The sequence below is a fragment of the Streptomyces sp. NPDC048270 genome (genome assembly GCF_040652335.1).
Taxonomy (GTDB): Bacteria; Actinomycetota; Actinomycetes; order Streptomycetales; family Streptomycetaceae; genus Streptomyces.
This window is the reverse complement of record NZ_JBEZLV010000016.1, coordinates 1-114,560: the sequence shown is the minus strand read 5'-3', so window position 1 is coordinate 114,560 and position 114,560 is coordinate 1. Positions and strand designations below refer to the sequence as shown.

The window sequence follows — 114,560 nt, the reverse complement described above, 5'->3', positions numbered from 1 at the left end:
TGCGCGGGCCCGCGCACGGTGCCGCATGCTCCGCCCATGGAAATCACTGATCCGGCCGTGGCCGGTGGGGCTGCCGTGCCCTTGGTGACGCGGCGCGAGGGCGCCCCGCCGCGCGGGCGGCAGGGGCCCGCCTCAGCCCGCCGGGCGGAGGTCCGCGTCGGGGTGGGCCGATTGCCAGGCCTTGATGGACTGGTTCCAGTCGTCGCCCGTGAGGGCCGTGAGGGAGGCCGGGAAGAGGCCGTCCTCCTCCTTGGCGATGTGGTGGTGGAGCTCGTCCGTCGCCTGGCGGAAGGTGTGCGCGTCCGCCGGGTCGGTGAGGTCCGCGCGGGCGAGGAAGGCCGCCAGGTCGCGGTGTTCCGAGATCAGGGCCTCGATGTACGGGGCGTACTCGGGGTCCGTGGACATGACCGCGAAAAGGCCGTCCTCCTCGCCCTTCCAGTGGGCGAGCAGGACGGCCGTCATCGTCGAGAGCAGGGCCCCGGCGCGCGGGAGGTCACCGGCGTCGAGGGCGCGGAGGGCGTCGCCCGCCGCGTTCGTCACCGTCTCGTGTTCCGCGATGAATTCCTTGATCAGCGGGATCTGGCGGCAGCCGCAGTAGTGGCACATCCAGCCAGTGTGGAGGGGCTACTCCGCTTCGCCCTCCAGATTGCCCTCCGTGTCCAGGTAGACCTGGCGGAGGGATTCGAGGATCTGCGGGTCCGGCTTCTCCCACATGCCGCGGGACTCGGCCTCCAGCAGGCGTTCCGCGATGCCGTGCAGGGCCCAGGGGTTGGCCGCTTCGAGGAAGGCGCGGTTCTCCGGGTCCAGCACGTACGTCTCGGTGAGCTTGTCGTACATCCAGTCCGCGACCACGCCCGTCGTGGCGTCGTAGCCGAAGAGGTAGTCGACGGTCGCCGCGAGCTCGAAGGCGCCCTTGTAGCCGTGGCGGCGCATCGCCTCGATCCACTTGGGGTTCACCACGCGGGCGCGGAAGACGCGCGAGGTCTCCTCGACCAGGGTGCGGGTCTTGACGGTCTCCGGGCGGGTGGAGTCGCCGATGTACGCCTCCGGGGCCGTACCGCGCAGGGCGCGGACCGTGGCCACCATGCCGCCGTGGTACTGGAAGTAGTCGTCCGAGTCCGCGATGTCGTGCTCGCGGGTGTCCGTGTTCTTCGCGGCCACCGTGATGCGCTTGTAGGCCGTTTCCATCTCGTCGCGGGCCGGACGGCCCTCCAGGCCCCGGCCGTACGCGTAGCCGCCCCAGACCGTGTAGACCTCCGCGAGGTCGGCGTCCGTACGCCAGTCGCGGGAGTCGATCAGCTGGAGGATGCCCGCGCCGTAGGTGCCGGGGCGGGAGCCGAAGATACGGGTCGTCGCGCGGCGCTCGTCGCCGTGGACGGCGAGGTCCGCCTGGGCGTGGGCCCGGACGAAGTTCTGGTCCGCCGGCTCGTCGAGGGACGCCGCCAGTCGGACCGCGTCGTCCAGGAGTCCGATGACGTGCGGGAACGCGTCGCGGAAGAAGCCCGAGATGCGCAGGGTGACGTCGATGCGGGGGCGGCCGAGCTCCGCGAGGGGGATGGCCTCCAGGCCGGTCACGCGGCGCGAGGCCTCGTCCCAGACCGGGCGGATGCCGAGCAGGGACATCGCCTCCGCCACGTCGTCGCCCGCGGTGCGCATCGCGCTCGTGCCCCACAGGGACAGGCCGACGGAAGCCGGCCACTCGCCGTTGTCCGTGCTGTAGCGGGTGAGGAGCGACTCCGCGAGGGCCTGGCCCGTCTCCCACGCCAGGCGGGAGGGGACGGCCTTGGGGTCCACCGAGTAGAAGTTGCGGCCGGTCGGGAGCACGTTGACCAGGCCGCGCAGCGGGGAGCCGGAGGGGCCGGCCGGGATGAACGAGCCGTCCAGGGCCGAGACCACGTGGGCGATCTCGTCCGTGGTGCCGGCCAGGCGGGGGACCACCTCGCGGGCCGCGAAGTCCAGGACGGCGGCGACGTCTGCCGAGTGGGCCGACGCCACGGAGGCCACGGCCGCCGGGTCCCAGTGCGCGTCCTCCATCGCCTGGACCAGCGCGCGGGCCTGCTCCTCGACGGCGTCCGCCGAGGTGCGGGTGGCCGCCGACTCGTCGAGACCGAGCGCCTCGCGCAGGCCCGGCAGGGCCGTCGTACCGCCCCAGATCTGGCGGGCGCGCAGGATGGCCAGGACCAGGTTGACGCGGGCCTCGCCGGCCGGGGCGCCGCCCAGGACGTGCAGGCCGTCGCGGATCTGGGCGTCCTTGACCTCGCACAGCCAGCCGTCGACGTGCAGCAGGAAGTCGTCGAAGCCGTCGTCGTCGGGGCGTTCGGCCAGACCCAGGTCGTGGTCGAGCTTCGCCGCCTGGATCAGGGTCCAGATCTGCGCCCGGATGGCCGGCAGCTTCGCCGGGTCCATCGCGGAGATCTGGGCGTACTCGTCCAGGTGCTGTTCCAGGCGGGCGATGTCGCCGTACGACTCGGCGCGCGCCATGGGCGGGACGAGGTGGTCGATGAGCGTGGCGTGCACGCGGCGCTTGGCCTGGGTGCCCTCGCCCGGGTCGTTGACCAGGAACGGGTAGATGAGGGGGAGGTCGCCGAGCGCCGCGTCGGGTGCGCAGGACGCGGAGAGGCCGGCGTTCTTGCCCGGGAGCCACTCGAGGTTGCCGTGCTTGCCCAGGTGGATCATCGCGTCGGCGCCGAAGCCGCCGTCCTCGGCGCGCGCCTGGATCCAGCGGTACGCGGCCAGGTAGTGGTGCGAGGGCGGCAGGTCCGGGTCGTGGTAGATCGCGATCGGGTTCTCGCCGAAGCCGCGCGGGGGCTGGATGAGGATGAGCAGGTTGCCGCGGCGCAGGGCGGCCAGGACGATGTCGCCCTCCGGGTTCGCGGACCGGTCGACGAACATCGAGCCGGGCGCCTCGCCCCAGTGCTCCTCGACGCTCGCGCGCAGGTCGGCGGGGAGTTCGGCGAACCAGCGCCGGTAGTCGGCCGCCGGGATGCGGACCGGGTTGCGGGCCAGCTGCTCCTCGGTGAGCCAGTCCTGGTCGTGGCCGCCGGCCTCGATCAGCGCGCGGATCAGCTCGTCGCCGTCACCCGAGACCAGGCCCGGGATCTCGGGCACGGGACCGAAGTCGTAGCCCTCGGCGATGAGGGTGCGCAGCAGCTCGACGGCGCTCGCGGGGGTGTCCAGGCCCACCGCGTTGCCGATGCGGGAGTGCTTGGTGGGGTACGCGGAGAGGACCAGGGCGATCTTCTTGTCGCGGCGCGCGATGTGGCGCAGGCGCGCGTGGCGTACGGCGATCCCCGCGACCCGGGCGGCCCGCTCGGGGTCGGCCACGTAGGCGGGCAGGCCGTCCTCGTCGAGCTCCTTGAAGGAGAACGGGACGGTGATCAGTCGGCCGTCGAACTCGGGTACGGCGACCTGGGTGGCGGCGTCGAGGGGGGACAGGCCCTCGTCGTTGTCCTCCCAGGCGGACCGGGAGCCGGTCAGGCACAGGGCCTGGAGGATCGGCACGCCGAGGGCGGCGAGGGCGCCGGCGTCCCAGGACTCGTCGTCACCGCCGGCGGACGCGGTGGCGGGGCGGGTGCCGCCGGCCGCGAGGACCGTGGTGACGACCGCGTCGACGCCGGTCAGCGCGGCGAGGAGCTCGGGCTCCGGGGTGCGCAGGGAGGAGACGTAGAGGGGGAGCGGCCGGGCGCCGTGGGCCTCGATGGCGTCGCACAGGGCGTGCACGAAGGCGGTGTTGCCGCTCATCTGGTGCGCGCGGTAGTAGAGCACGGCGACCTTGGGGGCGGCGGTCTGCGGGTCGGCGGCCTGCGGGTCGGCGGGCTGCGGGTCGGCGGCCTGCCGGGCGGTGCGCTCCAGGGGGCCCCAGGTGGGGGAGGCGGCGGGCGGCTCGAAGCCGTGGCCGGTGAGGAGGACCGTGTCGGAGAGGAAGCGGGCCAGCTGGTCGAGGTTGGCGGGGCCGCCGTGCGCGAGGTAGCCGTGGGCTTCGGCCGCGATGCCGATCGGCACCGTGGAGGCTTCCATCAGCTGGGCGTCCGGGGCCTGTTCGCCGGTCAGGACCACCACGGGGCGGGTCTGTCCGGGGGCGAGGAGGAGGTCGAGGCCCTCCTGCCAGGCGCGGAGGCCGCCGAGGAGGCGTACGACGACCAGGTCGACGCCGTCGAGGAGCCCGGGGAGGTCGTCGAGGGGAAGGCGGGAGGGGTTCGCGAAGCGGTAGGGGACGGGGCCGTCCGCCGTGGTCGCGGCGCGAGCGCTGAGCAGATCGGTGTCGGACGTCGACAGCAGCAGGATCATGCGGCGGCAGGCCTTCCTCGGGGTTTCCGCGCCCCGGGCAGTGAGGACAGCGGGAGTTCCTGACTCACCCCGGTCGCGGGTGTCGCTCCGCGGGGTTCACAGTGGCGGGACCGCGCCGGATTCGCACCGGGCTTCCTCCCATGTCGCCGTCCTCGGCGATGGCGGGCCGTGTGGCGCCGCCGGGGATCATCCTAGGGGGCCGGTGCCTTTGCCGGGAGGGTGGGGTGGTCGGGTTCTCGCTGGTACGCGCCCCGTTCCGTCCCCGGGGGTGGGGCGGGGTGTTCCGGTGCGGCGCCGTTGCGGGGGCTCTGCCCCCGGGCCCCCGCGCCTCAAACGCCGGCGGGGCTGCAATGGCCGGGCTGGAATGGTTGGGTCGGGCTGGAGTGGGCGGGTGGGTGGCAGGGGGTGGAGTTGGCTGGTCGGAGGGGGTGGGGTGGTGACGGACACAGGTCGGGGTGGGGGAATCGTGGGTATGCTCGCCGCCATGTCACAGCCCCCTGCCGCCGCGTCGCGGGACGAGCCCGTCATACGGGAGCGCGGTGACGCCTGTCCCGGTGCGCTGCGGCTGCACGCGGCCGACGACGGGTTCCTCGCGCGGGTCCGGATACCCGGTGGGGTGCTGACCGCGCACCAGGCCTCCCTGCTGGCGCTGGCCGCCGACCGGTTCGGGGACGGGCACCTGGAGCTCACCTCGCGGGGGAACGTGCAGCTGCGCGGCCTCGCCGAGGGATGCGGCGGCGGGCTCGCGGAGCTGCTGGACGCCGCCGGGCTGCTGCCCGCGCCCGGCCACGAGCGGGTGCGCAACATCGTGGCCACGCCGATGTCGGGCGACGGTCACCCGGAGCGGCCCGACGTGCTGCCCTGGGTCGCCGAGCTGGACCGGCTGCTCTGCGCGAACGCGCGGGTCACCGCCCTGTCCGGCCGGTTCCTGTTCGCCTTCGACGACGGGCGCGGGGACGTGGCCGCCCTGGAGCCGGACGTGACCGTGCTCGGCGGGGTGCCGCGGGGCCGGGCGCTGGTGCGGCTCGGGCCGGCCGCCGGCGCCGTCTCGGTGGCCGCGCAGGACGCCCCGCGGGCGGCGCTGCTCGCCGCCGAGTACTTCCTCGACGCCGCGGACGCGGCCGGCACCCGGGCCTGGCGGGTGCGCGAACTCCCCGCCGAACACGCCCTTGACGAAGCCGAGTTCGCCGCCCGCCTGGCCGCCGCCGGGATCGCCGCGGACCGGGTCCGCGCCGTGGACTGGCCCTACGCGCCGCCGCCGCGGCCGCAGTCCGGGGGCGCCGGCCCGCGCGGCACCCTGTGCGTCCTGCCCCCGCTGGGCCGGCTGAGCTCCGCACAGTGGCGGGTGCTCGTCCAGGTCGCCGACCGCGACCGCGGGCTGCGCGTCACCCCGTGGCGCAGCATCGTCCTTCCCGACGCTCCCCTGCGGCCGCCGTCCGGCGCCCCCGCGCGACTGGAGGGCGCCGGGCTGGTCGTGTCCCCCGACAGCCCCTGGCAGTCCGTCACCGCCTGTACGGGAAGGCCCGGTTGTGCGAAGTCCCTCGCCGACGTACGGGCCGACGCGCGGGCCGTCGTACAGCGGGCGCGCGGACCGCTGCCCGTGCACTGGTCCGGCTGCGAGCGCCGCTGCGGGCACCCGCGCGGGACGCAGTGGGTCGACGTGCTCGCCACGCACGACGGCTACCGGCTCTCCGTCCACGGGCAGGCCCTGCCGCACCGTACGGACCTGGCGGCGGCCCTCACCGCCGCACGCACCACCCCTTCGGATTCCGAAGAGTCCGAAGTTTCCGAAGACGCAGTGAAGAAATGAGCGAGTACACAGTGTTTGAGTACGAGAAGGACGGCGCCGCGATCTACCGCCAGTCCTTTGCCACGATCCGCGCCGAGGCGGACCTCTCCGGGCTGCCCGCCTCCGTCGCCCAGGTCGCGGTGCGCATGATTCACGCGTGCGGAATGACCGACCTGCCCAAGGACCTCGGGTACACGCCCGAGGTGGTGCTGCGGGCGCGCGCAGCGCTCACCGCCGGCGCGCCGATCCTGTGCGACGTGCAGATGGTCGCCAGCGGGGTCACCCGCAAGCGGCTGCCCGCCGACAACGACGTGATCTGCACCCTCTCCGATCCGGCCGTGCCCGAGCTCGCGGCGAAGATGGGGACCACGCGCAGCGCCGCCGCGCTCGAAGTCTGGCGTGACCGGGGCCTGTTGGAGGGATCCGTGATCGCCGTCGGCAATGCGCCGACCGCGCTGTTCCGGCTGCTCGAGATGATCGAGGAGGGCGCCCCGCGCCCGGCCGCCGTCATCGGCGTGCCCGTCGGCTTCATCGGTGCCGCCGAGTCCAAGGACGCCCTCGCGGCGCACCCCTCCGGGCTCGACCACCTGATCGTGCGCGGCCGCCGCGGGGGCAGCGCCATCGCCGCCGCCGCGGTCAACGCCATCGCGAGCGTGGCCGAATGAGCGGGACGCGGGCCAGGGGACGGCTGTACGGGGTCGGGCTGGGGCCCGGCGATCCGAATCTGATGACGCTGCGGGCCGTCGAGGTGATCGGCGAGGCGGACGTCGTCGCCTATCACAGCGCGCGGCACGGGCGGTCCATCGCCCGGTCCATCGCCGCGAAGCACCTGCGCGAGAGCCATGTCGAGGAGCCGCTGGTCTATCCGGTGACGACCGAGACCACCGACCACCCGGGCGGCTACCAGGGCGCGATGGAGGAGTTCTACGAATCCGCCGCCGCCCGGCTCGCCGCGCACCTCGACGCCGGCCGGACCGTCGCCGTGCTCGCGGAGGGCGATCCGCTCTTCTACAGCTCGTACATGCACATGCACAAGCGGCTCGCGCACCGGTACGAGACCGAGGTGATCCCCGGCGTCACCTCCGTCAGCGCGGCCGCCGCCCGCCTCGGCACCCCGCTCGTGGAGGGCGAGGAGGTGCTGACCATCCTCCCCGGCACCCTCCCGGAGGAGGAGCTCGCCGCCCGCCTGGCGGCCACCGACTCGGCGGTCGTGATGAAGCTCGGCCGGACCTTCCCCGCCGTGCGCGGGGCGATGGAGCGCAGCGGCCGGCTGGCCGAGGCCCGCTACGTCGAGCGCGCCACCATGGCCGGCGAGCGGACCGGCGTCCTGGCCGACACCGACCCGCAGTCCGTGCCGTACTTCGCCGTCGCCGTCGTGCCGAGCCGGATCGGCAACCCGGGCAGCGTGCCGTCCGGGCCCGGTGAGGTCGCCGTCGTCGGCACCGGCCCCGCCGGGCCGCTGTGGCTGACCCCCGAGACCCGGCGGGCGCTGGCCGACGCCGAGGTGCTCGTGGGGTACACCACCTACCTGGACCGGGTCCCGGTCAGGCCGGGCCAGATCCGGCACGGCTCCGACAACAAGGTGGAGTCCGAGCGCGCCGAGTTCGCCCTCGACCTCGCCCGGCGCGGACAGCGGGTGGCCGTGGTCTCCGGTGGCGACCCCGGCGTGTTCGCCATGGCCACGGCGGTCCTGGAGGTCGCCGCGCAGGCCGAGTACAAGGACGTGCCGGTACGGGTCCTGCCGGGGGTGACCGCGGCCAACGCGGCGGCCGCCGCGGCCGGTGCCCCGCTCGGCCACGACTACGCGACCATCTCCCTCTCGGACCGGCTCAAGCCGTGGGAGGTGATCGCGGAACGGCTGCGCGCGGCCGCCTCGGCCGACCTGGTCCTCGCCCTGTACAACCCCGGCTCGCGCAGCCGCACCTGGCAGGTGGCGCAGGCCCGCGAGCTGCTGCTGGAGCTGCGCGCGCCCGAGACCCCGGTGGTCGTGGCACGGGACGTGGGCGGTCCGGAGCAGTCGGTGCGGATCGTCACGCTCGCCGGACTGGAGCCGTCCGAGGTGGACATGCGCACGCTCCTGCTGATCGGCTCCTCGCAGACGCAGGTCACCGAGCGGGCCGACGGCTCCCGGATCACGTGGACGCCGCGCCGCTACCCGTGACCGGGGCCACGGGGCACCGGCACGCCTGAGCGGTCAGCCGTGCCGGCGCCCGTGACCCGTGCGCGGGAGCGGGACCCGGCCTACCGCAGCGGAGGCAGGGTCACCTTGGGGATCGAGGGGTCGTTCGGATCGAACGGCGTCGGCGTCCAGGGCTCGATCGGGGGCTTGGGCGGCGCCGGTGGCGGGGTGGGGCCCCGGTAGGGGTTCTGCGGCACCGCCGAGGTGCGCGGCGCGGCCGGCTTGGGCGGGCTGGAGGCCGGCCGCCGGGACTCCCCGCCCTTCGCGGGTTCGGGACTCGCGGCGCCCGACGGCGACGCCTGCGCGGGCGAGGGGGGCGCGGTGGAGGGCGTCGGCGCCGCGGACGGCTCGGCCGGGGCGGTGGTCGCCGGAACCGCGGCCGGCTTCCCGGCCGCGGCGCCGTCCGAGCACCCGCCGGCCGGCAGGCCGCCGACCAGCAGGGCCGTCACGGCCCCGGAGATTCTGCCGCCGGACCCCATGCCGGCCCCCGTCGCGCTTCGTACACCTGGACGATCAGTGCGCGTGATCGTAGCGCAGCGCGCGCAGGGCCCCGGCCACCGAACCCGCCTCCGCGACACCCTCCGGGACCGGCGGGCGGCGTACGACGAGGACCGGGATGCCGGCCTCGCGGGCGGCGGTGAGCTTCGGGGCGGTGGCCGCGCCTCCGCTGTCCTTGGTGACCAGGACGTCGATCCGGTGCCGGGCGAGCAGCTCCCGCTCGCCTTCGAGGGTGAAGGGGCCCCGGTCCAGCAGGACTTCGAGCCGCGCAGGCGCCGGGGCGGCCGGGGGGTCGACGGAGCGCACCAGGAACCAGGTGTCGGTGAGGTGCGCGAAGGCGTGCAGGCCCATCCGGCCGGTGGTCAGGAAGGCCCGGCCGCCGAGGCCCGGCAGCACGGCGGCCGCGTCGGCGAGGGAGTCCGCGAAGGTCCAGGCGTCGCCCGGCCCCGGGGTCCAGCCGGGGCGGCGCAGGGCCAGCAGCGGGACACCCGTGAGGGCCGCCGCCTCGGCCGCGTTGAAGCTCATGCGCTCCGCGAACGGGTGGGTGGCGTCGACCAGGTCGGTGACCCCGTGCGCGGTGATCCACCGGGCCAGGCCGGAGGGCCCGCCGAAGCCGCCGATCCGGGTCTCGCCCGGCGGCAGCACGGGCGCGGCGACCCGCCCGGCCAGGGAGGTCGTCACCCGGACCGCCTGCCCCGGCGGGCAGGCCGGGCCCCCGCGCCGGAGCTCTGCCCGGGCCTCGTCCCCGGCCTGCGCCTGCGCCTGCGCCGGTGCACCCGCCAAGGCCTCCGCGAGGCGGCGGGCCTCCGTCGTACCGCCCAGGATCAGGACGTGCCGGCCGGGCGCACGGCCCGGTTCAGGCGCACGGGCCGGTTCAGCAGACATGCCGGTCGCGTTCGGGCGAGTACAGGTGGCTGTCGCGGAACTGCTCGGCGCCGAGCGTGCGCCCCACCACGATGACCGCGGTGCGCACCAGCCCGTGCTCCTTGACCCGGGCCGCGATGTCGGCCAGGGTGCCGCGCAGGATCAGCTCGTCGGGGCGGCTGGCCATCGCCACCACCGCCACCGGGCACTCGGCCCCGTAGTGCGGCAGCAGTTCGTCCACGACCCGGTCCACGTAACGGGTCGCCAGGTGCAGCACCAGCAGCGCGCCGCTGCGGCCGAGCGTGGCCAGGTCCTCGCCGGGCGGCATCGGGGTGGCCTGCTGGGCGATGCGGGTGAGGATCACCGTCTGGCCGACGGTGGGGACGGTCAGCTCCCGCTTCAGTGCCGCGGCCGCGGCGGCGAAGGCCGGGACGCCCGGGACGACCTCGTAGGGGATGCCGGCCGCGTCGAGCCGCCGCATCTGCTCCGCGACCGCGCTGAAGATCGACGGGTCGCCGGAGTGGAGCCGCGCGACGTCCCGGCCCGCCTCGTGCGCCCGTACGCACTCGGCGATGATCTCGTCCAGGTTCAGCTGCGAGGTGTCGACCAGCCGCGCGTCCGGCGGGCACTCGGCCAGCAGTTCGCGCGGGACCAGGCTGCCCGCGTAGAGGCAGACGGGGGCGGCGGCCAGCGTCCGGGCACCGCGCACCGTGATCAGGTCGGCGGCGCCGGGGCCCGCGCCGATGAAGTACACGGTCATGCTTGATCCTTCTCGTTCGTCGACTTCGTCACCGACCACTGGGTGACCGGCATGGCCTGCCGCCAGCCCGTGAAACCGCCGACCGGCACCGCGTGCGCGACCGAGAGCTTCACCAGTTCGCCGCCGTGGCGCCGGTAGCGGTCGGTGAGGACCGCCTCCGACTCCAGGGTGACGGTGTTGACCACCAGCCGGCCGCCGGGGGCCAGCGCCGCCCAGGCGGCGTCCAGCAGTCCCGGCGCGGTCAGCCCGCCGCCGATGAACACCGCGTCGGGGGCGGGCAGTCCGTCGAGCGCGGCGGGTGCGGCGCCGACGACCACGCGCAGGCCGGGCACGCCGAGCGCCGCCGCGTTGCGGGTGATGCGGGCCGCCCGCTCCGGGACGCGCTCCACGGCGACCGCCCGGCACGAGGGGTGCGTGCGCATCCACTCGATGCCGATGGAACCGGAGCCCCCGCCGATGTCCCACAGCAGTTCGCCCGGGGCGGGGGCCAGCGCGCACAGGGTCGCGGCGCGCACGCGGCGCTTGGTGAGCTGCCCGTCGTGCTCGTACGCGGTGTCCGGCAGGCCGGGGGCCGCGCCGAGCCGGGGCGCCGGATGGGCGGGGTCGCGGCGGCAGTCCACGGCCACCACGTTCAGCGGGTCGCCCGGCGGGTGGTCCCAGCCGTCGGCGAGGCCCTCGTACGCGTCCTCGCGCTCGGAGCCGAGCTGCTCCAGCACCCGGATCCGGCTCGGGCCGAAGCCGCGCTCCCGCAGCACGGCGGCGATCTCGGCCGGGGACGCCGCGCCGGCGCTGAGCACCAGCACCCGGCGCCCCTCGTACAGCGCGGCCGCGAGCCGGGCCACCGGACGGCCGACGACCGTGACCACCTCGGTGTCCTCCACCGGCCAGCCGAGGCGGGCGCAGGCGTACGAGACGGAGGAGGGGTGCGGGTGGACGGCGAGGGCGTCCGGGCCCAGCTCCTGGGCGAGGGCGCGGCCGATCCCGTAGAACATCGGGTCGCCGCTGGCCAGCACCGCGATCCGGCGGCCCGCGTGCTCGGCCATCAGCTTCGGCACGGCGGGCCGCAGCGGGCTCGGCCACGCCACCCGCTCGCCGGGGCACGGGCCGGCCGGCAGCAGGTCCAGCTGGCGCGGCCCGCCGATCAGCACCTCGGCCGAGGACAGCGCGGACCGCGCGGCGGCGGTGAGTCCGGCCCAGCCGTCGGCGCCGAGGCCGACGACCGTGACGGGTACGGGGGGCGGTGCGGAGCTCACTGCGCGATACCTCGGAACGGGGACGGGGTGGGAGAGGGCACGGGAGGGGGAGAGGACGAGACGGAATCGGGAAGCGGAGGACGGGGCCGACCGCAGCCTACTGGCCTGCGCGGACGCCCGTCCGGACACCCCCTCCCCGGCCCGCTCGCCCGCCCCTTCCGCACCCCTCCCCGGCCCGCTCGCCCGCTTCCTTCCGCATCTCCTCTCCCACCCCGCCGCGGACCCGGCTACCCTCGGTAACCCAACCGTCCGCGAGGGAGCTGCCATGCCCGGCTGGAACGCCGCGAAGATCCCCGACCAGAGCGGCCGGACCGCGGTCGTGACCGGGGCCAACAGCGGGATCGGCTACGTCACCGCCCGGGAACTCGCACGGCGCGGGGCGAGCGTGGTGCTGGCCTGCCGCAGCGCCGCGCGGGGCAAGGCCGCCGAGATCCGGTTGCGCGCCGAAGTGCCGGGCGCCCAAGTGGAGTTCGCCGCGCTCGACCTCGCCGACCTGGCATCGGTACGGGAGTTCGCAAAGGCCTTCGGGGAGCGCCGCGCCGCGCTGGACCTGCTGGTCAACAACGCCGGCGTGATGGCCCTGCCCTACGGGCGGACGGCCGACGGGTTCGAGACGCAGCTCGGGGTCAACCACCTCGGACACTTCGCCCTGACCGGACTGCTGCTCCCGCGCCTGCGGGCCGCCGCCCCGGGGGCCCGGATCGTCAACGTGTCCAGCGGCTTCCACGCGCTGGCGGACGTGGACCTCGACGACCTGGCGTACGAGCGCGGCTACCGCCGCTGGTTCGCCTACGGCCGCTCCAAGACGGCCAACCTGCTCTTCACCCACGAGCTGTCCCGCCGGTTCGCCGCCGCCGGGTCCACGCTCGTCGCGGCCGCCGCCCACCCCGGCTACGCGTCCACCAACCTGCACGCCGGCGCGACGCGGGACGGCGGCACGCTCTTCGCGCGGGGGCTGGCCCTCGCCAACGACGTCATCGCGCAGCCCGCCGCCGGGGGCGCGCTGCCCACTCTGTACGCGGCCACCGCGCCCGGGGTCGGGCAGGACGCGTTCATCGGCCCGCGGTTCGGCTGGCGCGGTGCGCCCGCCGGCTCGTGGCGGGCGAAATGGACACTCGACGACAAGTCCGGCGAACGGCTGTGGGACGCCTCCGAGAGGCTCACAGGAGTCTCGTACGCATCCCTACCGCGCTGATCCGCCCGGGGCCGGAACGACGACGTGAGGGCCGCCGGCCGCGCCCACCGGGACCCCGCCCTCGGCTTCGGCCGCTTCACCGCCCGGATTGCGGGCACGTGAAGGTCACCTGGACGGTGCTGTGCCCGCAGCCGGCCCGGGACGGCACCCGCGCGCCCCCGCCCACGGCACCGGCGCGCCCCCGTCCGCCCCCGGGACGCCTCCGGGCGCCCCGGACGGGACCTGACCGCGGCGCCGGCGGGGCCGGACACTCGCTGCCATGGACGACACTCCGGACAACCACCCAGAATCCCCCCGCGACCACGCGGTGGTCCTCGGCGCGGGCCTGGCCGGGCTGCTGGCGGCGCGGGTGCTCGCGGAGCGGTTCGCCCGCGTGACCGTGGTGGAGCGGGACGAACTGCCCACCGAGGGACCGGCGTTCCGGCCCGGCATACCGCAGTCCCGGCACGTGCACGTGCTGTGGTCGCGGGGCGTGCAGGTGATCGAGGAACTGCTGCCCGGGATCACGGACAAACTGCTCGCGGGCGGGGCCGCACTGCTGGAGTCGCCGAAGGACTTCCTGTGGCTGAGCCCGGCGGACTGGTTCCGCCCGCTGCCCGGTGCGCGGATCCTGCTCGGCAGCCGGGAGCTGCTCGACTGGACGGTGCGCGGGGAGGTGCTGCGCGACCGGCGCGTGCGCATCCGGGACGGCTGCCCGGCCATCGGGCTCGTCGGCGGACCGGACGGCCGCTCGGTGACCGGGGTGCGGCTGCGCGGCGCCGACCCGCTGCGCGCGGCGTTCGTCGTCGACGCGACCGGACGCGGCTCCAAGACCCCCTCCTGGCTCGCCGCCCTCGGTCACCGCGCGCCGCGGACCACCCGGTACGACTCCCATCTGGGCTACTCCAGCCGGTACTTCACCATCCCGTCCGATCCCGCGCGGCGCTGGCACGGCCTGTACGTGCAGGGCCGGCCGGACAGCCCGCGCGGGGGCGTGCTGGTCCCGGTGGACGGTGAGCGCTGGCTCGCGACGCTCATCGGCAACGGCGAGCACGCCCCGCCCACCGGGGACGAGGAGTTCCTCGGGTTCGCCCGCAGCCTGCGCAGTCCGGCGCTGTACGACGCCCTGCGCGGGGCGGCGCCGCTCTCGTCGCCGACCGGCTTCCGGGGCACCGCCAACGAATGGCGGCACTACGAGCGCATCGCGGGAGCCCCGGCCGGCTTCGTGGTGCTCGGTGACGCGGCCTGCCGGTTCAACCCGGTGTACGGGCACGGGATGACGGTGGCCGCCCTGGCGGCGGACGCCCTGCGCAAGGAGATCCACAGCATGGACACCGCCGCCGTGCCCGCGGCCGCCGGGCGGATCCAGCGCCGGACGGCGGCGGCGGCCGAGGTGGCCTGGCAGATCGCCACCAGCGAGGACCTCAGGTACCCGGGGACGGAGGGCCCGCCGGCGGACCGCACCACCCGGGTCCTGCAGCGCTACATGTCACGGGTGATGGTGGGCGCCAATACCGACCCGGCCATCGCGGGACGGTTCTTCGGGGTCCTGTCGCTGTCCACCCCGCCGAACGCCCTGCTCGGCCCGTCCACGATGCTCCGCGTGCTGTCCAAGTGGCGCACCCCGACCGCCCCGCCGACCCCCGCCTACCCGGACCACCACGGCCCGCCGGAGAGCCGCGCCGCGGCCTAGTGCTCGGGGTCCGGCCGCATGGAGCGCCAGATGAGCTCCGGGAGGTGGCGGCCGGCCTCCGCCAGGTCGATCTCGTACGTGCTGGACAGCCAGCGGCGGGCCGCCTCGGTGAGCGGGCCCATCACCATCACCTCGATCACCGGGGCCGGCAGGGGGGCGATCTCGCCGCGCTCCATGCGCACCTTCAGCCACTGCATGATGGCGGCGAACTTCTCGGCCTTGGCCGCCCCGATCTCCTGCGCGTGGGCCGCGAGGTAGCCGGAGTAGGCCGAGGCGTGCAGGAACAGGGCGACGTCCCGGTGCTCCTGGGTGAAGCGCAGATAGGAGGCCACCCACGACCGGACACCGGTACGGGCGGTCCGGCAGCGGGTCAGAGCGGCGACCATGTCGTCGCACAGCTGGTCCATGCACCGGATGTACAGGGCGGCGGCCAGGCCGTCGAAATTGCCGAAGTGGTGGTAGAGGCTGCCCAGGCTCACCCCGCTGGCCGAGACGACCGCGTTCACCGTGAACCCCTGCTGGCCGGACTCGGCGAACACCCGCAGCGCGGTGGTCAGCAGCTGGTCGACGGTGGCCTCGCCGCGTTGTTGCTTAGGAGACATGTCGGTCCCGTCGGAGCGCTGGGGGTGACGGCCCGGCCGGCCGTGCCGGAGAGCCTAGCAAGACCGATAAATAGAAAGCTGTTCTAGAAAAGGGCTCCAGGGCGGGCTCCGGTGCCCGTCCGGGCCCCCTCCGGTCCCCTCCGATTGCCCGGCCCCCGGCTAGGAAGTCGTCGCGCGTTCGTACAGGGCGCGGGCGGCGTCGCCGAAGTAGCTGCTGTACGAGGTCTTGTCGTCACCGCCGCCGTCGCGGCCGCCGACCACCCCGATCAGCCGGTCCCCGTCGGTCAGCACCGGGCCGCCGCTGGTGCCGTTCGGGACGCCCGCGCAGTCGAACCGCAGCTGCGCGGGCCCGGCGGCGCGGGCGGTGCTGCGGCAGTCCAACGGCTGCTCGGAGGCGTTGGGGTAGCCCACGAGCCGCGCGGGAAGCGGGAGTTCGGGCCGGAAGGAGATCGTCTGGGCCCCGGTGAAGTCCTCCAGCCGCTGGCCCGGATAGCCGGGGCGGCGCAGCCGGATGAAGGCGATGTCGTGGTCGGGGTCCTCGTCCTCGGTCCAGCGCGGGTCCACGTCGATCCGGGTGGGCACCCAGATGCCGTACGGGGCCACGCCGTCCTGGTAGCCGGGGGCGAAGGCCAGGTTGGTGCGGAAGCCGAGGGAGTGGACGCAGTGGGCGGCGGTGACGATCAGGTCGCCCTGCGGTGAGTGGACCACCCCGGCCGAGCAGTGGTGGTCCGGGTCGCCGTCGGCGCCGGGGGAGAAGAGCGCCCCGATCGCGGCTTCGGCCGGCACGGGCCGCGCCTCCAGGGGGTCCGAGGGCTGCCACCCCCCGGAGCGCCAGTCCACCGGGACCCCGCCGTCGGCGAAGGCGTTGCCGTCCGTCGGCGCGACCGGGTCCTCGCGGGCGATCCCGTCCAGCACGGCGGCCGCCGTGCGGTCGGCACGCTCGGGGTCCTGCTGGTAGACGCCCCGCTCGGCGTCCCCGTCCGCGCGGGTGGCGATCACACCGCGCAGCTCCCACAGGTACCCCGCGCCCACGACGACGAGCGCGCCGAGGACGGCGACCAGCACGGTGACCCGTACGGCCCGCCCGTGCACCTTGCTGAACATCCGGTACTCCCACCCCGCAGACGCGTCCGACTCCTCGTTCGATGGGGAGATCCGAGGGTCGGGTTCCGCGATCAGGACGTGTCCGTTCTCACAGCGGCTCCCCGGCCGTCCGCACGTCACTCCCCGGCCTTCCATGCGTCATTCAACCCCCTTACGCTCCACGCGACTTGAGCCGCACTGGAGCGACAGGAGCCGAAGCATGAGACTGCGCAACCGGAGGGCGGGCGCGCTGGCCGCGGGTCTGGCGGCCGTCGCCCTCGTCCTGGGCACGGCCCCCGCGGGCGCGGCGGCCCCCGCCGACGGCCTGCCGTACGCGGGATCGACCGGGGTAGGCGTCCACAACGCCTACGAGAAGACCAAGTACCCCTACTTCGCGGACGCGCTCGACTCGGGCGCGGCCATGCTCGAGCTGGACGTGTGGACCAACTTCTTCGGCAGCTCGTGGCGGGTCGCGCACAACAACCCCTTCGGCAACGACAACAACTGCGAGAACGCCGCCACCCCCGCCCAGCTGCGCACCAAGGCCCGCAACCAGAACCTCGCGGGCTGCCTCTCCGACATCCGCAGCTGGCACGACGCCCACCCCGGCCACCGGCCCGTCATCCTCAAGCTGGAGCTCAAGGACGGCTTCGCCGCCAACCTCGGCCGCGGCCCGGCCGACCTCGACGCACTGCTCGCCGGCAAGCTCGGCGACGCCCTCTACCGGCCCGGCGAGCTCGCCGCGGGCCACCCCGACCTCGACACCGCCGCCCGCGCCGGAGCCTGGCCCGACCGCGCCGGGCTCGCCGGGAAGTTCATCGTGGAGCTGATCCCCGGCACCGTCGAGGAGGGCAACGGCTCCGACACCCTGTGGACCGACCGGGAGTACGCCACCCACCTGCGCACCCTCGCCGCGCAGGGCCGGCTCGGCCAGGCCGCCGCGTTCCCGGCCGTACACCGGGCCGAGGCCGGCGACCCGCGCGCCCGGTACGCCGACGCCTCCCTGCGCCCCTGGTTCGTGGTCTTCGACGGGGACGCGAGCGCCTACGCCGGCGGGTCCATCGACACCGGCTGGTACGACCGCAACCACTACCTGGTGATCGCCACCGACGCCCACCACGTCGCCCCGGCCATCGACTCCACCCGCCCCACCGAGGCACAGGCCCGCGAGCGCCTCGCACTCCTCGCCGGACACCACGCTTCCGTCGTCTCCGCCGACTGGTACCCGCTGCCCCGGGTCCTGGCGACGGTCGTACCGCGCGGCTGAGCTCCCCGGCGGCCGGGGACCCCGGCCGCCCGCGCGGTGCCCGGCACGATCCCAAAGAGACGCCTAGGGCCCCGGGTGCGAGGCCTCCAGCCGACGCGGCGGGAGCCGGTCCCCGGCGGCGAGGCCCGCCTCGATCTCGTCGAGCGCGCGGCGGGCGGTGGCGATCCGCTCCCGGACCTCGGCGTCCGGGAGGCCCGGCCCGCCCGGGCCGCCGCCCGGTCCCTTGGCCGGGCTCGGGGCCGGGTCCGGCCCCCGGTCGGCCTCCGCCTCGATCTCCCGCGCCTCGTCGAGGGAGTTCAGCACCACCCCGATCAGTACGTTCACCAGCACGAAGGAGGCGAGCAGCGCGTACGAGGCGTAGTAGAGGATGCTGAGCCGGGAGATCTGCAGCCCGGCCCGTACCGCGTCGGTGAGCCCGTCGAGCGTGGTCAGCAGGAACAGGGTGAGCATGGCGCGGCCCACGGAGCCGTAGTGCTGCGGATCGGACTCCGCGAAGCAGAGCCAGCCCACCATGGCGTACACGTACAGCACCAGCGCGCCGACGAACAGGAAGCTGGCGGTGCCCGGCAGGCTGCGGCCCACGGCGATCAGCAGGATCCGCAGGTGCGGCAGGAAGCGCGCGCTGCGCAGCACCCGGGCCAGCCGCAGCAGCCGCAGCAGGGTGGCGTTCTCGCGGACGAGGGGCAGGAACGCGGCGGCCACCACCGCGAGGTCGAAGAGGTTCCACGGGTCGCGGAAGAATGCTTTCGGCCGGTCGGCGTGGGCGCCCATCCGCAGCAGCATCTCCAGCGTGAACACCAGCAGGCAGACGTGCTCGGCGGCCTCCAGCACCTGCCGGTACTCCCGGGCCAGTCCGCTGTACGTCTCCACGCCCATCAGCGCCGCGTTGAGCAGGATCGTTCCGAAGACCGCCATGCCGAAGGCCGAGGCCTCCGTCACCAGCCGGCACCGGGCCGCCAGTTTCACGCGGCCGCGTCGGGCCGGCATCGGGACTCTCATCTTGCTCCTCGTACGCGTCTTCGCCGCAGGTCCGCGCCCGGCGGGGCGCGGTGGTCGTCCCTACTAACGCCACACACCCGATCGGGTTTCCGCCGCCCGCACAGGTCAAGGCGCCCGGTTCCCGGCGGCCGCAGGGCGCAGGGCCGGGGCCGGGAGGGCCAACGGCCGCGCCGGAGGCGGTCGGATAGATTGCGTGGCCGTGACAACCACCACCACGCCGCAGAGCGGCGGCCGCATATTCGATGCCCTGAACGCCCGCGCCGTCCGGACCACGGCCCAGCTGCGCGAGCTCTACGAGGAGCCCAGCGAGCTGGTCCGCCGCAAGGCGGTGGACCGGATCCACGACGCCGCGCGCGCCGTGATCGGCAGTTCCTCGCTGGTGTTCATCGCCAGCGCGGGCGCCGCCGGCCACTGCGACGTGACCCCCCGGGGCGGACCGGCCGGGTTCGTGTCCGTCCTGGACGAGTTCACCCTCGCCGTTCCCGACGCCACGGGCAACAAGCGGCTCGACAGCAGCCACAACATCGTGGAGACGGGCCGGGCCGGCCTGATCTTCGTCATCCCGGGCCGCGCCACCACCCTGCGCGTCAACGGCAGGGCCTGCGTCTGCGCCGACCCGGAACTGCTGGAGGGGCTGACCGCCGTCGGCAAGCCGCCGCGCACCGCGATCGTGGTGGAGGTGGAGGAGGTCTACCAGCACTGCCCGAAGGCGTTGCTGCGCGGCGGCGCCTGGAAGCCCGAGCAGTGGCTCGCCGAGGACGCCGTGCCCAGCTCCGCCGAGGTCACCCGCTCCCACCTGGGCCTGCCGGAGGCGGCCGTCGAGCAGATCCGCCGCAGCGAGCGGGAGTCCCTGCTGTACCGCTACGAGTGAGCGCCAAGTCCGCCTGGTGAACACTCGGTTGATCCCCCCGAGGAGCGAGCCCCCGGCACATATGCTCCGTCCGTACGCGCGTGCATACGAACACCTCGCGAACGTTAGGGGACCGCTCCGTGAGTGTCCGCATCCAGCCCTCCTCCCAGGTCGACGAGACGGCCGAGCTCGGCGAGGGGACCACGATCTGGGATCTGGCGCAGGTACGGGAGGACGCCCGGCTCGGCCGCGGCTGCATCGTCGGCCGGGGCGCGTACGTCGGGCCGGGCGTGCGCATCGGGGACCACGTGAAACTGCAGAACTACGCGCTGGTCTACGAGCCCGCGGTGCTGGGCGACGGGGTGTTCATCGGCCCGGCGGCGGTGCTGACCAACGACTTCTACCCCCGCGCGGTCGATCCCGACGGCCGGCAGAAGCGCGGCGGGGACTGGGAGGCCGCCGGGGTGGTGGTCGCCGAGGGGGCCTCGCTGGGCGCCCGCTCGGTGTGCGTGGCCGGGGTGCGCGTCGGGCGCTGGGCGCTGGTCGCGGCCGGGGCCGTGGTGTCCCGGGACGTACCCGACTTCGCGCTCGTCGCGGGGGTGCCGGCGCGCCGGATCGGCTGGGTGGGCCGGGCCGGGGTCCGGCTCGTGGAGCGGGAGGGCGAGCCCGGCGTCTGGGAGTGCCCGCGCACCGGCGCGCTGCACGAGGAGAAGGACGGCGCGCTGATCGAGCGCACTTGACGGAATGTCGGCAATTTAGGGAACCGGCATTTCCTCAAAACCACAATCAACGAACATCCGTGGGCATACCGTGTCCCTGCACAAGGGATCTGAGCAGGCAACAGGCCTGTCTCAGTGGGGGGTTGTACACGACGAGGGCACCGCGGGCAGAGCCGTGCGGCGCGGCTCCACCGCGCCCGCGCATGCTGCCGTCGTACGCGCGTGCTCCGGTCCGAGGCATCGCTGGGGGGTCCAGTCGGCGTCCGTCGGACGGCTCGTGCCATCGGTGACGAGACAGTCTCCGGCGCGGGCGTCGCCGTCACGCGCAATCCCCCTCCGCGGAATGACGACCGCCAGGTCCGTCCGAGGAGTGATCAGAGGGGGTAGGTGTGTTGGAGCCGAACAGCTCGGACATACGGGGTGCGCGCAGCACCCGGGGAGTCGGGGCGGGGACCCGATGACCACCACACGATTAGGGGCCCTGGCCCGCGAGGACGCGCCGCTGCACGCCCTCGCCGAGCGGCTGCTCGCGCTGGCCGAGGCAGGACTGCCCGGGATGTACCTGCCGGGCGCCGAGACCTTCGTCTTCACCCGGGCCGGCAAGGCCTCGCCCGACGGCACCCGCGGCCTCGAGCGACGCGGAACCAGCACCCGCTACGCGGCCATCACCGCCCTCGGCGCCCGGTTCCTGCCCGAGGACCGGCAGCGCCCGCTGTTCGGCGGCCGCACCGCCGGGGAGTTCACCGGACTCCTCGTGGAACGGCTGCCCGAGGTGGTGAACCTGGGCGACGCGGCGCTCATCGCCTGGGCCGCCGCCGAAACCGGCCACCCCAAACTGGCCGACGCCCTGGGCCGGATGGCCGCCCTGGACCCGCCCGGGCAGCCGCGGTACACCGTCGAGGCGGCCTGGGTGCTCTCCGCCCTGACCGCCGCACGCGGTTCGGCGGACGTGGAGCACCGCCTCGCGGCGGCCCGCGACCGGCTGCTGGCCGCCCGGATCGCCGACAGCCCCCTGTTCCCGCACGCCACCGGGCCGGGGCTGCTGCCCGGCTACCGGTCCCACGTGGCCTGCTTCGCCGACCAGACCTATCCGCTCCAGGCCCTGGCCCGGCTGCACGCGAGCGGCGGCGACCCGCGGGCCCTCGCGGCCGCCGACGCCTGCGCCGCCCGTATCTGCGCCCTGCAGGGGGACGGCGGACAGTGGTGGTGGCACTACGACGCCCGGCACGCCACCCTCGTCGAGGGCTATCCCGTCTACAGCGTCCACCAGCACGCGATGGCCCCGACCGCCCTGTTCGACCTCGCCGAGGCGGGCGGTACCGACTTCGCCGCGGAGATCCGCCGCGGACTGCGCTGGATGACCGAGGTGCCCGAACTCGCCGGACCCGCCGGCACCCCGCGCGAGCCGATGATCCGCGAGGAGCTCGGCGTCACCTGGCGCAAGGTCCACCGCGGCGATCCCGCGAAAGCCGTCCGGGCCGCCCGGGGACTGACCACCCGCGTGGCCCCGAACGCCCGCCTCGCACCGCTCGACCGGCTCTTGCGCCCCCTGGCGGTGGACCGCGAGTGCCGCCCGTACGAGTTCGGCTGGATGCTGTTCGCCTGGCTCGGGGGGCCGCAGGGATGACCGGGAGACACACCCTCTTCGGGGTCGGGCTCGACGCCCTGACCATGGACGAGACCGTCCGGCGCTGCCTCGACGCGGTCCGCCGCGGCGAGCGGATCGAGATCGGCATGGTCAACGCCGCCAAGCTGGTCAACATGCGCCGCGACCCCCGCCTCGCCGAGGCGGTCGCCGGCTGCGACCTGATCCTGGCCGACGGCCAGGCCGTGGTCTGGGCCGGGCGCGTCCTCGGCGTCCGGCTGCCCGAACGGGTCGCGGGCATCGACCTGTTCATGCGCCTGCTCGCCGCCGCCGAGGCGGCCGGCCTCTCCGTCTACCTGCTCGGCGCCCAGCAGCAGGTCCTGGAGACGATGCTCGGGAAGATCTCCGAGCGGTTCCCGAAACTGCGGGTCGCCGGCAGCCGCAACGGCTACTTCGCGGACTCCGAACAGGGGGAGGTCGCCGACGCCATCGCGGACAGCCGCGCCCAGCTGCTGTTCCTCGGCATGACCTCGCCCAAGAAGGAGATCTTCACCGCCGGGTACGGCGACCGCACCGGCGCCCACGTGGTGCACGGCGTCGGCGGCTCCTTCGACATCCTCGCGGGCATCACCAGGCGCGCACCCGCGGTCTGGCAGCGGATGGGCCTCGAATGGTTCTACCGCACCCTCCAGGAACCGCGCCGCCTCGGCAAGCGCTACCTCACCACCAACACCGCCTTCCTCCTCATGACGGTCCGCGAGCTCATCCGCCGCACACCGTCTGCCGGTTCCGCGAACAGGAGTCACTGATGCGCGTCGTCGTCGTGGGACAGGGATACGTCGGACTCCCGCTGGCCGTCCGGGCCGCCGAGGTCGGCCACCAGGTGATCGGGTACGACGTGGACGCGCGGCGGGTCAAGAGCCTCGCCGCCGGAGAGTCGTACGTGGAGGACGTCAGCTCCGAGCGGCTGAGTCGGGCACTCGCGCTCGGCACCTACCGGCCCACCGAACTGGCCAGGGACTGCGGCGGCTTCGACGTGGCCGTGGTCACCGTCCCCACCCCGTTACACGACGGAGCCCCCGACCTGCGCCACATAGAGGAATCGGCGCGCACGCTCGCCCGGTACCTGCGCCCCGGGGCCACCGTGGTGCTCGAGTCCACCACCTACCCCGGCACCACCGAGGAGCTCTTCGCGCCGATCCTGGAGGACGGCTCGGGACTCACCGCCGGAGCCGACTTCCACCTCGGCTACAGCCCGGAGCGCATCGACCCCGGCAACGCCGTCTGGGGCTTCCAGCAGACGCCCAAGGTGGTCTCCGGCGTCGACGCCCGCTCGCTGAAGGCCGTCGAGTCCTTCTACGGGGACCTCGTCGACACCACGGTGCCGGTGAGCTCGCCGAAGGAGGCCGAGCTGGCCAAACTGCTGGAGAACACCTTCCGGCACGTGAACATCGCGCTGGTCAACGAGATAGCGATGTTCGCCCGCCACCTCGACATCGACGTGTGGCAGGCCATCGAAGCCGCGTCCAGCAAGCCCTTCGGCTTCATGAAGTTCACCCCCGGCCCGGGCGTCGGCGGCCACTGCCTGCCGATCGACCCCTCCTACCTGTCCTGGCGGGTGCAGCGCGAACTCGGCCAGAGCTTCCGGTTCGTCGAGCTCGCCAACGACATCAACAGCCACATGCCCGAGTACGTGACCCGCCGCGTCATCGACGCGCTGAACTCCAGGCGCCGCTCGGTCAACGGCTCCCGGGTCCTGCTGCTCGGCCTCGCCTACAAGAAGAACACCGGCGACGCACGGGAGTCGCCCGCGGTACGCGTCTCGCAGCTGCTCCTCGACATGGGGGCCAAGGTGCGCGCGGCCGACCCCCACGTGGTGGAGAACATCACGGTCGACGCCCGCCTCGTCCGGGTCGAACCCACCCGCAAGGAACTGGCGGCCGCCGACGTGGTCGTCCTGCTCACCGACCACGACTCCTTCGACTACCACCTGGTCACCGAGCACGCCTCCTTCGTCCTCGACTGCCGCAACCGGCTGTCCGGACCGGCCGTGGAGGTGCTCTGAGCCATGGCAGCCACCCCCACCGCGGGGCGCACCCCCCGGATCATCTGCGTCGCCGGGGCGCGCCCCAACTACATGAAGATCAAACCGGTGATGGACGCACTGGAGCGCCGCGGCGCCGAAGTGGTCCTCGTCCACACCGGCCAGCACTACGACGAGTCCATGAACGAGGTGTTCTTCCGCGACCTCGGCATCCGCGCCCCCGACCGCTACCTGGGAGCCGGATCCGGCAGCCACGCCCAGCAGACCGGCCGGGTCATGGCGGCCTTCGAGCCGCTGGTCGACGAGGTCGCCCCGGACGCCGTCGTGGTGGTCGGCGACATCAACTCCACCCTGGCCTGCGCCCTGGTCACCGCGAAGGCCGGCCCGCTGCTCGCCCACGTCGAAGCCGGGCTGCGCAGCCGTGACTGGGGCATGCCCGAGGAGGTCAACCGGGTCGCCACCGACCGCGTCAGCGACTACCTGCTGGCCCCCTCGCCCGACGCCGCCGCGAACCTGCGGGCGGAGGGCTACCGGGAGGACCAGATCCACGTCGTCGGCAACGTCATGATCGACACCCTGCTCGCCAACCTGGACCGGGCCCGGCGGTCGGATGTCCTGGACCGGTACGGGCTCACCCGGGGCGGGTACGGCCTGGTCACCCTGCACCGCCCGGCCAACGTCGACGACCCCGGCGCGCTGCGGGGCCTGCTGAAGGCCCTGGGCGAGGTCGCCGGGCGCTGTCCGCTGCTGCTGCCCGTGCATCCGCGGGCCGCGGGGCGGCTCGCCGAAGCGGGCGTACCCGACGGCATCAGGCTGGTGCCGGCCGCCGGCTACCTCGACTTCATCGCCCTCCAGGACGCGGCGCGCCTGGTGCTCACCGACTCCGGCGGCGTCCAGGAGGAGACCACCGCCCTGGGCGTGCCCTGCGTGACGCTCCGCGACAACACCGAGCGGCCCATCACGGTCGAGCAGGGCACCAACGTGCTGGCGGGCACCGATCCGGAGCACATCGCGGCCACCGCGCAGCGGGTGCTCGACGATCCCCCCGCGCCGCGCTGCCCCGAACTGTGGGACGGCCGCGCCGGAGACCGCATCGCCGGGGTGCTGCTGGACGGCGGGACCGCGCGGACCCGGCCCAGACCGACCGAGCTCGCTCCGCGCCGACCGCGGTGACAAGAGGGGGAAGACCATGGACCTCGCCGAGATCTGGCGAGTCATGCGCAGGCGCTGGTACGTGCTGCTGCCCGGACTGGCGATCACGGCGGCGCTCACCGCCGCCGTGTACCTGCTGGTTCCGGTCGAGTACCGGTCGCAGAGCACGGTGACGCTGCTCAACTCGAAGAAGGCCACCGAGGCCTACGACGGCAACCCCTTCCTGAGCACCCAGACCTCCCTCACCGGCATGGCCGACGGGCTCGCCCGCAACCTCAACTCCGACGACTCGCTGGCCGACCTCAAGAAGCTGGGCGTCACCGGGACCCCCGAGGCGAAGATCGCCGACAACGCCCTGGGCCCGTTCATGTGGCTCATCGTCACCGGGAGCGACCCGGCCCGCCTCCTGGAGTCGAACCGGAAGCTGACCGCCTACGCCGAGGAGCGGCTGACCGAGTTCCAGGCGAAGCAGAAGGTCGCCCCGGACGCCATGATCCGCATGGCGACGGTCGTGCCGCCGCAGAAGCCGGTGGCCGAGACCAAGACCAGGCTGCAGTACCTCGTGATGGCCGGGGGCCTGGGCCTGGTGCTCAGCATGGTCGCCGCCTTCTCCGTGGAGGCGCGCAAGAGGTCGCACCAGCCGGAGCCCGGGCCCGGGTCCGAGCCCGCCGCCGCGGAGCCCGGGGCGCCACAGCCCGTCATGTCGGCGGCGTCCGCCGCCGAGCCGCTCGACGAGGAGTCGACTCATGGACACCGCCCGCCCCCCGGGCCGTGAGACCGGTGAGCCGAGCCAGGCCCCCGCTCCTCCCGCGCCCGCCGCCCCCGCTCCGCCCTCCCTCGGCCGCAAGGTCCGCTCGGCGGCCCGATGGAGCCTGATCAACACCGCTGTCATGCGCCTGGGCAACTTCGCGACCGGCATCGTGCTGGCACGCTTCGCCCTCGGCCCCGCGGAATGGGGCGTGTACGGCATCGCCCAGACCGTGCTGCTGGTCCTGCTGTCCGCGAACGAGCTGGGCGTGGGCCTGGCCATCGTGCGCTGGGAGGGGGACGCGCGGCGGTTCGCGCCGACCGTGCTGACCCTCAGCGCCCTTTCCAGCGCCCTGCTGTACGCGGCGCTGTTCGCGGCGGCACCGACGGTGGCGGGCCTGCTCGGCTCGCCGGACGCCGCGGGCGTCCTGCGGGTGATGTGCCTGTGCGTGGTGATCGACGGGGTGGCACAGGTGCCCGGGGGCTTCCTGACCCGTGAGTTCGCCCAGGGCAAGCGGATGATCATCGACGGACTCAACTTCGCGCTCAGCACCTCGGTGACGCTGCTGCTGGCCTTCGAGGGCTGGGGCGCGATGAGCTTCGCCTGGGGAGCCGTGGCGGGGAACGTCGTGACGCTGATCGGCTGCTCGCTGGCGGCGCCGGGCACCCTGAGATTCGGCTGGGACCCCGAACAGGCCCGCGCGCTGCTCAGGTTCGGGCTTCCGCTCGCGGGCGCGAGCCTGCTGGCCCTCGCCGTGGTCAACGTCGACACCATGGTGGTGGGCGCGACGCTGGGCAACGTGGCCCTGGGCTTCTACGTGCTCGCCTTCAACATCTCGGGCTGGCCGGTGCGGATCATCTCCGAGGCCGCCCGCCGGGTCTCCTTCGCCGGGTTCTCCCGGCTGGCCGACTCACCACAGGCGCTGGCCCACGGCTTCAGCCGCGCCCTGGGCGTGGTGATCACCGCCACCGTCCCGCTGTGCGTCCTGCTGGCCGCACTCGCGGGTCCGGCCGTCCAGCTCATCTACGGCAGTCATTGGGCTCCCGCCGCCGCAGCGCTGCCCTGGCTGATGGCCCTCGGCCTGATCCGCATCGGCAGCGAGCTCGCCTACGACTGCCTGGTCGCGATCGGACAGCGCCGGTCGCTCTTCCTGGTGCAGGGCCTGTGGCTGGCGGCCCTGGTCCCGGTGCTCCTCGTCGGCGCCCGCCAGAACGGCATCGTGGGAGCCTCGCAGGCCCATGTCCTGGTCGCCGGCGGCATGGTGGTGCCCGTGTTCCTGTTCGCCCTCAGCCGTGGCGGCATCGGTGTCGGCCGGATCGCCAGGGCCTGTGCGTGGCCCTTCCTCGGCGGGGCCGTGATGACCGCGATCATCCTGCTCCTGGAGCGGCCGCTGGGCGACGGCCCGCTCGCGCTCCTCGCCATCAGCGCGGCCGCCCTGGCCGGATACACGCTGTGCGTGCTGCCCAGCCGGGGCTTCCTGCGCGGGGCCGGCGGCGACCGGCCCCCCGGCGGCCCGTCCGACGGCCGCCCGATCCGGCCCGGGCCGGCCTCGTGAGCGGCCTCGTGCGCCGTGTCGCGCGGGCGCCCTGGAGGCCGCTCAAGGCGTTGTTCGGCTGGCTGGTGCTCTTCGAGGCCAGGAACAAGGTCCTGCTGGCCCCCACCGCGGTCCGGCTGCGCCGGGTCGAGGACGCCGAGGTCCGACGGCTGGCCGCCGTACTGCGGCCGCCGCCCTCGGCGCTGGTCGCCACGGTGATCGCCACCCACCGGCGTCCCGAGGAGCTGCTCGCCGCGGTGCGCTCGGCCCTGGACCAGACCGTTCGCGACCAGGTGGTGATCGTGGTCGACGACGGCGCCGGACTGCCCCGGCTGCCGCGGGACCCACGGCTGTTCGCGGTCTCGCTGAGCCGCAACACGGGCGTGGCGGGCGTCGTGCGCAACGTGGGCATCCGCCTCACCCGCTCGCGGTACGTGGCGTTCCTGGACGACGACAACCTCTGGGAACCCGACCACCTGGAACGGACGCTGGCGGTCCTGGAGCCTCCCGGCGGGCCGGACGGCGTCTACACGGCGCTGCGCAGGATCCTGCCCGGCGGCATCGAGAAGGACGTCCTGTCGGTGCCCTACGACCGGCGCCGCGCCGCCCGCGAAGCCTTCCTGGACACCAACGCCTTCGTCGCCCGCCGCACGCGCTCCCTGTGCTTCAGCCGTCTGCGCCGGACACCGGAGGTGCTGCCCCGTGAGGACTGGGAGCTGATCCGCCGGTACGCCCGCAGGCACCGGGTGGTCCACGTGCCGCACCCCACCGTCCGATACCTGATGAACCCGGCGAGCTTCTACACGCGATGGCAACAGCCCAGTTGAAGCCCGCTCCCCATCCGCTCCGACCACAGGTGGTTGATCCGATGCCCCGATCCCGGGCCCTCCGAAACAGGTTCGTCGACGCACCCGGCTCGCTGGGCGAACGACTGCGCATCGCCCGCTGGCAGCGTTTCCAACGCTGTTTCCCCGGCATCGAGGGCATGCGGGTCGTGGACCTGGGCGGGACGGCCGAGATGTGGCTGCGCGCACCCCTGCGCGCCAAGCACGTCCACCTGATCAACCTGGAGGAGCACCCCGCCGAACTGCCCGACTGGATCACCGCGGAGGTGGCCGACGTCACCGACCCGGCCGCCGCCGCCGAACTGGGCGGCCACGGCGGCTACGACCTGGTGTTCTCCAACTCGACCATCGAGCACGTGGGCGGCCACAGCCAGCGCCGGCGGTTCGTCGCCGCCGTGGAGTCACTGGCGCCCCTGCACTGGATCCAGACGCCGTACCGCTACTTCCCGGTCGAGCCGCACTTCGTGGCGCCCGGCTTCCAGTTCCTGCCACTGGCCGCCAGGACGCGGCTGGTACGGCACTGGCCGCTCGTCCACAGCCGTCCGGACAGCCCGGAGTCGGCGATGAACGCCGTGGTCAACATCGAGCTGCTGACCCGCGCCGAAATGCGCTACCTGTTCCCCGGATCGGTGCTCCTCGACGAGCGGGTGCTCGGTGTCACGAAGTCGCTGACCGCCGTACGCACGGAGCGCGCACGGCGAACAACCTGATCGACGGGCATGACGCGTCTGCCGCCCGCGCGAGGAGGACTGCCGGCCGGCGGTCACGGCCCCGGCACGGCGCGCAGGGCGCCCGGCCGGACGAGCGCGGCGGCGGCCGCGCGGCTGGCCGGGCGGCCGAGCGCCGCTCGGGAGGCCTCCCGGAGCAGGACGGCGGCGCGGAAGCCGGCCGTGGCGAGGGCGCCGTGCCGGCGCCGGTACAGACGGACCCGGTTGAGGGTGAGCAGAGTCCAGAGCCGGGGCGAGGTCCGGGAGTCGCCGCCGATGTGTACGGCTGCGGCGGCCGGCTCGAGGCGGGTGTGGTAGCCCCGGTCCCGCGCACGCAGGCAGTATTCGGTCTCCTCGGAGTAGAGGAAGAAGGACTCGTCCCACCGGCCGCAGGCGGCCAGGCAGTCCGCGGAGAGGGCCATCAGGGCACCGGTCGCCCAGTCCGCGTACGTGGGCCGCTCGTACGCCGCGGGGTCGGTGACCAGTTCGCTCAGGCGGGGGAAGCGCCCGGCCCGGCGGTTGCCGATGACGGCCTCGCCGAGGGCTCGGGTCACGCGCGGCTCCCGGCGCAGGGAGTGCACGAGGCTGCGCCCGTCCTCCTCGTACAGCAGCGGGACGCTGATCCCGACCCGGCCGCCGTCGGCCGGCGGGGCGTCGAGCGCGTCCACGAGCACCTTGGCACAGCCGCGCCGCATCCGGACGTCCGGATTGCACACCAGGGCCGCGCGGAAGCCGCCCTGCCACCCGGCGGCGGCCCCCAGGGCGGCGTTCACCCCGGCCGCGTAGCCGGCGTTGCGGCCGGTCTGGACGACCGTGGCGTCCGGGGCGAGCGAGCGCACCAGGTCCACGGTGCCGTCGGCCGAGTCGTTGTCGGCGACGACCAGCCGCCAGTCCAGGCCCGCCATGCCCTCCGGGAGCGAGGCGAGGAACTCCGGGAGCACCGCGGAGCTGTTCCAGGTGACGACGAGGACGGCTACCGGACCGGAGCCGGGGAGAGGCCGGGGAGAGGCCGGCCGGAGGTAGGACATGGGAACTCCACGGATCGGGGCTTCGGCGCCGCGCGCCGGATGAAGCCGAGGCAGCTGCCTCCGGCGGCGATCGTCAGGAAGAACATCCCGGCGAACATCGGGAAGCTGAGGGCGTCGAAGGTGGCGCTGACGACCAGGGCGACGACGGCGGAGGCGCAGAACGCCTGGCCGAGCTCCCGGTCGGACTCGCCGACGGCCAGCCGGCGGATCGCCCCGCCCTGGTGGATGCCGACGAGGAAGAGGAACAGGAGGGCGAGCAGCCCCACCACGCCCATCTCGGCGAGGGTCAGCATGTACTGGTTGTCGGTGAAGAAGTAGAGCTCGGGGAGGAACGTGCCCAGACCCCGCCCGAACAGGGGGCGCTCGTCCAGGTAGGGGACGATCGCGCTGTACTTGACCGTACGGGCCTGGGTACTGCTGTCGGAGTTCGTGAGGAAGGACGCGAACAGCCCGGTGATCGTGCCGATCAGCCCGGGGATGACGACCTTGAAGCAGGCCACCGCGACCAGCAGCACACCGATCGCGGTCCACCGCCGCTGCGGCTTCCAGCGGGGCACCATCACCAGGATCACGATCAGCGCCCCGATGATCGAGGTGCGCGACACCGTCAGGGGCAGCGCCCCGCCCATCAGCACCACCGGGCCCCAGCGGCGCCAGGCGGGCAGCCGGCTCCGCACCGGATCGAAGGCCTGCTGCACGGCGAAGGGCAGCAGCAGAGCCAGCATCCCGCCGAACTCCAGCGGCTGCGCCGTGGTGGAACGGGGGCGGGTGAACTCCCCGCGGTCCAGGGCGGCGATCTGGGGGACGCTCGACTGCAGCCCCGGGATGCTGATGCTGTCGGCGATGTTGGTCGCGGTGAAGAAGTCGTAGAACCCGACGGCGGCGACGACCGCCCCCATCACCACGGCCCGGCGCAGCAGCACCTCCAGACGCGGGCGGTCCTGGATGCCGGCGGAGACCAGCACCACGAGCGACACCCACACCAGCAGCGCGATCAGGCCGCGGTCCGCGCCGAGCAGCTCCTTGCGCACGCTCCCGCGGCCCGCGTTCGCCACGTAGGAGGCCAGTACCGAGACGGCCAGCAGCCACACGGCCACCCGGGGCAGCCGGGTACCGGGCGCCGCCCGGATCCGGCCGGTGAGCCAGGTCGCCAGGTACCAGAAGAGGCAGAGCAGGGCGAAGACGTTGGCCGGGGTGCCCACCCCGCCCATGCCCGGCAGGGTCAGGTTCGACGGGATGAAGAAGGCCAGCGCCAGATACCCGGTGAGCAGCGCGGTGGCGTCCGGGCGCCGGCCGCGGGAGCTCGTGCGGAAGGCCCGCCGCGGCGCGGCGCCGGTCCCGGTGGAGTTCTCGCGCCCGCGGCGGCGGGCCGCCAGGAGGGCGTCCGCCGCGAAGGAGAGGGTGAACCCGCCGGTGGCACCGAGGATGAGGACGCCCAGTACCTGCTGGTAGCGGCTCTTGAGCTGCGGCACCGGCGTCTGGGGGAGCACCACCGGCGCGGTCTGCACGAAGTACGCGGGCTGGACCTTGGCCGCCGTCTGCAGTGCGTTGAGCTGCTCTCCGGCGAAGGCGGTCAGCGTGTTCGTCTCCTCGAGCACCTTCGCCCGGTCGGTGCCCGTGACCGTCAGCGTCAGCAGCGGGCCGGAGGCGTGCGCGGCGAAGCCGACGGTGTAGGGATCGGTCACGCCCAGGCTGTGCAGGTCGCGGGCGGCATCGGCTCCGGACAGCGCCCGGATCAGCACGTCCGCGGTCACGACCAGGGAACCGCCCGCGTTGGAGAGGGGGTTGCCGAAGGCGGGCGGCAGCTGGGAGGCCGCCGTGGAGTCGAGCAGCGCCACCGAGCTCTGCGACTGGTAGGCGACCGGCACCGACCGGTACAGGTGCAGCGCCGCCAGCAGGCTGAGCAACAGCGCCGGCACGAACACGTACCAGCGCCGGCGCAGCACCGCCGCCATTTCACGAATGCTCACGAACACCCCTGCCGGGAACCGGATGTGATGGCAGACCCGGCCGGGTCCTGCGAAGATCGGTCATGAAGGAGGGGATCCCCGTGCCGCCTGGTGAGTTGGTCCGCGCGCTGCGTCGGCGCTGGTACGTGCTGGTGGTGGCGATGCTGTGCGCGGCCGCCGGAACGGCGGCGGTGCTGCGGCCCGCACCGGTCCACTCCAGCTCGGCGATCGTGGTGCTCAAGCCGCCGGTGACCGGCAGCCAGCCGAACCAGCTCGCGAACCTCCAGCCGCCCCTTGCCGCCGTCTCGTACGGGGTGGTGCAGCAGCTCGGCTCGCCGGCCGGAGCCGCCGAGCTCGAGGCCGCCGGAGTCGCCGGCACCTACCGGATGACACCGCGCAACAGCGGGACCAGCGTCACCCCGCGCCACCTGATCCCCTCGTTGCAGATCCAGGCGGAGCACTCCGACGCCGCGGTGGCCGACGCTTCCGTACGGAAGATCATCGAGGTCTACACCCGGCACCTGACCGAACTCCAGGCGCAGCAGGGGGTACCGGCCGGTTCCCGGATGAGCGTGGCCGTCCTGGTGCAGCCGCACACGGTCGCGCGGACCGGCGACAGGGTGCGCGCCCTGGCGGGAGTGGCGCTGCTGGCCGTGGTCGGCGGGTCGGCGGCGGCCCTGTGGACCGACCGGCTCCTGACGCGCCGGGTACGGCGCCGGCGCGAGTGCGCCGACGCCGGTCCGCGGAACCCGCCGGAGGAACCGGAGGTGACCGGGCATCAGATCCCTCGGCGCTTCCACGACTGCCACCACAGCCACTCGCGCCCCCGGTCGGCGACCGCCGAGAGCACCAGCGGCTGGAGGTAGGGCATGGCCCGGGCACCGATGCGCCGGCGCCTGCCCAGCGCCCGGTACTCGGCGAGCGACGCGTATCCGCCCGGGAGGCACTGCGCGGCGAACTCCACCAGCTCGTCCACCGGCACGACCGCCGTGCGACCCCGGTCGTACGCGCGATAGGCGCGCCGCAGCGCGTGGCGGGCCAGCCGGGTCCGCGCCGCGACCGACAGCCGGTCGGCCTCCGGCAGCAGTCCGGCGCACTTGTCCAGCACCGAGTCGAAGGCGACGAGGCGCTGGCGCAGGTCGTCGAGCTGCCCGCCGAAGTCGGTGGTGGACATGTTGTTGCCGTGCACCCGGTAGAAGGCCTGGTCGGCCCCGCGGACGTAGCCCACGTCGGCGTGCGCCGCCAGCCGCATCCACATCTCGATGTCCCCGGCGTGCGGGAGCTCCGGATCGTAGCCCCCGACCTTGTGCTGGAGGCCGGTCCGCACGACCACCTCCGGTGAGGTGATGCACCCGGTGCCCTCCCGGAAGCGTCGCTCCAGCCACCACCGCCCGGGGTAGACGACCGAGCCCGCGGCGCGGGTACGGGCCGCGGGCAGCGGCCCGCCGTGCCGGAACCGCAGCGGCCTGCCGTAGGCGAAGCCCGCCTCCGGATGCGCGTCGAGCAGGGCGGCGGCCCGTACCAGCGCCCCGGGGACCAGCCGGTCGTCCGCCGAGAGCAGGGCGGTGTAGTCCCCGTCGGCCCACTCCAGCAGGCCCTCGTTGTAGGTGGCGATGTGCCCCTTGTTCCGCTCGTGGACCCGCACCTCGATCCGCGGGTCACCGGCCGCCAGCGCCCGCGCGACGTCCGCGGAGCCGTCGGGCGAGGCGTCGTCGATGATCAGCACCCGGACGTCGACGCCCTCCTGTTCGTCCAGGACGCTCTTCACGCAGTCGGCCAGGAAGTGGCCGTACTTGTAGCAGGGGATCACCACGCTGACGGTGCTCACTGGCCGGACACCTCCGTGGAGCCGTCCGACCGGGCGCCGGCCGGCAGGGTGGTGGTGAAGACGGGGCCGACCCAGTAGTTCACCGAGCCGAAGGTGTTCGACGGGAATGCGGTGGACGCGCCGTACTTGTAGAGCCCGTTCGCGCTCCCGGGTGCGTCGGCGGGCGCCACCAGCGGGTAGGAGCGGTGCGCACCGCCGAAGTAGCCGCCGTCCACCGAGTAGTTGCCGTTCGGCGCGTGGTAGGAGGCCACGTACGTGGTCCCCGCCGTGATGGGCACGGGCGTCGCGAACTGCAACTGCTGCCAGCCCGACAGGGTTTCGCTGCCGAACGTTCCGGTCGCCAGCAGGGTGCCGGAGGCGGACCACAGGCTGCCCGTGTGGGTGCCGGTGTTGCCGGGCCCCTTGTAGAAGGTGACCCCGGTGACGTAGCCGCTCACCGCCGACTGGAAACGGGTGCCCAGCTCCACCGAGTTGGTGTCGTCACCGGCGTTCGCGGTGCTCGGCGTGGCGCCGGCGCCCCACAGGGTGCACGGGCAGTGCACCGTCGGGGGGCTCGCACTGGTCGTGAAGTTCCACGTGACCGGCGCGGTCATGGCGTTGCCCCACAGGTCGGACGCCTGCACGGAGGCCGTGTACGCGGTGTTCAGGGCCAGTTCCGAGGCCGGGGTGAACACCGCGCGGTTCGAGGCCGCCAGGACCTTGCTGCCCGGGACGGTGGCGCCGCCGGAGTCCTTCACCGTGAACACCAGTGTGTCCGCGTCGACGGCGGTGCTGAAGGTGGCCGTCACCGCCGCCGTGATCTGGGTCCCGGTCGCGGCGGACTGCGGAGAGGTGGCGGTGACGGTGGGCGGCGTCGTGCTCGCGGTGGAGGTGTCCAGGACCGCGTCCACCCAGTAGTTGCTGCCCGCCGCGGCCCTGTTCGGGAATCCGCCGGTGGCGCTGTAGCGGTAGACGCCGTTGCCGCCGTCGGTGCCGCTCTTCAGCGCGGTGAGCGGTGCCAGGCCGGCGTCGCCGCCCGCGAAGGTGGTGTCGAAGGAGTAGCCGCCGTTCGGGGCGAAGTAGGAGGCGATGTAGGTGGTGTTCGGCTTGACGGGCACCGGGCTGGAGAAGTTCAGCTGCTGCCAGCCGGACGCCGTCTCGTTGGTGAAGGTGCCGGTGGCCAGGCGCTGGCCGGTGCTGCTCCACAGGCTGCCGGTGTGGGTCCCGGTGTTGGCGGGGGACTTGTAGAAGCGGACGCCGGTGACGGAGCCGGCGACCGAGGAGCGGATCTTCACGCCGAGTTCGACGGCGCCGCCGTCACCGGCGTTGACGGTGCCCGGCACGGCCGCGGCGGGCCACACGGTGCAGGGGCACTGCTGGGGTCCGACGGTCAGCGGGACGGTGGTGGTCACGCCGATGTTGACGCTGTCGTCGACCGCGCGGACCTTGATCTGCACGGGACCGGGGGCGGTCGGGGTCCACGTGTGGCTCCAGGATCCGAGGCCCGTGGCCTTCTTCCAGGTCGTCCCGCCGTCGGTGGAGACCTCGACCCGGGCGACCACGCCGCCGCCGGTGTCCGCCGCCGTGCCGGTCGCGGTCACCGGCCGCAGCGCCGGCACGGTGGCGTTCGGCGCCGGACTGGTCATGGCCACGGCCGGTCCCACGGTGTCCGTGGAGGCGCTCGCGGCGACCAGGTCGCCCTGCAGGGACTTGGGCTGGACCCCCATGTCGGCGAACACGTTCACCGTGGCCTGCTGCATGCGCTTGTCCGCGGTGACCACGGTGTCGTCCGGGTTGCCCGTGGGCATGTTGGTCAGGCCCCAGGACCACTGCACGGTGCCCGCGCCGAACACCAGCGCGCCCGAGGTCTGGTCGCGGAAGGCCACCAGGCTGTGCGTGGCGGTGCCGTTCCCGTAGGTGTTGCCGTAGTCCTTCAGCAGCTTCCCGTCCTCGATGTCCACCGTGGTGGACGACATCTGGATCTGCCCGGCGGGCCGGCTCGCGTTCTCCACGTCGCTGTCCCACTCGTAGCCCAGCGTGCCGGCGGGGAACGTCGCGGTCTGCGCGGGCGTGAGGCTCGCGACGCTGGTGTGGCGCCACAGCCGCTGCTTGGCGAAGGTGCCCGGCACGGTGATCGCGTCGCCGCGGTAGCCGTTGACGCTGAACAGCGAGCCGGTCAGCTGGTTCTGCGGCTGGAAGGGCCGCCCGCCCGAAGCGCTGGCCGGGTCCATGAAGGTGCCCGTCCAGATCCCGCTCGGGTCGGGGATGCCGTTCGGCCGGGGGAAGGACAGCTTGGTCTCCTTGTAGGACACCAGCGTCCTGTCGGGCGTGGAGGAGCCGTCGATGCTCGGGGCGAGGCGGGTCTTCCAGAAGACCTCGTTGCCGCTGAAGTACGTCTGGTGGACCCCTGCCCGGCGGGCGTTCAGCGCGTGCGTGAACTGCTCCTGGGTCCAGTACTCGTCGTGCCCCGAGGACATGAACACCTTGTGGTTGCGCAGCAGCGTCCCGCCGCGGACCGACATGTCGATCCCGGACATGTAGCTCACGTCGTAGCCGTTGCGCTCCAGCCACGCGACCATCTGGAACTCGGAGCCGTAGATCCCGTTGTCCCCGCCAATGGCCATCGGCCGGTTGTAACTGACCTCGTACGCCCGCCCGTCCGGGGCGGGACCGCCGCCGTCGTACAGGTCCTGGCCGCCGTAGTCGTTGTACGCCTGCCAGGTCTGGTCGCTGGTCTGCACGAGGATGTCGGAGTGGCCGGCGTCGTTGCGGACCACGAACGGGTAGGGCATCACGCCGTTGCCGTCGGCCTGGTCGAAGTTGACCACGTACAGCCCGGAGACGGCGTCGGCCGGCACCGTCCACGTCGCGGTGACCGGCCAGTTGCCGCAGTCGACCAGCCCGGTGGAGGGCTTGGTGACGCAGGCGGCCGGGTTCCCGCCCTGCGGGACGTTCGCCGGGTACGTCTGCGCCGCCTGCGCGGCCGTCGACATCAGGCGGGCCCCGTCGCCGCCGTAGTGGCCCAGCCGGTAGACCGACACGCGGTACGGCGCCGGCGACTGGATCCTGAACTGCACGGTGTCGCCGGCCTGGACGCTCGACTGGCCGGGGAAGCCCTTGATGTCGCCGTAGGCGCTCGGCGCGAACCAGTCGGACATCGGCGTGCCCGGTTTGGAGTTCTCGCACACGATCGCGTTCGTGCCCGGACCGCAGGGGTCGGCCGCACCGGCCGTCGGGGCCGGGGGGAGGACCGTGGCCATCAGGGCCGCGATCAGGGTGAGGAGACCGTACCGGAGCAGCCTCGTCCGTCTGTTCATCTGGACCTCATCGTCTACGTCGGCACGGGGCGTCAGCGCAGGGCGCCGGCGAGCGCCGCCACGACCCGCTGCTGCTGGTCGGCGGTGATCTGCGGGAAGAGCGGGAGGGAGAGCATCCGGTCCGCGGCCAGCTCGGCGTGCGGGAAGGCGCCGCGGCCGTGCCCCAGGTGGGCGAAGGCCGGGGTGAGGTGGACCGGCGCCGGATAGTGGACGCCCGCGCCGATGCCCTCCGCGTTGAGCTTGCCGACGACGGCGTCGCGATCCGCGCCCGCGGCGACCCGTACCACGTACAGGTGCCACACGTGGACGCTGCCCGCGGCCGTCACCGGCAGGATCAGGCGCCCGGCGGCCGCCAGGTCGCCCAGCAGCGCGTCGTAGCGGGCGGCGGCGGCGCGGCGGGCCGCGTTCCCCTCGGCCAGCCGGGCCAGCTTGGCCCGCAGGACCACGGCCTGCAGCCCGTCCAGACGGCTGTTGAACCCGGCCACGTCGTGCCGGTACTTGGCGACGCCGCCGTGGTTGGCCAGGGCCCGCACCAGGTCGGCGCTCTCCTCGTCGTCCGTCACCACCGCGCCCGCGTCCCCGTACGCGCCCAGGTTCTTGCCCGGGTAGAAACTGGTCGCGGCGATCCCGCCGCTGCCGGGGGACCGGCCGTCCCGGGTCGCGCCCTGGCTCTGCGCCGCGTCCTCGACCACCCTGACGTGCGCCGGCAGCCCGGCGGCCAGCTCCGCGACGGCGGCGCACTGCCCGTACAGGTGGACCGGGACGACCGCGCGGGTGGCGCTGCCGACCGCGTCCAGCGCGGCCCGCGGGGCCATCAGCAGACTGTCGGGCAGGCAGTCCACCAGAACCGGCCGCGCACCGATCCGGGCGACGGCGCCCGCGGTGGCGATGAAGGTGTTGGCGGGCAGCACCACCTCGTCGCCGACGCCGACCCCGCTCGCGCGCAGGGCCAGTTCGAGGGCGTCGGTGCCGTTGGCGACCCCCACGCAGTGCCCCACCCCGGCGAAGTGCGCGTACTCGCGCTCGAACGCGCGCACCTCCTCACCGCCGATGAACGCGGTGTCGGCCAGCACCCGGTCGAAGCCGGCCCGCAACTCCCCGGCCACCTCGGCGTGCGCCGCCTTCAGGTCGACGAGCGGTATCTGGTTCATGCGACTGGGCTCTCCATCCGTGTCCCCGGCCACCGGCCGGACATCTGTCCATCGGTCCGCAGCTCGTCGAGCGCCGGACCGTCCGCCGCCCGCAGCCGGCGGGCCGGACTCCCGGCCCACACCTCGCCCGGCGGCACATCGGCCAGGACCGTGCTTCCCATGCCGGTCAGCGACCAGGCGCCCACCGCCGTGTACTCGCGGACCAGCGAGCCCGCGCCCACGTACGCACCGCGCCCCAGCCGCACCCCGCCGCCGAGGCGCACCCCCGAGGCGAGCGTGGCGAAGTCCCCGACCGCGTCGTCATGGGTCAGGACCACGTGCGGCATCACCGCCACGTGCGACCCGAGCCGGACGGCGGCGGTCAGCACGCAGTGCGCCAGCAGCACCGAGCCCGCACCGAGCACCGAGGACCCCGACACCGCCGCCGTGGGGTGGACCACCGTCGCGTAGCGGCTCACGGGCAGCCCCAGGCGCCGCACCAGGCGGGCCCGCACGGCGTAGTCGCGCGGACTGCCGACGCAGACCACCACCCGGGCGCCCGCCAGCTCGTGCACGCGCTCGGTGCCTCCGAGGACGGGCGCCCCGTCGACCTCCCGGCCGTGCAGGGCCGGATCGTCGTCGAGGTGTCCGGCGAGCCGCCACCGGGGGGCGAGCCCCCGCGCGGCGTCCGCGGCGGCCACGTCCCGCACCGCCTGGGCGGCCTCCCGGGCGAACCCGCCCGCACCGACGACCAGCAGGTCCTCGGTGACCCGCGGCCCGGTCATCCGCCGGCCTGTGCGCGCAGCACCGCGACCACCCGGTCCTGCTGCTCCGCCGTCATGGTGTGGAACAGCGGCAGGATCAGCGAGTCGCGGCTGATCCGCTCGGTCACCGGCAGCGGCGCCGCGCCGTGCCCCGCGTAGGCCGGTTCCAGGTGCGAGGCCATGATCCCGCGCCGGGCCGAGACCCCCGCCTCCGCGAGTACGCCGAGCAGCCGGTCCCGGCCGACCGGGAACCCCTCGGCCAGCAGCACCCAGTACGACTGGAAGTTGCCCTCGCCATGGGCCGGGTCCCGCACCGGGCGCACGCCGGGGACGGTGCTCAGCAGCCGTGCGTACCGGGCCGCCAGCTCCCGCCGCCGGGCCACGATCGCGTCCAGCCGGCCCAGCTGCACCAGGCCGACCGCGGCCTGGATGTCGGTCATCCGGTAGTTGTAGCCGACCTCCAGATAGCTCTCGACGATCGGCGTGCCGCTCGCGTGCCGCTGCGCCGCGGACACGTTCATCCCGTGCTCGCGCAGCCGCCGCAGCCGCTCGGCCCACTCGGCGTCGTCCGTGGTCAGCATGCCGCCCTCGCCGGTGGTGATCACCTTGCGGGGGTGGAAGGACCAGGCGGCGAGCAGCGCGCCGTGGCCGACGGACTTGCCGCCCACGGTCGCGCCGATGCCGCAGGCCGCGTCCTCCACGAGCGCGAGGTCCCAGTCGGCGCAGGCCGCGCGCAGCGCGTGCACGTCCGCGGGCACCCCGCCCTGGTGGACGGCGAGCACCGCCCTGGTGCGGGGGGTGCGGACCGCGTCCACGGTGGCCGGGGTCAGGTTGCCGGTGGCCTCCTCCACGTCCGCGAACACCGGCCGCGCGCCCGTGTGGCGCACCGCGTTGGCCGTGGCGATGAAAGACAGGGAGGGGACGACCACCTCGTCGCCCGGCCCCAGCTCCAGCGCCACCAGGGCCAGGTGCAGGGCGGTGGTGCACGAACTCACGGCGATGCCGTGCCCGGCACCCACCCGCTCGGCGAAGGCCTGCTCGAACGCGGCGACCCGGGGGCCCTGGGCGACCCAGCCGGAGAGCACCGCATCGGCGGCGGCCCGGGCCTCCTCCTCGCCCAGCCACGGCACCATGACGGGGATCCGGGCCGCGGCGCTCACCGGGCCTCCCCGGCGGCTTCGGAGGCGGTGCGCGCGGCCGCGTCGGCGGCGCGCTCGGCCCGCCACCAGCCGACCAGGTCCCGCAGCCCCGCGCGCAGGCCGATCTCCGCCGTGAAGCCGAGGCGCCGCGCGGCCTGCCCGGTGTCCGCGAGGCGCCGGGTCACCCCGTTCACGGCGCGGGCCGGCCCGTGCACCGGCGCCAGGTCCGGGCCCGCCCCCATCGCCTCCAGCAGGCCCAGCGCCAGCTCGAGCAGACTGGTCTCGGTCCCGCTCGCGACGTTGAACACCTCGTCGGTCAGGTCCGACTCGGCCGCCAGCAGGTTGGCCCGGGCGATGTCCCGGACGTCCACGAAGTCCATGGTCTGGGTGCCGTCGCCGAGGATCAGCGGCGGTTCGCCCGAGGCGATCCGCTCCATCCAGCGGATCAGCACCTCCGTGTACAGCCCGTGGATGTCCATCCGGGGCCCGTACACGTTGAAGTAGCGCAGTGCGACGTAGTCCAGCCCGTACATGGCGTGGAAGCTGCGCAGCATGCCCTCGTTGAAGGCCTTCGCCGCCCCGTAGAAGGTGTCGTTGTTGTAGGGGTGGTGGCGCTCGGTGGTCGGGAAGGCCTCGGCCAGCCCGTAGACCGAGGCCGAGGAGGAGGCGACGACCTTGCCCACCCCGGCGGCGGCCGCCGCCTCCAGCACGTTGAACGTGCCGTCCACCATCACCTCGTTGGCCAGCCGCGGTTCCTCCGCGCACTGGGTGATCCGGATGGCGGCGAGGTGGAAGACCAGCTCGGCGCCCTCCGTCGCCTTGCGCACCGCGGCCGCGTCCCGGATGTCGCCCTCGACGACCTCCACCACGCCGCTCGGCAGGGCGCGGGCCAGGTTCGCCGCCCGTCCCCGCACGAAGTTGTCGAGCACCACGATCTCGCGCGCCCCGTGGTCCACCAACAGGTCCACCAGGTGCGAGCCGATCGTGCCCGCCCCTCCGGTGACCAGAATCCTCTTGCCTCGTACGCTGCTCAACGCCCCTGCCCCTACTGAGTCGGTCACGGTCTTGCGTTGCGAAAAGGTCTGCGAACGGCCGCGGATCGCCGTGCACGCGCCGTGCTGCGAGGGCCGCGCGGGTGCGGACGAAGACCCGCCTGTGCACAGTGGACGGCCCCTCGGCGCGGCGAACGGTCAGCGTTCGGTGCGCAGTCCGACGACCGCGCCACGGAACTCGAGGCTCCGAGAGGCGGCTTCGAGGATGTCCAGCACCTTCAGGCCGGCCCGGCCGTCGGTCAGCGCCGGCCGGCCCGTACGGATCGCGGCGGCGAACTCCTCGACCATGCTGCGCAGCGCCTCCTTCTCGCCGAGCGCGGGCGCGACCATGTCGCCGGTCCGGTAGGAGACGAGCATGTCGCGGCGCTCGTCCGCGCCGATCTCCTGCGGGGCCGTCAGGTCCACGCCGCGGTCGAACACCGCCACGCGCTGGGAGGGGTTGAGGTCGTCCCACACCAGCGTCCGCTTGGACCCGCCGACCATGGTGGTCCGCACCTTCGTCGGGGAGAGCCAGTTGACGTGCACGTGCGCGATGGCGCCGGTGCTGAGCTGGAGGGTCAGGTACGCCACGCAGGACTGCCCGGTCCCGATCGGGTCGGCGCCGTGCGCGGCGACGGCGACGGGCTGCACGTGGTCCGGGAGGATGAAGTCGAGGACCGACAGGTCGTGCGGGGCCAGGTCCCACAGGACGTCGATGTCCTTCTGGACGAGCCCCAGGTTGATCCGGACCGAGTCGACGAACTGGATGTCGCCCAGTTCACCGGAGCGGACCATCTCCCGGATGCGGCCCACCGCCGGGGTGTAGCAGTACGTGTGGTCGCACATCAGCGTCAGACCGCGCTCCTCGGCCTCGCGTACGAGCTTCAGCCCGTCCTCGTACGTGGCCGCGAGGGGCTTCTCCACGAGGACGTGCTTCCCGGCGCGCAGCGCGGCCAGCGCCACGTCCAGGTGCGTGCCGGCCGGAGTGGCCACGGCGACCGCCTCGACGGCCGGGTCGGCGAGGACCGCGGCGTAGTCCGCGGTCGCCTCGACCGTGGAGTACCCGCCGAGCACCTGCCGGGCCCGGTCCACGTCCAGGTCGCAGAGCCAGCGGAGCCGGAACTCCGTACTGGACTGGAAGTTGCGGACGAGATTGGGGCCCCAGTAGCCCGCGCCGACCACGGCGACGCCTAACGGGCCGGTGGGTGCCGGGCCGGTGGCGGCGGCGTCCTTCGCAGTGTCCTTCACAGCGTTCCCCTTCGCTCCGCGCGACGCGCCGGCCGGCGCGTCGGCCGTTCATGGCCGGGATCCGTGCGAGGGAAGGACGTGTCGTCGACGGCAGGCGGGAAGCCCGCGCGACCCGTGCGTGACCTGTTCAACGGTGATGGCCCCCCACAACCGATGGAGGCCCCGCGACATCCGCGTGCCTCCGCCCCCCGGCCGCCCCGGCGCTCCCCGCGCGCCGGTCCGGCCACGGGCGGGCCGCGTGTTCCCCCAGGCAGCCCACCCCGCAACGACGGTCAATCTAGTCCACCGGGCCTACGCCCGGGGCGAGTTGGCGACAAACGGCTGGCGCGGGTGTTCGACCGTGCATACTTCCCGGGTGACCAGCATCGTGATACCGGCCCACAACGAGAGCCGGGTCATCGGCCGCCTCCTCGACGCGCTCCTGGCCGGCGCCCCGGCCTCCGGTACCGACATCGTCGTGGTCTGCAACGGCTGTACGGACGACACCGCCCGGGTGGCGGGGGAACGGGGGCCGCGCGTACGGGTGGTGGAGATTCCGACCCCCTCCAAGCACACGGCCCTGCGCGTCGGCGACGAGCACGCGCGGGGCTTCCCGCGCCTCTACGTCGACGCCGACGTGGTCTTCGGAGCCGACGGGGTACGGGCCCTGGCCGGCGCGCTCGCCGGGAGCCCGGAGCTGCTGGCCGCCGCCCCGGGCCGGGAGATCCCGCTGACCGGCTGTGCCTGGCCGGTACGGGCGTACTACCGGGTGTGGCAGCGGCTGCCGGCCGTGCGCGCGGGCCTGTTCGGCCGCGGGGTCATCGCGGTGACCGAGGCGGGGCACGCGCGGATCGCCGCCCTGCCCCCGCTGATGGCCGACGACCTGGCCGCCTCACTGGCCTTCGGCCCGGGGGAGCGGCGCGTGGTCGAGGCGGCCCGGGTCGTCGTCCACCCGCCGCGCACCTGGTCCGACCTGATCCGGCGGCGGATCCGGGCGGCGACCTCCTCCGCCGAACTCGAGCGCTTCCAGGACTCGTTACCCGGCCGGCGGGCCGGTGCGCCCGCGCCAACGGCCCGTACGGGCGCCGCCGACCTGCGCGCGCTGCTCCGGTCGGAGCCGCGGCTGCTCCCCGGGGTCGCGGTGTTCGCCGCGGCCGCTCTCGCCGCCCGCGCAGGGGCCCGCAGGGCCATCAGGAACGGGGACTTCTCCACCTGGCTCCGGGACGAGAGTTCGAGGAGCTCCTGACCATGTACCTCGCGGACCGCTCCGCCCCGGCCGGGGCGCGGAGCGCGCCGGACCGAGGTCCCGGACGGAGCCCGGCGGTCGCCCCCGCCGTCCTCGCACTGGGCACGGTCAGCCTGATCACCGACATCTCCTCCGAGATGGTCACCGCCGTGCTGCCCCTGTACCTGATCGCCGGACTGGGCCTCAGCCCCCTCGGCTTCGGCGCGCTCGACGGCGTCTACAACGGCGTCAGCGCCCTGGTGCAGCTGACCGGCGGGCACCTCGCCGACCGGGTCCGCAACCACAAGCTGATCGCCGGGCTCGGCTACGGCCTGTCCGCCCTGTGCAAACCGCTGCTGCTGTTCGCCCACAGCCTCGGCCCGATCGGCGCGGTCCTCGCGCTGGAGCGCACCGGAAAGGGCCTGCGCACCGCCCCGCGCGACGCGCTGATCTCGCTGTCCACCCCCGCCGGATCACAGGGCCGCGCGTTCGGCGTGCACCGGGCCATGGACACCACCGGGGCCCTGCTCGGCCCACTGGCCGCCTTCCTCATCCTGAGCGCGGCCGTCGACGGCTACGACGCCGTGTTCGGGGTCAGCGCCTGCGTCGCCGCCTTGGGCGTGGTGGTGCTGATCCTCTTCGTCCCGGGCCCCGGCGCCGCCCCCGCCCCCGACCGCCCGGGCGCCGCCCCCGCCCCCGACCGCCCGGGCGCCGCATCCGACGCCCCCGGCCGGGCCCGCGCCGCCGGCCCGGCCGCCGGTCCGTCCGGCTCCGTCCATCCCGCCGACCAGAGCCACGCCGGCTCCGCTCGTCCGGCCGACCCGGTCGACGCTGCCGACGCTGCCGACCCGGCCGACCCGGCCGACGGGGCCGACGGGGCCGACGGGGCCGGATCCGCCCGGGCCCGTGCGGGCCGCCCGCTCGGCTCCGCCTCCACGGCCCCCGCCGGGGCCGGCGTGGGCGGTGGTGCGACCGACGCCGGGCCCGGCCCCCGGCCCGTCGGCGTGCGCGAGGCCCTGGCCCTGCTGCGCCTGCCCCGGCTGCGCGCCCTGGCCGGGTGCGCCGCGCTGCTGGGCCTCACCACCGTCAGCGACGCCTTCGTCTACCTGCTGCTGCAGCGCCGCAGCGGTATCGCCGAGCAGTGGCTGCCCCTGCTGCCGCTGGGCACGGCCGCCGTGTTCCTGCTGCTGGCCGTGCCCGCCGGGGTCCTCGCCGACCGGATCGGCCGGCGCGGCGTGTTCCTCGCCGGGCACGCCCTCCTGCTGGCCGCCTACGGGCTGCTGCTGTGGGCGCCCGCCCTGCCCGCCCTGCCCTTCCTCGTACTCGCCCTGCACGGCATGTTCTACGCCGCCACCGACGGCGTCCTGCCCGCCGCCGTCGGAGCCACCGTGCCCCGTGAGCTGCGGGCCACCGGCCTGGCCCTGGTCGGCACCGGCCAGGCCCTGGCCCGCTTCGGCTGCTCCCTGGCCTTCGGCGCCGCCTGGACGCTCTGGGGCACCGGCCCCGCCCTCGCCGCCGCCGCGGCCGGCCTGCTGTGCGGCGCGGCCGTCGCCGCCTTTGTCCTGCGCCCGCCCGACCCGTCCCGACGCCCCCGAGGAACCCGATGACGCTCCCGCGCCGCCTGCTCGTACTCACCGCGGCCGTGCTGCTCCTCGGGGCCCTCGCCGCCGTGCTCGTCGTCCGCGCCGCGTCCCGGGCCGACCGGCCGCAGCAGGGCGGCCCCACCGTCGCCGCGGGCAGCCTCACCCTCACCCAGCAGGACCGGCTGACCTTCCTGCACGGCGCCCAGGGCCCGTACCGCGGCGCCCTCGCCTCCGTCCCCGCCGGGACCCCGCAGGCCGCGCGCACCGCCTCCGAGCTCACCTGCCGGCGCTTCCACGCCGCCGCCGGCACCGGCGTGTGCCTGCGCTCCGCACCGGGCGCCCTCGCCCAGGACAACCAGGCCGTCATCGTCGACGCCGAGCTGCGCACGCTGCGCAGCTTCCCCCTGGCGGGCACGCCCAGCCGGGCCCGGATCTCACCGAGCGGCCGGTTCGCCGCCTGGACGGTCTTCGTCTCCGGCGAGTCCTACGGCGCCGCGTTCTTCTCCACCCGCACCGCGATCCTGGACACCCGGGACTGGCGGCTCGACGCCAACCTGGAGGAGTTCGCCATCCTGATGGACGGCCGCCAGTACCGCGCCGCGGACGTGAACTTCTGGGGGGTCACCTTCGCCAGGGACGACGACACCTTCTACGCCACCCTCGGCACCGCCGACCGGACCCATCTGGTCCGGGGCTCGATCTCGCGGCGTACGGTCACCGCCCTCGCGCAGAACGTCGAGTGCCCGTCCCTGTCCCCGGACGAGACCCGCATCGCCTACAAGAAGCGCGTGCGGGCCGGCGCCTCGCTGTGGCGCGAGCACGTGATGGACCTGGGGACCCTGCGCGAGCACCCGCTCGCGGAGAAGCGCAGCGTGGACGACCAGGCCCTGTGGCTCGACGACGGCACCCTCGCCTACGCGCTCCCCGCCGAGGGCGCCCCCGACACCACGGACCTGTGGACCGCCCCGGCCGACGGCTCGGGCGCCCCGCGCCTGCTGGCTCCCTCGGCCTCCTCTCCGAGCCGCCCGGGCCGATCGATGTCCGGTTCGTGACAAGAGTTACATCCGCCCCAAAAACGAGCGTTTTCCGTGAATCATGATGTCCCGGAATCGTCGTATACCGGCCGGGAGAGACATGGGACGCGCAGGCAGCTGGACGGGCAACTGGCGCATCGCCCTGCCCGTGGCGGGCGGGGCCGTCGTACTCGGCCTGGGCGGCCTGTACGCCACCGGACTGGTGACGGGCGGCGAGGTCGCCCAGGGCACGCGCGTCCGCGGGGTGGACATCGGCGGCATGAGCAGGGCCGAGGCGCGGCAGGCGCTGGCCGCCCGGTTCGGCCCGGGCGCCGAGGAGCCCCTCGCCTTGAAGGTCGGCGACCGCGTCGAGCGGGCCGCCCCCGCCGCGCTCGGGCTGTCCCTCGACACCGAGGCGACCCTCGACCGCGCCGGACGCACCGGATACGGGCCGGCCGCCGTCATCGGCGGGCTCTTCAGCTCCGGCGACCGCGAGATCGAGCCGGTGGTCCGGCTGGACGAGCAGACCGGCCGGGCCGCGCTCGACCGCATCGGCGCGGCCACCGAGCAGCCGGCCCGCGAGGGGGCGATCTCCTTCGAGAAGGGCACGGCCAAGGCCGTCGACGCCCGGCCCGGCACCGCCCTGATCGAGGACCGCGCCCTGGACAGCCTCCGCGAGGCGTACCTGAAGCCGGGCGCCGGAACGGTCGAGCTGCCCGTCGAGCACACCCGGCCGCGGATCGGGACGGACGAGACCGGACGGGCCATGCGCCAGTTCGCGCGGCCCGCGATGTCGGGCCCCGTCACGCTCACCGTCGACGGGAAGCACATACCCATCAGCCCCGCCGTCCTCGGCGCGCACCTGAAGATGACCGCCGACGGCACGGACCGTCTCGTGCCGTCCCTCGACTCCAAGGGCCTGCTCGCCGACCCCGCGGTGGCCCGCCCGATCGAGGAGGCCACCCGCATCCCCCGCGACGCCGAGCTCGGCGTCGGCGCGGACGGCCGCGTGGTCCTCGGGGACCCCGGCAACGCGGGCCGCCAGGTCACCCAGGCGGCGCTCGGCCGGACCGTGCTCCCCCTGCTCACCCGCTCGGGCCCGGCCCGCAGCGCCGAGCTGCCCACCGTCGAGGTCCAGCCGGACCTCACGAGCGCCGAGGCGCAGCGGCTCGGCATCAAGGAGAAGGTCTCCTCCTTCACCGTCGGGTTCCCGGCGGCCCCGTACCGCACCACGAACATAGGCCGGGCCGTGGAGCTGATCAACGGCTCGGTCGTCATGCCGGGGGAGGAGTGGAGCTTCAACCGCACGGTCGGCGAGCGCACCCCCGAGAACGGCTTCGTCGACGGAATCATGATCAACGACGGCCAGTACGTGAAGTCCCCCGGCGGCGGCGTCTCGGCCGTGGCCACCACCATGTACAACGCGGTGTTCTTCGCCGGCCTGAAGCCCGTCGAGCACGGGGCCCACTCGTTCTACATCGAGCGCTACCCGGAGGGCCGGGAGGCCACCGTCGCCTGGGGCACCCTCGACCTGCGCTGGATCAACGACTCCGGCCACCCGCTCTACGTGCAGGCCCAGTCCACCGACACCTCGCTGACCATCACCCTGCTCGGCACGAAGAAGTACGACGAGGTGCGGGCGACCAAGGGCCCGCGCACCCGCGTCACGGAGCCGGGCAAGCGGACGGGCAGCGGACCCCTCTGCGAGGTCCAGACCCCCCTCGAGGGCTTCGACGTCACCGTCGGCCGGGTCTTCGTACAGGGCGGCCAAGAGGTCAAGCACGAGGAGTTCAAGACCCACTACACCCCGCGCGACGAGGTCACCTGCACCCCGGAGGCCGGGCCCACCGCGCCGCCCACGGGATCGGCCTCCACGCCGCCCACGGGATCGGCGTCCGCGCCGGCCGCAGGACCGGCGTCCGCGCCGGCCGCCGGGCCGACCGGCTCGCCGGCCCCCTCCGCCGGGCCCGCGGAAGGCCCCGCGGCCGCACCCGTCGGGTGACCGTCCGGCTCCGCCGGGTGCGCTTCGCGGGTAAGCGGGGCCGCGAGGTGCTACAACTGGGATCGTGACCCTTCCTCGCCACCCGTGCCGGGCACGTCGGTGCGGTCACCCCTAGGCAACAGAACCAGAAGCGTCGCCGGCCAGGTGTTCGTCCTCCAGGTGGCGATCGTGGTGTTGCTCGCCGCCGGCGCGCTGCTGGCCCTGGTGCTCCAGTCGCGACACGACATCGACCGGGAAGCACGCAGCCGGTCGGTGGCCGTCGCCGAGACCTTCGCGCACTCCTTGGGGCTGCAGGAGGCCCTCAAGACGTCCGACCCGTCGGCGATCCTGCAGCCGCTCGCCGAGGCGACCCGCAAGGACGCGGGGGTGGACTTCATCGTCGTGATGGACACCGAAGGCATCCGCTACACCCACCCCCAGCCCGACCGCATCGGAAAACGCTTCGTCGGCACCATCGAGCCCTCGCTCGCCGGACAGGTCCACACCGAGAGCGTGCAGGGACCGCTCGGCAAGGAGATCCAGGCGGTCGTGCCGGTCACCGCGCCCGACGGCAAGGTCGTCGGCCTGGTCTCGGCGGGCCTGACCGTGAAGAACGTCAGCGGCGTCCTCGACCGTCAGCTGCCCGTCATCCTCCTCGCCATCGCGACCGGCCTGGCCCTGGCCACCGGCGGTACGGCGCTGATCAGCCGGAGGCTGCGCCGCCAGACCCACGGGCTCGGCACGCAGGAGATGACCCGCATGTACGAGCACCACGACGCGGTGCTCCACTCCGTGCGCGAAGGGGTGCTGATCACCGACGGCGAGGGCCGGCTGCTGCTGGCGAACGACGAGGCCAAACGGCTGCTCGGACTCCCGGAGGACGCCGAGGGCCGCCACATCGGCGACGTACCCGGCCTGGACCGCCGGATGGCGGACCTGCTGCTGTCCGGCCGGGTGGCCACCGACGAGGTGCTGGAGACCGGGGACCGGCTGCTCGTGGTCAACCAGCGGCCCACCCACACCCGGGGCCGGGCGGAGGGCACCGCGGTCACCATCCGCGACTCCACCGAGATGCGGCTGCTGACCAGCCGGGCCGAGACCGCCCGCCGACGGCTCAAACTGCTCTACGACGCCGGGGTCGACATCGGCACCACCCTGGACGTGGAGCGCACCGCGGAGGAACTGGCCGCCGTCACCGTTCCCCGGTTCGCGGACTTCGTCACCGTCGACCTCGCCGACGCGGTGCTGGACGGCGACGAGCCCGGACCGGGAGCCGACATGCGGCGCACGGCGGTCGCCGGCATCCGGTCCGACCACCCCCTCTACCCCCTCGGCCGGCTGATCGACTTCCTGCCGTCCACCCCGCAGGCCCGCGGCTACGGCACCGGAAAGGCGGAACTGGTGCCCGACCTGGCCGACGCGCCGGGCTGGCAGGCCCAGGACCCGCCGCGCGCGCGGGCCATCGTCGAGTACGGGATCCACTCGCTCATCGCGGCCCCGCTGACGGCCCGGGGCGTCGTCCTCGGGGTGGTCAACTTCTGGCGGTCGGAGAAGCCGGAGCCCTTCGACGAGGACGACCTGTCCCTGGCCGAGGAACTCGTCGCCCGCGCGGCCACCAGCATGGACAACGCCCGGCGCTACACCCGCGAGCACGCCCTCGCCGAAACCCTCCAGCGCAGCCTGCTGCCGCGCGCCCTGCCCGAGCAGAGCGCCGTGGACGTGGCGCACTTCTACCTGCCCGCGCAGTCCGGGGTGGGCGGCGACTGGTTCGACGTGATCCCGCTGCCGGGCAGCCGGGTCGCCCTGGTCGTCGGAGACGTCGTCGGGCACGGCCTGCACGCCGCGGCCACCATGGGACGGCTGCGCACGGCCGTGCACAACTTCTCCTCCCTCGACCTGCCCCCCGACGACCTGCTGGCCCGCCTCGACGACCTCGTGCAGCGCATCGACCACGACGACACCGGGGACGGCGAGGGGAACAGCGTCGGCGTCCTCGGCGCGACCTGCCTGTACGCCGTCTACGACCCCGTCTCCCAGCGCTGCACCATGGCGCGGGCCGGACACCTGCCGCCCCTGATGGTCACCCCCGACGGCACGGCCCGGATCGTGGAACTGCCGACCGGGCCCCCGCTGGGCCTGGGCGGCATGCCCTTCGAGACCGCGGAGCTGTACCTGGAGGAGGGCAGCCAGCTCGTCCTGTACACCGACGGGCTGGTCGAGGAGCGGTCCCGGGACATCGCCGAGGGGCTGGAGCTGCTGCGCACCACGCTGAGCCGGCCCGGCCGGGATCCGCGCGAGAGCTGCCGGGCCGTCCTCGACACCCTGCTGCCCGACCGGCCCGGCGACGACGTGGCGCTGCTCGTCGCACGGACCCGGACCCTCGGCCCGGACCGGGTCGCGCAGTGGGACGTGCCGCCCGACCCGAGCGCCGTCGGCGTCGTACGCAACGCGGCGGCGGGCAAGCTCGAGGAGTGGGGCCTGGGGGAGCTCGGCTTCGCCACGGAGCTGATCCTCAGCGAACTGGTCACCAACGCCCTGCGCCACGGCCGCGCGCCGGTGCGGGTGAGGCTGCTGCACGACCACACGCTGACCTGCGAGGTGTGGGACGGCAGCAGCACCGCCCCGCACCTGCGCTATGCCGCGACCACGGACGAGGGCGGGCGCGGGCTGTTCCTGGTGGCGCAGCTCAGCGAGCACTGGGGCACCCGGTACACCCCCGAGGGCAAGGTCATCTGGGCGGAGCAGGTGCTGCCCGGCCCCTCCTGACGGAAATCTGCACACGGTGTGCGCGAACGGCCCCGACCCTGTTCACCGTGGCGCGAGATGTCGGACATGTCCCGAGCGGTTGCTGCACTTCTGCCCGATATCTCCCCTGCGGACGCCGGGCCCCGCATTTCCGTTACTCGATCTCGCACAGAAGCTGTGACCATTCGGTGAACGAAGCGGCACACGCGCCATTCGGGGAACTCCCGGGCCCGTGAAAGGGCGTCAACGGGATTGGCCCGGCCACCCGTTCGCGTGCTTACATCGTGCCCGCTGCGGCCGTCGTGAGATTGCGGCCGAGTTCCCCCTGCAACCGAAAGGTGCGCATCATGCGTGACAACATCGAGACCCGTGAGATCGACGACACCGAGCTGGACGCCGTCTCCGGCGGTGTCATCAGCGTCTCCGGCGGCCTGGCCGGCGCCGTGACCAGCGACGTCAACGGCGTGGTGGGCCTGGTGGGCTCCCTCGACACCGTTCAGGCCGCGCAGGGTCTCGTCGCGGGCGTCCCCGGCCTGGTCTCGGGCGTCACCGGCGTTTCCGTGAACCTCGGCCGCGCCGGTCTCTGAGCCGATAACGCATGAACCCCGGAGCGTCCCCCACGGCTCCGGGGTTCACGCAATTGCGTCCACGCGGGCGAACGAATGCAGCTGAACGAATGCGGTTGAAGGAATAGTCGTGCAGTTTCGCCAAAAGGCTCTTTCCAAGCTGCAATCGCCGGAAGAACTCGACCTGCCCGTGCGCTTCGCCCGCCCGCAAGGGCGGCTCGTCCTCGCCGTCACGGTCCTGGTCATGGCCGCCGCCGCCTTCTGGGCCGTCACCGGGACCGTCTCCTCCAAGCTGGGCGCACCCGGCATCCTCACCCGCGCCGAGGGCAGTTACGTGCTCCAGAGCCCGGTCGCGGGACAGGTGACCGAGGTCCTCGCCGAGGCGGGCCGGTTGCTGCCCCCCGGCGCACCCCTGCTCACCGTCCGCACGGAGCAGGGCGACCGGCCCGTCCGCGCGGTGACCGGCGGCCGGCTGACGACACTGGTCGCCCGGGTGGGCTCGGTCGTCACCACCGGCGCCGACGTGGCGACCCTGGAACACGTCAAGAACCCGGACGACCCCCTGGTGGCCGTGCTCTACGTGCCCGGCACCGGCGGTGCGTCCATCCCCGTGGGCGCCCCCGTCGACCTCACCGTCCAGTCCGTCCCCCAGCGGCAGTTCGGCGTGCTGCGCGGCCGCGTCACCGCGGTCGGCCGCGCGCCCCAGACGCCCGCGCAGATCAGCGGCTTCCTCGGCGACAAGGCCCTCGCCGAGCAGTTCTCCCGGCAGGGCAACCCGGTCGCGGTCCTGGTGGAGCTGGAGCGCTCCGCCACCACCAAGTCCGGCTACCGGTGGTCCTCCACGGACGGCCCCCCGTACGCCGTCGACTCCACCACCCCGGTCACCGGCGCCGTCCGCCTCGCCGCCCAGCGCCCCGCCGACTGGCTGCTGCCGTGACCGCCCCGCGCAGAGCCGCCCCGAGCCGCTCCCGCCGCAGGCCGGCGCCCGCACCCCGGGCCCGCAAGGCCCCCGGGGGCGCGCCGCGGACCGTGCGCACCCCCACCGTGCTCCAGATGGAGGCCGTGGAGTGCGGGGCCGCCGCCCTGGCCATGGTGCTCGGCCACTACGGCCGCCACGTCCCCCTGGAGGAGCTGCGCATCGGCTGCGGCGTCTCCCGCGACGGCTCCCGCGCCAGCAACCTCCTGAAGGCCGCCCGCGGCTACGGGCTGAAGGCCAAGGGCATGCAGATGGACCTGGCCGCCCTCGCCGAGGTCAAAGCCCCGGCCGTGCTCTTCTGGGAGTTCAACCACTACGTCGTCTACGACGGCACGGGCCGCCGCTTCGGCCGCCGGGGCGTGTACGTCAACGACCCCGCCAAGGGCCGCCGGTTCGTGCCCATGGACGAGTTCGACACCAGCTTCACCGGAGTCGTCCTCACCTTCGAGCCCGGCGAGGACTTCCGCCGCGGCGGGCGCAAGCCGGGGGTGCTGGGCGCCATCCCGGCCCAGCTGCGCGGCACTTCGGGCACCCTGGCCGCCGCCGTCCTCTCCAGCCTCCTGCTGGTGGCCGTGGGGGCCTCGGTGCCCGCCCTCAGCCGCACCTACATCGACATGTTCCTCATCGGCGAGCAGACCTCGCTGCTGGGCGTGCTGTTCGCGGCGATGGCCGTCACCCTGGTGCTCACCGCCGTCCTCACCGCGCTCCAGCAGGCCAACCTGCTGCGCGGACGCATCATCTCCTCCACCCTGAGCAGCGCCCGCTTCCTGCGGCACCTGCTCCGCCTCCCCGTCACCTTCTACTCCCAGCGCAACCCGGCCGACCTGGTCCAGCGCCTGCAGTCCAACGACGCCGTCGCCGAAACCCTCGCCCGGGACCTGGCCGCCGCGGGCGTCGACGCCGTGGTGGTCGTCCTCTACGCCGTGCTGCTGTGGACCTACGACCCGCAGCTCACCGCCGTCGGCGTCGGGGTGGCGCTGCTCAACGTGGTGGCCCTGCGCATCGTGATCCGGCTGCGGGCCACCGGTACGCAGAAGCTGCGCGCCGAGAGCGCCCGGCTGACCAACACCTCCTACAGCGGTCTCCAGCTCATCGAGACGATGAAGGCCACCGGCGGGGAGAACGGCTTCTTCCGCCGCTGGGCCGGGCAGCACGCGGTCACCCTCGACGTCCAGCAGCGGCTCGGGGTGCCCGGCGCGTGGCTGGCGATCGTCGCGCCCGCCCTCGCGGCCCTCAACAGTGCGCTGATCCTCATGATCGGCGGCGTGCGGGCGGTGGAGGGGCACCTGTCCGTCGGCCTGCTCGTCGCCTTCCAGGCCCTGGTGACCAGCTTCACCGCGCCGATCTCGCGGCTGGGCGGCGTCGCCGGGCGGATCCAGGACTTCGCGGCCGACGTCGCCCGCCTCAAGGACGTCGAGAACTTCCCCGTCGACCCGGTCTTCTCCCGGCGCGAGCCCGCCGCCGGCACCCGCCGCCTGAAGGGGCACGTGGAACTGGACAACGTCACCTTCGGCTACAGCCCGCTGGACGCCCCGCTGCTCAAGGACTTCTCGCTGTCGGTCGGCCCCGGGCAGCAGGTCGCGCTCGTCGGCGGCTCCGGCAGCGGCAAGTCCACGGTGTCCCGGCTGATGTCCGGCCTGCACACCCCCTGGCAGGGGGCCATCCGCATCGACGGGATGCGGCTGGAGGACATCCCGCGCAGCGCGCTCGCCGCCTCCGTCTCCTTCGTCGACCAGGACGTCTTCCTCTTCGAGGGTACCGTCCGCGACAACGTCGCGCTGTGGGACCCCTCCGTCCCCGACGAGGCCGTCATCGCCGCCCTCGAGGACGCCGCCGTCCACGACGTGGTCGCCCGCCGCCCGGGCGGCATCCACAGCCGCGTCGAACAGGACGGCCGCAACTTCTCCGGCGGCCAGCGCCAGCGGCTGGAGATCGCCCGGGCCCTGGTGCGCCGCCCCAGCGTCATGGTCCTCGACGAGGTGACCAGCGCCCTGGACGCGGTGACCGAGCAGACCGTCATCGACAACCTGCGCCGCCGCGGCTGCGCCTGCGTGGTCATCGCCCACCGGCTGAGCACCGTGCGCGACAGCGACGAGATCGTCGTCCTCGACCGGGGCACCGTCGTGGAACGCGGCCGGCACGAGCACCTGGCGGCCGCGCGGGGCCCGTACGCGGCCCTGGTCAAGGAGCACTGAAGTGACGTACGCGCACCGGGCCGTGCCGCCCGCCGCCCCGGGTACCCCGTACGCACAGGGCACCCCGTACGCCCCCGGCACCCCGTATGCACAGGGCACCCCCTCCGCCCCGTACGCCCCGCACCCCCAGGGCGGCACCCCGTACCCCGCGACCGGCCCGGGCGCGCCCTACGACCCCGTCGTCGCGGCCCTGGGCGGGCTGGGCTCGCCGGTCGACTGCACGGGCCTGCGCAGCCTGTCCCTCGAGGGCCCGCTCGTCCTGTGGCTCGTCGTCCAGGGCGAGCTGGACCTGTTCGCCGTCGACGCGGCGCGGGCCGGGCACTGGCACTTCCTGGGCCGGCTGGAGGCCGGCACCCTGCTCCAGGGGCCGGTCGACGGGCCCGAGCACACCCTGGTCGCCCGCCCCCTGCAAGGGTGCCTGCTGCGCCGCGTCGAGCTGCGCGAACTGCCCGTCACGGACCACGGCGCGCCCTCCGCGCACGGCTGGACCGACCAGGGGGAGTACGGCGCCCCCGCCGCGCACCCCAGCCCGCTCGAGGACGCCTTCGCGCGCGGCATCGGCCGCGGCCTGCGCGTGCTCTACCAGGCGCCGCTGGACGGCCGCGCCGGCTCCGGGCCGGGCGCGGCCGACGACGACATCCTGTGGATGCACGTCACCCCGGGCGGCGTGCGGTACGGCGCCGTGTACGAGCAGGGCGCGGCCGGCACCCTCCTCCTCGACCCGGCGATGTGGCAGGGCATGGTCGACCAGCAGTACCGGCTGCTGTACGCCCTCGACCGCTCGATCGAGGAGCTCGAACGCGCCCACGAGGACCGGATGGCGGCGGGCATCGAGGCCGGCCAGGCGGCGCGCACCCAGGCCGACCACACCCTCCTGGCCGCCATCGGCGGCCCCGGCGGCAGGTCCGGGCACCGGGGCGCGAGCGCCGACGCCACCCTTGCCGTGTGCCGCCTGGTGGCCGGCGAGGCCCGCATCACCCTGTCCGAACCCGGCGCGGCGGCCCCCGGTTCCGAGCGCACCGACCCCGTCGAACGCATCGCGCTGGCCTCCCGGGTGCGCACCCGCGTGGTCCGCCTCGGCGGCAGCTGGTGGCGGGAGGACGCCGGCCCCCTGGTGGGCCGGCGGGAGAAGGACGGAGCCCCGGTCGCCCTGCTGTGGCGGCGCGGCCGCTACGAGGCCGTCGACCCCGCCGCCGGCACGCGCGAGCGGCTCGACGGCCGGGGCGCGGCCGCCCTCGAACCCCGCGCCGTCATGTTCTACCGCCCGCTGCCCGAGGGGCGGCCGCGCCTGGCCGCCCTGCTCCGCTTCAGCCTGCGCGGCACCGGGCCGGAGCTGCGCCGCCTGGCGCTGGGCGGACTGGTCGCCGTGCTCCTGGGCGCGCTGGTGCCCGTCGCCACCGGCCGGGTGCTCGGTCGCTACGTCCCACAGGGCGAGACCGGCCTCATCGTGCAGACGGCGCTGGCCCTCGTCGCGACGGCCGTGGTCGCGGCCGCCTTCATGCTGCTGCAGAACCTGTCCGTCCTGCGCCTGGAGGGCCGCGTCGAGGCCACCTTGCAGCCGGCCGTGTGGGACCGGCTGCTGCGCCTGCCGGCCACCTTCTTCACCGGCCGCTCCACCGGCGAACTGGCCGGAGCGGCCATGGGCATCAGCGCCATCCGCGGCCTGCTCTCCGGGACCGGCTCGGTCTGCGTACAGGCCCTCGCGGTCGCCGCGATGAACCTGGTCCTGCTGCTCGTCTACAGCGTGCCCCTGGCGATGGCGGCGCTGGCCATGCTCGTCGTCGTGGCGGCGGTCTTCCTGGGCCTCGGGCTGTGGCAGCTGCGCTACCAGCGGCGGCTGATCGAGCTGGGCAACCGGCTGGGCAACCAGGCCTACCAGACCCTGCGCGGGCTGCCCAAGCTGCGCGTCGCCGCGGCCGAGAGCTTCGCCTACGCCGCCTGGGCCCGGGAGTTCGCCCGTACCCGCGAGCTGCACCAGCGCATCGGCCGGGTGCAGAACGTGACCACCGTGCTGGGCGCGGTGTACCTGCCGCTGTGCACGCTGGTGATGTTCGCGCTGCTGGCCGGACCGGCGCGCGGAAGCATGTCCGCCGCCGAGTTCCTCACCTTCAGCACCGCCCTGACCATGCTGATGTCCTCGGTCACGCAGCTGACCGGGGCCCTGATCTCGGTCGCCGCGGTGCTGCCGATGTTCGAGCAGGTCAAGCCGCTGCTCGAGGCGGCTCCCGAGGCGGGCCGGGCCGGCGTCGCGCCGGGGGAGCTGACCGGCGCCCTCGAAGCCAAGAACCTGTCCTTCCGCTACACCGAGGACGGCCCGCTCGTCCTCGACGGCGTCGACTTCCGGGTGCGGCCGGGGGAGTTCGTCGCGATCGTCGGGGCCAGCGGCTGCGGCAAGTCCACCCTGCTGCGGCTGCTCATCGGCTTCGACAAGCCCGCCTCCGGAAGCGTCCTGTACGACGGCCAGGACCTGGCGGCACTCGATCCGGCGGCCGTGCGCCGCCAGTGCGGCGTCGTCCTGCAGAACGCGCAGCCGTTCACCGGCTCGATCCTCGACTGCATCAGCGGCGCCGAGGCGTTCACCCTCGAAGAGGCGTGGGAGGCCGCCGCGATGGCGGGACTGGCCGAGGACATCAAGGCCATGCCGATGGGCATGCACACCATGCTCTCCGACGGGGGCGGCACCGTCTCGGGCGGCCAGCGCCAGCGGCTGATGATCGCCCAGGCCCTCATCCGCAAGCCGCGCGTGCTGTTCTTCGACGAGGCCACCAGCGCGCTGGACAACGAGGCGCAGCGGGTGGTCATCGAATCCACCCGCGCCCTGCGCGCCACCCGCGTGGTGATCGCCCACCGGCTGTCCACGGTCATGGACGCCGACCGCGTGATCGCCATGGCGGACGGCCGCGTCGTCCAGCAGGGCCCGCCCGCCGAACTCCTCGCCGACGCGACGGGCCTGTTCCACGAGCTGGTCCGCCGCCAGCTCGGCTGACCCGTCGCCGGCCGGCGACGTCTCGGCCACACTCGAGGCTTCAACGCGAAAACTCTCGATGACGCACTAGAATGGCAGGTTGTTCGGCGCCGGACCGGAACAACCCGGGCAATCCCGGACTCCGCCGGCGACCCGGGACGCATGTTCCGGGCACGAGACGCGAGGGCCGATGGCAGCCACACCAGAGCGCGGTGACAGCACTCTGCTCGACGACGGGGCAGTGCTCGACGGAGAAGCGCTCGAGGAGTCCGGCAAATCAGCCCGGTTCTCCGCGGGGCCCGCGGCCCCGGCGCGCACCCTCGTGGACATCCTCGACGCCTCCGTACGGGCGTACCCCGACGAGCCCGCGCTGGACGACGGCACCGACCAGCTGACCTACCGGGCGCTGGCCGCCGAGGTGGAGCGCAGGCGGCGGGCCCTCGCGGCCGCCGGAGTGCGGCTCGGCGACCGGGTCGGCGTCCGCGTGCCGTCCGGGACCAACGAGCTGTACGTGGCCATCCTCGCCGTCCTCGCCGCGGGCGCCGCCTACGTGCCGGTCGACGCCGAGGACCCGGACGAACGGGCCGAGCTGGTCTTCGGCGAGGCCGGGGTGCGGGCGGTGCTGGGCGCCGGACAGCGCATCGACACCACCGGAGCTGGAGCCGAAGCCGGAGCCGGAGCCGAAGCCGGAGCCGAAGCCGGACCCCGGGGCGCGACCGGATCCGGTGGCCTCGCCGGATCCCACGCCGCCGCCGGGGGCGCCGCAGCTCCCGCCGCCCGCCCCGGCCCCGAGCACGACGCGTGGATCATCTTCACCTCAGGCTCCACCGGCAAGCCCAAGGGCGTCGCCGTCAGCCACCGCAGCGCCGCCGCCTTCGTGGACGCCGAGGCCGCGCTCTTCCTCGCCGAAGAGCCGATCGGCCCCGGCGACCGGGTCATGGCCGGCCTCTCCGTCGCCTTCGACGCCTCCTGCGAGGAGATGTGGCTGGCCTGGCGCTACGGCGCCTGCCTCGTCCCCGTCCCCCGCTCCCAGGTGCGCAGCGGCGCCGACCTCGGCCCCTGGCTGGTGGAACAGGAGATCACCGTGGTCTCCACGGTGCCGACGCTGGCCGCGCTCTGGGAGCCCGAGGCCCTGAACGAGGTCCGGCTGCTGATCTTCGGCGGCGAGGCCTGCCCGCCCGAGCTGACGCAGCGCCTGGTCACCGAGGGCCGCGAGGTCTGGAACACCTACGGGCCCACCGAGGCCACCGTCGTCGCCTGCGCCTCCCTGCTGACCGGTGAGGAACCGATCCGCATCGGCCTCCCGCTGGCCGGCTGGGAACTGGCCGTGGTCGACGAGTCCGGCGAGCCGGTGCCGATGGGCGGCAGCGGCCAGCTCGTCATCGGCGGCGTCGGCCTCGCCCGCTACCTCGACCCCGAGAAGGACGCCGAGAAGTACGCCCCGCTGCAATCCCTCGGCTGGCAGCGCGCCTACCGCAGCGGCGACCTCGTCCGCGCCGAACCGGAAGGGCTCGTCTTCCTCGGCCGGGGCGACGAGCAGATCAAGCTCGGCGGCCGCCGCATCGAGCTGGGCGAGGTCGACGCCGCGCTCCAGGCCCTGCCCCGCGTGGCCGGCGCCGCCGCCGCCGTCCGCACCGCCCGGAGCGGCAACCAGCTGCTCGTCGGCTACCTGGTCACCCAGGAGGGCTGGGACCAGGCGGCCGCCGTGGAGCGGCTGCGCGCCGAACTGCCCGCCGCCCTCGTACCGCTGCTCGCGCCCGTCGGGGAGCTGCCCACCCGCACCTCCGGCAAGGTCGACCGCGACGCGCTGCCCTGGCCCCTGCCCGACCTGGAGACCGCCGGCCCCGCCGAGCAGCTGTACGGCACCGAGGCCTGGCTCGCCGAGCAGTGGACCGAGACCCTCGGGGTGAGCGTCACCGGCGCCGCCGACGACTTCTTCGCCATCGGCGGCAACAGCCTCGCCGCGGCCCAGCTCACCACCCGGCTGCGCGCCCGCTACCCGAGCGCGGCCGTCCTCGACATCTACCAGCAGCCCACCTTGCGCAAGCTCGCCCGGCGGCTGGAGAAGTCCGTCCAGGACGACGGCGCGGCCCGCACCATCGCGCCGGTCCCGCTCCGCGCCAAGGTGATCCAGTCGCTCCTGCTGCTGCCCCTGTTCACCCTGGTCGGCCTGCGCTGGACGGTGGCGCTGCTGGCCCTCGGCAACGTCCTGCACCTGTTCGGGCCCTACCCGTGGGCGCCCACCGCCTCCTGGTGGCTCGTCGCGGCCGGCGCGGCGCTCCTCTTCAGCCCGCCCGGCCGCCTCGCCATCGCGGCGGGCGGCGCCCGCCTGCTGCTGCGCGGGGTCAGGGCAGGGCGCCATCCGCGCGGCGGGAGCGTCCACCTCAGGCTGTGGACGGCGGAGCGGCTGGCCGAGTACTCCGGCGCGACCTCCCTCACGGGCTCCTGGCTGGAGCGCTACGGCCGCGCCCTCGGCGCCAAGATCGGACCCGAGGTGGACCTGCACTCGCTGCCGCCGGTCACCGGCATGCTCAAGCTCGGCCGCGGCTGCGCCGTGGAGTCCGAGGTGGACCTCTCCGGCCACTGGCTGGACGGGGACCGGCTCGAGATCGGCCCGGTCAAGGTCGGTGCGGGCGCCGTCGTCGGCACCCGCAGCATCCTCTTCCCCGGCGCGCGGGTCGGCAAGCGGGCCGAGGTGGCCCCCGGCTCCGCCGTCGTCGGACAGATCCCCACCGGGCAGCGCTGGGCCGGGGCGCCCGCCGGCAAACTCGGCAAGGCCAAGCGGAACTGGCCCAAGGAGCGCCCGCCGCGCGGGGTCCACTGGCGCGTCATGTACGGGGTGACCGGCTTCTGCCTCACCGCCCTGCCGGTGCTCGCCACCCTGCCCGCCCTGCTGGTCGTCAGCCGGTTCGTCCCCGCCGGCGCCGGGCTCGCCCAGGCACTGGCCGGAGCGCTGCTCGCGGTGGTGCCCGGGGCGCTCGCGTTCGGCTTCACGTACGCGCTGCTCCTGCTGGTCTGCGTACGCCTGCTCAGCCTCGGCCTGCGCACGGGCAACCACCCGACGCACAGCAGGGTCGGCTGGCAGGCCTGGACCGTCACCCAGCTGATGGACCTCTCCCGCGAGACCCTCTTCCCGCTGTACGCCGGACTGATCACGCCGGTGTGGCTGCGGCTGCTCGGCATGAAGATCGGCCGGGGCGCGGAGGTGTCCACCGTCCTCGCGCTGCCGAGCCTCACCACCGTCGGGGAGGGCGCGTTCCTCGCCGACGACACCCTGACCGCCCCCTTCGAACTGGGCGGCGGCTGGGTGCGGATCGGACACTCCGAGATCGGCCGCCGGGCCTTCCTCGGCAACTCCGGCATGACCGCGCCGGGCCGTACCGTCCCGGACGACGGGCTGGTCGGCGTGCTGTCCGCCACCCCGAAGAAGGCCAAGAAGGGCAGCTCCTACCTGGGCCTGCCGCCGGTGAAGCTGCCGCGGTCCGCCGCCGGCGCGGACCAGAGCCGGACCTACGACCCGCCCGCGCGGCTGCTGTGGGCGCGGGGCCTCGTGGAGCTGTGCCGGCTCGCTCCCGTCTTCTGCTCGGCGGCGCTGGCCGTCCTGACGGTGGCCGCGCTCTGCGCGCTGGCCGCGGCGGGCGGTCCCGGGATCTGGGGGACCGCCCTGCTGTCCGGAGCGGTCCTGCTCGCCGCCGGCGTGGCCGCGTGCGCGGTCTCGATCGCCGCGAAGTGGCTGCTGGTGGGCCGCCACCGGACCGGCGAGCACCCGCTGTGGAGCGGCTTCGTGTGGCGCAACGAACTGGCCGACACCTTCGTCGAGGTACTGGCCGTGCCGTGGCTGGCCGGATCGGTGCCCGGCACCCCGGTGCTGGCCCTGTGGCTGCGCGCGCTGGGGGCCCGGGTCGGCCGCGGCGTGTGGTGCGAGAGCTACTGGCTGCCCGAAACGGACCTGGTGGAGCTGGGTGACGCGGTCAGCGTGAACCGCGGCTGTGTGTTGCAGACACACCTCTTCCACGACCGGATCTTGAGGACGGATACTGTGGTCCTCCGTGAGGGCGCCACCCTGGGCCCGGGCGGAATCGTCCTGCCCGGGAGCACGGTCGGAGCCCGCAGCACCCTGGGTCCCGCCTCCCTCGTGATGGCCGGGGAATCCGTGCCCGCCGACTCCCGCTGGCTGGGCAATCCGATCGAGGCGTGGCGGTCCTGACAGGGCCAGAACGGAAGCGGCAGTGAACGGCCAGCAGACAGCGGCAGCGGACCCGTACTTTCCGGCCAACGGCGACTCCCGTTACCGCGTGCACCGGTACGAACTCGCTCTGGACTACCGTCCCGGCCCCAACCGGCTGGCCGGGACGGCCCGGCTCAGTGCGATCGCCGGGCGGGCGCCGCTCTCCGAGTTCCAGCTGAACCTGGCCGAGTTCAAGATAGGCCGGCTCCTCGTCAACGGCCGGGCCCCGCACTACACGCACCGCGGCGGCAGGCTCCGCGTCCGTCCGGCCAAGCCGCTGCCGGCCGGCGCCGCCTTCACGGTGGAGGTGCACTGGGCGGGCAACCCCAAGCCGGTGCGCAGCCCCTGGGGCGGCCTCGGCTGGGAGGAACTGACCGACGGGGCGCTGGTGGCCAGCCAGCCCGTCGGCGCGCCCTCCTGGTACCCGTGCAACGACCGGCCCGCGGACAAGGCCTCGTACCACATCTCGGTCAACACCCCCTCGGCGTACACGGTGGTCGCCGGGGGCCGCCTGCTCACCCGCACCACGAAGGCCAGCACGACCACCTGGGTGTACGAGCAGTCCGCGCCGACCCCCAGCTACCTGGTCGGCCTGTCCATCGGCATGTACCAGACGGTGCTGCTCGGCGACCCCGGGCTCGGCGGCGTCCCGCAGAGCGCCCACGTGCCGGCGCACCTGCTGCCCGAGTTCTCCCGCGACTTCGCCCGGCAGCCCGCCATGATGCGGCTGTTCCAGGAGCTGTTCGGGCCCTACCCCTTCGGCGAGTACGCGGTGGTCGTCGCCGACGAGGAACTGGACGTCCCGGTGGAGGCCCAGGGCCTGTCCCTGTTCGGCGTCAACCACGTGGACGGCGCCCGGGGGTCGGAGCGCCTCGTCGCCCACGAGCTGGCGCACCAGTGGTTCGGCAACAGCGTGACCATCGCCGACTGGCGGCACATCTGGCTGAACGAGGGCTTCGCGAAGTACGCGGAATGGCTCTGGTCGGAGCGCTCCGGCGGCCGCAGCGCGCACGAGCTGGCCGCCGGAGCGCACCGGCTGCTGGCCTCGCAGCCGCAGGACCTGCGGCTGGCCGACCCCGGCCGCAAGCTGATGTTCGACGACCGGCTGTACCAGCGCGGCGGCCTCGCCGTGCACGCGGTGCGCCGGGCCCTCGGCGACGCCGCGTTCTTCCGCATGCTGCGCGACTGGGCCGGCGTGCACCGCCACGGAGTGGTGACCACGGCCGTCTTCACCACGCACGTGGCGCGCTACGCGGCGGAGCCGCTGGACGACCTGCTCGCGGCCTGGCTGTACGAGCCGGCCCTGCCGCCGATGCCGATGCCGCCGCCGCCCCCGATGCCGCCGACCCTGCGGTAGGGGCGGCGGGGGCCTGCCGCGTACCCCCCCACGTGTGCCTGTCGCGGATGACGTGGAGGTGCCCCCCGCCCGGGGCTGTCGGCCGGGGGCGGGGGCAGTGGGTGACGGCTGTCGTGCGCGGGCGGATCAGCCGAGGGCGGGCGTCCGCCGCTGCTCGGGGGCGTCCGAGCCGTCGGTGCCCGCCGTGCCCGCCGTGCCCGCCGTGCCCGCCGTGCCCGCCGTGCCCGCCGTATCGGCCCCGGCCGTCCGGCCGGCCAGGAGCCGCTGCGCCAGCACGCCGAAGACGATCGCGAAGACCGTCCAGAGCACGACCTGCACGGCCAGCGAGGCGACCCGGAACTCCCACAACAGGGCTGCGGGGAAACCGGGCTTGACCGCGTCGTCGTTGTCCGGCAGGAACGCGAAGGCGAGGCCGGTGGCGAGGAGGAAGCCCGCGCCGGCGGCCAGGCTCGCGTTCCAGTTGCCCAGGCGCGGCGCCAGGCGGCGGCCCGCGATGACCGCGCCGACGCCGAGGAGCACGCTGAGCAGGATCATCAGGAAGAACAGCGTGGTGCGCTGCCCGATCGTGTCCGGGTTGCCGACCGCCGGGGGAGTGGCCGGGTACTTCAGGAACGGCACCAGGTAGACGGTGGCGAAGGCCGCCCCCGCGGTGAGGGCGGCCGTGGCCCGCGGGCTGAACCGGCCCACGCGCCCCAGGGCGAAGGCGAACGCCAGGGAGGCGATGCCGCCCAGGGCCACCCCGTAGACGAGGACACCGGTGGCCAGCCCGACGGTGGACTGCACCGGCCGGCTGACCAGCTCCTCCTCTTCCTCCTCCGCGACGGCACCGGCGCCGTGCCCGGCGTGGGCGCCCGCCGCGTCCTGCGCGGCCTGCGCCTCCTCCACCGCGATCGAGCCGTTGACGGGAGGCTCGCCCACGGCATAGGCGACGGCGAAGGCGAAGAGCCCGGCGATCAGGCCCGCGAGCATGCCGCGGACCAGCAGACCTCTGACGGTCGAGGCGTACATGTGCGTGCCTCTCAGTGGCAGGGGAAGCCGAGCAGGTGACGGCCGTCGTGCACCCATTCGTGCACTCCGGCACCGGAGAACACGGAGGTGGCGCCCTGTTCGGCGCCGACGAAGTACAGGGCGACGAGCATCAGCAGGCCGACGAAGAGCGCCCAGGGCAGTACCGCGCGCACGGGCAGCGGGGTCGGCAGGGAGCCGGAAGGGGTGGGTATGGCGGGGGAGACGACAGCCTCGGCCATGGTGGAACCTCCTCGGGGAACACGCGTCCCATACGGTGGTGCAGGACGACGGTCCGCGGGTCTGACTCGCCGCGGCGCACTCCCCGAGGGGATGCACGCCGCAGCACACAGTGGCGCGACCATGCCGGATTCACACCGGACTTCCGTCTCGCCGTCGTCACTCTGTGGAAATGTCGCCTGACCGTACCGCGCGCCGCACCCCCCGCCAAGGGCGTGCGACCCGCGTCACGTCCGCACGCCCCCGCGTAGAGTGCCGGACGGAGAACCGCAGACCACAGCGACCGCAGAGGCCCCGATGACCGTCCGGCTGACCCTGATCGCCCCCGCGACGAGCGAAGCCCTGCGGGACTTCCGCTTCGACGACGAGAGCCCCCTCGACCCCGCCGGAACCGCCCGCGCCGAGGCCGCCGCGGCCGCCGTCCCCCGGGCCGCCCGCAGCTACACCTCCCCCTCCCTGCGCTGCCGCCAGACCGCCTCCGCGCTCGGCCTCCGGCCGGAACCCGCGCCCGCCCTGGCCGGCTGCGACACGGGGCGCTGGCGCGGCCTGACCCTGGACGCCGTCGCGGCTGGCGAACAGGAGGCCGTCGCCGCCTGGATGTCGGACCCGGCGGCCGCGCCGCACGGCGGGGAATCGCTGCGCGACGTACGCATCCGGGTCGGCAGCTGGCTCGACACGCTCCCCGACCCGACCGGCCCCCTCACGGCCGTCGCGGAACCGGACGTCATCCGGGCGGCGGTGGTCCACGCGCTCGGGGCACCGGACGAGGCGTTCTGGCGCGTGGACGTACGCCCCCTGACCGCGGTCCACCTCTCCGGCCGCGCCCACCGCTGGAACCTCCGCATCGGAAGCCCCCTGGACCAGGGCGCGGCGGACGGCCCTTGACCCGAGGGCCCCGGCAGCACGAAGGGGCGCCGCCCCGTGGTCTCCCACGCGGACGGCGCCCCCTCTCAGCGGGCGCCGGCACCGGCCGGCTCACTGCGGAGCAAGACATACTGCTCTGACCAGGCAGTTCTGACGTCCAACCGGACAAGAAGGACACAACTCCCGCTGTGGTGACGCCTTCACGCCATGGCTCGGTTTTGATCGGTTCGAGAACGCGGCAGCAGGTCAGCCCGCGAAGCGGGGGACCACCAGGCCGGACTCGTACGCGATGACGACCGCATGGGTCCGGTTCTGCGCCCCGAGCTTGGCCAGTACGTTGCCGACGTGCGTCTTGACCGTCTCCAGGCTCACCGTGAGGGACTGTGAGATTTCCGGGTTGGACAGCCCGGTGGCCATCAGGCGCAGCACCTCCTCCTCCCGGCCGGTCAGCTCGGCCCGCGGCAGGGCGTCGGGGGCGCCCAGCGGGCGGGCGGCGACCATCCGGCCGAGCGCCGCCGGGAAGAGGACCGCTTCGCCCGCGGCCACCACCCGGACCGCCTCGGCGATCCGGGCGACCGGCAGGCGCTTGAGGACGAACCCGCTGGCGCCCGCGCTGAGGGCGGCGGTGACGTAGCCGTCGTTCTCGAAGGTGGTGATCACCACGACCTTCGGCGGGTCGGCGACTTCGGCGAGCAGGTGGCGGGTGGCCTCGATCCCGTTGCGCCGCGGCATCCGTACGTCCATCAGGACCACGTCCGGCCGCAGGCTCAGCGCCCGTTCGACCGCCTCGACGCCGTCGGCGGCCTCGCCGACCACCGCGATCCCCGGCTGCGCGGCGAGCAGCGTGCGCAGGCCGCTGCGGGTCACCTCGTCGTCGTCCGCGATCAGGAGGGTGACGGGGAGTGCCGTTCCCTCGCCGGGGGCGGGGGCGGGGGCGGGGCTGGGGCTGGGGCCGGGGCTGTCCGTATCGGATCCGCCTAGGACACCTGATCCGCTCGCGACGCCGGTTCCGCTTGCGACGCCTGATCCGCTTGCGCCTGACGCGCTCGCGCCGGTTCCGCTTGCGACGCCTGATCCGCTCGCCCTTGACCCGCTCGCGCCGGATCCGCTTGCGCCTGACGCGCTCACGCCGACACCACCCGGGCCGGCAGCCGGACGGCCAGTCGCCAGTGCCCCGTCCCGTCCGGGCCGGCCTGGAGCTCACCGTGCAGCAGCCGGACGCGCTCGGCCAGTCCGGCCAGCCCGTGGCCGGACGTCGGGAAGGCCCCCTGGCCCGGTCCCGGGGACGCCCTGACCCCCGTCCGGTTGACCACGGTGAGGTCCAGCCCGTCCGCCCCGGCCGCCACCCGGACCCCGATCGGGCCGCCCGCACCGTGGCGCAGCGCGTTCGTCAGCCCCTCCTGGAGGATCCGGTACGCCGCCCGGGAGAGCGTCCCCTGCACCCGGTCGGGCTCTCCCGACAGCTCCGGTTCCACCACCGCCCCCGCGTGCCGCAGCCGGTCCAGCAGCTCGGGCAGGTCGGCCAGGGTCCGGGCGGGCGCCGTCCCCGGCTGCTCCTCGCGCAGTACTCCGAGCACGTAGTCCAGGTCCTCCAGCGCGGCCCGCGCCGACTCCTCGATGCTGCGCAGGGCGGCCCGCGCCGCCGCCGGGTCGGTGCGGAGCAGCTCGCCCGCCACCGCCGCCTGGATGGTGGCAGCCGTCAGCGTGTGCCCGATCGAGTCGTGCAACTCGTGGGCGATCCTGTTGCGTTCGGCCAGCAGCAGTTCCCGCTCGGCGGCCAGCGCGAGCCGCTCCGCCGCCGACGGCCCCAGCAGCCGTGGCGCGGACCACCGCAGGACCTTCGTCGCCAGCGCGCAGACGGCCACCGCCAGCAGCAGGCACCCGGCCGCCACCACCCAGCTCCACCCGCCCGACACCCGGGCCGAGGTGCCGTACAGGCTCCATCGCAGCTCGCCGCCGAGCCGGTTCCCCGGCAGGGAGATGCCCAGGAGGAGCAGCAGCCCGCCCGCCAGCGCCCCCGTCCACCCGACGGCCGCGTGCAGCACGAGCCAGAGCGGGGTACGCCAGCGGTCGAGGCCGAGGGGCCCGGCCCGGCGGCCGCCGGCCACCGGATCCGGCAGCGGCACCCGCAGCAGTCGGCGAGCCGACACGACCAGCACCCGCCGTACGGGGCGTGCCAGTCCGGCCACGCCGACCAGGGCCGCCCAGAGCGCCAGAACCAGGGCGACCCGTACGCCCTCGGGACCGGACCGCCAGCCCAGTGACGGCAACAGGGCGAAGGGCAGCAGCGGCAGGCTCGCGAGCGCGCCGCACAAGGCGAACAGCGCACCCGCGTACGTGGAGCCGCGCAGAAGCGGCCGGATTCCCCTGATCATGCCCGCCAGTATTGCCGTGCGCCCGACCGGCGGCCTCCCCCGATCGGGGGAGCGCCATCTCCCGCCTTCCCGCGATGCGGTCGGGGACTTTGGAACCGAGGATCGTGCCCAGACCGACGATTCCCCACGATCCCGCAGGAGTTGTTCCATGCGTACCCAGTCCCGGCAGGCCCTCGGCTCCCCGCCCCCCAGGCACGCAGACCGGTGGCGACGAGCCGCCGTCGCCGTGTCCGCGCCGGCCCTCGCCGCCCTGGCGCTGGCCGGCCTCGCCCTGCCCGGCGCCGCATCCGCAGCCGGGCCGGACCCGGTCCGGCAGAGCCTCGACTCACTGGTGCGGGGCGACGGGATGCCGGCCGCCCTGGCGAGCGTCCAGGACCGCAACGGCCGCACCCGCACCTACACCGCGGGAGTCGGCGACCTGGCCACCGGCGCACCGGTACCCGTCGACGGCCAGGTGCGGATCGGCAGCAACACCAAGACCTTCGTCGCGGTCGTCGTCCTCCAGCTCGTCGCGGAGCGCAGGGTGGACCTGGACGCCCACATCGACACCCACCTGCCCGGCCTCGTCCGCGGGGAGGGGATCGACGGGCGGCGCATCACCGTCCGCCAGCTCCTCCAGCACACCAGCGGACTCCCGAACTACACCGACCACCTCGGGGACGACCTCCGCTCCTACGCGCCCTCCGAACTGCTCGACATCGCCCTCCAGCACCCGGCCGACTTCGCCCCCGGGAAGAGTTGGAAGTACAGCAACACCAACTACGTGGTCGCCGGCCTGCTCGTCCAGAAGATCACCGGCCGCCCCCTCGCCGAGGAGATCGACCGGCGCGTCATCCAGCGCCTCGGGCTGCGCCACACCTACTTCCCGGCCCCCGGTGACGCGACCGTCCGCGAGCCCCACCCCCGCGGCTACCACCGGGCATCGGCGGACGCACCACTGACCGACATCACGGAGATCGACCCCTCCTGGGCCTGGGCGGCAGGCCAGCTGATCTCGACCAACTCCGACCTCGACCGCTTCTTCACCGCACTCCTGACCGGCCGCCTCCTCCCCCCGGCCCAGCTCGCCGAGATGCGCCGCTCCACCATCCCGGCCGAAGCGACCTTCGGCCCCGGCGCCCGCTACGGCCTCGGACTCGTCAGCCGCCCCCTCCCCTGCGGCGGCCTCTCCTGGGGCCACGGCGGCAGCTTCCCGGGCTACGAAACCCGAGGCGGCGCCACCGAAGACGGCCGCGCCGCCCACATCACGGTCACCCGGCAACTCACCACGGACCCGACCCGCAGAAACCTCGAACACACCGTGGACACGGCTCTGTGCCGCTGAACCGGCGGTCTCGTCGTCCCGACGAACACTGCGGTCCGCTGTCCAGCGAAGGTGACATCGGCACGCCAACGAGACTCTGCTGGATCCGACCTCAGTAACGAGCTGACACGGACTACCACGATCGCTTTCGGCCAACGTCACCCGATCGTCGATGCCGCCCGCCGCATCGGCGTACAACTCTGGGGTCCGATGTGCACCGGTGTGGGCGTGATGGGAAGGCGATACGTGCTGTCCGATGAAGTCTGGCGCGACCTGCGCAGTCAAGGCGTGACCAGGAAGTTCCCGGAGCGCAGCGTGATGCTGCGGCAAGGGTCTCCCGGGACACACCTCCTGGCCCTCACCTCCGGGTTGGCCAAAGTGGTGTGCCGAGAGCCCAACGGCGCCAAGACATGGCTCGCGTTCCGGGGGCCGGGGGACCTCCTTGGCGAGGTCTCGGTCTTCAACGGGACTTCACGCACGGCAGACGTTGTCGCGTTGACGCCCTGTGCTGCGGTCGTCCTGGATGCCGCGCGCTTCGTGCGGTTCGTCGATGAGCGCGGATTGGTCATCCATCTGATGCGCCAGGCACTCGCCAGGATGCGCGAGTCAGACCTCCACCGAGGTGAACTGCAGACCTTGCCCTTGGTCGTGCGGCTGGCGCGCATGTTGCTGAGGCTGGCCGTGCTCACCGATCAGATGCCCGAGAGCAACGTCGTTCGGCTGACGGGGCTGAACCAGGAAGAGATCGCGCAGGCGATCGGCGTCACACGCAATGCGGTCATCAGCGGGTTGGGCCAGCTCCGGGCCGTCGGGCTGGTCGAGACGGCGCGGCGGGTGATCGTCATCAGGGATGTGGAAGCCCTACAGCGCTGGGCGGCGACCGACTGAGGAGCACGATGTGTGACCTGGGACACATCCTGTGCGCCCAGTGCTGTGCACTCGGCGGAGCGGCACGGATGGAACCTCGAAGCAGCCCGACCACGGCTGTTGAACGGACCATTCGTGAGGAGATTCCGCATGCCCGTACCCATGCCCCATCCGTATGCCGAAAGCCGACCGCTCCCGCCCTACCGCGCCCTGTTCGCCGTTGACGCAAAGGACTTCACCGGCCTGCCGGCCGCTCAACACGGCCCGGTCAGCCAGCTCATTCCCCAGCTGGTGGAGCAGGCCCTGGAGCGGTCCGGCCTGCACCAGTTGCGCGATGCCCAGCGGTTTCCCGCCAATACGGGGGACGGCGTCGTCTTCGGGTTCGATCCGGTGCACCTGCCCTTCGTGCTCTGGCCCTTCCTGGGTGTTCTGGACGGCGTGCTCGGTTCGTACAACCGGCAGGCCGTCGGCCCGCGGATCAGGCTCCGGGCCAGCATCCACGTCGGCCCGCTGCCTGACGGGGGCGAGCCCGGGGACGGCAACGGCACGGCCCGCAACGACATGCACCGGCTCCTGGACTCGCGTCCGGTCAAGGCGATCCTCGCCGCAGCGAGTGAGGAGGTGACCCACCTCGCGGCCATCGTCTCGGACCGGGTCTACGAGGACGTCGTGCTGGGCGCGTACACGGGGCTCCACCCCGACCGGTGTGTCGAAGTAGCGGCCACCGTCGAAGGCAAGAACTTCGCGCAGCGGGCCTGGCTGTACGTTCCTTCGCCTTCCGGGAACCTCGTGCGGGCTGGCCTCCAGCCGCGTGAGGAAATCCAAGACGCGGGGCCGACGGGGCCTACTGAGGCACAGGGCAAGCGGCCCGGCAAGGACGGCAGCGGAAACTCCCAGCACGTCGGGGAAGGCGCTGCGGTGATGGGCGACATCGGTGGTGACTTCACCTATACCGGGCCCTCGACCACGTACCGCGGAACCAACCAGCACTGGGGCAGCGGAGACAACGTTGCGGGTGACAAGCGGGCCGGCGCCGGAGACCACCAGTGAACGCCGGATCCGGCGCGGCCGCCGAGCCGGACATCCAGCCGGACACCGATCATCCCGATCCGCGGGTTGGATCGGGGTCCGATCAGCAGAGTTCCCTCCGTGAGAGTCGCCAACGTGTGCACAGCGGGGTCGCGTTGATGGGGAACGTGGGAGGCGACCTCAATTTTCTGCATATCGCCGCGTCGAACGACGAGGCCATCGAGGGATTCCTCAAGCCGCGCCTGCGCGAGGGGCCCTATCCGGCGGAAGAGGTGCTCGGCCGGCTCTACGGATTCGTCGAACCGCCGTCGTACGCACGCTGCCGGAAGGCTCTGGACAGCCGGATCGTGCTGCTCAGGGCGAGGGCGGGGACGGGCGTCGGCACGGCGGCGTTCGCCCTTCTCACCGAAAGGCACGGCGAGGGCGGTGTCGTGGGCCTGGACGCGATGGCTGATCTGTCGGCGTGGCGGCCGAAGGCCGGCCGGGGATACCTCCTACAGGGCCTGCCCGCCGCATCCGCCCGAGCGCTCGACGACGTGCGGCTGGCGGGCCTGGCCGAGGCCTTGCGCTGCGCCGGGGCGCACCTGGTCGTCACGATGGCGCAGGAGGTCCGGTTGCCGTCAGACACCAGCCGGTGGGAAGAGGCGCATGCCGCGCCCGGACCGCACGAGGTCGCGGAGAGGCGACTGCGGCTCCTGGGCGCTGAAGGGAGGCTCGGCGGCTCACAACTGGACGCTGCTTTGGCGCACCTGGCCTCCCCCGAGGTCACCGAATACCTCTCGACGCATCCGCTGCCCGGCGACGCCGTCGATCTGTCGGACGGGTTGCGGCAGTCCGTGGAGACGTCGGCACCGATCGGATCCGTGCTCGAGGACCTTCTGACCGGCACCGAGAGCGCCGCCCGGTCCGCGCTCGCTCAGGCTCGACACAGTGCCGACAAGGTCTCCTTGATGGCGGCCATCGCCCTGCTACCGGGACAGGACCGCACGGTGATCGAGCACTTCGCGACGGCAATGCGCCCCTTGCTCAGTGCGCGTGCTGCCAAGACCGGACTGGACGGAGCCCCGGAGGATCGGTGGCCGGACGTCCTCGGCCCCTCGTTCGAGGACCGGCTCGAAGCCATCGGCGCACGCCGGCTGGCACCCTGTAGTTCTCCCGCAGACCGGTACCGCTACCCGGTGCAGCCGATCGTCTTCTCCGGCAGGCACCGCTCGGCGACCCTGCTGCGTCATCTGTGGCTGGACTTCGAAGGCATGCCGGAAGCGTTGTGGGGTGCGCTGGAGCAGCTGCGCCCTCAGCCGGGCCTCCATCTGGCCGCCGGGGTGGCGATCGGCCGGGTGCTCGCACACGCCACCGGCCCCGGCGCCCTGACTCAGCTGCACCCCTTCGCCTCCTCGGACGACCGCTGGCGCCGACGGCTGGTCGCAGTGGCGCTGGGAGAGCTCGTGCAGTACCCCTTGGTTTCCGGTGCGGTCAAGGAGCAGGTGCGCCGATGGAGCCGGTCATCGGTCGTGCTCCGCTGCACGGTCGCCGAGACCTGCGGGGGTAGCTACGGTCTCGCCCGGCCGGCTGCGGCCCTCAAACTTCTGGACAGCGTCCTCGACGGCTCCTCTCCGGAGTTGGACGCGAAGTTGCGCTCCGCCGTCTCCTTCGCGCTGGGCGCCCTCCTCACTGAGCAGGCGAACCACATCGAGGTCCTGGAGGCGGTGACGAGGTGGCTGGAAGCCGGCCGGGGAACACCCCGTCACACGCTGGCGGTGCACCTGATCCACTCCATGGCCCTCTCGACGTTCCCCCAGCCGGGTACACCGGGTGCGGTGCGGATAAGCCTGGCCCGGACTCTGGAGTGTCACCCGGTGCAGGGCTTCGCCCTTGTCGTGCTGGGTCTTGACGATCCAGCCACGTACGAAGCGGTGGCCCAAGGACTTGGGAGGGTCGAAGCCGACTCCGACATGTTCCAGAGGACGGCCTTCGATCACCTGTTGAGCGAGCTCTCCCGTACCGCTCGCCACCGTCGGGGAGTCATGCGATTTCTACTAGGGCGCCACCGAGATCACACGAACACATCGCGAAGGAGGAGTGCGTCATGAGCAGGCCACTGTTTGCGTCGGTCAGGTCTTCACCGGTTCGACAGCTGCTGCGGCAACGCTTCGGGCCGTCTTCAGATCGCGCGCTCGTCTTTCTTTCGGATCGGGAGGCGGACTGCCTTGAGCCGGCCCGAGGCAGAGACATCTGGGGGTACCCCCGACCGTCGATCGGGGCGGCCTTTCGGCGGGAGTTCGACGCGATCGGGTGGGTCTCGCTGTCGGAACGCCGGACCGTGGTGGAGGTGCCACGCCGGGGCCCTGCGACATCAGCCCCTTCGCGTGCACGCTACGAGGTCGCCTGGAACGTAAGCAACCCGGTGGTCGCAGCGCGCAGCGGCCTCACGGAGGACACCGCGCGCCGGCTGATCGATCAGGCCATCCGTGGAAGTGCTGGGCTGCCTGGTGCTTTTGATCCCCTTCGACAGCCGCCGATCCTGCACGGGACCGCTCAGGTCGAGCCCCCCGGTCAGCCGCAGAGCATCGACGGGACGGGCCTGACCTACTGGTTCCTCGACCCTCCGGCCGGCCTTCTACCGGCTTCAAGCCCTCCTGGCGAACTCCTCCTTCCGCCGGGCTTCGGCGAGGCCCACCGCGAGGCGTACCGCTTCTACCGCGAGGTGGTTGCCGGTGGGCCGGTCGGTCTCGCGGCGCTCTGGCTGCTTCACCATCCCGACCAAGCCAGGGAGGTGCTCGACTGGACGGTCGCACACGGAGACCTGCTCACTGAGCGGGACGGATGGGAGCGGACGCTCGCGGCAACGCTTCAGGGACTGACGAAAGAGGACCGGGGCTTCGTCGGGGTGAACCTGGCGGGTCTCCTCAGCGAAGTCGGCGTACCCCAGGGCGACGAGGTCCTGCGCAGAATCGGCGGCGCGGGTGTACCGAACAGCGGCATGAACGGGTTCCACGGAGGTGCTCCGTGATGCGGGTTCTGCCCTCTCGTCCCGCCCAGTTGAGAATCGGGGCCGACCACCGTGCCGCGGACTCGGACCACGTGGTGGTTCTGTCGCGAGAACTCATAGCGCAGAACTATTTGGAAATCGGCCGGGCTGACGGCAAGGCAGCCATTCTTCTGGCTACAGGAGGAACGCTCTTCGGACTCCTCGTCGTACGGCGTCCCCTCGATGCCGTGTGGGCCGTGTCCTTGTGGTGGGCGGCAGCGGCCACCACGACCGGGGCTTTGGTCTTTCTGCTCCTGGCTCTCGCACCGCGCCGTGGGGCACGGGCCGGCGAGAGGCATGGCCTCCTCGCCTACTACGAAGACGTGGTGCGTGCGGAGACGCGCGCCGATTTGTCGGCCGGGCTCAGGCGGGACGGCTCAGATCCCCAGCCCCGGCTACTGCGCGCGCTGAGGGAGACCAGCAGGATCGCCCGAGCCAAGAACCGCTGTGTGCGGTATGCCATTGTCATGCTTCTGCTAGCGATCACCGCGGCGTTCCTGGCGCTTGCGCTCGGTCGCTGACCGGTGATGCGCGGCCATCGCAGTGGCGAGCGCGGCGGGAAACTGTCGGTCATCGGTGGGCTTCACGGGGACAGGCTCACCAGGGGGTCGGACAAGGGCGGTCTACCAGCAAGGTCCAAGGTCGTTCAGGCATTCGCAATAGTTGAGTTGATCAACGGTATCGATGTGCCCCGGCTACAGCCAGTCGCGCTTCTTGAAGATGACGTACAGGCTCACGCAGACCACGGCCATCAGCAGGATCGCGAAGGGGTAGCCGCCTGCCCACTTGAGCTCCGGCATGTCCTCGAAGTTCATGCCGTAGATCGTGCCGACCAGGGTGGGGGCGAAGAGGATGGCGGCCCAGGAGGAGATCTTCTTGATCTCCTCGTTCTGTTCGAAGCCCGCCTCGGCCAGTGCGCGCATTTCGGCGTTCTGTTGTTGGGAGACCAGGGTGGCGTTGACCGTCAGGATTTCCGTGAGGGCCTGGCGGAAGCCGTCCACTCGTTCGCTCGTGTGCGTGACGTGGTCGGCCACGTCACGGAGGTAGCGCTGGAGTTCCTCGTCCGTGCCGTACTTGGCGAAGCCCGCCATCAGGCCGTGGAGCATGCCGACCAGGGGGCGGGTGGCGCGTTGGAACTCGACCATTTCGCGGGAGAGTTCGTAGATGCGGCGGGAGACCGCAGGGTCGCCGCGGAAGACCTCCGTCTCGATCTCGTCGATGTCCGTCTGGACGCCCTCGACGACCGGGGCGTAGCCGTCGACCACCGCGTCGAGGATGGCGTACAGGGCGGCCTCGGGGCCCAGGGAGAGGAGTTCGGGGGTCTGCTCCATGCGGTGGCGGACCGTGGAAAGGTCCGGGGCTCCGCCGTGCCGGACCGTGATCAAGAAGTCCGGGCCGACGAAGATGTGGAGTTCGCCGAACTCCACCTCCTCCTGGGCGTCGAGGTAGCGGGCCGCGCGCAGGACCACGAAGAGGGTGTCGCCGTAGCGCTCCAGCTTGGGGCGCTGGTGGGCTTCCAGGGCGTCTTCCACGGCCAGTTCGTGGAGGTTGAACTCGGCGGCAAGGGAGTGGAGTTCGGGCTCGGTCGGGCGGTGCAGGCCGATCCAGGCCATCCCGTCGGGCTCCTCGCGCAGCTGTCGGAAGGTGTCCGCGAGGGTGGCGGGGGAAGCGACGCGGCGGCCGTCGCGGTAGACGGCCGAGTCGATCACGCTGCGGTGGTTCGGGGGTGTGGCGGACGGCGCCGCCGGTTGCGCGGAGGCCGGGGGCCCCGCCGGGGGTGCGGCGGGCGGGGAGGCGGGCCGGCGCCACCCCGCGCGCTTCGCGGCGGGCGGAGGCGAGGGGCGGCGGTCTGGGCGCTCCGACATCGCAGGTCAGCTCCCGGTCGAACGTCTGTTTACGGGCAAGATGCAGGATATACGGGCGTTCTGTCCCGGGCCCGCGCCCACCCGTCCGTAGGGTCGCGCAGCGTCGCGCCCGCCCGTACGCCCGCGACGCCGCCTGGCCGCGCACCGGTGCGGGCGAGCGGGCGGGCGGGCGTGACGAGTTGAGGACAGTGGGTGTCCGCAAGCGGGGCTAGTTTGCTGTCATGGCCTCCAGGACACCGCACCCCGTGCTCGACGACCGCGCCCTCAACCGTGCCACGCTCGCCCGTCAGCTCCTGCTGACCCGCGCCGAGATGTCCGCGCGGGACGCCGTCGGCCACCTCCTCGGGCTCCAGGCGCAGAACGTGAAGCCCCCCTACTTCCAGCTCCACGCCCGCCTCGCCGGCTTCCGGCCCGCCGAGCTGGCCGGGCTGATGGAGTCGCGGGAGGTGGTCCGGATGGTCACCATGCGGTCGACGATCCACACGCACACCGCCGACGACGCCCTATCCCTGCGGCCCCTGGTCCAGCCCGCCCGCGACCGCGAGGTGAACCACTTCCGCAAGGGGCTCGTCGGGGTGGACCTGGACCGGCTCGCCGAGCTCGCCCGCGCCTTCGTCGAGGCCGCACCGCGCACCATGGCGGAGCTGCGCGAAGAGCTGCTCCGGGAATGGCCCGAAGCCGACCCGCAGTCCCTGTCCGTCGCCGCCCGCTGCCGGCTCCCGCTGGTCCAGGTCACTCCCAGGGGGGTGTGGGGGCGCAGCGGCCAGGTGCGGCTCACCACCGTGGAGCACTGGCTCGGGCGGCCCGCCGGCACCGCGCAGCCCCTCGACGACGTCGTCCTGCGCTACCTCGCCGCCTTCGGCCCCGCCTCCGTGAAGGACATGCAGGTGTGGGCCGGCCTGACCCGGCTGCGCGAGGCCTTCGAGCGGCTGCGCCCCGGCCTCGTCGTCTTCCGCGACGGGAACGGCGTGGAGCTCTTCGACCTGCGCGACGCGCCCCGGCCGGACGCGGACACCCCGGCCCCGCCCCGCTTCCTCCCCGAATTCGACAACCTGCTGCTCTCGCACGCCGACCGCACCCGCGTGGTCGCCCCCGAGATCAAGGGCCGCACCTGGACGGGCAACCAGGCCCACTGCACCCTGCTCGTCGACGGCTTCCTCGCCGGCCTCTGGAAGCAGGACGGGAACACCCTCACCGTGCAGCTCTTCGGGCAGGCCTCCGCGGCGCGGAAGGAGGAGATCGCCGCCGAGGGGGAGCGCATGCTCACCGCGATGGCCGGCGGTACCGGGCCGGCGGCCGGCGACGCCCCGGCCGAGCCCGCCGAGGACCCGGGCAAGGTCTCCGTACGCTTCGCGTCAATCCACGGCTGACGCGGCGCTAGTGCTGCGGGCACCCCGCGCGGCACGATGCCTGGCATGACGAGCGAGATCTGCCCGAACGCCGACATCAGCCGGAACCCCGGGATCAGCCCGAGCGCCGACATCCGCCCGAACACCGAGACGAGCCCGAACACCGAGACGAGCCCGAACACCGAGCCCGGCGCCGCCGCCCGGTTCCTGGCCGCGCGGGACTTCCTGCTGGAGCGCCGCGGCGACTACGAGGGTGCCCGCGCCGGATTCAGCTGGCCCCGCCCCCACCGGTTCAACTGGGCGCTGGACTGGTTCGACCACATCGCCGCCGGGAACACCGCCGACGCCCTGCGCATCGTCGAGGAGGACGGCAGCAGCCGGTCCCTCTCCTTCCAGGAGCTGTCCGCGCGGTCCGACGCGGCCGCCGCCTGGCTGCGCGAGCAGGGCGTCGCGGCCGGCGACCGGGTCCTGGTCATGCTCGGCAACCAGCGCGAGCTGTGGGAGGTCATGCTCGGCGCGATGAAACTGCGCGCCGTCGTCATCCCGGCCACCCCGCTGCTCGGCCCGGCCGACCTCCGCGACCGCATCGAGCGCGGTCACGTACGGCACGTCATCACCAGGGCCGCGGACACCGCCAAGTTCGACGACGTACCGGGCACCTACACCCGGATCGCCGCCGGAGCCGAGGTCCCCGCCGGCTGGCGGCGGCTGGCCGGCATGGACGATGCCCCGTACAGCGCCCCGGGCGCCTTCACGCCCGACGGCGAGACCCTCGCCACCGACCCGCTGATGCTGTACTTCACCTCCGGCACCACGGCCCGCCCCAAGCTCGTGGAGCACACGCACGCCTCGTACCCCATCGGGCACCTCTCCACCATGTACTGGCTCGGGCTGCGCCCCGGCGACGTCCACCTCAACATCGCCTCGCCCGGCTGGGCCAAGCACGCCTGGTCCAACCTCTTCGCCCCCTGGAACGCCGGGGCCACCGTGTTCGTGCACAACTACACCCGCTTCGACGCGGAGCGGCTGATGGACGAGATGGACCGGCACGGCGTGACCACCTTCTGCGCCCCGCCCACCGTGTGGCGGATGCTCATCCAGTCCGACCTCACCCGGCTCGCCAAGCCGCCGCGCGAGGCCGTCGCCGCGGGCGAGCCGCTCAACCCGGAGGTCATCGAGAAGGTCCGCCAGGCCTGGGGCGTCACCATCCGGGACGGGTTCGGCCAGACCGAGACCACCCTGCAGGTCGGCAACTTCCCCGGCGTGCCCGTGAAGCCCGGCTCCATGGGACGTCCCGCGCCCGGCTACGAGATCGTCCTGCTGGACCCGGTCACGGGCAAGGAGTCCCCCGACGAGGGCGAACTCTGCGTGGACCTGCGCGTCAAGCCCGCCGGCGTCACCACCGGCTACCGCGACGACCCGGAGCGCACCGCCGAGGCCATGGCGGACGGGCTCTACCGCACCGGCGACATCGCCTCGCGCGACGCCGACGGCTACCTCACCTACATCGGGCGCTCCGACGACGTGTTCAAGGCCTCGGACTACAAGATCAGCCCGTTCGAGCTGGAGAGCGCCCTGCTGGAGCACGAGGCCGTCGCCGAGGCGGCCGTGGTCCCCGCCCCGGACGCGCTGCGGCTCGCCGTGCCGAAGGCGTACGTCACCCTCGCCGCGGGCTGGGAGCCCGGGCCGGAGACGGCCCGGGCCCTGTTCGAGCACTCCCGCGCGGTGCTGTCCCCGTACAAGCGGATCCGCCGCATCGAGTTCGGCGAGCTCCCGAAGACCGTGTCCGGCAAGATCCGCCGGGTGGAGCTGCGCGAGCTCACCGCGGCCGGTGGGGCGGGGGAGTACGACGAGTCCGATTTCGGCTGATGCGCACGAGAGACACCGGGGCATGAGGTGTACCAGGTGTACGAGGGGCCCCGGTGTACGAGGGGTACGTACGAGTACCGCCGGAGCCGCCGGCCCCTAAGCGGGCAGGTGCGCCTCGATGGCGGCGATGACCTCGGGGGACTCGGGCTCGGTGCGCGGGCGGAAGCGCGCCACGACCTCGCCGGCGGGGGAGATCAGGAACTTCTCGAAGTTCCACTGGATGTCCCCCGCCTCGCCCTCGGCGTCCGGGGTCTTCACCAGCTCCTGGTAGAGGGGGTGCCGGTTGTCCCCGTTGACCTCGGACTTCTCCAGCATCGGGAAGGTGACGCCGAAGCCCGCCGCGCAGAAGGTCTGGATGTCGTCGGCGGTGCCGGGCTCCTGCTCGCCGAACTGGTTGCAGGGCACGCCGATGACGGTGAAGCCCTTCTCCTCGTACGCGAACTGCAGCCGGGCGAGACCCGAGTACTGCGGGGTGAGTCCGCACTGCGAGGCGGTGTTCACCAGCAGGATCGCCTTGCCCTTGTGGGCCCCGAGGCTGGTCGGCTCGTCGGACAGGGTGGTCAGCGGGATGTCGTACAGGCTCATCGGGCTCTCCTGGCAGGAAGCGGATAACGCCTCCGAGCGTAGGTGATGCCGCGACGGCCTAGGCGTCCGTGCTGCCGACCAGCTCGTCCGCGGGATCGTTCACCGGCTGGGGCATGCCCGTGAGGTCCATGACGAACAGCGGTATGCCCAGATCGTCCGCACGGGTGCGGGCGTCCTCGGTGTATCCGGCGAGGGAGAAGTAGACGCTGGTCGCGGAAGCTGTCAGTCCGTTCAGCCAGACGCACTCCACCGCCCGCAGCCCGGCCGGCGCCGTGGTCGGGTCCACCTGTGCCACCAGCCCCGGGGCCCGCAAGTCCACGGCGGCCGAGGGGATCGGGCGCCCGTCGGGCTGGCGTACGTCCTGGAAGCCGAGCCAGCGCAGGTAGAGGGCGGCGGTCGCCACCGCGTCCCTGGTCGTGCGGATCGTGACCGGCCGGAACGCGGGGCGCGGTACCGGGGTGTCCGCCTGCGGTGGCTGCCGGTCCGGATCGGGGTCGCTGGGGGCGTCCCGGCGGCCACCGGCGCGCGTATCCGCGCCGGGCCGCGGACCGGACGCCGCACCGGACGCGGCCCCGGCCTCGGGAGCCGCCTCGGACGTCGCCTCGGATGCCTCGGGCGCCGCCTCGGATGCCTCGGGCGTCGTACCGTCCCGCGTGCCGGAGTCCCGGCCGGGCCGAGCCGACCGGGCGGCCCCGCGCTCCCCGCCCGAGCCGGCCCGCGGCCCGGCCCCGGCCGGCTTGCCCGCGGGCTGCGGGTGTACGGGGTGCACCGCGATCCGGACCACCGTGCCGCAGGACGCGCAGCCCACCTCGGGATGCGGCCACTCGCTCTCCCGCCCGCAGGAGGCGCAGCGCACCGTCACCCAGGCATCCGACCAGGTGCGGTGGGTCAGCGGCTCCGGCGGAGCGGCGAGGTCCAGCGGAGGGTGGACCGGGCTCCCGCAGGCACAGGGATAGACCGGGACGGTGTAGCCGTTCTCGCGCAGGCACGCCGGGCAGCGCACCGGTACCGCTTCCGCCATGAGACCTGGACCCCCTCCGTCGCTGTGCGTGCGTCCATGCTCCACCACGCGCGACGCTCGGGGCGACAACACCAGCCATTTGTGCAAGTCGCCGAGCGAGACGCGGCTTTTGGTGCCATCCGGGGTCCCCCACCGCCTTGACGTGGCGGAAGCCGCCGCTTAGCTTGTTCCGTATAGCAGAACAAAACTTCCGGATTACGGAAAAGCCTGACCGTCGGACCCGCAGGAGAACTCGATGCCCCGTATGACAGCCGCCGCCGCTGCAGTGGAGATCCTCAAGCTCGAGGGCGTTTCGCAAGCCTTCGGCGTGCCCGGCGCTGCGATCAACCCGTTCTACCGCGAGCTCAAGAACGTGGGCGGCATCAACCACACGCTGGCCCGCCACGTCGAGGGCGCCTCGCACATGGCCGAGGGCTACACGCGTGCCAAGGCGGGCAACATCGGTGTCTGCATCGGTACGTCCGGCCCCGCCGGCACCGACATGATCACCGGCCTGTACTCGGCGATCGCCGACTCGATCCCGATCCTGTGCATCACCGGTCAGGCTCCGGTCTCGAAGCTCCACAAGGAGGACTTCCAGGCCGTCGACATCGCCTCGATCGCCAAGCCGGTCACCAAGAAGGCCACGACCGTCCTGGAGGCCGCCCAGGTCCCCGGCGTGTTCCAGGAGGCCTTCCACCTGATGCGCTCCGGCCGTCCGGGCCCGGTCCTGATCGACCTCCCGATCGACGTCCAGCTGACCGAGATCGAGTTCGACCCGGAGACCTACCAGCCGCTGCCGGTCTACAAGCCGCAGGCGTCCCGCGCCCAGGCCGCCAAGGCCATCCAGTTCCTGCTGGAGTCCGAGCGCCCGCTGATCGTCGCCGGTGGCGGCATCATCAACGCCGACGCCTCCGACCTGCTGGTCGAGTTCGCCGAGCTGACCGGCGTCCCGGTCATCTCCACCCTGATGGGCTGGGGCGTCATCCCCGACGACCACGAGCTGAGCGCGGGCATGGTCGGCGTCCAGACCTCGCACCGCTACGGCAACGCGACCTTCCTGGAGTCGGACTTCGTCCTCGGCATCGGCAACCGCTGGGCCAACCGCCACACCGGCTACAACCTCGACGCGTACCGCGGTGACCGCAAGTTCGTCCACGTCGACATCGAGCCGACCCAGATCGGCAAGATCTTCGCGCCGGACTTCGGCATCGCCTCCGACGCCAAGGTCGCCCTCGAGCTGTTCATCGAGGTCGCCAAGGAGCTCAAGGCCGAGGGCAAGCTGCCGGACTTCTCCGCCTGGGCCGCCTCGGGCCAGGAGCGCAAGGCCACCCTCCAGCGCCGCACGCACTTCGACAACATCCCGATGAAGCCGCAGCGCGTCTACGAGGAGATGAACAGGGCCTTCGGCCCGGAGACGCGCTACGTCACCACCATCGGCCTCTCCCAGATCGCCGGCGCGCAGATGCTGCACGTCTACCGGCCGCGCAACTGGATCAACTGCGGCCAGGCCGGCCCGCTCGGCTGGACCATCCCGGCCGCGATCGGTGCCGCCACCGCGGAGCCGGAGACCCCGATCGTCGCGCTCTCGGGCGACTACGACTTCCAGTTCATGATCGAGGAGCTGGCGGTCGCCGCCCAGCACAAGGTCCCCTACGTCCACGTCCTGGTGAACAACGCCTACCTGGGCCTGATCCGTCAGGCTCAGGGCGGTCTCGGCATCAACTTCGAGGTCAACCTCGAGTTCGAGAACATCAACACCCCCGAGCTGGGTGTCTACGGTGTCGACCACGTCAAGGTCGCCGAGGGCCTGGGCGTCAAGGCCATCCGCGTCACCGACCCGGACAAGCTGGGCGAGGCCTTCGAGCAGGCCAAGAAGCTGGCCCAGGAGTTCCAGGTCCCGGTCGTCGTCGAGGCCATCCTGGAGCGCATCACCAACATCTCGATGAGCAAGACCGTCGACATGAGCGACGTCACCGAGTTCGAGGAGCTCGCGACCGAGCCGGGCCACGCCCCGACCGCGATCAAGGCCCTCAAGGTCTGACCGCTACCTCTGGCCGGCATCCCGGCAGTACACGGCGACCCCCGTCCCTCCGTCAGGAGGGGCGGGGGTCGTTCCGCGTCCGGGACCGGTCGCACGTCGGGGCGCCTCGGCGGCTCCCCGCGGGGGCCCGCGGCCGAGGGGCTACGGCGCGGCCGACGCGTTCCGGGCGCGGCCGACGCGTCACCTGCGCGGCCGACGCCTACGGATAACGGCCGAAGCGCCAGGGACTACGGCCGCGGGCCCAGCTCCGCGTCCACCGCGCCGGTCAGCAGCTCGCGGGCGCGCTCCAGGCCGAGGGAGCCGCTCAGCCAGCGCTCGCTGAGCCCCTCCACCAGGGCGGTGAGCCGCTCGGCGGCGTCCAGCGGCTCGGTGCTCAGGTCGGCGAGGCCGGCCGCCTGGGCGTCCGAGATGGCGTCCGCGGTGTCCTGCGACCAGGAGCGGGTGGACTCGGCCAGCGGCTCGCGCAGGTCGGCGTCGAAGATGGCGCTGGCCCGCAACTCGCCCCAGGCGGTGCTGTTCTCGCGGACCCGGGGGATGTCCTGGAGCTCGCTCAGCAGCAGCTGGAGCAGGGCGGCCCGGGCGTCCTCGGTGTCCTTCAGGGCCTCGTCGGTGTAGCCCGTGGCACGGTCGCTGATGAAGGCCAGGGTGCGCTGGACCAGGCCGGCGCGGTCCTTGAAGTGGTAGTAGATCAGCGCGGTGGACACCCCTGCCTCGGTGGCGAGTTCCTCGACGCGCAGCCCCCGCACGCCGCTGCGGGCGATCACGCGTACGGCTGCTTCCAAGATCAACGACTGGCGGTCGGCCACTCTTGCTCGCACCTTTCGGTCGGTTACCCCTTGACTGAGCTTTCAGTCAGGTCCCACGATAGCTCCCACCCGAGATCCTGACCTGATTTTCAGTCTCTGCGATCCTGACTGAAATTTCAGTCAGGATCGCCGCACCGAGGGAGCCCCCCGTGAGTCCGACCATGCCCGCCGAGTGGGCCGAACACGACGCCTGTCTGATGGTCTGGCCGACCCGGGCCGAGCTGTGGGGGCCGGCCTTCGAGGCGGCCAAACGCGAGTACGCGGCCGTCGCCCGCGCCATCGCCGACTTCGAGCCCGTCATCATGATCGCCGCACCCGGCGGCGCCGCGGAGGCCGCCGAGGCCTGCGGGGCGGACGCCGACATCGAGGTCGTCGAGCTGCCCGCCGACGACTCCTGGCTGCGCGACTCCGGCCCGATCTTCGCCCACGACGAGCACGGCCACCGCGTCGGCGTCGACTTCCGCTTCAACGCCTGGGGCGAGAAGCACTACCCCTGGGCCGCCGACGACAAGCTCGCCGCGCTCCTCCTGGACCGGCTCGGCACCCCCCGCGTCCACTCCTCGATGATCCTCGAAGGCGGCGCGATCACCGTCGACGGCGAGGGCACCCTCATCACCACCGAGCAGTGCCTGCTGCACCCCAACCGCAACCCGCGGATGGACCGCGCCGGGATCGAGGACGAGCTCAAGCGCCGACTCGGCGTCGAGAAGGTCATCTGGCTGCCCTACGGCGGACTGGAGGACACCGAGACCGACGGCCACGTGGACGGGGTCGCCGCCTTCGTCGGCCCGGCCAAGGTGGTCGTCTCCCTCCCCGAGGACCCCGGCCACCCCGACCACGCCCGGATGCGCGCCAACCTCGCCGTCCTGGAGGCCTCCACCGACGCCCGGGGCCGCGCCCTGGAGATCGTCCCCCTCCCGCAGACCACCCACGGCGAGGTCGCGGGCACCCCCGTCGAGGTCGGCTACCTCAACTTCTACCTCCCCAACGGCGGTTGCGTGGTCCCCATCGGCGGCGACCCCGACTCAGCGAGCGACGCCGAGGCCCTCGCCGTCCTCGCCGCCGCCCTCCCCGGCCGCAAGGTCGTCGGCGTACCGACCCCGGTCCTCGCCTACGGCGGCGGCGGGATCCACTGCATCACCCAGCAACTCCCGAAGGCGGCCCGCGCATGACCTCGTACGAACTCCTCACCTCCTACGGCTCCCCGCTCGGCTCCCCGGCCCGCACGGAGCCCGCCGAACGGCCCCCGCTGCGCGTCGGGCTGGTCCAGATGCGCTGGTACGCCGACGCGCACGAGCACGACGACCGGCTGCGCGAGGGTGTCGCGACGGCCGCCGCGGAAGGCGCCACGATGGTCTGCCTCCCCGAACTCACCCGCAGCCCCTACTTCTGCACCACCGACGACCCGATGGCACACGGCGCCGCCCGCCACCTCGAGGACCTGGAGGACGGTCCCACCGTCCGCCTGGCCGCCGAACTCGCCACCGGGCTCGGCATCACCGTGCACGCCTCGCTCTACGAGCGCGCCGAGGACGGCGGCCTCGGCTACAACACGGCCGTCTGCGTGGACCCGGACGGCAAGCTGATCGCCCGGACCCGCAAGAACCACATCCCCGCCTTCCCCGGCTACCGCGAGGACCTGTGCTTCCGGCCCGGCGACAGCGGTTTCCCGGTCGTCGCCCACCAGGGCGTCCGCTTCGGCTTCCCCACCTGCTGGGACGAGTGGTTCCCCGAACTCGCCCGCGCCTACGGCCTGCACGGCGCCGAGGTCCTCGTCCACCCCACCGCCATCGGCTCCGAGGTGGACCTGCCGGACTTCGACACCCGCCCCCTGTGGGAGCACGCCATCTCCGCCAACGGCCTCGCCAACGCGCTCTTCATGATCGTGCCCAACCGCGTGGGCACCGAGGGCGGCGCCACCTTCTACGGCTCCTCCTTCATCTCCGACCCCTACGGCCGGGTCATGCTGCGGGCCCCGCGCGACCGGCCCGCCGTCCTCGTCGCCGACCTCGACCTCGACCAGCGCCGCGACTGGCTGGAGTTCGGCCTGATGCAGACCCGCCGCCCCGAGCTGTACGGGCAGCTCACCGAACCCCTCACCCCGTAGGGAGCGTGCATGCCGATCCCCTCCCGCAGACGCCGCCTGGCCGGCCCGGCCGCCGCGGCCCTCGCCCTGATGCTCACGGGCGCGGGCTGCGCGGCCCCGGCCGGCGGCGCCGGCCCCGCCGCCCTCCGGCTCTCCGCCGCGACCCCTCCCGCCCGCGGCGACATCGACGGATTCACCTGGGCCCTCTACGCCGAACCGCCCGTCCTCGACTACCTCTACGCCTTCGACTACCCGCAGAACACCGTCCTCGCCAACGTCTGCGAATCCCTGATGCGGTGGACCCCGCAGCTCACCCTCGAACCCGGGCTCGCCGAGAAGGCCACCCAGACCGACCCCACCACCTGGGTCTACGACCTGCGCCCGGACGTGCGCTTCCACAGCGGTGCCACCCTCACCGCCGACGACGCCGTCGCCAGCCTGAACCGCCATCTGGACCCGGAGCTCGGCTCCTACTGGGTCGAGGACTTCAGGAACGTCGAGTCCGTGGAGAAGACCGGCCCGCTGCAGGTCACCGTCCGCCTCACCACCCCCGACGCGCTGTTCCCCCAGGCCATGGCCAACTCCGCGGGCACCGTGGCCCGGGCCGCCGCCATGGAGGAACAGGGCAAGGCCTTCGGCACCGCCGACGGCGGACTGGACTGCACCGGCCCCTACCGGCTGGGGGAGTGGGAACAGGGCGCCTCCCTGCGCCTGGACCGCTTCGACGGCTACCGCGGCGCACGGGCCAAGGCCGGCCGCGTCACCTTCGTCTTCCTCCCCGACTCCGCCGCCCGCACCAACGCCCTGCTCACCGGCGAGGTCGACGGCTCCTTCGCGGTCCCCCCGGAGTCCATGTCCCGGCTGCGCGCCGCCGACACCGGCCGCCTCTACTCCGGCGAGGGCCTCACCACCGTCAACCTCGCCGTCGCCGACCTCGGCGGCACCCTCGCCGACGTCCGGGTCCGCCGCGCCCTGATGCTCGCCCTCGACCGCGAGGGCTTCGCCAAGGGAGCCATGCGCGGCGCCGCCACCCCCACCAGCTCGCTCGTCGCCAAAGAGACCTGGCGCGGCGTGCCGCCCGAGCAGGTGGCCGACCGGCTCGCCGCCCTGCCCCCCGTACAACGGGACCTGGACCAGGCGAAACGCCTGATCGACGAAGCGGGCGCACGCGGCCGCAAGGTCACCGTCGCCTCCAGCCCGCTGGGACCCGACGTGGCGCTCCTCGCCACCGCCGTGCAGGACGCCGGCCGCCGCATCGGACTCGACGTCGAGATCCGCACGGTCGCCCCCGACGCCTTCACCGCACTGTTCTCCGACCCCGAGGCCCGCAAGGGGTTCGACCTCTTCCCCTACACCTACTACCTCTCCGTCACCGACCCGCTGAGCATGTACGCCAACTTCCGCACCGGCCAGTTCGAGAACTACGCGGGCTACAGCTCACCCGCCTACGACGCCCTCGCCGACCGGGCGAGCGCCGAGTACGACCCGGCCAGGCGCGGCGTGCTCACCGCGGGGCTCGCCCGGCTGGCCGCGGACGAGGCCCTGTGCCTGCCGGTCGCCGAATACCCCGGCAGCGTCTACCTGGGCCGGCGCATCACCGGCGCCCCGACGACGATCTCGTACATGTACGCCCCCTGGGCGGCCGAAGTGGGGGCACCGTGACCGGCACCGGCGGAGCCCCGGGTGTGATCCGCTTCCTGCTCAGACGGTTCGGCGAACTCCTCGCCACCCTGCTCGCCGCCTCCTTCCTCGTCTACGCCTCCGTCCGCCTCGCCCCCGGCCGCCCCGAGACCTTCCTGCTCGGCGGCCGCGGGGCCAACCCCCAGGCGCTGGCCGCGATCCGCGAGCAGTACCACCTCGACGACCCCTTCCTCGTCCAGTACGCGAAGTGGCTGGGCGGAGCCGTCACCGGAGACCTCGGCACCTCCGTCCAGTACCGCAGCGACGTCCTGGACCTGGTGGCCGCACGCGTCCCCGTCACCCTCGCACTGATCGGAATATCAGCCTCCCTGGTGCTCGTCGGCGGACTGCTGCTCGGCCTGCTGGGCGCCGTCCGCGGCGGCCGCACCGACCAGGCCGTCCTGGTCGCCACCTCCGCCGCCGTGGCCACCCCGTCCTTCATCGCCGCGATCCTGCTCCTGTCGCTCTTCTCCGTGCGGCTCGGCTGGTTCCCCGTCCTCGGCAGCGGCGACGGCTTCCTCGACACGCTCCACCACCTCGCCCTGCCGGCCGTCGCCCTGGCGCTCCCCTTCGTCGGGGTCCTGGCCCGGGTGGCCAGAGCCGCCCTGCTGGAACAGTTCGCCCTCGACCACGTGACCGTCGCCCGCAGCCGGGGCGTCCCCGAGCGCACCCTGGTCCGCCGCCACGTGCTGCGCGGTGCGCTCGGCCCCGTCCTCACCCAGGCCGGGCTCACCCTCTCCGGGCTGATGGTCTGCACGATCCTCGTGGAGTCCGCCTTCGGCCTCGGCGGGCTCGGCGAGTTCCTCGCGAAGTCCGTGACCGTGAAGGACTTCCCCGTCGTCCAGGCCATCTCGCTGCTGACCATCGCCCTCTTCGTCCTGGTCAACCTCGCCGTCGACCTGGTCCACCCCCTCATCGACCCCCGGGTCCGCCTCGGCGCGAGGAGCACCACATGACCGCCCTCCTGCTCCGGCCGGCCGCCACGGCCCGCAAGGGACCGCGCGCCCAGGGCTCCCGGCTGCACCGCGCCTGCCTCGCCTTCGCCGCCCTCGTCGTACTGGTCGCCCTCGCCGCGCCCTGGCTCGCCCCGCACGACCCGAACGCCGTCGACTTCGGCGCCTCCCTGGCCAACCCCTCGGCCGACCTGCTCCTCGGCGGGGACATCGGCGGCCGCGACACCCTCTCCCGGCTGATCGCCGGAGCCCGCACCTCCCTCCTCGGGCCGCTCTGCGTCGTCGCCCTGTCCACCGTGCTCGGCGTGGTGATCGGAGTCGCCGCGGCCTGGCGCGGCGGCGCGCTCGACACCCTGCTCTCCCGCACCAGCGAACTGCTGCTCGCCTTCCCCGGCCTGCTCCTCGCGATGCTGCTGGTCTCCCTGTACGGCCGCGGTCTGATCGCCCCCGTGATCGCGCTCTCCCTCGCCTACACGCCCTTCGTCAGCCGGCTCGCCCGCAGCCTCGCCCTGGCCGAGGCGGGCAAGCCCTACCTGGCCGCCTACCGGGTCCAGGGCTTCTCCGGCCCGTGGATCTGCCTGCGCCACCTGGTGCCGAACATCGCCCCCGTGGTCCTCGCGCAGGCCACCGTCACCTTCGGATACGCCCTGCTGGACCTGGCCGCCCTGTCCTTCCTCGGCCTCGGCGTCCCGCCCCTCACCCCCGACTGGGGAGCCATGATCAACGACGGCCAGGCCGCCATCCTCGAAGGGGCCCCGCTCTCCGCGCTCGCCCCCTGCCTCGCGGTGGTCTTCACCGTCGTCGCCTTCAACGTCGTCGGGGAGCGCCTCGCCGACCGGGTCGCAGGGAGAACCACGTGAACGCCCCCGTGAACCACCCCGTCCACGAACTCCCGACCGACTCCGCGCCCGACCCCGTACTGGAGGCGGCGGACCTCCGGCTCGCCCTGCCCGGCCACGCCCGGCCCGTCCTCGCCGGAGTGAACCTGACGGTCCGCTCAGGCGAGACCGTCGCCCTGGTGGGGGAGTCGGGCTCCGGCAAGTCCCTCACCGCCCGGGCGGCGCTCGGCCTGCTGCCGCCCGGCGCGGAGGTCTCCGGCGCGGTCCGGGTGACCGGACAGGACGTCCTGGCCCTCGACGCGGACCGGCTGCGGGCCCTGCGCTCCACCACCGCCTCCATGATCTTCCAGGACCCCCGGTCCGCGATGAACCCGCTGCGCAGGATCGGCGACTTCCTCACCGAGACCGTCCGCGGCACCGCGCGCGCCGACGGGCTGCCCGGGCTCCTCGACGCGGTGGGCCTCCCGGCCCGCGTCCTGCGCCAGTACCCCCACGAACTCTCCGGAGGCATGCTCCAGCGCGTCATGATCGCCGCCGCCCTGCTGCCGGGCCCGCGGCTCCTGCTCGCCGACGAACCCACCACCGCCCTCGACACCGTCACCCAGGCCGAGATCATCGCCCTGCTCGCGCGCCTGCGCGCACGCGAGGGCTGCGGCCTGCTCTTCGTCACCCACGACCTGGAGCTCGCCGCCGCCATCAGCGACCGGGTGTACGTCATGTACGCGGGCCGGATCGTCGAAACCGGCCCGGCCGCCGCCCTCTTCGCACACCCCCGCCACCCCTATACGAGGGCGCTGCTCGACGCCGCGCCCCGCCACGACTCCCCACCCGGCCCGCTGCCCGCCCTCCCGGGCCGCCCCCCAGACCTGCGCACCGCCGTCACCGGCTGCGCGTTCGCCCCCCGTTGCCCCCGCGCCACCGGCCTGTGCGACCGGGAGATCCCGGCTCCGCGCGCGGGCGCTGCCTGCCACCACGCGGAGCTGCCGTCATGACCGCCGCACTGGAAGTCCGCGGGCTGTACCGCAGGTACGCCGAGGTGAGCGCGGTGGAAGGGGTGTCCTTCAGCGTCCCGGCGGGCGGGTCGCTGGGGATCGTCGGCGGCTCCGGCTCCGGCAAGACCACCACGGCCCGGATCGTGACGGGCCTGGAGCGCGCCGACGCGGGCGAGGTCCTCGTACGGGGCCGGGTGCGCGAGCCGGCCGCGAAGGGCCGGGCCGCGCGCCTGCGCCGGGCCCGGGAGGTCCAGCTGGTCTTCCAGGACCCGCTGCTCTCGCTGGACCCCAGGGTGACGGCCGGCGAGGTGCTCCGGGAGACCCTGCGGCTGCACTTCCCCGGACGCGATCCGCGCCCGCGGGTCCGCGAACTGCTGGACCGGGTGGGCCTGGGGGAGCGGGAGTCGGCGTCCCGGCCCCGCGAGCTCTCCGGCGGACAGCGCCAGCGCGTGGCCATCGCCCGGGCCCTGGCCGTGGAGCCGGCCGTCCTCGTGCTGGACGAGGCGGTGGCGGCCCTGGACGTCTCGGTGCAGGCCCAGATCCTGAACCTGCTGGCCGAGATCCGGGCGGCCACGGAGGTGGCGTACCTCTTCATCACGCACGACCTGGGCGTCGTACGGGCGGTGACGGACGACCTCGTCGTGATGCGGGCGGGCCGGGTCGTGGAGACGGGCCCGACGGCCTCGGTGCTCTCGGCCCCCGGGCACGAGTACACCCGCCTGCTGCGGGACTCCGTACCGCGCGGGCGGTGAGGGGGCGCCCGGTCTGCGGCCGACCGGCGGCCGGCGGGAACGGCAAAGCGCCGAGTCACGGGACCGTCCGTGACTCGGCGCTCTGGTTGTGACCGCCCGACGGAGCGAGGCTGGCGCGACAGGACGTTCGCACCGCCGGGCGGAGTGTGGAGGCTCCCCGTCCCGTACAAGGGCTCTGTGCGTGGCCCCTGTACGGGAGAGGAGGATGCGGCTGGGACCGTGGCGGGCGGGCGACGAGAACTCCGGCACCGTCTCCCTCAGGTCAAGAGACGGGCCTCGGAACCCATTACCACCGCACTGGCTCGCACGCTCGCCACGGTCCTCACGCGGCGCCAGCCGCACGGGCTGGCGCAGTCCGCCCTCACCGCGTACCACCCCTCATCCGGGTCCGCGGGTCGGGCTCAGCACCCGGGGCCTGACCTCCCGTCAGGCCCCCGGTACAGCTGTTCGGCTCAGGCGTCGCGCAGGGCGCGGACGGCCTCCTCGACGCGCTTGCCGTAGTCGGCGTCGGCGGCGTGGAAGTGAGCCAGGTTCTTCTCGATGACGTCTTCCAGGGTGACCTGAGACAGACCGCCGGCGATGTTCGCCACCAGGCGCTGCTTCTCGGCCTCCGACATCAGGCGGTAGAGCTCACCGGCCTGGAAGAAGTCGTCGTCCTTGGTGTGGGCCGGGGCCTCGTGGGTGCCCGTGTAGCCGGAGACGGCCTTCGGGGCGCCGAGCGCCAGACCGGTCTCGACCGGGCCCTGGTACGAGTTGGGCTCGTAGTTCTTGTCGTGGCGCGAGCCGTTGCGCAGCGCCATGACGCCGTCGCGGCCGTAGTTCTGGGCGGTGGTCGCCTTCGGGGCGTTGACCGGCAGCAGGGTGTGGTTCACACCGAGGCGGTAGCGCTGGGCGTCGGCGTACGCGAAGAGGCGGCCCTGGAGCATCTTGTCCGGCGAGGCGGTGATGCCCGGGACGAAGTTGTTCGGGGAGAAGGCGGACTGCTCGACCTCGGCGAAGACGTTGTCCGGGTTGCGGTCGAGGACCAGGCGGCCCACGCGCTGCAGCGGGTAGTCGCTGTGCGGCCACACCTTGGTGAGGTCGAACGGGTTGAAGCGGTAGTCCGCGGCCTCGGCGGCCGGCATGACCTGCACGTACAGGGTCCACGAGGGGTTCACGCCGCGCTCGATGGCCTGGAGCAGGTCGGTCTGGTGCGAGTTGCCGTCGCTGCCGACGACCTCGGCGGCCTGCTCGGAGGACAGGCAGCGGATGCCCTGGTTCGTCTTGAAGTGGTACTTGACGAAGAAGGCCTCGCCCTGCTCGTTCGTCCACTGGTAGGTGTGCGAGCCGTAGCCGTTCATGTGGCGGTAGGACGCCGGGATGCCGCGGTCACCCATCAGCCAGGTGATCTGGTGCGTCGCCTCGGGGGCGTGCGCCCAGAAGTCCCAGACGTTGTCCGGCTCCTGCTTGCCCGTGAAGGGGTCGCGCTTCTGGGAGTGGATGAAGTCGGGGAACTTGATCGGGTCCTTGATGAAGAACACCGGGGTGTTGTTGCCGACGAGGTCGTAGTTGCCCTCTTCGGTGTAGAACTTCAGCGCGAAGCCGCGCGGGTCGCGGACCGCGTCCGCGCCGCCGAGGGAGTCCGCGACGGTGGAGAACCGCAGGAAGGTCTCGGTCTTCTTGCCGACCGTGTTCAGGAACGCGGCGCTGGTGTACGCGGTGACGTCGTCGGTCACCTCGAAGTAGCCGTACGCGGCCGAGCCGCGGGCGTGCACCACGCGCTCCGGGATGCGCTCCCGGTTGAAGCGGGCAAGCTTCTCGAGCAGCTGCTGGTCCTGGACCAGGAGCGGGCCACCGACGCCGGCGGTGGCGGAGTTCTGATTGTCGGCGACCGGGGCGCCGGACTCGGTCGTCAGCGTGCGCTTCGACATGGTGACCTTCCGTACGGGTAACTGCTGACGGAAAGCGTCTTCCGTCATGCGGAACAGCCTAATTTCGGCGAGAACTAAACGTCAACAGTTTGTTGAACGAAGTTGAAGAGAGGTGATCCGGACGGCGCCGGCACTTGGGCGCGACAGGACAGGTGTCAGCACCGGCGCCATCCGGAAACTCAGGTCCCCCGGGTGAGCGGGGGAGGGCCTCAGACCTGCGAGCCGGAGAGGCGCTCGACGGCGCGCAGCAGGGCGGAGTGGTCCAGGCCGCCGTCGCCCTGGGCGCGCAGCGAGGCGACCAGCTGGGCGACGACCGCGCCGACCGGAAGGGCGGCACCGACGTTGCGGGCGGCGTCGGTGACGATGCCCATGTCCTTGTGGTGCAGGTCGATCCGGAAACCGGGCTTGAAGTCGCGGTTCAGGAAGTTGTCCTTCTTGCGGGTCAGGACCGTGGAGCCGGCCAGACCGCCGTTGAGGACGTCCAGGGCGGCCTGGAGGTTCACGCCGGACTTCTCGAGGAAGACGACGGCCTCGGCGCACGCCTGGATGTTCACCGCGACGATGAGCTGGTTGGCGGCCTTGACCGTCTGGCCGGAGCCGTGCGGGCCGCAGAGCACGATGGTCTTGCCCAGCGCCTCGAGGATCGGCAGGGCCGCGTCGAAGTCGGCCTGCTCGCCGCCCACCATGATCGACAGTACGGCCTCGATGGCGCCGGCCTCGCCGCCGGACACCGGGGCGTCGATGACGCGGATGCCCTTCTCGGCAGCGTTCTTCGCGAGGTCGATCGAGGTCTGCGGGGTGATCGACGACATGTCGATGATCAGCGCGCCGGACTTCGCGTTCTCGAGGATGCCGTTCTCACCGTAGGAGATGGCCTCGACCTGCGGGGAGGCGGGCACCATCGTGATGATGACGTCGGCGTCCTTGACGGCCTCAGCGATCGAGCCGGCCGCGGCGCCGCCGGCGGCGGCCAGACGCTCCAGCTTGTCCTGCTCCAGGGTGAAGCCGGTGACCGGGTAGCCGGCCTTCAGGAGGTTCTCGGCCATGGGGGAGCCCATGATTCCGAGGCCGATCCAGGCGATCTTGGGGAGGTTGCTCATGATGAGGGTCCTTCTCTTAATGCTTTGTACGAAAAGTGCGTGAGGTGCCTGGCTGATCGCCCGGACTTTGTCCGCCTACTGCGCGGCGCGGGCCCCGGCCGGCAGCCATGCGAAGGACGCGGCAGCGTCGGCGGCCTTGTACTCCAGGCCTACGTAGCCCTCGTATCCGGCCTTCTTCAGCTGGTCGAGCAGCTCCTCGAGGGGCAGCTCGCCGGTGCCGGGGGCACCGCGTCCGGGCTTGTCCGCGATCTGGACGTGCCCGGTCTTGGCGGCGTACTTTTCGATGACCTCGGAGAGGTCCTCATCGTTCATCGCCAGGTGGTACAGGTCGAGCAGGAACTTGGCGTTCCCGAGGCCGGTGGCCTCGTTGACTTTGTCCACTACCTCGATGCCGGCCGGGGCGCTCACCAGCGGGTAGAGCGGCGACTCGGGCTTGTTGAGGGTCTCGATCAGGAGGATCGCGCCGACGCGGTCGGCGGCCCGGGCCGCCACGACCAGGTTCTCGAGCGCGAGCTCGTCCTGGACCGCCGGGTCCACGCCTTCGACGCGGTTGCCGTAGAGGGCGTTCAGCGCCTTGCAGCCGACCGAGGCCGCGAAGTCCGCGGCCACGTTGATGTTGGCGTTGAAGCGCTCCGACTCCTCACCGGGGACCGAGACCGCACCGCGGTCCGGACCCGGCAGCCGGCCGGCGTAGAAGTTCAGGCCCACCAGCTGGGTGCCGGCGTCCTCAAGAGCCTTCTTGAGGGCGTCGAGCTCCTCCTGTGCGGGGGTGGGGGTCTCGATCCAGGGCCACCACAGCTCGACCGCCGTGAAGCCCGCCGCGGCGGCAGCCGCGGGACGCTCCAGAAGCGGGAGTTCCGTGAAGAGGATCGACAGGTTTACATCGAAGCGCTGGTCCGTGTATCCCATGAGGGGTGTGCGCTCCTTCCGTATTGCGGAAGTTAGTTTCTGCTTGATGGAAGACTGCATGGAGGTTCGCGCGGCTGTCAAGTACGGGCTCCCGAAAAGTCCTGAGTGCCGGGTAGCTTGGCGAGCGTGCGATTGAGAGTGGAGTTCACGACCGAGCCCTTCGACCTCGAAGAGGCCCCTGCCCATGCCGTGGCCGCTCGCGAGGTCATCCAGAAGGCCCAGCTGGACGCGGTGGACGTCGGCCCGTTCGGCAATACCGCGGAAGGCGAGGCCGACCGGGTGCTGGCCGCGGTGGGCGCGCTGCTGCGCGATTCCCTGGAGGCCGGAGCGACGCGGGTCTCGCTCCAGGTCAACGTCCTCGGGGAGGACACGCCATGACCGAGCCCCGCGACCACCCCTTCGTCACCGCGGTCAAGCCGCTGGTCGACGCGATGGGGGGCGAGCTGATGGATCCCGCCCTGGCCCAGCCCGACGACGTCGTGCTCAGCTGGGAGGGGCAGGACCTGCTCGCGGTGCGCCTGCCCCAGCTCTCGGATTCCCTGGACCACATCCTGGCGGCGCTGGAGCGCCGGCACGGCGTACCGTTGGCCCGGCTGGACCGCAAGGCCAAGCAGGACGTGGTGCGGATACTGGAGGCGCGGGGCGCCTTCTCCGTGCGGCACGGCGTGGAAACGGTCGCGGCCGCCCTGGGCGTAAGCCGCTTCACGGTTTACAACTATCTGAACCGGGAAAATCCCAACAAAGCCGCCCAAGAGTGAAGCCAAGCGTGAACGCGGTCTGACCCACAGTGACGAGCCGTCGCCCAATTCATCCGGGCGGCGGCTTTTGTGTACGCGAAGTTTCAACAAAGTGTTGACGCCGTGTTGTCGAGGGCGTTAGCTATGCGCAGCCCGTCAAGCAACAACAGGCCACGGAGGCCTACCGTGACTTCGAGTCCGACCCCGGGTCTCACCCGGTTCAACGCCTTGGACGACAGCGCGGCCTCGGCCGAGCTGCACGAGGTGTGCGCCAGTTCGGCATGGGTGGGCAAACTGCTCGCCCAGCGACCCTTCGCCAGTGCCGAGTCCCTGTTCGCCGCCAACGAGGCCGCCATGGCGGAGCTCACCGCGGCGGACCTGGGCGAAGCGATGGGAGGCCACGCGCCGATCGGCCGGCCGAAGCCGGGAGACCCGACCTCCGCCCGCGAGCAGCGTGGCATGGCCGGTGCCTCGGAGGAGCTCAAGAACGAGCTCCTCGAGCTGAACCTGGCCTACCAGGAGAAGTTCGGCCACGTCTTCCTCATCTGTGCGACCGGTGCGACCGGTGCGTTCATGCGGGACGCGGTCAAGGTCCGGATCGGCAACTCGCCGGAGCAGGAGCGAGAGATCGCCCGCGGTGAGCTCGTCAAGATCAACAACATCCGGCTGACCCGCCTCGCCGAACTCGCAGAAGAAGGAGAGTGACCATGAGCACCGCGACCACCGCGTCGGTGTCCACGCACATCCTGGACACCAGCATCGGCAAGCCCGCCGAGGGCGTCGCCATCTCCCTGTCGGCCCGTACCGGGCTCGACGGCGAGTGGGCGGCCCTGGGCGGCTCCGCCACCGACGCCGACGGGCGTTGCAAGGACCTGCCGGCGCTGCCGGAGGGCACCACCCACGTACGTCTCGACTTCGAGACCGAGACGTACTTCTCCAAGAAGCAAGCCGAGGCGCAGCAGGACGCCCCCCGCGTAAGGGACAGCGCTACGTTCTTCCCCGAGGTCACCATCACCTTCGCGGTGAACCCGGGCGAGCATTACCACGTACCGCTGCTGCTCAACCCGTTCGGCTACTCCGTTTACCGAGGGAGCTAGCATGGCCACGATTCTGGGCCAGAACCAGTACGGCAAGGCAGAGAACCGCGTCGTCAAGATCACGCGGGACGGCGACACCCACCACATCAAGGACCTGAACGTCTCGGTCGCCCTGTCGGGCGACATGGACGACGTCCACTACTCCGGCTCGAACGCCAACGTCCTGCCGACGGACACCACCAAGAACACGGTGTACGCGTTCGCCAAGGAGTACGGCATCGAGTCCGCCGAGCAGTTCGGCATCCACCTGGCGCGCTGGTTCGTGAACAGCCAGGAGCCGATCCAGAAGGCGCGCATCCGGATCGAGGAGTACTCCTGGTCCCGGATCGCCACCTCGGACGCCAACTCCAAGTTCATCGGCGCCGACGAGGTGAACCACTCCTTCGTCCGCGAGGGCCAGGAGACCCGGGTCACCCAGATCACGTACGACGGCAAGAACTGGGAGGTCATCTCCGGCCTCAAGGACCTCGTCGTCATGAACTCCACGAACTCCGAGTTCTGGGGTTACGTGAAGGACAAGTACACGACGCTGAAGGAGGCCTACGACCGGATCCTGGCCACCCAGGTGTCGGCTCGCTGGCGCTTCAACTGGTCGGACGACGAGCAGCGGATGCCCAACTGGGAGAAGTCCTACGCCGAGACCAGGAAGCACATGCTCCAGGCCTTCGCGGAGACCTACTCCCTGTCGCTGCAGCAGACCCTGTACCAGATGGGTTCGCGCATCATCAACCACCGTTCGGAGATCGACGAGGTCCGCTTCTCGCTCCCGAACAAGCACCACTTCCTCGTCGACCTTGAGCCGTTCGGCCTCAAGAACGACAACGAGGTCTACTTCGCCGCTGACCGCCCGTACGGTCTGATCGAGGCCACTGTTCTCCGGGACGGCGTTGACGCCCGCATCCCCGTGGACATGACCAACCTCTGACGCGGCACGCGCGTCCCGGGGCTCCGCAGTGGCCCCGGGACCGCGCGACACACCTTCAGCTTCGTGAATCGGCACCCGGACGCATCACGCGGGGCGGCAGTACTGTCAGCTGTCAAGGCCCCCGGCTCCGGCACTCAAATCTCCTGGGCCTTGCCGTGCCCGCACCGCCACTGAAAGCACGAGGAAGTCCCATGGCAGCATCGGCAGCCCTTGACAGCGCGGTCGAGCGCATCGTCATCGAGAACTGTGCGATCGCGACCGTCGACGCGAACGACACCGAGTACGCCTCGGGCCACGTGGTCGTCGCAGGCAACAAGATCGAGTCGATCGGTGCGGGCAAAGCCCCCGAGAACCTTGAGAACGTGGTCCGCCGCATCGACGGCACGGGTCACCTCGTCACCCCCGGCCTGGTCAACACCCACCACCACTTCTACCAGTGGATCACGCGCGGTCTGGCCACCGACCACAACCTCTTCAACTGGCTCGTCGCGCTGTACCCGACGTGGGCGCGCATCGACGAGCAGATGACGTACACGGCCGCGCAGGGCTCCCTCGCCGCGATGGCCAAGGGCGGCGTCACCACCGCCATGGACCACCACTACGTGTTCCCCAAGGGCTCCGGCGACCTCTCCGGCTCGATCATCCGCGCCGCGTCCGAGATGGGCGTCCGCTTCACCCTCGCCCGCGGCTCGATGGACCGCAGCGAGAAGGACGGCGGCCTGCCCCCGGACCACGCCGTCGAGACCCTCGAGGGTGCGCTCGCCGACACCGAGGCGACCGTCAAGAAGCACCACGACGCCTCCTTCGACTCGATGACGCAGGTCGCCGTCGCCCCCTGCTCCCCGTTCTCGGTCTCCACCGAGCTGCTGAAGCAGGGCGCCGAGCTGGCCCGCCGCCTGGGTGTGCGCATGCACACGCACGGCTCCGAGACGGTCGAGGAAGAGCAGTTCTGCAAGGAACTGTTCGGCATGGGCCCGACCGACTACTTCGAGTCGACCGGCTGGCTCGGCGAGGACGTGTGGATGGCGCACAGCGTCCACATGAACGACTCCGACATCGCCGCGTTCGCCCGCACCAAGACCGGTGTCGCGCACTGCCCGTCCTCCAACGCCCGTCTGGCCGCCGGCATCGCCCGCGTCCCGGACATGCTCGCCGCCGGCGTCCCGGTCGGCCTCGGCGTGGACGGCACCGCCTCCAACGAGTCCGGCGAGCTGCACACCGAGCTGCGCAACGCGCTCCTGATCAACCGCCTGAACCCGGTCCACCGCGAGCGCGCCCTGAACGCGCGCCAGGCCCTGCGCCTGGGTACGTACGGCGGCGCCCAGGTCCTCGGCCGCGCCGACAACATCGGCTCGCTGGAGGTCGGCAAGTGCGCCGACTTCGTGATGTGGAACCTGAGCACCTTCCTGCACTCCTCGATCGCCGACCCGGTCACCGCGCTGGTCTTCGGCGCCGCGGCCCCGGTGACGGCCTCGTTCGTCAACGGCAAGCAGATCGTCGAGAACAACCGACTGCTCTTCGCCGACGAGGACGCCATCGCGGTGTCCACGCGGGAAGAGGCCCAGCGCCTCGCGCGGATCTCCGCGCAGGCCTGATCCTCCCCCAGCCACCGCTGGGAGGTGCTCCAAGAGTCCGGCCGGGGGGGACGGCCCCCGGCCGGCGGCCGCGGACCCGAGCGGGGTCCGCGGCAGCCGTTCCCGGGAAGCGCCTGAGGACATCCGAAGGCGCCCCCGGGGGCGGTGACTCGTGCCATTGGCTTCGCCATGCGCGAAAACACGCGGAACGGTTTGGGCGAATCGCTCCCGCACCCCTTCGGACCAGCATGCGCACCACCACAACTCCATACAGCTCGACTCGCACCGCTTTCGCATCACCTCCAAGACACCCACGTCCCTGCCGACGTGTTACCCGACCGGAGGAAGCCGTGGCCCAGTCGCCCAGGTTTCGCAAAGACGCAGTCGCAGTACCGCAGGTCTCCGGGGAGAAGCACCCGGTCGACGAGACCCTGCCACCGCTCAAGATGTTCACCAGCGGTCTCCAGCACGTGGCCGCCATGTACGCGGGTGTCGTCGCCCCGCCCATGATCGTCGGGCCTGCCGTCGGCCTCTCGGCCACCGAGACCGCCTTCCTGATGGGCGCCTCGCTCTTCACGGCCGGACTCGCCACCCTCCTCCAGACCCTCGGGTTCTGGAAGATCGGCGCCAAACTCCCCTTCGTCAACGGCGTGTCCTTCGCCGGCGTGACGCCGATGATCGCGATCGGCAAGGGGGAGGGGGACGACGCGATACCCGTCATCTTCGGCGCGATCATCGTCGCCGGAGTCATCGGCTTCTTCGCCGCCCCCTACTTCGGCAAACTCGTCCGCTTCTTCCCGCCGGTCGTGACGGGCACGGTCATCACCCTGATCGGCGTCTCGCTCCTGCCCGTCGCCTTCAACTGGTCGCAGGGCGGGAACAGCACCGCCGCCGACTACGGCTCGATGAAGAACATCGGCATGGCGGCCGCCACCCTGGTCATCGTCCTGCTGATGCGCAAGTTCCTGCGCGGCTTCCTCCAGCAGATCGCCATCCTGCTCGGCCTCGTCGCGGGCACCCTGATCGCCCTGCCGCTCGGCATGACCAGCTTCGACGCCGTCCGGAACGCCTCGCTGGTCGGCTTCCCGACCCCGTTCCACTTCGGCGCCCCGCAGTTCCAGGTCGCCGCGATCATCTCCATGTGCATCGTCATGCTCGTCTGCATGACCGAGTCCACCGCCGACATCCTGGCCCTGGGCAAGATCGTCGGCCGCCCGGCCGACGCGAAGACCATCGAGGGCGGCCTGCGCGCCGACACCCTCGGCAGTGCGGTCAGCCCGCTGTTCAACGGCTTCATGTGCAGCGCCTTCGCCCAGAACATCGGGCTGGTCGCCATGACCAAGGTGCGCAGCCGGTTCGTGGTCGCCGCCGGCGGCGGCATCCTGATCCTGCTCGGCCTGTGCCCGATGGCCGCCTCCGTGATCGGCGTGGTCCCGCTGCCCGTCCTCGGCGGCGCCGGCATCGTGCTCTTCGGGTCCGTCGCGGCCAGCGGCATCCAGACCCTGGCCGGCGCGGCCATGGAGAAGGGCGAGAACGCCCTGATCGTCGCGGCCTCGGTCGGCATCGGCCTGATCCCGATCGCCGCGCCCGGGTTCTACCACGCCTTCCCCAAGGACCTCCTCGTGGTCCTCGACTCCGGCATCAGCACCGGCTGCGTGGTGGCGATCCTGCTCAACCTCGGCTTCAACCACCTCGGCGCCCGGCGCCAGGCGGGCACCCCCGATCCGGTCCCGGTGCACTGAACCGCGTACGGCGGTGCGCACGCCACCCGCTGCGGGTGTGGCGTGCGCACCGCCGTACGTCTTTCCTCAGGGCTGCCAGAGCATGAGGTTGCTCATCAGCTCGGCCTGCTCGATCGCGTCGTCCAGGGCGTGGTGCGTGTGCGGCCGCCGCGACAGCAGCTCACGCGGCATCCGGCCCTTGACGGCGGCCCGCAGCGGTACGCGGGCCTTCGTCGCGTAGAGGGTCTTCATGTCCAGGCAGCCGGAGTGGCCGAACGGGCTCTGGCCGCCGAAGCGCATCAGGTACCAGTACAGGAAGGTCCAGTCGAAGGAGGCCGGGTAGCCGCACATCACGGGCTGCGCACCGGCCGAGACCTCCCGCACCCATGTACGGAACTCCGCCATCGCGCTGTCCGGATCGGCGCCCTCGCGCACCAGCCGCTCCCGGTCGAGCCCGCTCACGGCGAGCGCCTCGGGCACGAACGCCTCCGAGACCGGCCGCAACTCCCGGTAGAAGGTGTGCTCTTCGGGGTCGGCGGCCGTATACGACCCGCCGTCCTGCCGCCCGGCGACGGCTGCCCCGAAGCTGATCATCGAGTACGGGCCGGGAATGGGTCCGTCGGCCTCGATGTCGACGGAGATGTAGAGACTGGGACGTGCGGTACGGGCTGCCATGCGGGGCAGCATGCCAGCCCGTACCGCCGCGGACCATCCGGTTTTCCGGGCTACGGGGCGGGCGTCAGGTACATCCCGCTCTGGTCGGCGCCCGCGGTGTTCTTGCAGCTGAAGCCGGATGCGGCGGGCTGCGCCACGACCAGGGCCAGGCAGCGCCCCGCGGCCAGCTGGCCGAAGTGGTTCGGGTGCATGGACTCCTGGATCAGGCCCTGCGACTCGTTGTTGTCGATCCAGCGCGCCCACTCGCTCGTCTTGGCCGAGGCCGGCACCGAAGAGGTCACGTGCTTGCTCGCCTTGGCGCACACCTCGCGCCCCTGGAGCATGTCCCGCAGGTCCAGGAACTGCACGCCCTTGGCGGCGGCGACGCCCTTGATGCGGTTCGCGATCTGCGGGACGAGCGAGTCCCGCGCCCAGTCCGAGTCCCGGTTCCAGAACGGGCATCCGCCGGTGTTGAGGCGGCTCCAGTCGCTCTGCGTGTACCGGTTCTCCGCGCCGCGCGGGATCGGCGACGGGTAGGACTGCAGCACGATCCGGTAGGAGGAGTCGGCGTACCCGGCCCCGCGCATCACGGCCCGGACCTCGTCCACGGACTTGCCGACCGCGCCCATCACGGCGTCGATCCTCTGGTCCACGCCGTACTGCTGGTCGTCGTAGCAGTACGAGTTCCAGATGATGAAGTCGTACGCGCAGTCCTTGATGATGTCGGCGAAACCGAGGTCGTTGCCGCCGATGGACAGGGCGATGACCTTGACGTCGTGGCTCGCGGCCACCGCGGCGAGCTGATCGGCCTGCGGGGCCTCTCCCTTGAAGGCCACCCCGCCGTGGGAGGCGCGGAACACGTTCTCGGACGTGGCCCCGGAACAGGCCAGGTTGACCGCCACGTCGGCGATCGGCCCGGCGCTGCGCACCTCGGCGGAGTCGGAGCGGTGGCAGCCGCCCGCGGTGGTCCCGTAGACCTTGCCGGGATCGTAGGTGCTGCCGCTGACCCAGCCCCGGTCGGTCCCGTTCCGGCTGCCGCTGTTGGTCAGGCTGTTGCCCTTCCAGCGGCCGGCCTCTCCGGAGATGTAGCTGTCGCCCAGGGAGACCACGGCGGTGGGCCCGGTGCCGGGGCTGGCGGCGGAGGTGCCGGCGCCGGCGGCCAACAGCGAGCCGACGGCGAGCGGCAGAACCATTCCGGCTGCGGCCAGTCGTCGCACACGACTGCCGGCCCGGTCCTTGCTGACGGTGCGGAATCCGATCACTGCGGAACTCCTGCGGTCGGCCATGCGGAATCCGGGAAAAACTCCGGCGCATGGCTGGGGAAGTGGGGGTTACCGCCGGCCGGTGGCATCGGAAAGGTGACACGCCCCCACTTGTTACCGCTAGGTACAGTCACGTTACGAACGAGTAACGACCGATCGGTCGTTCGGCTCCGGAGGCCGGAAAACGCCTCCGCCCCCGGCGCCGGAGGGGCGACGGGGGCGGAGGCGGCTGTGTTCGACTGCTGTGCGTTTCAGTCGAATCCAGACGTTCAGCCGACCAGCTGGTCGTATGCGGGGAGGGTGAGGAAGTCCGCGTAGTCCGCGTCCAGCGAGACCTGGAGGAGGAGGTCGTGGGCCTGCTGCCACTTCCCGGCCGCGAAGCCCTCCTCGCCCAGCTCCGCGCGCAGCGCGGCCAGTTCCTCGGCCGCGAGGGCGCGGGTCAGCTCGGCCGTGGCCGTCTCGCCGTTCTCGAAGACGACGCCGGCGTTGATCCACTGCCAGATCTGCGAGCGCGAGATCTCGGCGGTGGCGGCGTCCTCCATCAGGCCGAAGATGCCGACGGCGCCGTGGCCGCGGAGCCAGGCCTCGATGTACCGGATGCCGACCTGGACGGCGTTGCGCAGGCCCTCGTAGGTGGGCTTGGCGTCCAGCGAGTCGATCGCGATGAGCTCGCCCGGGGCCACCGAGACGTCCTCGCGCAGCCGCTCCTTCTGGTTCGGCCTGTCGCCGAGCACCGCGTCGAAGGAGGCCATCGCGATCGGGACCAGGTCGGGGTGGGCGACCCAGGAGCCGTCGAAGCCGTCGCCGGCCTCGCGGTCCTTGTCGGCCTTGACCTTCTCGAAGGCGATCTTGTTCGCCTCGGCGTCCTTGCGGGACGGGATGAAGGCCGCCATGCCGCCGATGGCGTGCGCGCCGCGCTTGTGGCAGGTGCGGACCAGCAGTTCGGTGTACGCCCGCATGAACGGGGCGGTCATCGTCACCGCGTTGCGGTCCGGCAGGACGAACTTCTCGCCGCCGTCGCGGAAGTTCTTGACGATGGAGAAGAGGTAGTCCCAGCGGCCCGCGTTCAGGCCGGCGGCGTGGTCGCGCAGCTCGTAGAGGATCTCCTCCATCTCGTACGCGGCGGTGATCGTCTCGATCAGGACCGTGGCGCGGACGGTGCCCTGCGGGATGCCGACGTAGTCCTGGGCGAAGACGAAGATCTCGTTCCAGAGGCGCGCCTCCAGGTGCGACTCCGTCTTCGGCAGGTAGAAGTACGGGCCCTTGCCGAGGTCGATCAGGCGCTTCGCGTTGTGGAAGAAGTACAGCCCGAAGTCGACCAGTGAGCCGGAGGCCGGGCCGCCTTCGAACTCCAGGTGGCGCTCCTCGAGGTGCCACCCGCGCGGCCGCATCACGACGGTGGCGAGCTGCTCGGCGGGCTTCAGCGCGTACGCCTTGCCGGTGCGGGCGTCGGTGAAGTCGATGCGGCGCTCGTAGGCGTCGATCAGGTTGAGCTGGCCGAGGACGACGTTCTCCCACGTGGGGGCCGAGGCGTCCTCGAAGTCGGCGAGCCAGACCCGGGCGCCCGAGTTCAGGGCGTTGATGGTCATCTTGCGGTCGGTCGGACCGGTGATCTCCACACGGCGGTCGTTCAGCGCGGCCGGGGCCGGCGCGACCTTCCAGTCGCCCTCGCGGATCTGTGCGGTCTCCGGGAGGAAGTCGAGCGTGGAGGTGCGGGCGATCTCGGCGCGCCGCTCTCCGCGGCGGGCGAGGAGCTCGGCCCGGCGCGGGGCGAACCGCCGGTGGAGCTCGGCCACGAAGGCCAGCGCCGCTTCTGTGAGGACTTCGTCCTGTCGGGGCAGGGGTTCGGCATCGACGATGGCCAGCGATGACGGCGCTGGTGCGGACATATCTGTCACTCCTTGCAGCGGCGGTGCCTGGCGGCCGCGGGGGAATGCTCGCGCGCGGACGGCACGGAGTGCCGTCGAGTGTGGAGAGTTCCAAATACGGTCGCGGGCGCCGTCTGGGGGTTCAGGGCGCTTCTGACCAGTGGATAGTAATTTCCTCATGGTGGAAGTTCAATGGTTTGTTGATATCGAGATTCTCTTGGTCGACAGATTTTGCCCGCGGGATGGCGCTCAGTGCCACAGTGGTCACACCCTGCGCTGCCCGAAGGCGCTTCAGTCCCGCTCGAGCCGCGCCAGATCGGCCGGCACGTCGATGTCGAAGGCCTCGGCCACATCCGCGCACTCCACCAGAGTGAGCTCCGCCGCGTGCCGTGTCAGGTGGACACGCGCACCTTTGTCATCCGTTGCCGTTTCCGCGATGTCCGCCCACCGGTCCGCGCCGAAGAGCACCGGGTGGCCGCGCTCCCCGTGGTAGGCCGCCGCCACCAGGCTGGCGGGGGAGCGGTAGGCCTCCCGCACCCGGGCCACGGCCGCCGGGCCGATGCCCGGCTGGTCCACCAGGGACACCAGGGCCGCGCGGGCGCCCGTACCGGCGAGGGAGGCGAGCCCGGCCCGCAGCGAGGAGCCCATGCCCTGTGCCCAGTCGGGGTTGTCCACGACCACGCACCCGGCCAGGTCCGCGCGCTCGCGGACCTCGGCCGCCGAGGCGCCGAGCACCACGTGGACGGGACCGCAGCCCGCCTCGCGCAGCACCCGTACGGCGTTCTCGACCAGCGGGCGGCCGCGGTAGGGCAGCAGGGCCTTGGGCCGCCCGCCCAGGCGGCGGCCGCCGCCCGCCGCCAGGAGCAGGCCCGCGATCACCGGAGGGTCGGTCTGGGCAGGGCGGGAGCCGGGACGGGATCCGGTGTCGGGGCCCGAGGGGCGAGCCGCGCGGGACGCGGCGGGTGGAGCGGCGTGTGAATCGGCTGACATGCCACCGATTCTCGCTCCCGCACGGAGGCCCGGGCGCGCCGCCCCAGGGCGCGCCGTACGGCGGCCAGCGCGGCCCGCATCCGCAGCGGCTCGCAGATCCGGTTCTCGGCGGCCGCCAGCAGGGCTCGTTCGTCACGGTCGGTCAGCATGCTGCGTCTCCTTGCCAATCGGGGGCCAATACGGCGAGTCTGGTCCTCGATTGGCCTGGCCGTCAGAGCCAATCAGGGGAGGTTGGCATGGCAAACGGGCGAGTGGTCCAGACAGCGGACAGAACCATCGGCAGCCGCCAGCTGGCGGCCCTGCTGCCCGCCGAGGTGCTGGCCCGCCCCGGCTACCGGGCGCTCGCCGACGCGGTGCGCACGCTGATCCTCGACGGCCGCGTCGCCCTGCACGTCCGGCTGCCCGCCGAGCGCGAGCTCGCCGAGGCGGTCGGCGCGAGCCGGGCCACCGTCACCGGCGCCTACGACCTGCTGCGCGAGAGCGGCTACGTCCGCAGCCGCCGCGGCTCCGGCACCTGGACCGAGCTCCCCGACGGGCACCTGCCCGTCGGCGCACCCGCCCTCATCGGCGGCGGCACCGGAGGCCGGCCCGACGGCGATCCCGGGATCGACCTCGCCATCGCCGCCATGGGCGCCCCGGAGGGAAGCCTCGCCGAGGCCTTCGCCTGGGCCGCCCCCCGGCTGCCCCGGCTCGCCCGGAACCCCGGCTACCACCCCTTCGGACTGCCCGACCTGCGCGCGGCCGTCGCCGAGCGGTTCACCCGGCGCGGACTGCCGACCCGCCCCGAGCAGATCCTGGTCACGGCCGGGGCCCAGCAGGCCTTCGCGCTCGTCGTCAGCCTGCTCTGCCGCCCCGGAGACCGGGTCGTCACCGAGAGCCCGACCTACGCCAACGCCCTCGACGCCCTGCGCCACGCCCGGCTGCGGACGGGGTCCGTGGCCGTCTCCGACGCGGGCTGGGACATGGAGATCGCCGAGTCCACACTGCGCCAGACCGTGCCGCGGCTGGCGTACTCCATCCCCGACTTCCACAACCCGACCGGCGCGCTGATGCCGCCGGAGCAGCGGCTGCGGCTGCTCGCGGCCACCCGGGCCACCGGGACCTGGCTGGTGGTCGACGAGACCATCGCCGACATCGCGCTGGACGTCCCCGCGCCCCCGCCGCTGGCCTCGCTCGCCCCGCGCGGCGGCGCCGAGCACGTGATCACCATCGGCTCGCTCAGCAAGACGCACTGGGGCGGGCTGCGGGTGGGCTGGATCCGCGCCACCGCGAAGATGATCACCGAGCTGACCTCCGTACGGGTCTGCGCCGACATGACCGGCTCGGTGCTCGACCAGCTGGTCGCGCTCCCGCTGATGGAGAGCCTGGAACGGACGCTGCCCGCCCGCCTGGCGCAGCTGCGGATCCAGCGCGAGGCCCTGGTCGGGTTCCTGCAGCGGCACACCCCGGAGTGGTCCTGGCGGCTTCCGCCGGGCGGGCTCTCGCTCTGGGTCGACCTCGGCGAGCCCGTCAGCTCCGCGCTGTCCGAACGGGCCGCGGCGGCCGGGGTGCACATCGGCCGCGGCGCCCGGTTCGGGGTGGACCCGGGCACCTTCGAACACCGGCTCCGGATCCCGTACACCCTGCCCGCCGACCGCCTCGACGAGGGCGTCCGGCTCCTCGCGCAGGCCTTCCACGACGGGGTCCCGCTCTCCCCGGCGGTGGAGCGGCCGTACTGGGTGGCGTAGCGGCCCGGCAGCCGGACGGGGGCTCGCCGTGCGCTTCGGCCGGGAGGACGCCGTACGGGAGGCGCCCGCCTAGGGCGTGCGGACCAGGCGGCGGGTGGCCGCCGCCGCCACCGCCGAGGTGCGCGAGTCGACGCCGAGCTTCGCGTAGATGTGCACCAGGTGGGACTTGACCGTGGCCTGACTGAGGAAGAGCCGCTTGGAGATCTGCTGGTTCGACAGGCCGTCCGCGACCAGCTGCAGTACCTCCAGCTCCCGCTTCGTCAGCGCCTGCGCCGGGGTCCGCATCCGGTCCATCAGCCGCAGCGCCACCGCCGGGGCCAGCGCCGACTGGCCCGCCGCGGCCGTCCGTACCGCCGCGGCCAGCTCCTCCGGCGGGGCGTCCTTCAGCAGGTAGCCCGAGGCGCCGGCCTCCACCGCCGCCAGGATGTCCGCGTCCGTGTCGTACGTGGTCAGCACCAGCACCCGGGGCGCGTCCTGCCGGGCCGTGATCAGGGCGGTGGCCGCGGACCCGTGCATCCCGGGGCCGAACTGGAGGTCCATCAGCACCACGTCCACCGCCTCGGCGGCGGCCAGCTCCACCGCCCGCTCGGCGGTCGCGGCCTCGGCCACCACCGCGAAGTCCGGCTCGGTGTCCAGCACCGCGCGCAGTCCCGCCCGGACCACCGGGTGGTCGTCCGCGAGCAGCAGCCGGATGGTCATCAGGACGCCTCCAGGGGCAGCGGCAGGGTGACGGCCACGGCGGTGCCCTGGCCGGGATCGGACTCCACGGTGAACAGCCCGCCCAGGGTCTCGGCGCGCGAGCGCATCGCGGGCAGGCCGAAGCCCCCGTCCCCCCGGGCGGCGGCCGCGGAGCGGGGATCGAAGCCCTGCCCGTCGTCCACGATGTCCAGCGTCACCGAGGCGTCCATGAAGGTCAGGGTGATCTCGGCGCGCTTCGCCCGCGCGTGGCGCACCACGTTGGCCAGCGCCGACTGCGCGATCCGCAGCAGGGCCACCTCGTACGGGGTCGGCAGCACCCGGGGGCTGCCGCTCAGCGAGAACCGCACCCGAGGCCAGGGCGCCCCGGCGCACAGCCGCCGCAGGGCCGCCGGCAGGGAGCCGTGCTCCAGGTCGGGCGGGGTCAGGGCGCGGACGAACCGGCGGGCCTCGGCGAGGTTCTCCTGGGCGGCCTCGCGGGCCTGCGCGATGTGCGCCAGCGCCGCCTGCGATCCCCCGGACGCCGCCCCGGTAGCCCCGGTAGCCCCGGTCGGCCCGGGAGCCGGGCCCGCGGTGCCCGCAGAGCCCGCCGCACCCTCGTCGGCGAGGGTCCGCTCGGCGGCCCGCAGCAGCAGCTGGATGGAGGACAGCCCCTGGGCCAGGGTGTCGTGGATCTCCCGGGCGAGCCGCTCCCGCTCGGCGAGGATCCCGGCGCTGCGCTCTGCGGCGGCCAGTTCCGCCCGGGTGGCGATGAGCTCCTCGATCAGCTCGCGGCGCCGCTCGCTCTCGCGGTACAGCGCCTGGTAGCCCAGTACGGTCGCCACCGCCACGGCGCCGCCCAGCAGCGGCCCGAGGAACGCCCCCGGGGTCACGTCGCCGCTGTGCGCGAGGAAGCCGCCGATCGCCGCGCAGGCGGTCAGCGCGACGGCGGCGACCCCCCAGCGCAGCCGCAGCAGGTGCAGCTCCAGGAAGTACAGCGGGAAGGCGATCCACAGCCCGTCGGGGGAGACCGCCAGCAGGGCCGCCCAGGCCGCGCCCAGCACGGCCAGCCACACCGCCCCGGCCCGCGGCGAGCGGTGCACCGCGGGGGTCCGTACGCCGGCCGCGTACACGGCGGCCAGCAGCACGCAGGCCGCGACCACCCAGGAGGCCCGGGGCGCGGAGTCGGCCAGTGCCCGGCCGGCGGCCAGCGCGAGCAGCGCCAGCAGCAGGGCGTGCAGGCACAGCCGCAGCACCTTGGACACCGGGGTGAGGGGGCGGGAGGCCGCGGGGGCGGCGGGCACGGGCACAGCGGGAGCAGTCATCGCCGGACCAGCGTAAGTCGGGCCGGGTCACCCCCGGTCAACCGAAAGTTTGATGTCTCGGTGGGCCCTTCGATACGAGGATCGGTACCGTGGCGCGATGCCTTGTGTCCACGCGGAAGACCAAGGTGGGGGACATGTTCGTCGCATGGAGAGATCTACGGTTCGCGAAGGGCCGGTTCGCCCTCATGGGCTCGGTGGTCCTGCTGATCACGCTGCTGGTCGGCCTGTTGTCCGGACTCACCGCCGGCCTGGCCCGGGAGAACATCTCGGCCGTCACCGGCCTGCCCGCCTCCCACCTGGCCTTCGCCGCGCCCGCCGGCGGCCAGGAGGTGTCCTTCACCAACTCCCAGGTGCCGGAGAAGGCCTGGCGGGCCTGGCGGGAGCAGCCCGGGGTGAGGGCGGCCGAGCCGCTCGGGATCCGTACGACCAACGCCGCCTCGGGCGAGCACACCGCGGCGGTGTCCGTGTTCGGCGTGGAGCCGGCCGGGGGGCTGGCTCCACGCGGCGCGGGGCTCACCCAGGGCCAGGTCGTCCTCACCGAGAAGGCGGCGAAGGAGCTGGGCGGCCTCACCGCGGGGGCCAAGCTGAAGATCGGCCCGCTCGAACTGTCCGTGGCCGCCGTCTCCGGCACGGCCGCCCACAGCCACACCCCGGTCGTCTGGATGGACCTGAACGACTGGCAGCGCGTCGGCAACCCCGGCACCTCCCTGGAGAACCTGGCCACCGTCCTCGCGGTCTCCGGTGACGGCATCGACCTGGCCGCCGCGGACGAGGCCGCGGGCACCCGGGCCCAGACCGTGGAGGAGGCCCTCGGCGCCATCGGCTCCTACCAGGCCGAGAACGGCTCGCTCCAGCTGATGCGCGGCTTCCTCTTCGCCATCTCGGCCCTGGTGATAGGCGCCTTCTTCACGGTGTGGACCATCCAGCGCAGCGGGGACGTCGCCGTCCTGAAGGCACTGGGAGCCTCGACGCCGTACCTCCTCAGGGACGCGCTCGGCCAGGCCGTGGTGATGCTGGCGGCCGGCACCGGGCTGGGCACGGCGCTGGCCGCCGGCTTCGGGGCGCTGATCAGCGGCGGGGACGTGCCCTTCGTGCTCCACACCGCCACCGTGCTCGTACCGGCCGCCGTGATGATCGCGCTCGGCGCGCTCGGCGCGGCCCTGTCCATCCGGCGGATCACCGCCGTCGACCCGCTGACCGCCCTCGGGAGCGCCCGATGACCCTGCTCGTGCACGACGTCACGCTCACCTACCCCGACGGCGACTCCCGGCTCACCGCGCTCGACGCGGTCGGCCTGGAGGTGCCCGCCGGCACCCTGACCGCGGTGATGGGCCCGTCCGGCTCCGGGAAGTCCAGCCTGCTCGCCGTCGCCGCCACCCTGGTCACCCCGGACTCCGGCCGGGTGGTCGTGGCCGGCCGGGACACGGCGGGGCTGAGCGCGGCCGAGAAGTCGGCCCTGCGCCGGGAGGAGATCGGCATCGTCTTCCAACAGCCGAACCTGCTGGCCTCGCTGACCGCCGCCGAACAGCTGCAGGTCATGGCGCACCTGTCGGGCCGCCCCCCGCGGGCGCTGCGCCGGCGCGCACTGGAGCTGCTGGACGCGGTGGGGCTCGCGGACAAGGCCGACAAGCGGCCCCACCAGCTCTCCGGGGGCCAGCGCCAGCGGATCAACATAGCCCGGGCCCTGATGAACGAACCCGCCGTGCTGCTGGTGGACGAGCCGACCAGCGCCCTCGACCACGAGCGCGGCGCCGCCGTGCTCGACCTGCTGGTCTCGCTCACCCGCGAGCGCTCCACGGCCACGGTGCTGGTCACCCACGACCACGCCCACCTGGAGCGGATGGACCGCACGGCGACGATGGCCGACGGCCGCCTCACCCGGAGCCCGGCACCGGTCCCGGCCCCCTGAGCCGGGCGGCGCGGGGCGTACGAGGGCCCCTGCCGTCCCGCTCCGGAGCGGGACGGCAGGGGCCCTCGTACGCCTGGTGCGCAGGTGCGCTCAGGCGGGGGTCTGGTTGGACAGGGCCACCGAGAGCTCGGCGGCGACGCCCTGCAGGATCGGCACGAAGGACTCGGCCACGGCCTCGGTCACCCGGCCGGCCGGACCCGAGATGGAGATCGCGGCGGCGGTCGGCGAGTTCGGCACCGAGACGGCGAGGCAGCGGACTCCTATCTCCTGCTCGTTGTCGTCGACCGCGTAGCCCGATGCGCGGACCTTCTCCAGGGCGTCGAGGAAGCCCTCGGGCGTGGTGATGGTCTTCTCGGTCGCCGCCGGCATGCCGGTGCGCGCCAGCAGGGCCCGTACCTCGTCGGCGGGGGTGTAGGCGAGGAGCGCCTTGCCCACGCCGGTGGAGTGCGGGAGCACCCGGCGGCCGACCTCGGTGAACATGCGCATGGAGTGCTTGGACGGCACCTGGGCGACGTAGACGATCTCGTCCCCGTCGAGCAGGGCCATGTTCGCCGTCTCCCCGGTCTCCTCGACCAGGCGGGCGAGGTAGGGGCGGGCCCAGGTGCCCAGCAGCCGCGACGCGGACTCGCCGAGGCGGATCAGCCGGGGCCCGAGGGAGTAACGTCGGTTGGGCTGCTGGCGGACGTAGCCGCACGCCACGAGGGTGCGCATGAGGCGGTGGATCGTCGGCAGGGGCAGTCCGCTGGCCGCGGAGAGCTCGCTGAGGCCGACCTCACCCCCGGCATCGGCCATGCGTTCGAGCAGATCGAAGGCGCGCTCAAGGGACTGGACGCCACCGCTGGCGGCGGTGGGCTTGGCGGAAGCGTCGGTGGTGCTGGCGCTGGACGTCGGCACGGCGCGGTCCTTTCGGTGCTGGCAGGCAAGGAAGCAGCCTACCGGTCGGTCGGCGTCGGCCCTAGAGCAGGGGCGAAGCCGTCCCCGCCGGTCAGAGGCGGTTTGTCCAGGTGGCGGACGTCCTCGGGAAGTTACCTCCCCGTCCCCCGGTGGTGGTAGCTACATTCTGTATGGCGAAATCTTAATTCCATCCTGTGGAAACATCCAATCGCGCCGAGAGAGCGTCAGCGGTCCGTCCGGGCACTCTTGACTGCTTCTCGATCGACGTGAAGACTCCGTCAACAGAACGTTGAATTTCGCTCTGTGGAAGTAGATGGGGAGGTTCCGGTGTCCGACGTGGCTGTGGAACTGGTACTGCGCTCGACGCGCGTCATCACCCCCGAGGGGACGCGCGCCGCCTCGGTGGCCGTCGCCGGCGGGAAGATCGCGGCCGTGCTGGCGTACGAGGCCGCGGTGCCGGCCGGGGCCCGGCTGGAGGACTTCGGCGACGACGTCCTGCTCCCCGGTCTGGTAGACACCCACGTCCACGTGAACGACCCGGGCCGCACCGAGTGGGAGGGCTTCTGGACGGCCACCCGCGCCGCCGCGGCAGGTGGCATCACCACCATCCTCGACATGCCCCTGAACTCCCTGCCCCCGACCACCACGACCGACAACCTGCGCGTCAAGCAGGAGGTCGCCCGCGCCAAGGCGCACGTGGACGTCGGCTTCTGGGGCGGCGCGCTGCCGGACAACGTCAAGGACTTGGCTCCGCTGCACGACGCCGGCGTCTACGGCTTCAAGTGCTTCCTGTCGCCCTCGGGCGTGGAGGAGTTCCCCGAGCTCGACCAGGAGCGGCTCGCCGCCTCCCTCGCCGAGATCACCGGCTTCGGCGGCCTGATGATCGTGCACGCCGAGGACCCGCACCACCTGGACTCCGCGCCGCAGAACCCGGGCCCCAAGTACGCCGACTTCCTGGCCTCCCGGCCGCGCGACGCCGAGAACATCGCGATCGAGAACCTGATCGCCCAGGCGAAGCGGCTGAACGCCCGCGTCCACGTCCTGCACCTGTCCTCCTCCGACGCGCTGCCGCTGATCGCCGCCGCCAAGGCCGAGGGCGTCCGGATCACCGTCGAGTCCTGCCCGCACTTCCTCACCCTCACGGCCGAGGAAGTCCCGGACGGCGCAACCGAGTTCAAGTGCTGCCCGCCCATCCGCGAGGCCGCCAACCAGGACCTCCTGTGGGACGCGCTCGCCGACGGCACCATCGACTGCATCGTCTCGGACCACTCGCCCTCCACGGCGGACCTCAAGACCGGCGACTTCGCCACCGCGTGGGGCGGCATCTCCTCCCTCCAGCTGGGCCTGCCCGCCATCTGGACCGAGGCGCGCCGCCGCGGCCACAGCCTGGAGGACGTCGTGCGCTGGATGTCCGCCGCCCCGGCCGCGCTCGCCGGGCTGACGCAGAAGGGCGCGATCGAGGCGGGCCGCGACGCCGACTTCGCCGTCGTGGCCCCTGAAGAAACGTTCACTGTGGATCCGGCCGAGCTGCACCACCGCAACCGGATCACGGCGTACGCGGGCAAGACCCTGCACGGCGTCGTGAAGTCCACCTGGCTGCGCGGTACGCAGATCGCCGACCACGGCACCCCGACCGAGCCCACGGGCCTCCTCCTCGAAAGGCAGAACTGACAGTGGCGATTCCTTCCTTCACCGGTAACGCGAACCCGTACGGAGGCGGCGACCCGTACGCGGACTACCGCACCGCGGACTTCCCGTTCACCCAGTACGCGAACCTCGCCGCCCGTGAGCTGGGCGCCGGTGTCATCGCCGCCAACGACGAGTTCTTCGCCCAGCGCGAGAACCTGCTCATCGCCGAGGCCGCGCACTTCGACCCCGAGCACTTCGGCCACAAGGGCAAGATCATGGACGGCTGGGAGACCCGCCGCCGCCGCGGTGTCTCCGCCACCCAGCCCTGGCCGACCGCCGAGGACCACGACTGGGCGCTCGTACGCCTGGGCGCCCCGGGCGTCATCCGCGGCATCGTCGTCGACACCGCCCACTTCCGCGGCAACATGCCGCAGGCCGTCTCCATCGAGGGCACCAACTGGGACGGCGCCCTCGCGCCGACCCCGGAGGAGCTCCTCGCCGGCGACGTGAAGTGGACCGAGCTCGTCCCGCGCACCCCGGTCGGCGGCCACGCGGCCAACGGCTTCGAGGTGACCGCCGAGCAGCGCTTCACGCACCTGCGCGTCAACCAGCACCCGGACGGCGGCATCGCCCGCCTGCGCGTGTACGGCGAGGTCGTCCCCGACCCGGCGTGGCTCGCCACGCTCGGCACCTTCGACGTCGTCGCGCTCGAGAACGGCGGCTCGGTCCAGGACGCGTCCAACCGCTTCTACTCCCCGCCGACCAACACCATCAACCCGGGCCGCTCCCGCAAGATGGACGACGGCTGGGAGACCGCCCGCCGCCGCGACAACGGCAACGACTGGATCCGCTACCAGCTCGTGGCGGAGTCGGAGATCCGCGCCGTCGAGATCGACACGGCGTACCTGAAGGGCAACTCGGCGGGCTGGGCCTCCCTGTCCGTCAAGACGGGCGAGGAGGGCGAGTGGACGGAGTTCCTGCCGCGCACCCGCCTGCAGCCCGACACCAACCACCGCTTCGTGCTGGACGCCCCGGCGGTCGGCACGCACGTCCGGATCGACATCTTCCCGGACGGCGGCTTCTCCCGCCTGCGCCTGCACGGCTCCCTGACCGAGGCCGGCGCCGCCGCGCACGCCGCCCGCCACCAGGAGCTGGGCGCCTAGTCCCGGGCCGCCGCCGCACCCGCACCGGTGCGCCGGCGGACGAGTGGAGCGGCCCCCCGGGGCCGGCCCCCCCCCCGGGCGCCGCGCCGGTAGCGCCCCCCC

94 protein-coding genes and 1 riboswitch are annotated in these 114,560 nt (G+C 73.1%); of the genes, 57 read left to right on the top strand and 37 right to left on the bottom strand.

Annotation, left to right across the window (positions count from 1 at the left end; translation table 11 throughout):
- Positions 1 to 132 precede the first annotated feature (132 nt).
- Positions 133 to 606 carry a hemerythrin domain-containing protein gene (locus tag AB0D66_RS16755; RefSeq protein WP_362303088.1) on the bottom strand — a complete coding sequence of 158 codons (474 nt, stop codon included), beginning with the start codon at positions 604 to 606 and terminating at the stop codon, positions 133 to 135.
- A gap of 18 nt (positions 607 to 624) precedes the next feature.
- Positions 625 to 4,287, bottom strand: coding sequence for a cobaltochelatase subunit CobN (cobN, locus tag AB0D66_RS16750; protein WP_362303085.1), 3,663 nt, complete (start codon positions 4,285 to 4,287; stop codon positions 625 to 627).
- 53 nt (positions 4,288 to 4,340) lie between these two features.
- Positions 4,341 to 4,425, bottom strand: a riboswitch (cobalamin riboswitch).
- A 346-nt stretch (positions 4,426 to 4,771) separates the two neighbouring features.
- Between cobN and cobG the strand changes: the two genes are divergently transcribed.
- From cobG to AB0D66_RS16735, 3 genes are read left to right on the top strand one after another with little or no spacing between them, the layout of a single operon-like run.
- Positions 4,772 to 6,097, top strand: coding sequence for a precorrin-3B synthase (gene cobG, locus AB0D66_RS16745; protein ID WP_362303082.1), 1,326 nt, complete (start codon positions 4,772 to 4,774; stop codon positions 6,095 to 6,097).
- Complete coding sequence (locus AB0D66_RS16740; protein WP_362303079.1) at positions 6,094 to 6,741, top strand: precorrin-8X methylmutase; 648 nt, start codon at positions 6,094 to 6,096, stop codon at positions 6,739 to 6,741. Before cobG ends, AB0D66_RS16740 begins: the two co-directional genes overlap by 4 nt.
- Entirely contained in the window at positions 6,738 to 8,237 is a 1,500-nt protein-coding gene (locus AB0D66_RS16735) for a precorrin-2 C(20)-methyltransferase (protein WP_362303077.1), read from the top strand. Before AB0D66_RS16740 ends, AB0D66_RS16735 begins: the two co-directional genes overlap by 4 nt.
- 80 nt (positions 8,238 to 8,317) lie before the next feature.
- Here the strand turns inward: AB0D66_RS16735 and AB0D66_RS16730 are convergent, their stop codons facing one another.
- From AB0D66_RS16730 to cbiE, 4 genes are all read right to left on the bottom strand, one after another.
- On the bottom strand, positions 8,318 to 8,704 hold the full coding sequence (locus tag AB0D66_RS16730; RefSeq protein WP_362303074.1) for a hypothetical protein: 387 nt from the start codon (positions 8,702 to 8,704) through the stop codon (positions 8,318 to 8,320).
- Positions 8,705 to 8,768: 64 nt separating this feature from the next.
- Positions 8,769 to 9,638 carry a cobalt-precorrin-6A reductase gene (locus AB0D66_RS16725; protein ID WP_362303071.1) on the bottom strand — a complete coding sequence of 290 codons (870 nt, stop codon included), beginning with the start codon at positions 9,636 to 9,638 and terminating at the stop codon, positions 8,769 to 8,771.
- Positions 9,628 to 10,377 (bottom strand): precorrin-4 C(11)-methyltransferase, encoded by a 750-nt coding sequence (gene cobM / locus AB0D66_RS16720; RefSeq protein ID WP_362303068.1) that lies wholly within the window; start codon positions 10,375 to 10,377, stop codon positions 9,628 to 9,630. Before cobM ends, AB0D66_RS16725 begins: the two co-directional genes overlap by 11 nt.
- A complete protein-coding gene (gene cbiE / locus AB0D66_RS16715) occupies positions 10,374 to 11,630 on the bottom strand; it encodes a precorrin-6y C5,15-methyltransferase (decarboxylating) subunit CbiE (RefSeq protein WP_362303066.1) in 1,257 nt (418 codons plus the stop codon). The genes cobM and cbiE overlap by 4 nt, the downstream gene beginning before the upstream one ends.
- Positions 11,631 to 11,895: 265 nt before the next feature.
- On the opposite strand from cbiE, the gene AB0D66_RS16710 reads away from it, so the two are divergent.
- Both AB0D66_RS16710 and AB0D66_RS16705 read left to right on the top strand, forming a co-directional pair.
- Complete coding sequence (locus tag AB0D66_RS16710; RefSeq protein ID WP_362303063.1) at positions 11,896 to 12,825, top strand: oxidoreductase; 930 nt, start codon at positions 11,896 to 11,898, stop codon at positions 12,823 to 12,825.
- Between the two features lie 259 nt (positions 12,826 to 13,084).
- Positions 13,085 to 14,497: an FAD-dependent monooxygenase gene (locus AB0D66_RS16705; protein ID WP_362303061.1), complete on the top strand. Its 1,413-nt coding sequence runs from the start codon at positions 13,085 to 13,087 to the stop codon at positions 14,495 to 14,497.
- Here the strand turns inward: AB0D66_RS16705 and AB0D66_RS16700 are convergent.
- Entirely contained in the window at positions 14,494 to 15,099 is a 606-nt protein-coding gene (locus AB0D66_RS16700; protein WP_362303058.1) for a TetR/AcrR family transcriptional regulator, read from the bottom strand. The two genes, AB0D66_RS16705 and AB0D66_RS16700, sit on opposite strands and share 4 nt — an antisense overlap.
- 159 nt (positions 15,100 to 15,258) lie before the next feature.
- Positions 15,259 to 16,203 carry a serine protease gene (locus AB0D66_RS16695; protein ID WP_362303055.1) on the bottom strand — a complete coding sequence of 315 codons (945 nt, stop codon included), beginning with the start codon at positions 16,201 to 16,203 and terminating at the stop codon, positions 15,259 to 15,261.
- A gap of 199 nt (positions 16,204 to 16,402) precedes the next feature.
- Between AB0D66_RS16695 and AB0D66_RS16690 the strand changes: the two genes are divergently transcribed.
- Complete coding sequence (locus tag AB0D66_RS16690) at positions 16,403 to 17,449, top strand: phosphatidylinositol-specific phospholipase C domain-containing protein (RefSeq protein ID WP_362303052.1); 1,047 nt, start codon at positions 16,403 to 16,405, stop codon at positions 17,447 to 17,449.
- Positions 17,450 to 17,512: 63 nt separating this feature from the next.
- Here the strand turns inward: AB0D66_RS16690 and AB0D66_RS16685 are convergent, their stop codons facing one another.
- Entirely contained in the window at positions 17,513 to 18,436 is a 924-nt protein-coding gene (locus AB0D66_RS16685; RefSeq protein ID WP_362303049.1) for an ion transporter, read from the bottom strand.
- Between the two features lie 211 nt (positions 18,437 to 18,647).
- Between AB0D66_RS16685 and AB0D66_RS16680 the strand changes: the two genes are divergently transcribed.
- From AB0D66_RS16680 to AB0D66_RS16635, 10 genes are all read left to right on the top strand, one after another.
- A complete protein-coding gene (locus AB0D66_RS16680; RefSeq protein WP_362303046.1) occupies positions 18,648 to 19,319 on the top strand; it encodes an MSMEG_1061 family FMN-dependent PPOX-type flavoprotein in 672 nt (223 codons plus the stop codon).
- A 119-nt stretch (positions 19,320 to 19,438) separates the two neighbouring features.
- Positions 19,439 to 20,038 (top strand): acyltransferase, encoded by a 600-nt coding sequence (locus AB0D66_RS16675; RefSeq protein ID WP_362303043.1) that lies wholly within the window; start codon positions 19,439 to 19,441, stop codon positions 20,036 to 20,038.
- A gap of 436 nt (positions 20,039 to 20,474) precedes the next feature.
- A complete protein-coding gene (locus AB0D66_RS16670; RefSeq protein WP_362303041.1) occupies positions 20,475 to 21,644 on the top strand; it encodes a hypothetical protein in 1,170 nt (389 codons plus the stop codon).
- Entirely contained in the window at positions 21,641 to 22,411 is a 771-nt protein-coding gene (locus AB0D66_RS16665; protein ID WP_362303039.1) for a WecB/TagA/CpsF family glycosyltransferase, read from the top strand. The genes AB0D66_RS16670 and AB0D66_RS16665 overlap by 4 nt, the downstream gene beginning before the upstream one ends.
- On the top strand, positions 22,411 to 23,667 hold the full coding sequence (locus AB0D66_RS16660) for a nucleotide sugar dehydrogenase (protein ID WP_362303036.1): 1,257 nt from the start codon (positions 22,411 to 22,413) through the stop codon (positions 23,665 to 23,667). The genes AB0D66_RS16665 and AB0D66_RS16660 overlap by 1 nt, the downstream gene beginning before the upstream one ends.
- Before the next feature lie 3 nt (positions 23,668 to 23,670).
- The gene (gene wecB, locus AB0D66_RS16655) at positions 23,671 to 24,819 is read left to right on the top strand and encodes a UDP-N-acetylglucosamine 2-epimerase (non-hydrolyzing) (protein ID WP_362303033.1); all 1,149 of its coding nucleotides are present in this window, start codon (positions 23,671 to 23,673) and stop codon (positions 24,817 to 24,819) included.
- Between the two features lie 16 nt (positions 24,820 to 24,835).
- Positions 24,836 to 25,573 (top strand): chain length determinant protein, encoded by a 738-nt coding sequence (locus AB0D66_RS16650; RefSeq protein WP_362303030.1) that lies wholly within the window; start codon positions 24,836 to 24,838, stop codon positions 25,571 to 25,573.
- A complete protein-coding gene (locus AB0D66_RS16645; protein WP_362303028.1) occupies positions 25,545 to 27,101 on the top strand; it encodes an oligosaccharide flippase family protein in 1,557 nt (518 codons plus the stop codon). The genes AB0D66_RS16650 and AB0D66_RS16645 overlap by 29 nt, the downstream gene beginning before the upstream one ends.
- A gap of 8 nt (positions 27,102 to 27,109) precedes the next feature.
- Positions 27,110 to 27,907, top strand: coding sequence for a glycosyltransferase family 2 protein (locus tag AB0D66_RS16640; RefSeq protein WP_362303025.1), 798 nt, complete (start codon positions 27,110 to 27,112; stop codon positions 27,905 to 27,907).
- Between the two features lie 41 nt (positions 27,908 to 27,948).
- Positions 27,949 to 28,635: a class I SAM-dependent methyltransferase gene (locus tag AB0D66_RS16635; RefSeq protein WP_362303022.1), complete on the top strand. Its 687-nt coding sequence runs from the start codon at positions 27,949 to 27,951 to the stop codon at positions 28,633 to 28,635.
- Between the two features lie 53 nt (positions 28,636 to 28,688).
- On the opposite strand, the gene AB0D66_RS16630 is transcribed toward AB0D66_RS16635, so the two are convergent.
- Both AB0D66_RS16630 and AB0D66_RS16625 read right to left on the bottom strand, forming a co-directional pair.
- A complete protein-coding gene (locus tag AB0D66_RS16630; protein ID WP_362303019.1) occupies positions 28,689 to 29,660 on the bottom strand; it encodes a glycosyltransferase family 2 protein in 972 nt (323 codons plus the stop codon).
- Positions 29,606 to 31,630, bottom strand: a complete 2,025-nt coding sequence (locus tag AB0D66_RS16625; protein WP_362303016.1) for an O-antigen ligase family protein — start codon at positions 31,628 to 31,630, stop codon at positions 29,606 to 29,608. The genes AB0D66_RS16630 and AB0D66_RS16625 overlap by 55 nt, the downstream gene beginning before the upstream one ends.
- Before the next feature lie 62 nt (positions 31,631 to 31,692).
- Between AB0D66_RS16625 and AB0D66_RS16620 the strand changes: the two genes are divergently transcribed.
- The gene (locus AB0D66_RS16620) at positions 31,693 to 32,475 is read left to right on the top strand and encodes a hypothetical protein (protein ID WP_362303014.1); all 783 of its coding nucleotides are present in this window, start codon (positions 31,693 to 31,695) and stop codon (positions 32,473 to 32,475) included.
- Here AB0D66_RS16620 and AB0D66_RS16615 read toward each other — a convergent pair.
- The 7 genes from AB0D66_RS16615 to AB0D66_RS16585 all read right to left on the bottom strand — a co-directional run bounded on the left by AB0D66_RS16615 (position 32,388) and on the right by AB0D66_RS16585 (position 42,045).
- Complete coding sequence (locus tag AB0D66_RS16615; RefSeq protein WP_362303011.1) at positions 32,388 to 33,437, bottom strand: glycosyltransferase; 1,050 nt, start codon at positions 33,435 to 33,437, stop codon at positions 32,388 to 32,390. The genes AB0D66_RS16620 and AB0D66_RS16615 overlap by 88 nt on opposite strands.
- Positions 33,434 to 36,733: a DUF4082 domain-containing protein gene (locus tag AB0D66_RS16610; RefSeq protein ID WP_362303008.1), complete on the bottom strand. Its 3,300-nt coding sequence runs from the start codon at positions 36,731 to 36,733 to the stop codon at positions 33,434 to 33,436. The genes AB0D66_RS16615 and AB0D66_RS16610 overlap by 4 nt, the downstream gene beginning before the upstream one ends.
- Positions 36,734 to 36,765: 32 nt before the next feature.
- The gene (locus tag AB0D66_RS16605) at positions 36,766 to 37,884 is read right to left on the bottom strand and encodes a DegT/DnrJ/EryC1/StrS family aminotransferase (RefSeq protein WP_362303005.1); all 1,119 of its coding nucleotides are present in this window, start codon (positions 37,882 to 37,884) and stop codon (positions 36,766 to 36,768) included.
- On the bottom strand, positions 37,881 to 38,648 hold the full coding sequence (locus AB0D66_RS16600) for a NeuD/PglB/VioB family sugar acetyltransferase (protein WP_362303002.1): 768 nt from the start codon (positions 38,646 to 38,648) through the stop codon (positions 37,881 to 37,883). Before AB0D66_RS16600 ends, AB0D66_RS16605 begins: the two co-directional genes overlap by 4 nt.
- Entirely contained in the window at positions 38,645 to 39,787 is a 1,143-nt protein-coding gene (locus AB0D66_RS16595) for a DegT/DnrJ/EryC1/StrS family aminotransferase (RefSeq protein ID WP_362302999.1), read from the bottom strand. Before AB0D66_RS16595 ends, AB0D66_RS16600 begins: the two co-directional genes overlap by 4 nt.
- Positions 39,784 to 40,800: an NAD-dependent epimerase/dehydratase family protein gene (locus AB0D66_RS16590; protein ID WP_362302996.1), complete on the bottom strand. Its 1,017-nt coding sequence runs from the start codon at positions 40,798 to 40,800 to the stop codon at positions 39,784 to 39,786. Before AB0D66_RS16590 ends, AB0D66_RS16595 begins: the two co-directional genes overlap by 4 nt.
- Positions 40,801 to 40,956: 156 nt before the next feature.
- Positions 40,957 to 42,045 carry a Gfo/Idh/MocA family oxidoreductase gene (locus AB0D66_RS16585; protein ID WP_362302993.1) on the bottom strand — a complete coding sequence of 363 codons (1,089 nt, stop codon included), beginning with the start codon at positions 42,043 to 42,045 and terminating at the stop codon, positions 40,957 to 40,959.
- Positions 42,046 to 42,400: 355 nt separating this feature from the next.
- Here AB0D66_RS16585 and AB0D66_RS16580 point away from each other — a divergent pair, with 355 nt between their 5' ends.
- The 11 genes from AB0D66_RS16580 (at position 42,401) to AB0D66_RS16530 (ending at position 62,858) form a co-directional block, all read left to right on the top strand.
- Complete coding sequence (locus tag AB0D66_RS16580) at positions 42,401 to 43,270, top strand: glycosyltransferase family 2 protein (protein WP_362302990.1); 870 nt, start codon at positions 42,401 to 42,403, stop codon at positions 43,268 to 43,270.
- A 2-nt stretch (positions 43,271 to 43,272) separates the two neighbouring features.
- On the top strand, positions 43,273 to 44,856 hold the full coding sequence (locus AB0D66_RS16575; RefSeq protein WP_362302988.1) for an MFS transporter: 1,584 nt from the start codon (positions 43,273 to 43,275) through the stop codon (positions 44,854 to 44,856).
- The gene (locus AB0D66_RS16570) at positions 44,853 to 45,884 is read left to right on the top strand and encodes a TolB-like translocation protein (protein ID WP_362302986.1); all 1,032 of its coding nucleotides are present in this window, start codon (positions 44,853 to 44,855) and stop codon (positions 45,882 to 45,884) included. Before AB0D66_RS16575 ends, AB0D66_RS16570 begins: the two co-directional genes overlap by 4 nt.
- 82 nt (positions 45,885 to 45,966) lie before the next feature.
- Positions 45,967 to 47,847: a VanW family protein gene (locus AB0D66_RS16565; RefSeq protein WP_362302984.1), complete on the top strand. Its 1,881-nt coding sequence runs from the start codon at positions 45,967 to 45,969 to the stop codon at positions 47,845 to 47,847.
- 144 nt (positions 47,848 to 47,991) lie between these two features.
- Complete coding sequence (locus AB0D66_RS16560) at positions 47,992 to 50,592, top strand: SpoIIE family protein phosphatase (RefSeq protein WP_362302981.1); 2,601 nt, start codon at positions 47,992 to 47,994, stop codon at positions 50,590 to 50,592.
- 326 nt (positions 50,593 to 50,918) lie between these two features.
- Entirely contained in the window at positions 50,919 to 51,158 is a 240-nt protein-coding gene (locus tag AB0D66_RS16555; protein ID WP_362302978.1) for a hypothetical protein, read from the top strand.
- Between the two features lie 109 nt (positions 51,159 to 51,267).
- The gene (locus AB0D66_RS16550) at positions 51,268 to 52,074 is read left to right on the top strand and encodes an HlyD family efflux transporter periplasmic adaptor subunit (protein WP_362302975.1); all 807 of its coding nucleotides are present in this window, start codon (positions 51,268 to 51,270) and stop codon (positions 52,072 to 52,074) included.
- Between the two features lie 116 nt (positions 52,075 to 52,190).
- Positions 52,191 to 54,308, top strand: a complete 2,118-nt coding sequence (locus tag AB0D66_RS16545) for an NHLP family bacteriocin export ABC transporter peptidase/permease/ATPase subunit (protein ID WP_362303185.1) — start codon at positions 52,191 to 52,193, stop codon at positions 54,306 to 54,308.
- Positions 54,309 to 54,498: 190 nt separating this feature from the next.
- Entirely contained in the window at positions 54,499 to 57,294 is a 2,796-nt protein-coding gene (locus tag AB0D66_RS16540; protein ID WP_362303182.1) for an NHLP bacteriocin export ABC transporter permease/ATPase subunit, read from the top strand.
- 169 nt (positions 57,295 to 57,463) lie between these two features.
- Positions 57,464 to 61,480 (top strand): Pls/PosA family non-ribosomal peptide synthetase, encoded by a 4,017-nt coding sequence (locus AB0D66_RS16535; protein ID WP_362302971.1) that lies wholly within the window; start codon positions 57,464 to 57,466, stop codon positions 61,478 to 61,480.
- A 22-nt stretch (positions 61,481 to 61,502) separates the two neighbouring features.
- Positions 61,503 to 62,858: a M1 family metallopeptidase gene (locus tag AB0D66_RS16530; RefSeq protein WP_362302969.1), complete on the top strand. Its 1,356-nt coding sequence runs from the start codon at positions 61,503 to 61,505 to the stop codon at positions 62,856 to 62,858.
- Between the two features lie 126 nt (positions 62,859 to 62,984).
- On the opposite strand, the gene AB0D66_RS16525 is transcribed toward AB0D66_RS16530, so the two are convergent.
- Entirely contained in the window at positions 62,985 to 63,866 is an 882-nt protein-coding gene (locus AB0D66_RS16525; protein WP_362302966.1) for a CbtA family protein, read from the bottom strand.
- A gap of 11 nt (positions 63,867 to 63,877) precedes the next feature.
- On the bottom strand, positions 63,878 to 64,105 hold the full coding sequence (locus tag AB0D66_RS16520; protein ID WP_362302963.1) for a CbtB-domain containing protein: 228 nt from the start codon (positions 64,103 to 64,105) through the stop codon (positions 63,878 to 63,880).
- Positions 64,106 to 64,400: 295 nt separating this feature from the next.
- On the opposite strand from AB0D66_RS16520, the gene AB0D66_RS16515 reads away from it, so the two are divergent.
- Entirely contained in the window at positions 64,401 to 64,988 is a 588-nt protein-coding gene (locus AB0D66_RS16515) for a histidine phosphatase family protein (RefSeq protein ID WP_362302960.1), read from the top strand.
- A 225-nt stretch (positions 64,989 to 65,213) separates the two neighbouring features.
- Here AB0D66_RS16515 and AB0D66_RS16510 read toward each other — a convergent pair whose 3' ends face one another.
- Together AB0D66_RS16510 and AB0D66_RS16505 are read right to left on the bottom strand one after the other, a co-directional pair.
- Positions 65,214 to 65,855 carry a response regulator transcription factor gene (locus AB0D66_RS16510; RefSeq protein WP_362303179.1) on the bottom strand — a complete coding sequence of 214 codons (642 nt, stop codon included), beginning with the start codon at positions 65,853 to 65,855 and terminating at the stop codon, positions 65,214 to 65,216.
- 236 nt (positions 65,856 to 66,091) lie between these two features.
- Positions 66,092 to 67,342 carry a histidine kinase gene (locus tag AB0D66_RS16505; RefSeq protein WP_362302957.1) on the bottom strand — a complete coding sequence of 417 codons (1,251 nt, stop codon included), beginning with the start codon at positions 67,340 to 67,342 and terminating at the stop codon, positions 66,092 to 66,094.
- A gap of 148 nt (positions 67,343 to 67,490) precedes the next feature.
- Here AB0D66_RS16505 and AB0D66_RS16500 point away from each other — a divergent pair, with 148 nt between their 5' ends.
- The 6 genes from AB0D66_RS16500 (at position 67,491) to AB0D66_RS16475 (ending at position 74,090) form a co-directional block, all read left to right on the top strand.
- A complete protein-coding gene (locus AB0D66_RS16500; RefSeq protein ID WP_362302953.1) occupies positions 67,491 to 68,666 on the top strand; it encodes a serine hydrolase domain-containing protein in 1,176 nt (391 codons plus the stop codon).
- A gap of 225 nt (positions 68,667 to 68,891) precedes the next feature.
- Entirely contained in the window at positions 68,892 to 69,533 is a 642-nt protein-coding gene (locus AB0D66_RS16495; RefSeq protein ID WP_362302950.1) for a Crp/Fnr family transcriptional regulator, read from the top strand.
- 129 nt (positions 69,534 to 69,662) lie between these two features.
- The gene (locus AB0D66_RS16490) at positions 69,663 to 70,562 is read left to right on the top strand and encodes a hypothetical protein (RefSeq protein WP_362302947.1); all 900 of its coding nucleotides are present in this window, start codon (positions 69,663 to 69,665) and stop codon (positions 70,560 to 70,562) included.
- The gene (locus AB0D66_RS16485) at positions 70,559 to 72,631 is read left to right on the top strand and encodes a hypothetical protein (RefSeq protein WP_362302944.1); all 2,073 of its coding nucleotides are present in this window, start codon (positions 70,559 to 70,561) and stop codon (positions 72,629 to 72,631) included. The genes AB0D66_RS16490 and AB0D66_RS16485 overlap by 4 nt, the downstream gene beginning before the upstream one ends.
- Positions 72,628 to 73,551, top strand: coding sequence for a hypothetical protein (locus tag AB0D66_RS16480; RefSeq protein WP_362302941.1), 924 nt, complete (start codon positions 72,628 to 72,630; stop codon positions 73,549 to 73,551). The genes AB0D66_RS16485 and AB0D66_RS16480 overlap by 4 nt, the downstream gene beginning before the upstream one ends.
- Positions 73,551 to 74,090 carry a Pycsar system effector family protein gene (locus AB0D66_RS16475; RefSeq protein ID WP_362302938.1) on the top strand — a complete coding sequence of 180 codons (540 nt, stop codon included), beginning with the start codon at positions 73,551 to 73,553 and terminating at the stop codon, positions 74,088 to 74,090. Before AB0D66_RS16480 ends, AB0D66_RS16475 begins: the two co-directional genes overlap by 1 nt.
- Before the next feature lie 174 nt (positions 74,091 to 74,264).
- Here the strand turns inward: AB0D66_RS16475 and AB0D66_RS16470 are convergent, their stop codons facing one another.
- The gene (locus AB0D66_RS16470; RefSeq protein ID WP_362302936.1) at positions 74,265 to 75,434 is read right to left on the bottom strand and encodes a magnesium and cobalt transport protein CorA; all 1,170 of its coding nucleotides are present in this window, start codon (positions 75,432 to 75,434) and stop codon (positions 74,265 to 74,267) included.
- Between the two features lie 221 nt (positions 75,435 to 75,655).
- Here AB0D66_RS16470 and AB0D66_RS16465 point away from each other — a divergent pair, with 221 nt between their 5' ends.
- Positions 75,656 to 76,804 (top strand): winged helix DNA-binding domain-containing protein, encoded by a 1,149-nt coding sequence (locus AB0D66_RS16465; protein ID WP_362302933.1) that lies wholly within the window; start codon positions 75,656 to 75,658, stop codon positions 76,802 to 76,804.
- Positions 76,805 to 76,849: 45 nt separating this feature from the next.
- Positions 76,850 to 78,652, top strand: a complete 1,803-nt coding sequence (locus AB0D66_RS16460) for an AMP-binding protein (protein ID WP_362302930.1) — start codon at positions 76,850 to 76,852, stop codon at positions 78,650 to 78,652.
- Between the two features lie 96 nt (positions 78,653 to 78,748).
- Here AB0D66_RS16460 and AB0D66_RS16455 read toward each other — a convergent pair whose 3' ends face one another.
- Positions 78,749 to 79,237, bottom strand: coding sequence for a glutathione peroxidase (locus tag AB0D66_RS16455; protein WP_362302927.1), 489 nt, complete (start codon positions 79,235 to 79,237; stop codon positions 78,749 to 78,751).
- Between the two features lie 58 nt (positions 79,238 to 79,295).
- Positions 79,296 to 80,258 (bottom strand): hypothetical protein, encoded by a 963-nt coding sequence (locus AB0D66_RS16450; RefSeq protein WP_362302924.1) that lies wholly within the window; start codon positions 80,256 to 80,258, stop codon positions 79,296 to 79,298.
- 235 nt (positions 80,259 to 80,493) lie between these two features.
- Here AB0D66_RS16450 and gcl point away from each other — a divergent pair, with 235 nt between their 5' ends.
- On the top strand, positions 80,494 to 82,281 hold the full coding sequence (gene gcl, locus AB0D66_RS16445; protein WP_362302921.1) for a glyoxylate carboligase: 1,788 nt from the start codon (positions 80,494 to 80,496) through the stop codon (positions 82,279 to 82,281).
- A 227-nt stretch (positions 82,282 to 82,508) separates the two neighbouring features.
- Here gcl and AB0D66_RS16440 read toward each other — a convergent pair whose 3' ends face one another.
- Positions 82,509 to 83,087: a TetR family transcriptional regulator gene (locus tag AB0D66_RS16440; protein WP_362302918.1), complete on the bottom strand. Its 579-nt coding sequence runs from the start codon at positions 83,085 to 83,087 to the stop codon at positions 82,509 to 82,511.
- A 149-nt stretch (positions 83,088 to 83,236) separates the two neighbouring features.
- Between AB0D66_RS16440 and AB0D66_RS16435 the strand changes: the two genes are divergently transcribed.
- Genes AB0D66_RS16435 through AB0D66_RS16405 form a run of 7 tightly spaced genes read left to right on the top strand, consistent with a single transcriptional unit; the run spans position 83,237 to position 90,389 of the window.
- The gene (locus AB0D66_RS16435; protein ID WP_362302915.1) at positions 83,237 to 84,259 is read left to right on the top strand and encodes an agmatine deiminase family protein; all 1,023 of its coding nucleotides are present in this window, start codon (positions 83,237 to 83,239) and stop codon (positions 84,257 to 84,259) included.
- Positions 84,256 to 85,194, top strand: a complete 939-nt coding sequence (locus tag AB0D66_RS16430; RefSeq protein ID WP_362302912.1) for a nitrilase-related carbon-nitrogen hydrolase — start codon at positions 84,256 to 84,258, stop codon at positions 85,192 to 85,194. Before AB0D66_RS16435 ends, AB0D66_RS16430 begins: the two co-directional genes overlap by 4 nt.
- Before the next feature lie 9 nt (positions 85,195 to 85,203).
- Positions 85,204 to 86,835: an ABC transporter substrate-binding protein gene (locus tag AB0D66_RS16425; protein WP_362302909.1), complete on the top strand. Its 1,632-nt coding sequence runs from the start codon at positions 85,204 to 85,206 to the stop codon at positions 86,833 to 86,835.
- Positions 86,832 to 87,809: an ABC transporter permease gene (locus tag AB0D66_RS16420; protein ID WP_362302907.1), complete on the top strand. Its 978-nt coding sequence runs from the start codon at positions 86,832 to 86,834 to the stop codon at positions 87,807 to 87,809. The genes AB0D66_RS16425 and AB0D66_RS16420 overlap by 4 nt, the downstream gene beginning before the upstream one ends.
- Entirely contained in the window at positions 87,806 to 88,666 is an 861-nt protein-coding gene (locus AB0D66_RS16415; RefSeq protein WP_362302904.1) for an ABC transporter permease, read from the top strand. Before AB0D66_RS16420 ends, AB0D66_RS16415 begins: the two co-directional genes overlap by 4 nt.
- Positions 88,663 to 89,637 (top strand): ABC transporter ATP-binding protein, encoded by a 975-nt coding sequence (locus AB0D66_RS16410; protein ID WP_362302901.1) that lies wholly within the window; start codon positions 88,663 to 88,665, stop codon positions 89,635 to 89,637. The genes AB0D66_RS16415 and AB0D66_RS16410 overlap by 4 nt, the downstream gene beginning before the upstream one ends.
- Positions 89,634 to 90,389 carry an ATP-binding cassette domain-containing protein gene (locus AB0D66_RS16405; RefSeq protein WP_362302899.1) on the top strand — a complete coding sequence of 252 codons (756 nt, stop codon included), beginning with the start codon at positions 89,634 to 89,636 and terminating at the stop codon, positions 90,387 to 90,389. The genes AB0D66_RS16410 and AB0D66_RS16405 overlap by 4 nt, the downstream gene beginning before the upstream one ends.
- A gap of 452 nt (positions 90,390 to 90,841) precedes the next feature.
- On the opposite strand, the gene AB0D66_RS16400 is transcribed toward AB0D66_RS16405, so the two are convergent.
- From AB0D66_RS16400 to AB0D66_RS16390, 3 genes are all read right to left on the bottom strand, one after another.
- Positions 90,842 to 92,299 carry a catalase gene (locus AB0D66_RS16400; RefSeq protein ID WP_362303177.1) on the bottom strand — a complete coding sequence of 486 codons (1,458 nt, stop codon included), beginning with the start codon at positions 92,297 to 92,299 and terminating at the stop codon, positions 90,842 to 90,844.
- A gap of 209 nt (positions 92,300 to 92,508) precedes the next feature.
- Positions 92,509 to 93,399: a 2-hydroxy-3-oxopropionate reductase gene (locus AB0D66_RS16395; protein ID WP_362302896.1), complete on the bottom strand. Its 891-nt coding sequence runs from the start codon at positions 93,397 to 93,399 to the stop codon at positions 92,509 to 92,511.
- Positions 93,400 to 93,474: 75 nt separating this feature from the next.
- Entirely contained in the window at positions 93,475 to 94,308 is an 834-nt protein-coding gene (locus AB0D66_RS16390) for a TIM barrel protein (RefSeq protein WP_362302893.1), read from the bottom strand.
- Between the two features lie 126 nt (positions 94,309 to 94,434).
- Between AB0D66_RS16390 and AB0D66_RS16385 the strand changes: the two genes are divergently transcribed.
- The 7 genes from AB0D66_RS16385 (at position 94,435) to AB0D66_RS16355 (ending at position 100,383) form a co-directional block, all read left to right on the top strand.
- Positions 94,435 to 94,686 (top strand): thiamine-binding protein, encoded by a 252-nt coding sequence (locus tag AB0D66_RS16385; protein ID WP_079154403.1) that lies wholly within the window; start codon positions 94,435 to 94,437, stop codon positions 94,684 to 94,686.
- Entirely contained in the window at positions 94,683 to 95,066 is a 384-nt protein-coding gene (locus AB0D66_RS16380) for a helix-turn-helix domain-containing protein (RefSeq protein WP_362302889.1), read from the top strand. Before AB0D66_RS16385 ends, AB0D66_RS16380 begins: the two co-directional genes overlap by 4 nt.
- Before the next feature lie 165 nt (positions 95,067 to 95,231).
- Positions 95,232 to 95,750 carry a 2-oxo-4-hydroxy-4-carboxy-5-ureidoimidazoline decarboxylase gene (uraD, locus tag AB0D66_RS16375; RefSeq protein ID WP_362302886.1) on the top strand — a complete coding sequence of 173 codons (519 nt, stop codon included), beginning with the start codon at positions 95,232 to 95,234 and terminating at the stop codon, positions 95,748 to 95,750.
- A 2-nt stretch (positions 95,751 to 95,752) separates the two neighbouring features.
- On the top strand, positions 95,753 to 96,142 hold the full coding sequence (gene uraH / locus AB0D66_RS16370; protein ID WP_069922566.1) for a hydroxyisourate hydrolase: 390 nt from the start codon (positions 95,753 to 95,755) through the stop codon (positions 96,140 to 96,142).
- A gap of 1 nt (position 96,143) precedes the next feature.
- Positions 96,144 to 97,067 carry a factor-independent urate hydroxylase gene (gene pucL, locus AB0D66_RS16365; RefSeq protein WP_362302881.1) on the top strand — a complete coding sequence of 308 codons (924 nt, stop codon included), beginning with the start codon at positions 96,144 to 96,146 and terminating at the stop codon, positions 97,065 to 97,067.
- A gap of 191 nt (positions 97,068 to 97,258) precedes the next feature.
- Complete coding sequence (locus AB0D66_RS16360) at positions 97,259 to 98,662, top strand: 8-oxoguanine deaminase (protein ID WP_362302878.1); 1,404 nt, start codon at positions 97,259 to 97,261, stop codon at positions 98,660 to 98,662.
- 329 nt (positions 98,663 to 98,991) lie between these two features.
- Positions 98,992 to 100,383 carry a nucleobase:cation symporter-2 family protein gene (locus tag AB0D66_RS16355; protein ID WP_362302875.1) on the top strand — a complete coding sequence of 464 codons (1,392 nt, stop codon included), beginning with the start codon at positions 98,992 to 98,994 and terminating at the stop codon, positions 100,381 to 100,383.
- A gap of 66 nt (positions 100,384 to 100,449) precedes the next feature.
- Here the strand turns inward: AB0D66_RS16355 and AB0D66_RS16350 are convergent, their stop codons facing one another.
- The 5 genes from AB0D66_RS16350 to AB0D66_RS16330 all read right to left on the bottom strand — a co-directional run bounded on the left by AB0D66_RS16350 (position 100,450) and on the right by AB0D66_RS16330 (position 105,285).
- Positions 100,450 to 101,037, bottom strand: coding sequence for a 3'-5' exoribonuclease (locus AB0D66_RS16350; RefSeq protein ID WP_362302871.1), 588 nt, complete (start codon positions 101,035 to 101,037; stop codon positions 100,450 to 100,452).
- Between the two features lie 50 nt (positions 101,038 to 101,087).
- Positions 101,088 to 102,209, bottom strand: coding sequence for a GDSL-type esterase/lipase family protein (locus tag AB0D66_RS16345; RefSeq protein ID WP_362303174.1), 1,122 nt, complete (start codon positions 102,207 to 102,209; stop codon positions 101,088 to 101,090).
- Positions 102,210 to 102,547: 338 nt separating this feature from the next.
- A complete protein-coding gene (gene aceB, locus AB0D66_RS16340) occupies positions 102,548 to 104,167 on the bottom strand; it encodes a malate synthase A (RefSeq protein ID WP_362302868.1) in 1,620 nt (539 codons plus the stop codon).
- Between the two features lie 270 nt (positions 104,168 to 104,437).
- Positions 104,438 to 105,025: a nucleotidyltransferase family protein gene (locus tag AB0D66_RS16335; protein ID WP_362302866.1), complete on the bottom strand. Its 588-nt coding sequence runs from the start codon at positions 105,023 to 105,025 to the stop codon at positions 104,438 to 104,440.
- On the bottom strand, positions 105,022 to 105,285 hold the full coding sequence (locus AB0D66_RS16330; RefSeq protein WP_362302864.1) for a hypothetical protein: 264 nt from the start codon (positions 105,283 to 105,285) through the stop codon (positions 105,022 to 105,024). Before AB0D66_RS16330 ends, AB0D66_RS16335 begins: the two co-directional genes overlap by 4 nt.
- 87 nt (positions 105,286 to 105,372) lie before the next feature.
- Here AB0D66_RS16330 and AB0D66_RS16325 point away from each other — a divergent pair, with 87 nt between their 5' ends.
- On the top strand, positions 105,373 to 106,863 hold the full coding sequence (locus AB0D66_RS16325; RefSeq protein ID WP_362302862.1) for a PLP-dependent aminotransferase family protein: 1,491 nt from the start codon (positions 105,373 to 105,375) through the stop codon (positions 106,861 to 106,863).
- Between the two features lie 69 nt (positions 106,864 to 106,932).
- Here AB0D66_RS16325 and AB0D66_RS16320 read toward each other — a convergent pair whose 3' ends face one another.
- Together AB0D66_RS16320 and AB0D66_RS16315 are read right to left on the bottom strand one after the other, a co-directional pair.
- A complete protein-coding gene (locus AB0D66_RS16320) occupies positions 106,933 to 107,562 on the bottom strand; it encodes a response regulator transcription factor (protein ID WP_362302860.1) in 630 nt (209 codons plus the stop codon).
- The gene (locus tag AB0D66_RS16315) at positions 107,562 to 108,863 is read right to left on the bottom strand and encodes a sensor histidine kinase (RefSeq protein ID WP_362302857.1); all 1,302 of its coding nucleotides are present in this window, start codon (positions 108,861 to 108,863) and stop codon (positions 107,562 to 107,564) included. Before AB0D66_RS16315 ends, AB0D66_RS16320 begins: the two co-directional genes overlap by 1 nt.
- 134 nt (positions 108,864 to 108,997) lie before the next feature.
- Here AB0D66_RS16315 and AB0D66_RS16310 point away from each other — a divergent pair, with 134 nt between their 5' ends.
- The gene (locus AB0D66_RS16310; protein WP_362302854.1) at positions 108,998 to 110,083 is read left to right on the top strand and encodes an ABC transporter permease; all 1,086 of its coding nucleotides are present in this window, start codon (positions 108,998 to 109,000) and stop codon (positions 110,081 to 110,083) included.
- The gene (locus AB0D66_RS16305) at positions 110,080 to 110,772 is read left to right on the top strand and encodes an ABC transporter ATP-binding protein (RefSeq protein WP_362302851.1); all 693 of its coding nucleotides are present in this window, start codon (positions 110,080 to 110,082) and stop codon (positions 110,770 to 110,772) included. Before AB0D66_RS16310 ends, AB0D66_RS16305 begins: the two co-directional genes overlap by 4 nt.
- A gap of 90 nt (positions 110,773 to 110,862) precedes the next feature.
- Here the strand turns inward: AB0D66_RS16305 and AB0D66_RS16300 are convergent, their stop codons facing one another.
- Entirely contained in the window at positions 110,863 to 111,666 is an 804-nt protein-coding gene (locus AB0D66_RS16300; RefSeq protein WP_362302848.1) for an IclR family transcriptional regulator, read from the bottom strand.
- 327 nt (positions 111,667 to 111,993) lie between these two features.
- On the opposite strand from AB0D66_RS16300, the gene allB reads away from it, so the two are divergent.
- The gene (gene allB, locus AB0D66_RS16295) at positions 111,994 to 113,337 is read left to right on the top strand and encodes an allantoinase AllB (protein ID WP_362302845.1); all 1,344 of its coding nucleotides are present in this window, start codon (positions 111,994 to 111,996) and stop codon (positions 113,335 to 113,337) included.
- A 2-nt stretch (positions 113,338 to 113,339) separates the two neighbouring features.
- The gene (alc, locus tag AB0D66_RS16290) at positions 113,340 to 114,458 is read left to right on the top strand and encodes an allantoicase (protein ID WP_362302842.1); all 1,119 of its coding nucleotides are present in this window, start codon (positions 113,340 to 113,342) and stop codon (positions 114,456 to 114,458) included.
- Positions 114,459 to 114,560: the final 102 nt, after the last annotated feature.

Excerpts from the sequence above, each read along its gene's own strand:
- AB0D66_RS16755 (WP_362303088.1), bottom strand. The coding sequence starts at position 606 with ATGTGCCACTACTGCGGCTGCCGCCAGATCCCGCTGATCAAGGAATTC.
- cobN (WP_362303085.1), bottom strand. The coding sequence starts at position 4,287 with ATGATCCTGCTGCTGTCGACGTCCGACACCGATCTGCTCAGCGCTCGC.
- cobG (WP_362303082.1), top strand. The coding sequence starts at position 4,772 with ATGTCACAGCCCCCTGCCGCCGCGTCGCGGGACGAGCCCGTCATACGG.
- AB0D66_RS16740 (WP_362303079.1), top strand. The coding sequence starts at position 6,094 with ATGAGCGAGTACACAGTGTTTGAGTACGAGAAGGACGGCGCCGCGATC.
- AB0D66_RS16735 (WP_362303077.1), top strand. The coding sequence starts at position 6,738 with ATGAGCGGGACGCGGGCCAGGGGACGGCTGTACGGGGTCGGGCTGGGG.
- AB0D66_RS16725 (WP_362303071.1), bottom strand. The coding sequence starts at position 9,638 with ATGTCTGCTGAACCGGCCCGTGCGCCTGAACCGGGCCGTGCGCCCGGC.
- cobM (WP_362303068.1), bottom strand. The coding sequence starts at position 10,377 with ATGACCGTGTACTTCATCGGCGCGGGCCCCGGCGCCGCCGACCTGATC.
- AB0D66_RS16710 (WP_362303063.1), top strand. The coding sequence starts at position 11,896 with ATGCCCGGCTGGAACGCCGCGAAGATCCCCGACCAGAGCGGCCGGACC.
- AB0D66_RS16705 (WP_362303061.1), top strand. The coding sequence starts at position 13,085 with ATGGACGACACTCCGGACAACCACCCAGAATCCCCCCGCGACCACGCG.
- AB0D66_RS16700 (WP_362303058.1), bottom strand. The coding sequence starts at position 15,099 with ATGTCTCCTAAGCAACAACGCGGCGAGGCCACCGTCGACCAGCTGCTG.
- AB0D66_RS16695 (WP_362303055.1), bottom strand. The coding sequence starts at position 16,203 with ATGTTCAGCAAGGTGCACGGGCGGGCCGTACGGGTCACCGTGCTGGTC.
- AB0D66_RS16690 (WP_362303052.1), top strand. The coding sequence starts at position 16,403 with ATGAGACTGCGCAACCGGAGGGCGGGCGCGCTGGCCGCGGGTCTGGCG.
- AB0D66_RS16685 (WP_362303049.1), bottom strand. The coding sequence starts at position 18,436 with ATGCCGGCCCGACGCGGCCGCGTGAAACTGGCGGCCCGGTGCCGGCTG.
- AB0D66_RS16670 (WP_362303041.1), top strand. The coding sequence starts at position 20,475 with ATGACCACCACACGATTAGGGGCCCTGGCCCGCGAGGACGCGCCGCTG.
- AB0D66_RS16665 (WP_362303039.1), top strand. The coding sequence starts at position 21,641 with ATGACCGGGAGACACACCCTCTTCGGGGTCGGGCTCGACGCCCTGACC.
- AB0D66_RS16660 (WP_362303036.1), top strand. The coding sequence starts at position 22,411 with ATGCGCGTCGTCGTCGTGGGACAGGGATACGTCGGACTCCCGCTGGCC.
- wecB (WP_362303033.1), top strand. The coding sequence starts at position 23,671 with ATGGCAGCCACCCCCACCGCGGGGCGCACCCCCCGGATCATCTGCGTC.
- AB0D66_RS16650 (WP_362303030.1), top strand. The coding sequence starts at position 24,836 with ATGGACCTCGCCGAGATCTGGCGAGTCATGCGCAGGCGCTGGTACGTG.
- AB0D66_RS16645 (WP_362303028.1), top strand. The coding sequence starts at position 25,545 with ATGGACACCGCCCGCCCCCCGGGCCGTGAGACCGGTGAGCCGAGCCAG.
- AB0D66_RS16635 (WP_362303022.1), top strand. The coding sequence starts at position 27,949 with ATGCCCCGATCCCGGGCCCTCCGAAACAGGTTCGTCGACGCACCCGGC.
- AB0D66_RS16630 (WP_362303019.1), bottom strand. The coding sequence starts at position 29,660 with ATGTCCTACCTCCGGCCGGCCTCTCCCCGGCCTCTCCCCGGCTCCGGT.
- AB0D66_RS16620 (WP_362303014.1), top strand. The coding sequence starts at position 31,693 with ATGAAGGAGGGGATCCCCGTGCCGCCTGGTGAGTTGGTCCGCGCGCTG.
- AB0D66_RS16610 (WP_362303008.1), bottom strand. The coding sequence starts at position 36,733 with ATGAACAGACGGACGAGGCTGCTCCGGTACGGTCTCCTCACCCTGATC.
- AB0D66_RS16605 (WP_362303005.1), bottom strand. The coding sequence starts at position 37,884 with ATGAACCAGATACCGCTCGTCGACCTGAAGGCGGCGCACGCCGAGGTG.
- AB0D66_RS16600 (WP_362303002.1), bottom strand. The coding sequence starts at position 38,648 with ATGACCGGGCCGCGGGTCACCGAGGACCTGCTGGTCGTCGGTGCGGGC.
- AB0D66_RS16575 (WP_362302988.1), top strand. The coding sequence starts at position 43,273 with ATGTACCTCGCGGACCGCTCCGCCCCGGCCGGGGCGCGGAGCGCGCCG.
- AB0D66_RS16570 (WP_362302986.1), top strand. The coding sequence starts at position 44,853 with ATGACGCTCCCGCGCCGCCTGCTCGTACTCACCGCGGCCGTGCTGCTC.
- AB0D66_RS16565 (WP_362302984.1), top strand. The coding sequence starts at position 45,967 with ATGGGACGCGCAGGCAGCTGGACGGGCAACTGGCGCATCGCCCTGCCC.
- AB0D66_RS16555 (WP_362302978.1), top strand. The coding sequence starts at position 50,919 with ATGCGTGACAACATCGAGACCCGTGAGATCGACGACACCGAGCTGGAC.
- AB0D66_RS16545 (WP_362303185.1), top strand. The coding sequence starts at position 52,191 with ATGGAGGCCGTGGAGTGCGGGGCCGCCGCCCTGGCCATGGTGCTCGGC.
- AB0D66_RS16535 (WP_362302971.1), top strand. The coding sequence starts at position 57,464 with ATGGCAGCCACACCAGAGCGCGGTGACAGCACTCTGCTCGACGACGGG.
- AB0D66_RS16525 (WP_362302966.1), bottom strand. The coding sequence starts at position 63,866 with ATGTACGCCTCGACCGTCAGAGGTCTGCTGGTCCGCGGCATGCTCGCG.
- AB0D66_RS16520 (WP_362302963.1), bottom strand. The coding sequence starts at position 64,105 with ATGGCCGAGGCTGTCGTCTCCCCCGCCATACCCACCCCTTCCGGCTCC.
- AB0D66_RS16515 (WP_362302960.1), top strand. The coding sequence starts at position 64,401 with ATGACCGTCCGGCTGACCCTGATCGCCCCCGCGACGAGCGAAGCCCTG.
- AB0D66_RS16505 (WP_362302957.1), bottom strand. The coding sequence starts at position 67,342 with ATGATCAGGGGAATCCGGCCGCTTCTGCGCGGCTCCACGTACGCGGGT.
- AB0D66_RS16500 (WP_362302953.1), top strand. The coding sequence starts at position 67,491 with ATGCGTACCCAGTCCCGGCAGGCCCTCGGCTCCCCGCCCCCCAGGCAC.
- AB0D66_RS16490 (WP_362302947.1), top strand. The coding sequence starts at position 69,663 with ATGCCCGTACCCATGCCCCATCCGTATGCCGAAAGCCGACCGCTCCCG.
- AB0D66_RS16480 (WP_362302941.1), top strand. The coding sequence starts at position 72,628 with ATGAGCAGGCCACTGTTTGCGTCGGTCAGGTCTTCACCGGTTCGACAG.
- AB0D66_RS16475 (WP_362302938.1), top strand. The coding sequence starts at position 73,551 with ATGCGGGTTCTGCCCTCTCGTCCCGCCCAGTTGAGAATCGGGGCCGAC.
- AB0D66_RS16470 (WP_362302936.1), bottom strand. The coding sequence starts at position 75,434 with ATGTCGGAGCGCCCAGACCGCCGCCCCTCGCCTCCGCCCGCCGCGAAG.
- AB0D66_RS16465 (WP_362302933.1), top strand. The coding sequence starts at position 75,656 with ATGGCCTCCAGGACACCGCACCCCGTGCTCGACGACCGCGCCCTCAAC.
- AB0D66_RS16460 (WP_362302930.1), top strand. The coding sequence starts at position 76,850 with ATGACGAGCGAGATCTGCCCGAACGCCGACATCAGCCGGAACCCCGGG.
- AB0D66_RS16455 (WP_362302927.1), bottom strand. The coding sequence starts at position 79,237 with ATGAGCCTGTACGACATCCCGCTGACCACCCTGTCCGACGAGCCGACC.
- AB0D66_RS16450 (WP_362302924.1), bottom strand. The coding sequence starts at position 80,258 with ATGGCGGAAGCGGTACCGGTGCGCTGCCCGGCGTGCCTGCGCGAGAAC.
- gcl (WP_362302921.1), top strand. The coding sequence starts at position 80,494 with ATGCCCCGTATGACAGCCGCCGCCGCTGCAGTGGAGATCCTCAAGCTC.
- AB0D66_RS16430 (WP_362302912.1), top strand. The coding sequence starts at position 84,256 with ATGACCTCGTACGAACTCCTCACCTCCTACGGCTCCCCGCTCGGCTCC.
- AB0D66_RS16425 (WP_362302909.1), top strand. The coding sequence starts at position 85,204 with ATGCCGATCCCCTCCCGCAGACGCCGCCTGGCCGGCCCGGCCGCCGCG.
- AB0D66_RS16415 (WP_362302904.1), top strand. The coding sequence starts at position 87,806 with ATGACCGCCCTCCTGCTCCGGCCGGCCGCCACGGCCCGCAAGGGACCG.
- AB0D66_RS16405 (WP_362302899.1), top strand. The coding sequence starts at position 89,634 with ATGACCGCCGCACTGGAAGTCCGCGGGCTGTACCGCAGGTACGCCGAG.
- AB0D66_RS16400 (WP_362303177.1), bottom strand. The coding sequence starts at position 92,299 with ATGTCGAAGCGCACGCTGACGACCGAGTCCGGCGCCCCGGTCGCCGAC.
- AB0D66_RS16395 (WP_362302896.1), bottom strand. The coding sequence starts at position 93,399 with ATGAGCAACCTCCCCAAGATCGCCTGGATCGGCCTCGGAATCATGGGC.
- AB0D66_RS16390 (WP_362302893.1), bottom strand. The coding sequence starts at position 94,308 with ATGGGATACACGGACCAGCGCTTCGATGTAAACCTGTCGATCCTCTTC.
- AB0D66_RS16380 (WP_362302889.1), top strand. The coding sequence starts at position 94,683 with ATGACCGAGCCCCGCGACCACCCCTTCGTCACCGCGGTCAAGCCGCTG.
- uraH (WP_069922566.1), top strand. The coding sequence starts at position 95,753 with ATGAGCACCGCGACCACCGCGTCGGTGTCCACGCACATCCTGGACACC.
- pucL (WP_362302881.1), top strand. The coding sequence starts at position 96,144 with ATGGCCACGATTCTGGGCCAGAACCAGTACGGCAAGGCAGAGAACCGC.
- AB0D66_RS16360 (WP_362302878.1), top strand. The coding sequence starts at position 97,259 with ATGGCAGCATCGGCAGCCCTTGACAGCGCGGTCGAGCGCATCGTCATC.
- AB0D66_RS16350 (WP_362302871.1), bottom strand. The coding sequence starts at position 101,037 with ATGGCAGCCCGTACCGCACGTCCCAGTCTCTACATCTCCGTCGACATC.
- AB0D66_RS16345 (WP_362303174.1), bottom strand. The coding sequence starts at position 102,209 with ATGGTTCTGCCGCTCGCCGTCGGCTCGCTGTTGGCCGCCGGCGCCGGC.
- aceB (WP_362302868.1), bottom strand. The coding sequence starts at position 104,167 with ATGTCCGCACCAGCGCCGTCATCGCTGGCCATCGTCGATGCCGAACCC.
- AB0D66_RS16330 (WP_362302864.1), bottom strand. The coding sequence starts at position 105,285 with ATGCTGACCGACCGTGACGAACGAGCCCTGCTGGCGGCCGCCGAGAAC.
- AB0D66_RS16325 (WP_362302862.1), top strand. The coding sequence starts at position 105,373 with ATGGCAAACGGGCGAGTGGTCCAGACAGCGGACAGAACCATCGGCAGC.
- AB0D66_RS16320 (WP_362302860.1), bottom strand. The coding sequence starts at position 107,562 with ATGACCATCCGGCTGCTGCTCGCGGACGACCACCCGGTGGTCCGGGCG.
- AB0D66_RS16315 (WP_362302857.1), bottom strand. The coding sequence starts at position 108,863 with ATGACTGCTCCCGCTGTGCCCGTGCCCGCCGCCCCCGCGGCCTCCCGC.
- AB0D66_RS16310 (WP_362302854.1), top strand. The coding sequence starts at position 108,998 with ATGTTCGTCGCATGGAGAGATCTACGGTTCGCGAAGGGCCGGTTCGCC.
- AB0D66_RS16305 (WP_362302851.1), top strand. The coding sequence starts at position 110,080 with ATGACCCTGCTCGTGCACGACGTCACGCTCACCTACCCCGACGGCGAC.